Source organism: Symmachiella dynata, assembly GCF_007747995.1.
In the GTDB taxonomy this organism is placed as follows: domain Bacteria; phylum Planctomycetota; class Planctomycetia; order Planctomycetales; family Planctomycetaceae; genus Symmachiella; species Symmachiella dynata.
Map to the genome: position 1 here is coordinate 497,672 of NZ_CP036276.1, position 115,343 is coordinate 613,014.

Consider the following 115,343-nt stretch of genomic DNA (forward strand, 5'->3'; position numbering starts at 1 on the left):
TTATCGGGCGGACTCGATTCCTCGTCGATCGTGGCGATGATGCACGAACTCGGTGTGGGGAATATTTCTACTTATGCGATTGGCTTTGGCGGCGAAGACGCGTTTCATAACGAGTTGAGTAAAGCGGCCATCGTGGCCAAGAAATTCGAAACGGACCACCACGAAATCGTCGTCGAGCCGAACGTGACGGAGTTGATGTACCCGTTGATTGAACATCTGGACGAACCGATTACTGACACGTCGTTTCTGGTGACCTATCTAGTGAGCAAGATGGCGCGGGAATCGGTAACGGTGATTCTGTCCGGCGTCGGTGGTGATGAAATTTTCGGCGGGTATCGCCGGTACTTGGGGCCGCGACTGCAAAGCATGTATCAAATGGTACCGGGCGCAGTCCGCCGCGGAATGGTGATGCCGCTGCTCAATCGTGTGCCGGTCGATCGCGGATCAGCGGTCAAGTCGATGTTGCGTTATGCACGTGGTTTTGCCTCGCAGGCGGAATTGCCGCCGCCGGACCGTTATCAAGGTTATGTCAGCGTCTATAACAACGGACAACGACACGGGATTTTGTCTCCCGAGTTGGCGGAGTTGGAGACGCACCACCGTTCGCGACAGGTCGCCGATTATTATGCGGCCGCCGGCAGCCACGACCCGCTGAATCAAATGATGTATGCGGACCTCAAGACAAGCTTGGTGGATAGCTTACTGGCTTTCACTGACAAGATGAGCATGGCGGTCTCGCTGGAAGCGCGTGTGCCGCTATTGGATTATCGTCTCGTCGAAATGGCGGCGCGGATTCCTTCGTCGATGAAACTGCGCGGAATGCGGGGCATGAAACATATCTTCAAGGAATCGATGCGCGGCCGATTGCCGGACAATATCATTACCCAAAAGAAGCAAGGCTTCGGCACGCCGATCAGCCGTTGGTTCCGTTCCAGTCTGCAGCCGTTGCTACAAGATGTCTTATCCCGCGAGCGAATACAGAGTCGCGGTTACTTCGATGCCGACGCGGTCACGGCACTGATGGATGACCACATGCAACAGCGCGCCGATCATTCGGAGCACATTTTGGCATTGTTAACGTTTGAGATTTGGCATCAAGTGTATTTGGATTGATGATGATGACTCTTAGCTTACAAATCCTATTTTGGGTCAGCTTTGGCACCATCTTTCTGACCTACTTCGCCTATCCGGTGACGTTGTTGTTACTAGCACCGTTGCGCAAATCGCACGCCATCGACGATGCGACGCCAACGGTGACGCTGATCGTAAGCGCCTACAACGAAGCTGCCGTGATTCGCGAAAAAATTGAGAACTCACTCGCCTTAGACTACCCACGTGAATCGCTGGAAATCATGGTGATTTCCGACGAGTCGGATGATGGGACCGATGAAATCGTTGAGGAATATGCGGATCAAGGAGTGGTCCTGTACCGGCAAGTGCCGCGACGCGGAAAATCCTTCGGTCTCACGCAGTTTCTCGAGCGGGCAACCGGAGAATTGGTGGTCTTCAGCGACGCCAACTCCATTTATGAACCCTCAGCGGTCCGAAAACTCGTGCGGCACTTCGCCGAAGAACGGGTCGGCTTTGTCGTCGGGCATCAACGGTATATCGAAGAGGATTCAGCAGCGAGCGTTTCGGAGTCACTGTATTGGCGGTACGAAACGTGGCTAAAAATCCAGGAAAGCAAAATCGGTTCGGTCGTGTGCGGCGATGGTGCGATTTACGCCATCCGCACGCATTTATTCGAGCCGCTTCGTGAGGATGACATCAATGATTTCACGATTCCGCTGAAAATTGTTTGCCGCGGTTATCGCGGACTGTTTGACACCGAAGCGGTCTGCTATGAACGAACGGCGGCTGATTTCGGCGGCGAATTTCGTCGCAAGGCGCGCATCGTCAATCGAAGCTTTCGCGCAGTGCTCAGAAATCCCGGCGTTCTCAATCCGTTCCGCGTAGGACTATTCTCCTATCAACTGGTGGTTCACAAATTGATCCGCTGGTTCGTACCGCTGTTCATGGTCACCATGTTCATCGCGAATGTGGCGCTGGCAGTGCAGGGGAGTCTGTTTTATTCGGTGATCCTGGGATTGCATATCGGTTTCTATCTGCTTGCGTTATTGCGGCTGGTGCCCGCCTTGCGGGATGTGAAACCGATTTATATTGCGAATTATTTTTGTGTGGTCAACGCAGCTGCGGGACTGGGACTGTTGAACGTGATGTTCGGCAAGAGCGTCTCGACCTGGAATCCGGAACGTGAGGAAACGCAACCAAGCGTTGTGACCTCAGCAAAGTAAGCACTCTTCTTGTCGCTCATCTCGTGTTTGAAATTAGTTGGAATCTGATGGATCTGTTCTGGCACATCCTGTTTTGGTTGTCCTTGGGACTGTTGGTTTATACCCAGTTGGGCTACCTGGCCATTTCGGCGATTTTTGCGGCACTCTCCAGGCGTCGCGATGTACCCGCGATCGGTGAATGGCCCAATGTGACGTTGGTCATTCCGGCGTACAACGAAGAAAGTGTGTTGCAGGCCAAGTTGGAAAATGCACTGGCGATGGATTATCCCGACGATTGTTTGGAAATCATTGTTGCCAGCGATGGCAGTTCGGATGGTACCGTGGAAATCGCCCGCAGCTTTGCGGATCGTGGCGTGCGGCTATTGGATTTTACCGATCGTCGGGGTAAAGCCTCGTTATTAAACGACGCTGCTGCCGCAGCGGAAGGCGAGCTGCTATGTCTGTGCGATGCCAATGTCATGTTTCAAGCGGACGCGCTCAAGAAAATGGTGACGCGACTGCAGGACGCGACGGTTGGAGCAGTCAGTGGTGATGTCCGTTTGAAGAGTCGCGATTCGAATTTCGGTGAAGGAGAGGCGTTTTATTATCGCATCGAGCGGGCCTTGCAGCTGTCAGAATCACGGATTGGGTCGATGATGGGTGTCGATGGTGGGATGTATGTGATCCGCCGCGAATTGTTTGAGCCGCTGGCACCCGACACAATTCTGGATGATTTTACCACCACGATGAACGTCATTCGTCAACGTCGCAGCGTAGCCTACGAACCGGATGCCGTGGCCCATGAAAATGGCACGCCGACTGCTCGTATGGAATTCAAACGCCGCGCCCGCGTGACCAGCGGAGCGATGCAAATCCTCAAACGGCGGCAATGGCCGCCACTGGCCCGACCGGTGGAATTATGGCAATTCGTCTCGCACAAACTTCTCCGTTGGATTGAACCGGTTTTATTGGTTGCGATATTCGTATCATGTGCGGTCTTATGGAACAGTGGAATCTTCTATCGAATCGCACTGATTGGGCAAATCATATTTTACCTGCTTGGCCTAGCTGGTACGCTTGCGGTAACTTTTCGCGAGACGCGCGTGGGCGGAATTGTGTTTTATTTCGTGATGAGTCATGTCGCCATGATGGTGGGCATCGTTAAGGGGTTATTCAACCGGCAGCCGGTGACCTGGACGCGTACGGAGCGTACACCAACAACTGAAAAGCCGGAGTCAACCAGTGCGGCGGTGTCGCAACATCGCTAAGTGGCAAGTGCGGTTGTTGTTGGACCGAGTGGACCCACCTGACCGATATTGAGTGTAGAGTTTTTAGGCAAGACGCATCGCAAACCGGAGTTTGCCGGGGAACACCGATGGATAACCGATCGTGTGTCTTCTGAAAACGATTCTGATTTAGGCAACATTGAGGGCAGTGGCAGTGCAAATGGTCTCAGACCACATCATGGCAGTCGACGTCAAGGCGATTGGCCCCAGCGAAACATCCGCTTGGGACGATTATGTGGCCCGTCACGTTTCCGACGCGCTGTTTTTTCGCGCCGATTGGGATAAGCCGTTTCAAACGTACCGCTTAACGGTGGAGCGACTCGCCGCCTTTCGGGGCGGCACCATTGTCGGCGTCTTGCCTTTGGTCCATCAACGTAGCCTGCTGTTTGGCAAGCACATGGTTTCGTTACCGTGGTTTGATACGTGTGGACTCCTGGCTGACGATGCCGAAAGCCGTGACGCATTGATGGCTGAAGCGGTCAAGCGTGCTGCGCAGCGAGGCGTCGACGAAGTGCAATTGCGGCAGCGCGAACCGGTGGAAATTTCGGAGTATGTGCGGACCGACAAAGTGCTGATGCAACTGGAACTCCCAGCCACGGGAGAGGAACTTTGGGACGGGTTCTCACCGAAGGTTCGCAATCAAATCCGCAAAGGGCAAAAAGCGGGGGTGACGGTCGAAAGCGGTGACTGCAAATTGTTGGATGATTTTTTCAACGTCTATTCCGTGAATATGCGCGATTTGGGCAGCCCGGCGCACAGCCGCCGATTTTTCCAAGCAGTACTCGATGCCTTTCCCGAAGAAGCAACCGTGCATATCGCTCGCTTGGAAGGGACAGCCATCGGCGGTGGGTTCACCATGTCCAACGGCGCCGCGTGGGAAATTCCCTGGGCTTCGAGCCTGAGAACATACAACAAGCTGTGCGTTAACCATGTGATGTATTGGCACATGTTGGAACAAGCCTGCGCCGCTGGAGCGATATCGTTTCGCTTCGGACGCAGTACTCCCGATTCAGGGACCTACAAATTCAAAAAGCAATGGGGGGCTCAACCGGTCAACCTGTACTGGTATCTGTTGCCGGCCAAACCGGGGCTGGTTCCCGATATGTCACCCCCCAAGGAATCGTACGGCAAGGCGGCCGAAATCTGGCAAAAACTACCGGTCTGGCTCACACGCATCATCGGTCCGCAAATCATTCGCAAAGTAGCCTAAGCCCGTGCGATTTTCCGCGCACGTAATTCTAAAACCTCGACGATCAACATGACTGCAAACCTGTTAATCACCATCGATACGGAAGAAGAGGGCCTGTGGGGCGGTCAGTACCGCACTACCGGGAACACCGTGGAAAATGTGTGCGCTGGTGTCGGTCGATTTCAAGAACTGTGCGACCGGTATCAGATTCCTCCAACCTACGTGATCGATGCACCTGTCGTGACCGATGCCGACTGTGTGGATCTGTTGCGAAAGATCCAGGACGACGGACGCGGAGAGATCGGTACGCACGTGCATCCCTGGTGCAATCCGCCACAGGATTCCTATTGGGACAAGCAGACTTCGTTTCTGTGTAATCTGCCCGAAAAATTACAACGCGAGAAAATCGTCTGGCTGACCGATGAAATCGAAAAACAGTTCGGCCGCCGTCCCACCTCGTTCCGTGCGGGACGGTACGGACTCGATATTGTGGGTGCGCGAATTTTACGTGAACTCGGCTACACCGTCGATTCCAGCGTGATTCCCTTCAGCAACTGGTCATCCGAAGGGGGGCCGAATTTCGAATACGCGCCGCACACGCCCTATTTCGTCGGCGATCGTGGCTTGTGCGAACGATGTGAAACCGGTTCCTTGCTCGAGGTTCCCGTCTCCGTCGGATTCAATCGTCCCGATTTCCAACGAGCGCAGTCGATTCGGAATTTTGCCATGCTGCCCTGGTTGCGGCGGATGCGGAGCGTCGGGATCCTCGATCGGTTGGGCATCGTGCGTCGCATCAAATTTAGCCCCGAACAGGCGCGGGCACAGGACATGAAACAACTCATCGACGCCTATCTGGCTGGCGGGGCACCGGTGATGGTGATGTTGTTTCACAGCACTTCGCTGGTGGCAGGGCAATCGCCGTATGTGAAAACGGCAGAGCGTCTCGAGGAGTTTTTCGCCGATTTGGCGGAAGTGTTCGAATATTGTTTAACGCAACGCGGCATGGTGCCCGCCACGTTGAGTGGGTTTGCCGAGCAGTATACACAATCGCCCAGTATGGCGACGACGTAATCAATATTGCTGGTTCGGTTCGTTTGGGATCGAAACAGCGATACCTGTAGAGAGGGTGATATCGTGGAGGAAGCGGAACTCATTTCCATCGTGGTTCCTATGTACAACGAGGAAGGCAACGTCCGCCCGTTGTACGAGGCGATCGTCAAAGAATTCGACGAACTGTGGTGCACGTTCGAGTTGATCTTCGTCGACGACGGCAGTAGTGACGAATCCGTGGCAACTGTCAAAAAGCTGCATGACACGGACGCGCGAGTCAAATTGGTGCGCCTGTCACGGAACTTCGGCCATCAAGTGGCGCTGACTGCAGGGTTGGAAGCCGCGCGGGGGGCGGCCGTCGTCATGATGGACGGCGACTTGCAACACCCACCGGCGCTGATTCCCGACATGATCGCCCGTTGGAAGGAAGGCTACGACATCGTCTATACGGTGCGTGAAGAGACCGAAGGCGCGGGTTTCATGAAACGTTTCACAGCCGCCGGTTTCTATGGGTTGATCAATCGTTTGGTCGATACGCACATCGTCCCCAATGCCGCTGACTTCCGTTTGATGGATCGCAAAGCGTTGAATTGCCTCAACAGTCTGCGCGAGCGGAATCGATTCATCCGTGGGTTGGTGAGTTGGATTGGTTTTAAACAATACGCCATGCCCTATACGGCCGCCAAACGGCATTCCGGCGTGACGAAATATTCATTCACAAAAATGTTCGCCTTTGCCGTTGACGGGATCGCTTCGTTTTCGACGTTGCCGTTGCGATTTTCAGCGGCCATTGGTTTTGTCGCCGCGATTTCGGGACTCCCGTATGCGTTGTGGGCGATCTATCTTAAGTTGTTCACCGACCAGTCCGTCTCCGGTTGGGCGTCGATGGTTGTCGCTGTCCTGTTTCTGGGGGGCGTGCAATTGATGACGCTCGGAGTGATTGGCGAATACGTCGGCAGGATTTATGAAGAGGTCAAAGGCCGACCGTTGTACATTGCCAGCGAAACCGTGGGATTTGATCACCCTCAAGCAAGCACGGATAGCAATCACGATCATGTGGTGGAGCCCCCCACGAATCGGCCGGCAGAAATCGCTGCCGGTGCGGCTCACACACAGTCGTAGCGGTTCGGAATTTCTTCTGTACTACCAACAGTCCAAACTGGCGCACCGTGCGCGAATTTTTATGCGGCGACGCGAGGCCCGCACGGAACGCACACTGCGACGGCAAGCCGTCGGTTTGGGATGATTGAGAGTCACGCTCGGAAATCTGTGTTTCATCCGTGTTCAATCTGTGGCTAAGAAAACAGCAGCCCTGTTGGGTTGCGGCACTGCTGCATTAGGTTTGTGATACCTATGAGACGAGTCATCATTAACGCCGACGACCTCGGGATTTGCGAGGGAACGAATGTGTCCATCAGTCGGGCGCATCGTGAAGGCGTATTGACCAGCGCCAGTTTGATGGCCAACGGAGCGGCCTTCGACCATGCGGTGGAGACGGTTGTCGATCCCAATCCCGAGTTGGGGATCGGTTTGCATCTTTGTCTCACCAGCGGCGTGAGCGTGCTTGCTCAGGATCATCTCAAAGATCTGGTGGGCGACGACGGGCATTTTCGTCACGGATTTGTGTCGCTCGCCCGGGCGGCGCGGTCAGCGGCTCCGGAGTTTCTGCAGCAGGTCGAAGCAGAATTGGATGCGCAGTTTCAGCGTGTGCGTGACGCCGGCGTCCACATCGATCATGTCGATGGGCACCGTTATTTTCATGTGATCCCCGGTGTCTTCGAAATTGTCGCGCGCTTGGCACTGAAACATGATTGCCAAGTATTGCGGTATCCTCGTGAACGACTCGGACCGTGGGGACTTTGGACTCGCCCAGGTCAGGCCCAGCGACGCCTATTGAACGTCCCCAAACAAATCATCCTCTCGCGGTTTACGCGAGCCGCCCAAGCACATCAGCCTCGGCCGGAAGGGACGGAGCATTTTCACGGTGTGCTCGACAGCGGTGCCGTCACGTCGCAGTCCCTATTGCGTTTGCTGTCCAACCTACCGGCGGGCACGATCGAGATCGTCACACATCCCGGCGGCGTGCGCGATACTGGAGCTGCCACTTGCACGGCTGACGATTTGAAATTCCTCCAATCCCCGGATCGGCTGTTGGAGTTCGAGGCACTCGTCGACCCGGGCATAAAGTCATTCGTTGAACAAAACGGCATTCAATTGCAGCGATTTGCGGATATTGCGACTGAGGATTGTGCAGTCCCTGCTGCGAAGTGTTCAGGAAGCCTACCTTGAGTTCGCAACCACCCACTGTTGTCGAGATGTCGCCTTCGTCCGGATTGCCTCCCTGTCCGCTGTGTGGAGCCTCCGAGACGAAAGCGATCTACCAATTGACCGGTTATCGAGTTGCCCGTTGCACCTCGTGTCACTTCGACTTCAACGGAGATTTTCAAGGCGGCGGTGAAACCGGGCAGACCTTTGACCGTGACTATTACATGGAAGCGCACCGTGCCGCATTTGCGAATCATGCAAAAGACTACTCCAAAGATCCCAGCCTCAAAGTATTTGAAAACCGACTAAAGCAAGTGGAGGCGCAAATTGGCGTTGGCCGTGTGTTGGACGTCGGACCCGGACTGGGGACATTTGTCAAGATGGCCTCGACGCGCGGCTGGGATGCCGAAGCAGTAGAAATCAGCGAATACGCTGCCAACCACATTCGGGAAACCCATGGTCTGCAGGTCTTTAATGGAGACCTGCAAAAATTCCCCGGGGAAGACGAATCGTTCGACTTGGTCACTTTTTGGGACTCGGTCGAGCATGTCGCCTATCCCAAGGAAAATTTAGAAACGGCATACCGGCTCATCAAACCGGGCGGCATGATCTTGTTGACGACGGATAACTTCGACTGCCTTGTGGCGGATATCGCGAGTTTGTTTTACAAGGCGACGGCCGGTTGGTGCACCTATCCGTTGGAGCGGGTTTTTATTGATCGCAACTACGGGTTTTTCACCGATGAGACGTGCCGGGCTCTTGTGGAACGCGTCGGATTTCACGATGTCGTGATCGACAAAATGGAATATCCGCTGGAAAAAATTAAACTGAGCGTGCTGGAACGCTTAGCGCTGGCTTCGATTTATGGAATGGCAAAACTGACTGGACGACAGGCTCAGATCACCGTGATGGCGAAAAAACCACAATGAAACCACTGACGACGAACGACAACTCTGTAATTCCCAAATCCTATCGTGCGCTACTGCTGGTGATGATATTGGCATCGGTCCTCCCGATTTGGGCGACCGACCATTTTCCATCGCAGAACGGGCCGTGGTATCTGCTGGCATCGCACGTCATGCGGAACTACGAGAACCCGGAATTCAACTATGCCGACTATTACATCCGGCACTGGCACCCGATCCCGCACGCGCTGCATACGTATTTGATGTTTGCGTTTTCCTATGTCGCGCCGCCGTTGATTGCCATGAAGCTTGCGCTGACGGTTTACGCCATCGCATTGCCGCTGAGTATCTTTTATTTCCTTTCCATTGCTGCGCCCGATAAACGCTTCTTGGGATTTTTTGCCTTTGTATTGATCCATCACTACACGTTCTATCGCGGCTACCACAACTTTTGCCTCAGCATTCCACTCTATTTTTTCAACCTGGGGTATTGGCTCAAACACAAAGACGATTTCAAACTCAAACATTCGCTCATCATGGCTGTGATGACATCGTTTTTGTTTGTGGCGCACCTGTTTGGATTCTTGCTATTGGCGTGCTCCATCGGTTGGTACCGCTGGATCGAAACGAAAAGTTTCATCAAAGGCACGATTTCCGCCGTCACGGCCAGTTGGGCCGGGTGGCTATTGTTATTGGATTTTATCTATCTCAACTCGCAAGAAAATTCGTGGGCCGACCCGGATGAATTGGAGTTCTTGCGTCCACACACCGCGGTCGAATATGTCTTCCGCAAGTTTTTCTACTCCATGTCCGTTCCCGCCTACATCTTGGGGGCGGCGATGCTCGTTTGGCCCACCTATTTGCTGTGGCGGCGGGTCTCGCAATCCCCTGGTTCCTGGGGGCAAAAAATACGCAGCACGATCACCCATCCGATGGTCGCGTTGTTTCTTGTACTCTGCGTGAGTTACTTCTTCGTACCGTACAAAGTCATCAACTGGCACTACGCCAACTCACGGTTACTGCCGTTCATCTTCATCCTCGCGCTGGCATGTGCCGGTCCCATTCCTCAATGGGGAAAACGGCAGCGCGGCTTTCAGGCCTGTTTTCTTGCAACGGTCTGTGCGGCAGGTATTGGGATTGATCTCTTGATGTCCTGGGAGGTCGTTGAAGCCGAGAAAAAAATCGCCAATTACACCTCCGGGATCGAACATTTCGACGCGAATTCTACGCTGCTGCCGATTCATCTCGATAACCCCGCTCGAGGGCAAGTGCGACCACTGACGCGCGCCCACGAGTATTACAACATCGCCAAAGGAGGCGTCAATAACGAGGGGGCCGCCTACTTTAATACGCTCGTGCCGATTTGGTATCGCGAATACCCAGTGTCGAAAATGCTTCCCGACTATGACGAAAAAGCTCCTGAGGAATCCATCCAATCTATCTCAAAGGTGTACGACTTTGTGTTAGTCATGGGGGACGATGACGAGTTGCGGACTCGGTTAACCAATGCAGGGTATTTGAACGTACACACAGCCGGTAATGTCGATTTGTTTCGCAATCAAAAGAAACTCGGAAACAAATCGTCAACATCCCAGGGATCCTGATCGATCTATCCCTACAGTCGACCACCACGCACCCCACCAGAAACGCCCGATGCCATTTGAGATCGTAGAGGAATCGTTAGACGTCGCCCGCGATGATGCCATCGCCGTATTGGACGCCACCCGGCAACATGCGGTCGATCGGTCGCGGTTTCAATGGTTGTATTGCGACAATCCCGACGGACCCGCCGTGCTCTGGGCCATTCGCAAAACAGAAACGGGCGAAATGGCAGGCTTTACCGTCGCCCTTCCGCGGCGGATGCTTGTCGATGGCCAGTTGCGACATGCTTGGAACGGGGCCGATTTTTCGATTTTACCTCGATTTCGCACTTTGGGACTGGCTCTCAAGCTGCGCCGTGCAGCCAAGAACGGGGTTGATGACCAGCGCGTCGATTTTCTGTATGCCCATCCCAACGAAAAAATGGCCGTCATCCATGCAAAAGTCGGACATTCTCCGATCGGCGAGATGGTCCGCTACGCCAAAGTGCTCAGAACCGCACCGTACATTCAGCGCAAGGTGGGCAACAACGCACTGGCAACAGTCGGGGGAGCCATGCTCGATCCACTGTTGCGAATTGCCGGAGCGGAGACCCGCCATCGTGCAAAATGCAACACATCGCTGATGGACATCACAAATATTGATGAACGTTTTGACAAACTCTTCGCCAATGCCGCCCCTGCGCGGGGCGTGATCGGGGTCCGCGATTCAAGATATTTGCGTTGGCGATACGCCGAAAACCCGCTGGAAACAGCACAAGTCATTATCGCTGAGGAAAACGGACAACTTTGCGGTTATCTGGTGATGACCACCCAGCAGGATATGGGAGTCATCAAGGATCTGTTTCCGATGGATCGCCCCGAAGTGGCGCGCGACTTGCTCGCTACTGCTATCCGACAGGGACGCAAACAGGGGCTGAACAGCCTGTCGTTTACCATGTTGTGTTCAAACCCCTTGATCTCTTCGCTGGTGGAGTTCGGATTTCGTCAAAGAAGCGGATTGTCACAAATGTACGGATATGCACCGGAATCCAGCGAGCTCCGGGCGACTCTGTTGGACGTCAATGCTTGGTGGTTGACGGTCGGGGATCGCGACGTTTAACCGGTGTATCCGTCAAATCAATCTTGCGCATCGACTTCCGGCATCGGAACGGCCTCCGTAAATTGGCCAGATTGCGGTCCATGTGTCAGGATGGAGTGATTATGCGGTGAACGTAGAAACAAAATATTTTCGACCCGAAACGACAATCCACCGGGTGGACTGATGTGCAGGTGGACGGGTTTTGTGCTATTCTTTTTCCGTGTTTGCCATATTCGACGTGTTGATACGCCTAATTCTGGCCGATCACGTACTTTCCCTAAGAGAAAATGACCATAGGGGTTTTGTACAATCCGCGTGAGTCAGCACGTAGATTTCTCATTGATGGGTTGGGGCAAGATTTTGCAGCGGTTGCTGAGCCGGTCTTTCTTATTTCTTCTCCGTGTTGATTAGCAATAGATGAAAAACGAAATTCGAACGTACTTGACGAACAATCGCGCCTCGTCCGAGGCAGGCCAATTCGATGATCAAGAGTCACTGCTTGAGGCAGGAGTCATTGACTCGATGGCAATGGTCGACTTGATTGCCCACTTGGAAAAAACCTATTCGATCACCATCGACGAAGATGACATGGTTCCCGAAAACTTCGATTCGGTCGAAGCGATCGTGACTTATGTCACCGGCAAACAGGGGTAGCAGCACTGGTTCAGTGATTCGCAGTTAATTAACCGTACGGGATGACAATGTCTGAGATTAGCGTCGAACTTCCTTGGGGGGCTTGGTACCGCGACGAATTACATCGTCTGCAGTTGCCCGGTCATTGGGAAGTCGACGTCTTGGCACCTGCCGGAGGACAGGCATGCACGCCGCAGGACATTCAAGCAGCGATCACCGCACCGATTGATAGCCCACCGCTGGCGGAGTTGGCCGCTGGAAAAACGTCGGCGTGTATCGTGATCGATGACATGTCCCGACCCACCCGTACAGCCATGATCCTGCCGCCGTTGTTGAATCAATTGCGGCAGGCCAGCATTGCCGATTCGGCCGTCTCCATTGTGATGGCCACCGGTTCGCATGGAAACGTTCCCGCTGAGGACATCGCCAAAAAAGTCGGTCCGGAAATCGCGGCAACCTATCGCGTCGAATGCCACGATTGCCGCGGCGACTTGGCTCCAACCGGCATTGCCTACGGCGACCGTGAACTGCGCGTCAACCGTACATTCTACGAAGCGGAATTGAAGTTGGGCATTAGCTCGATCCTGCCGCACTCCTTTGCTGGATTCAGCGGCGGCGCAAAACTCGTTTTGCCGGGATTGACCGACGTCCAGGCGACCGCCCGCAGTCACAAATTTGTGCAACTCGGTCTGCGAGGCGGAGCAGATCCTGATCGCAACAAATTCCGCAGCGAAGCTGAACAACTGGCTCGGACTCTCGGGATGGAATTTATTGTCTGCGTCGTGAGCAATCAACAGCGCGATCCGAGTCATGTATTCGCCGGCGACATCGTGGCTGCGCATCGCGCCGCCTGCCATGCCGCCCCGGGGGTTTTCTCTACGGAATTGCGACGCGACTACGATTGCCTGATTCTCAATGCTTATCCGAAAGACAATGACCTCATACAAGCCGAAAACGTTTTCATTGCCTTAAAGACCGCGAAGTCGCCGACCGTTGGCGATGACGGCGTGATTGTTGTGACGACCGCTGCGTCAGAAGGGGTGGGACAGCATGGACTGTTCGAGCCGGGCGGCCTGAGCTATCGTCCTCCGCAGCCTAAGCGTTTTTTGAAAAACCGCGAGCTATGGCTGTATGCTCCGACGGTCACCACGCAAAATGCGCGCGCTCTCTATTGGGAGGGCTATCCCGTTTTTCAACGGCCTGAGGAATTGACGGCCGCCTTGAATCAGCGGTTTCCGCAGCCAACCCGCTGCGGCGTATTCCCTTGTGCTCCCATGCAACAGGTCAGCGACGCGCGCGGCGCGGTGATGGGGGTGGCGGTATGAAAACACTCTTCGCACAATTTCAAGAGCGCGTAACAGCAGCGCCGAATCGCGTAGCGGTCCATCACCGTAATTGCGATACGACCTATTCGGACTTGGCCCGCAGTTCCGCTGCGGTCGCCGCTTGGTTACAAGCACAAGGGCTACAACATGGCGATCGCGTCGCGGTGCTGATCCCCAATAGTGCCGCCTTCGTTGCCGCCTACTTGGGAATCCAAGCTGCCGGAGGCGTTGTTGTTGCTCTCAATCCGGATACGACTCCGCACGAACTCACCAACACGCTGGGCGATTGTGCACCGTTTGGCGTTGTCACCGGAGCAGCCGCGGAAGCACCCTTGTCGCAGGTTGCCGAAAAATTGCCGAGCGTCCGCGTCGTGGTTCGCGTGGATGAAAAATCGGCTCCGGTTTTTCCACAGTCCTGGAAAATCGCCGCCTGGGCCGATGTCGCACAACACCCCGTCTCGCAATCGCCAGCGCTGCCACAGTTGGAAGACATTGCACAAATCATTTACACATCCGGCACGACCGGCAAGCCCAAGGGGGTCACGCTCAGCCACGGCAACGTCGCCGCCAATTGCGCTTCGATCGTCGAGTACCTGAGGCTCTCGGCCGACGATAGTGTGTTGGTCAGTTTGCCCTTTTTCTATTCGTACGGAAACTCGTTGCTCTTCACACATTTGGCCGTCGGAGGCCGATTGGTGTTGGCATCCGACACGGTCTTTTGGAACCGCGTGCTAGATATGATGCAACGCGAACGGACAACCGGATTTTCCGGAGTCCCTTCGACCTATGCGATGTTGCTGCACAAATCCGATTTTCGCACGCGGGAGTTTCCTGAGCTAAGATATCTCACATGTGCCGGCGGAGGACTTGCGCCGGCGGTCGTCGATCGGCTGCGTGACGTCGTGCCGAACGTCGAATTGTTCTTGATGTACGGACAAACCGAAGCAACCGCGCGGCTTTCGACTTTGATGCCCAATGAAGTCGACACAAAACTGGGATCAATTGGCCGGGGAATTCCCGGAGTCGAATTGTCAGTGCTCGACGATACGAATACTCCAGTTCAACCGGGCGAAGTGGGAGAGATTGTAGCGCGCGGCGAAAACCTCATGCAGGGGTACTGGAACGACCGCACGGGAACCGAACGCGTCATTCGCGAAGAAGGTTTGCGGACAGGCGATCTCGCCAGGGTGGATGAGGACGGATATCTGTTCATCGTGGGCCGCAAATCGGACATTATCAAAAGCGGCGCCTATCGAATTAATCCCAAGGAATTGGAAGAAGTCATATTAAAATTGCCGGGCGTTGCTGAAGTCGCCGTTGTGGGTCTGCCGGACGAAATCCAAGGCGAATCCATCGTGGCCTTTGTCGTGCATTCGGCCAATGAAGTGGAAACAACCGCGGAGGTGATTTTTGAACATTGTCGAAAACATCTGCCGCGTTACAAAATGATCCGCGACGTGCGATTTGTGGACAGCCTCCCCAAGACGCCTAGCGGAAAAATTAGAAAAAATGACCTAAGAAATGTGGACGACTCGGTGCCTGCTTAAGTCGGTAGGACCTGTTTCAGAATCTAGTTGCAGAATGTTCTGAAAACGTGCAGATTCAGTGTCAGCGGGACACGATGGAGATCTTTTGAAACGACTTAATTGGAAAATTATCGAGAAATTCACAGAATTGCCACAATGACATTTACATAGGTATGGCAACCTAAGAAATTAGAGGCTTATCGCCGCTCAGGCAGCTAAGCCGCAAAATCGGGCCATGTAACGGAAAACAAGTTTTTTTGGGCAGTCCTAGACATGGTGCCGTTGGTTAAGAATCGCCACCGGGACGATAAAAGACCGCGCACCATCGATAGACAACCGTGGAGATCCACCAGGAGTCGGCCCCGTGTTTAACATGAAAAAAATGAAAATCACTAAAGCGCAGACCGTCCGTTTAGTCGCTGACGCGGCTCTGATCAATGTTGCTTTTATCGCTGCCTTGGCGCTGCGATTCTTCCTGTTTGTCGCCATGCGACATCAAACTCAGGTCGACTACGAAAATGAGTTCTGGTCGCTGGTCACCGCCTATTGGCAAAACGCGATTCCACTGACGTTGGTCTCGCTGGTGGTCTATTCACTCAGCGGATTTTACACTTACAGCCGCGTCTACCAGGGGCGCTACAAAGCTCTGGTCGTGGCGCAAGCCGTCGCCCACAGCTATTTGATTTATGGCGTCGCGGTCTATTTTCTGGCCGACCGTCTCGACATGGTCGAAATCCCGCGGATCGCATTCGTCATGGCCTGGCTGATGAACACCGGCCTTACGCTGGCCTCGCGAACATGGACCTCGGTTTGGGAAAAAGTTGTCCGCCCCGAACGCGACGCCAAGCTGCGAGATGTCGATTCCAAAGTCCGCAGTGTCCTCGTCATTGGTGGAGCCGGTTACATCGGCTCAGCCTTGTTGCCGAAACTGTTGGAGAAAGGCTACCGCGTTCGCGTGCTGGACATGTTTCTGTTCGGCCAAGAGCCAATCGCCAAAATTGCTAATCACAAAAATCTAGAGCTGGTTAAGGGAGACTTCCGTCACGTCGAAAAAGTGGTGGAAGCCATGCGTGGAATGGATGCCGTCGTGCATCTGGGAGCCATCGTGGGTGATCCGGCTTGCAATCTCGATGAACGTGTGACCGTCGCCGTCAACCTGTCGGCCACGCAAATGATCGCGCAAGTTGCCAAAGCCTCAGGAATTCGCCGCTTCATCTTCGCCAGCACCTGTTCGGTCTACGGAGCCTGTGACGAACTTCTCGACGAACGCTCAGAAGTCGAACCGATTTCGTTGTACGGACACACGAAACTTGCCGCAGAAAATGGCCTCAAGAACATGGCGGACGCGAATTTCGCACCCACCTTGCTCCGGTTCGCCACGATCTACGGTCTCTCGGGACGCACACGGTTTGACTTGGTGATCAACGTCCTGTCTGCCAAGGCCAAAGTCGACGGGCAAATTACTGTCCACGGTGGTGACCAATGGCGGCCGTTCGTACATGTTGACGACGCTGCATTGGGCGTATTCACAGCCTTGGAAGCCCCGCTGTCGGTCGTCGGAAATCAAACCTTCAATGTCGGCTCGGATGAGCAAAATCATACGATTGGCGAAATCGGCCAAATGGTCAAAGACCAAGTCTTTACCGCCGAATTGATTTGCGAGGAATCGAACACAGACAACCGCAATTACCGAGTCAGCTTCCAAAAGATCCGCAACCTGCTGGGCTTTACTCCGGCATGGACGATCGAATCCGGGATCAGCCAGGTTCTCGAAGCTGTCGCCAGCGGCGAAGTCCAAGACTACCGCGACGACAAATACAGCAACGTCAAATTCCTCAGCGGCTCCGGCGTGATCGAATTGGTCCGCGCCGACGACGACTGGTCGAAGCTGCTCAACGAGACAAGCGACACGTCGCAAGTCCCTGTTTAGGCACGAACAGCATTCCAAACCAATCCAATGGGCCTCCTCACAATCGAGTGGAGAGGCCCATCGTTGTGCCGTCGACCGTCCGCCGAAGAAAATCTGTGTCCACGCGACCTGCAGCGCCTCAGACCGTCGAGAAATGCTTCTCTGAGCAGCACGATCGCCGTCGCGATTCATACGACCGTCAAAAAAAACAGCGCCTGGTCGGCCCACGCTGCGCCGAAGGGCGGATTGTCAGGTATATTTACCGGTCGGCACTGCCGATTTTTCTTTGATTGTCAGGCTTACCTAATCCCAGAGGATTGGCAAATTGACTAAAACGACGACACTGGCCCAGCATAAAATCCCCTTCTTCTTGCCGACCATCGGTGAAGACGAAATCAACGAGGTCGTCGACACGCTCCGTTCGGGATGGTTGACCACCGGGAAAAAAGCAAAGCAGTTCGAGCAAGAATTCGCCGACCGCGTGGGGGCAAAACATGCCATCGCCGTGAACTCCTGCACAGCTGCGCTGCACTTGGCGCTCGAAGCACTCGGCATTGGTCCCGGCGACGAAGTCATCGTCCCAACACTGACGTTCGCCTCGACGGCTGAAGTGGTTGTGCATCTGGGGGCAACACCGGTCTTGGCCGATTGCCGACCCGATACGCTCAACATCGATCCCGCATCGATCGCCGCAAAAATTACGTCGAAAACCAAAGCGATCATTCCGGTGCATTACGCCGGCCAACCGTGCGATATGGACGCGATTCACGCGGTCGCCCAAGAGCACAAATTGCCCGTCGTGGAAGATGCGGCTCACGCAATCCCGGCGCGGTATGGCGAGCGGGCCGTCGGAACGATCAGCGACATCACCTGCTTTTCATTCTACGCGAACAAAACCATCACCACCGGCGAAGGAGGGATGGTCACAACCGATTCGGACGACCTGGCTGCCCGGATGCGAATCATGTCCCTGCACGGCATCAGCAAGGACGCCTGGAAACGCTTTAGCGCCGAAGGCTCGTGGTATTACGAAATCACCGCTGCCGGATTCAAACACAACATGACCGATGTGGCTGCGTCGATCGGTTTGCATCAACTCCGGCGGTGCGACGAATTTTGGGAAGGCCGCACCCGCTGCGCCGAGTTTTACAACCGCGCATTCGCCGACGTTCCCGAAGTTCAAACGCTCACGGTCGATCCTCAAAATCAGACCTCTTGGCATTTGTATGTGATCCAATTGCACCTGGACAAACTCTCCATCGATCGCGGCGAATTTATCAACCGCTTGAACGCTGCCGGTGTGGGGACGAGCGTGCATTACATGCCGCTACACATGCATCCCTATTATCATGAGACGCACGGTTACCAAGTCGATGATCTGCCGGTGGCCAAGTCTGCTTTCGAACGAATGCTTTCGCTGCCGATTTATCCGCGACTCAGCGACGACGAGCTAAAATACGTCGCCGATACAGTACAGGCGATCGTGGCGGAGACGCGTGCATGATGAAACGCATGTTTGATTTATTGGTTTCGTTTTGCGGACTGTTGTTGTTGTGGCCGGTGCTTTTGGTTTCAGCGGTGTTAGTCAAATTGACCTCGCCCGGACCCGCCTTGTACCGGCAACAACGCATGGGGCTCAATTTCCAACCCTTCGACATCCTCAAGTTCCGCACGATGGTTGTCGACGCTCACAAATTGGGGGGACAGATCACCGCCGGCCGCGACCCGCGCATTACTTCGGTTGGTCACTTTTTACGCAAAACAAAAATCGACGAGCTGCCGCAGCTAATCAACGTCTTTAAAGGCGAAATGAGCTTCGTCGGACCGCGCCCAGAGGTCCCCCGTTATGTGGAAATGTTTCGAGACGACTATGCGGAACTGTTGAAAGTCCGTCCCGGAATTACCGATATCGCTTCGCTCAAATACCGGCACGAGTCCGAACTGCTCGGGGAATCCGACAACCCGGAAACCACATACACCCAAGTCATCCTTCCCGACAAAATCGCCCTCGCCAAAGAATACATCCGCCGCTCGTCGATCCTATTTGATCTTCAATTGATCTTTAAAACCGTATTGCGAATGGCGGAGTAATTTCTGATTCGGGCTTTGGCGACGGGTGTGATTAACCTACGGGGCGATGATCGCCCGCTTGGTGATGCGTCTGCGGTAGCCGTTACTCAGGTGCATAGACCTCTTCCACAACCATGATGTTCGGGCAGGTTGTATCATCGTTACTGGTTGCGGTATGGCATCCGGTCGCCACACCGTTACGGGCTGCTGTCAGAAGTGATCTTTCACTTTAACGGTTCTCGAATTGCGTAAGTTCTATTTCGCCTCGACATGGTTATGATTTTGCTCGCTACCGAATCTGATTCCCCGGCAGTCCCGATCGTGGGGAGCCTGCCGATATGAGCAAGAATTCATCTCTCGCGGGCAGTGAGTCCATCAGTCATGAGGTGCAGAGCGCTGGGGGGAGGGCACAACTATATGGGTCAGTTATTCACTGGCGCTATGGGGTCTTGTCACTCTTGCTCATCGGGTTGATGCTGTCCGCCACCTTGGAACGCGATTGGGGCGGGGATTTTTGGGAGCATAGCGCTGTCGTGCGCGAATTGGCGGAAAATCCATGGTCGCCTCAACATCCGCAATTTGCCCTCGATGCACCGCACGCATTTTACTCGCCGTATTCCATGATCGTCGCCTTGGCATCGCGAGGTCTCGGTCTTTCACCCATTCGGACACTTGCGATTGCGGGAATTTGCAATCTGGCCCTGGTTTTGTTTGGGTTACGATGCTTCATACACACTCTGCCACTTAGCAAGGGCACCTCGTTTTGGACGCTGTTGTTCACACTGATTCTATGGGGCGCATTTCCTTGGGACTGGAGTGGATTTTTACATCTCCGGATATTGGACAATGTGCTGCCCTACCCATCGACGTTTGCCACCGGGCTTGCGTTTGTGTGTTATGCCGCGTTTTATCGTTATCGGCAAACCGGTCGCTACTGGTTGTTGGCCGTTTTGCTCATCGCTTTTCCGGTCATCCTGATCTGTCACCCACCCACAGCGGCGGCCGCGTTCCTCGTGTTGTGTGGCCTCAGTCTTGCAGAAGGAATGCAATCGGTCCGTCAGTCTCTAATGCTATTGGCCGGTTTGGGTGTCTGGTCGGGCATCGTGGTTTCGCTGTGGCCCTATTTCCCTTTTTGGGGGATTGTCACATCTAGCGATGCAACCAACATCAAGGAATTTCATGCAACAGCTCTGTTGTTCTATCAAGACGTGCTTTCCCGAATATTTCCAGCGCTGTTGGGATTGCCGTTCCTTGCGCTACGCTTCTGTTCAAATCGACGCGATCCGTTGCCACTGATTTTTGTGGTGCTTGTTGCCGCCTATGCCGTGGGCCCGATGTTCGGTCTTTGGCAATTCGGTCGTATGATGCCCAGCCTGGTGCTTGTATTGCACATCACCCTCGCTGACCGGGTCGCATATATCGAACAGCGCGCTCTTTCCGGTGCGGTGAAATTGCGGAATCTCATGGCAATGTATATTGTCGTCGGTGCGAGCCTATTGATGTGCGCCGACCTGTGGAACGTCTCGTCTCGGTTCCACCATTGGATTCCGGAACACGATCCCAACGCGGAGTATGAATTTCTAGGCGACTATGTTGGTCAATACGATGTCGTCCTCAGTGACCTAAAGAGCAGTTGGATTGCCCCGACGTTCGCTGGGAGGGTCGTTGCTGTGCCCCATCCTCAGGCGTTCGTCGATTCCCACGAAATTCGTCGCCAGGATCTTGACCGATTTTTCAGGGGCGATACGCCACAAACTGAACGAGAAACAATTCTCAAAAAGTATTCCGGGCGCTTCATATTAATCAATCGCCGAAACAATGATGTGAGCATCGAATTCATGGAGCAAGTCCGCCAACTTGGCGACGCTGTCTATGAACGCGGCGATATCACTCTCATAGCCCTCAGATAATGCATCAACCTATGAAAATTCTCTTCTTACAAAAGCGACCGCTGTTCCCCGCCGATATGGGGGGCAAGATCCGGACTCTCAACGTTCTACGTTACCTAGCCGCCTGGCACGAGGTCACCTACTTGTGCAACGTGCAAGCGGGTGAGGAACCGGGGGTGCAGGAGATGCGCGAGATTGGCCTGCGGGTCGAGACGGTTCCCTGGGTCGAGACGCCGCGGAGTACGCTCAAATTCTATGGAGAACTTGCGGCCAACCTCTTCTCCCCGAATCCGTACAACGTCGATAAGGATTACGATCCCCAGTTGCGCCGGCGGGCTGAGGAGTTGCTGGCTGCTGAACAGTACGATTTGGTCGTCTGTGATTTTGTGCAGATGGCCCGTAACGCCATCGGCCTCCCGGCGGCGGCTAAGGTTCTGTTTGAACACAACGTCGAAGCGCAGATCTTCGAACGGCATGCGCAGCAAGACGAGGGTTGGCTGCGCAGAAAATACATGGGGCTGCAATGGCGCAAGATGCGACAGTTTGAAGGAGAAGCGGGGCAGCAATTCGACGCTGTCGTCGCCGTCAGCCACCAAGACAAAGAGACTTATATCCGCGATTACAACTGGGACCATGTGCAGGTGATCGATACGGCGGTCGATCTCGATTTCTTTCAACCCGACCCGGCTGCCGAACAGCCGCACCGGATTGTGTTTGTGGGGTCAATGGATTGGCTTCCCAATCAGGATGGTGTCCGGCATTTCGTGGAGCAAGTTTGGCCGTCGATTCGCCAACGATGTCCCGAAGCCGAATTCCGCGTCGTCGGTCGCAATCCCACGCCGATGGTTGAGCAATTGGGCCGCGCACCCGGCGTTGAGATCATGGGCACCGTTCCCGACATTCGCCCCTTCTTAGCCGAAGCCGCGTTGGCCGTCGTCCCGCTGTTAGTCGGCGGTGGGACGCGATTGAAGATATTTGAAGCGATGGCCATGCAAAAAGCAGTCGTTAGCACGCCCTTGGGGGCCGAAGGATTAGAAGTTACCTCCGGCGACAATGTGCAACTCGCCAACGCCGGCCCCGATTTCGCCAACGCCGTCGTCGATTTGTTGCAAGATGCGGACAAACGCCACAAGATGGCTGCTGCGGCGCGTCAACTGGTCGAGGAAAACTATTCCGCCGAAACAGTCGCCCGACAATTCGAAGCGATTTGCATCCAAGCCGTCGATTCTCAAAAAACTGCCGCCGGCACGGTCTGATGACGTTCCACGATCACCATCGCAAATCGCCCGTTGTCGCGAAGAGAGCGGCCCACTTGCCCGTACGGCTGTGGTGGGGCGCGGTCGTCGCATATTTTCTGCTGCTCAGCTATCTGCTGCTCACGCCGCATCCGTTGTGGTTCATGGGGACGGCTGGCGTAGCGGCTGAGGAGACTGTGGATAGCACGCTGGCGGACTATGCGCAGCACGCTCTCGCCTATGCCGTGTTGGGGGGGCTGATCACCCTGGCTGCGGTGGGCAAGTCATTCCGGTTTCGCTGTGGCTGGCTGACGGCAGCAGTGGCACACGGAGTTCTCTGCGAAGTCCTGCAACATTTCATTCCCCACCGCCATTTTGGCGCGCATGATGCATTGGCCAATGCTGTGGGGGTGATGGGCGGTTGGGCAATGGCGATGCTTCTCTGCCGTTTGCCGGTGGTCCGTGCCATGACCATGTCGGTTTCTGTCCCTGACCCGGACATCGTCCGCAATTGATCGGCGCGGCTGCTAAGTAACGGCGTGTCTGCTAAGTAATCACGAGCAAAATGCAACGGCGAGGCGAAGACGCTTCGCCGTTACTCTTGCGCGGAGCACGTGCTGGTGGCATGCATTTTTCAATGCGCCGTTAGGCCGCACGCTGTGGTCAATGCTCGTCGTGGTCCCACAGTTTCCCGAAGATCATACGGCCGGCGCTGTTTTGCAGGACGCTGGTGACGATAATGTCTGCATCGGTGCCGACAAGGTCGCCCGCCGCTTCGCACACGACCATCGTGCCATCGTCGAGGTATCCCACGCCTTGACCGACGCTTTCTCCTTCTTTGATGACCTTGATCTGCATCCGTTCGCCCGGGAGATAGCGGGGCTTGAGCGAATTGGCGACGTCGTTGAGATTCACCACATCCACGCCTTGCACGCTGGCGACCTTGTTCAAATTGAAGTCGTTGGTCACCACCCGCCCGCCAAGTTCCATCGCCACTTCCACCAACCGTTGATCGATCGACAGTCCCTTCGATTCCTCACCATTTTCAACATGGTGCATGCGGACGTCGGTTTTCTCGTCGGCCTGTAAACGCGCCAAAATATCCAGCCCACGACGGCCGCGATTTCGCCGCAGTTTTTCTTTGCTGTCTGCGATATTTTGAAGTTCCTTGAGCACAAATGTCGGCACGATCAATTCTGAGTCAAGCACATTGGTATCGACCATATCGGCGATCCGCCCATCGATGATCGCACTGGTGTCCAAGATAAAAGGACGGCCCCCTTTGACCTTTTTAGAAAACTCAACGTAGGGAATGATGAAGCGAAAATCGTCCCTCGTATGCAATAACCACGTCACGCACAAATAAGGGGCTGTAATACTTGTCAAAATTTTGACAAGATTCCCGTAGTTGGAATTAACGAGTGCCGGTTCCAATGCTTGGTTCAAGAGGTTGCTCAACAACCACCCCACCAATAGCCCGAAGTAAATCGCCGATATCACTTGCAGGCTAAATCGCCTCAATCCGAAATCCAACAATGTGGCTGCCTGTGTGATCAACATCAGCACGACAAACGAAACAACGGGATAATCAGCGACTATCTCTGGGCGGTTTTCCGAACTGACGAACATGCCTGCCGCGCCTGCGCAGACAATCAAATAGATCGAACGAATGATGATGAATAGCATGCTACACCTAAATAGCGAATGCGATGGAGATCGCATTTTGGATTGAAAGTTGCAGGGATTTCAGACCTGCTGAAAACTGCGCCCGTGGGAAAATCCATGCAGTGAACAGACCACTGCAGCAACCCAAATCAGCGATTTGGATGTGCTAAGAGATTTCAAAAAAGTCCTGCAATATCTATCTGCGGCGCATGCTTCAGATCAGGACGGTAAGGCCAGTCAACAAAAATGCCGTTCGGCGACGGTTCGAATGTGAGCCACTTCACAAAATTGTCGTCTGTTTTGAACCAAGAATCAAGCAGCCTTGCCACTTCGATCACGTCTTGTTGGCTGTTCCTATCAGCACTCGCGGTCCCGGAGTCATAGTAACTAGTGTGATACCCTTGTCTACCGGCCCGCTTTTTGGGGTGCGAATGGGTGGTTTTGTGGGCTTGCCACCAGCACCGCACGTATTTTCCCTACAGATGTGGGCACTTGCAAAACTTCCCCGCAACGGCGCGGCGTCACTTTGCTTCATCGCCCAGGGTCTCTTTTAACAAATCGTACAAAGCATGCAATGATTGCGGAATAACCGTCGTATCGGAGATCACAGTCATAAAATTCGTATCGCCGCTCCAGCGCGGTACGATATGCCAATGCAAATGCCCCGGCAGCCCCGCGCCGGCGACATGTCCCAGGTTCAGCCCGATATTGAATCCCTGGGGAGAGAGGCTTTGCTGCATGGCCGAGGTCATTTGCTGCAAGACCTGCATGCACTCCAGCATCTCCTCATCATCCAATTGCCCAAAATCCCCCTTATGGGCGAGCGGCGCAATCAGCAAATGCCCGTTGTTGTACGGATACCGATTCAAAACGGTGATTGTCCGCGGACCGCGCGTCACGACCAGATTCTCAGCGTCGTTTTGCTCCGCAATATACCGGCACAAAAAACAATCCGGCCCGGATTCGTCCTTAGGCTCTTTGATGTATTGCAACCGCCAGGGCGCCCAGAGGATTTCTTGCGACACGGTTTCAGGACTCTTTTGATCTGGGGTGAAGGAATTTGCTATGGTACGTGTGAGGATCTCTTACCGCGCCGGCGGCAGAAAAATCGACTGCCCCGGCTGCAGTGTCGAGGTCGCGTCTAAACCATTGCTGTCCAGCAGTCGCGACAACGGAATTTGGTGGGCGCGGGCGATGCCCGAGAGTGTATCCCCCTGCCGGACTTGATAATACTGCTGCGTTTCACTGCGGTCGGGGATGTCGACGATTTGAGAAACAGGCACATGTTTGATCGGCCCTGGATTCGGCGTGAAGTCGCCGCTTTGCTGAGACACCACCGGTCCCGGCGTCTGTTGCGTGACGGGCCCCGTGCCGGGATCAATCACTTGATGGCCTCCGCAGCCAGCCATCATGACCAGAGACAACACAGGCAAAAATCGAAGTTGTCGGTCGGCATCAGAATCAGCATACACAATCCAGGATCCTTCCAATTCGATTCAGGCATCCGCTGCACAGTACGACCCAGATTCTAACGCGTTTGCCGACACATGAAAATGCCGGTCCGGGGCAGGCGGCTTGAGGCTTGAGGGGACAGGCGTGAGGGGAGTCAATTGGGCGTCGAGCGCAATAGGAATGTCGAATGATCAATCGAAACCGCTTGACATCCGATGTCGTATTGCGGCCTCCGAGATCTTTCTCAAGCCTGTCCCCTCACGCCTCAAGCCGATCAGCCCCCGCCGGGAGCGATGGGTCTGCTTGGAGCGAAGGGGCTGCTGGGGGTGTCCCACGGCGCAGCCAGCCGGAGAGGGTCCCGTAGGCGCGTTTGATCAGGCTGCCATCCAGTACGCCCTCGGTGATCGTGGCTTCGTCGCTGGAGAAGTTCGTCCAGACAGCATCGATGTACGGGGCGTACGACTGGCTAACGGTCGCGTAGAAACCTTGTTCGTTCATCGTCTTCAGTGAATCCGCATAGTGACCGATGACCACTTCATTAAACAAAATGCCGGCCACGCTGATGCCGGTCATCGTTCCCGTCGCCACCGATTGTGCTTTGCCGAGACTGTGCATGGTGACCGCCGTTGAGACATTCAACAGACTCACATTGTCCCGTCCGGCAATCTCGCGCATTTCATTCCAATAGCTGGTGATTTCCGATTCCGGAATGATCGACGTATAGTTGGCTGCCGAAATCGCCGCCCGCGTTTCGTCCAACGACTTTTTGAGTTCGTCCACCGACAATGGAGGCGCATCGATCAAACCGGCTGCCTGCCCGGATGCATTCCGCACAGCATCCAAAATGTCGTCCACCTGCTCAATCGTCGAAGTCTCGTCGATCAATCCTTGTGTCTTCAATTCGGTCGCCAATTCCTTGGCATACACCTGCGTTCCGTACGCCACGTCGCTGACAATTGCCAGCATCCACATCGGCGAGAGATGCATCATCGATAGACCCGCCAGATCGACAAAGTTGCCCACCGCCTTGCGGGCCATATAGCTCTCCATCCCCGCTTCCGCTTCAGCAACTTCAGCCGGTTTCGTCTTGCCAATATCCTCGGTGAGGAACCGCAGCGAATTTCGGACAACCACCTCATAGGTCTTGGAATTATGAAAGCCCCGCGGCACCAACAATTCCGCCGCTTCACGCGCCGCTCCGGACGCCAATGCCACCGTACTGCGCACCGTCCGCTCAGGCAGCGATAAGGTGTAGAGCAAATACTGTGTCAAATCCGGCGCGGCGACGTCCAGCGGTACATGCTTTCCGCACGAAACACATTTCAAATGCCCGGCCAACGCTTTTTCATCACTCAGCTCACCCTGGCAACGGGGACAACAATGGTCGGTGGTCATGCGATTCAATCCCCAATTTATTGATTAAATTGTGCGACAGCACGTCTCTCTCAAATAGAGGTCTATCCTTGAATAACGGGTACTTCTGCCCATTGGATCACAAGAATTAGCATTTCCTCCCGGGTAATTCCCCACTCAGACAAGACGATTGCCGGGCGTCCTGGCGTTTTGCTTGCGACTTTTCCGGTTACGGGAGGGAATCTGAGAATGCTCAGGTTGGCGAAGATTCGATTTCGTCCTGCCGATGCGATCTCACAGCAGGCATGGTGACTTTACAATTCTCCATGTTTTTTGGGCAAGGACGCTCTCATGAAATTCCAATGGAAGGCAGCATGCGCACTCTGTGCCGCCCTGATGTTCGTCGGCTGTACGCGTGTGGTTGTTAAAAAAGATCCCGGATACGACGACAAAGGATTTCGGTATTACCGGCCAAAACCCTATCTGTTTATAACGCCCGGAACGAGCGGTGGTGGCGGGCCCAGTACGTTTTCTATTCAGCAAGGAAAACCACTGGAGATCAAAACCAGCCAAACCGGTAATGCGGGGGAGATCGCACAAGCCGGCTATCAGCTGTCCGACACAGATGCCGATGTGACTGACGCGAATACATTTCAAAAACTTTCTGCGCCGGGGGCTCCCCAAGCTCCGTCAAAGATCTCCATCGATCTTGTCTACATGCCCGATTTCGCTGAGGAATACTCGGTCGAATTGAAACCCGGCCTAGGCATCGGCGAGTTAAGCATGGAATTGGAGGATGGCTGGAAGCTGACCAGCGTGGGTATCAAAACGGATCAACAAGTCGATGAAATCATCAGTAGCGTTGCGGAAGTTGTGGAGGCTGGTGGCGGATTATTGGCCCCGAGAGGGGAAGCAACCAGTGATGGGGGTGCACCTGTTGGACCCCATGGGATCTACGCCACAAACGTCCCCTTCGGATTCTACGAAGCAGTGATCGCCTGTGATCCGTGCGGCCGCAAACAATTGTATGGTTGGCGCTACGTCGGCTTTATGCCGTTTCAAAGTTGTCCCACGCAGCCTTGCGGCATGCAGACCGTGGGATGCGAAACAGACGTAGGCACGATCTTTGGATTGGTGTGGGTGAACGGAATTTTGCAATTCGCAGAAATCGGCGAGATTCCCCGCCAACCGCAACCGTAACCGAATTTGCCCATCACAAGATTACACTGAAAAATAATTACAGCGGATGTTTTTTTTAAGACTGGGGGCGTCATCGGCCTGTATCTGTCGGTGACGCCCCAATTTCGTAGACAATCTGGTACATCGCAAACTTTGCGCTTGGAATTCGAGCGCGTCTCTGCACCCTCGTCGCCCTGGGCATTTCGGCGGAAACTGGTATTCTGTGTCAAAGCGAACTCGAGAATACACCGCTGATTCCATCCGCAGATAATTCCCCCATGACTTCCAAGTCGCAACCCGTACATCTGGTCACGCAGCAACCTTTGAGCATGACGACTGCTGGGTTGTGCGTATTGATGTCGGCACTGTGGGGTGCCAATGCTGTCGCTGTCAAATTCTCCACCGTCGATATTCCCGCGATCTCCACTGCATTGATTCGCTTCGTGCTCGCAACGCTATTTATGCTGCTTTGGTGTCGCTGGGAAGGCGTCGGACTAAAACTAAATCGGACACAGTTCCGGTCGGTGCTCATCACGGGCGTCTTGTTATTTTTGCAGATCGGCGCATTTCATCTCGGGGTGGCCCGATCGAGTTCCTCGCACGCGACGCTGTTCGTCAACACCTATGTCTTTTGGGTGGTGGCCTTAGAACATTTTGTGATGCGGGCGACGCAACTTTCCTGGAATCGCATGCTGGGGCTGCTCATCGCCGGATCAGGCGTCGTGCTGATCGTGGCGGTCGACACACAAAACACAACACCCACCAAAGGCGATCCCGCGACACTCGCAGGCGACCTCATGTTGTTGGCCAGCGGATTTTTGTTAGGCGTCAAGATCATCTACACCAAACACGCGCTACGTAAAGTGCAACCGGGGCCCCTCACATTTCATAGCGGCCTCGTCGGTGTCGTGCTGTTTGCGATCTACACCACACTCTTCGAAGGAGTGAACCTACTCCACGTAACACCGGCTGTGATTTGGCAATTCAGCGTCGAGCACACCCCTTCGCTGTTGGGGTTATTGTATCAAGGCGTGGTGGTGGCCGGCTTCTGTTTCGCACTCTCGGCGTTGCTACTGCGACGGCACGCCGCTTCACAAATCTCAGTCTTCAGTTTCGCCTCACCGCTATTTGGCCTAACGTTCAGCGTCATCTTCCGCGGCGACCAACTCTCCCCCTGGCTAGCCGTCGCCGCCCTATGCGTCATCGTCGGCATCTGGCTGGTAACGGCGGTGAAAGCACGTGGAGAAAACGGCGTTCCATCGAAGAAATCGGCTCGATGAGCAATCATCTCTGACGCGAAGCTCATTTTGCGCGAACCCTTCCGCAGTTTTCGTATCTAATGGGAAACCAGTCTATCGCATCGAGCAAAAAACTATGACTACTTTTTTCTTCAACCAAGCCTCTTACACATTTGACTCGTCATTCGATGGCGAGGCGGAGACGGTGTCGGTCTGAAGCATTTCCGAAAACCCAACCTCAGCCCGCCCAGTGAATTCGCTTGGCGGGCTGTTTTTGTTTCTGCAGTTGGATTTCTCTGTTTAAGTCGCAACTACTGCCCTGGCGCTGCATGGGCACAAAAAGGCTGCCGAGGCTGCTCTCCTTGTCGGCTGGTCAGTGGGCGCGGTGCAATTCCTCACTTCGAAAGGAGTACTTTGAGCAATGGTTCAGAAAGTTCACGTGAATGTCGGGACAATCGGTCACATCGATCATGGTAAAACAACGTTGACGGCGGCCATACTGGCTGTGCAGGCGTGCCGTGGAATGGCCCAAGCCAAAAGCTACGCGGATGTTTCCAAAGGAGGGACCGTGCGTGATGAGACGAAAACGGTAACCATTATCACGAGTCATGTGGAGTACGAAACCGAGCGGCGCCACTATGCGCATGTTGACTGCCCCGGCCATGCCGATTACATCAAGAACATGATCACCGGCGCGGCTCAGATGGACGGCGCAATTTTGCTCACGTCGGCGGTTGACGGTCCGATGCCGCAAACACGTGAGCATATCCTGCTTGCGCGACAGGTCGGTGTGCCGCATATCGTGGTGTTCGTCAACAAGTGTGACCTCGTCGACGATCCGGATATCATCGATCTCGTCGAGATGGAAGCCCGTGACCTGTTAACCAAATACGGCTACAAGGGTTCGCAGGTGACAGTCATCCGAGGGAATGCCAAAGGCGCTCTGGAGCATCCCGATGATCCACAATTTTCTGGGTGTATCGAAGAGTTGCTGGCCGCTTTGGATACGGAGATTCCTGATCCATACCGGGATGTCGACAAACCATTTTTGTTGGCAATCGAAGGTGTGCATCAAATCGAAGGACGCGGAACGGTGGTCACGGGGCGTATCGAGCAAGGTCTCGTCCGTGCCGGTGACGATGTCGAGATCCTGGGGCTAGCGGAACCGATTCGTACGGTTTGTACAAGCGTGGAAGCGTTCCGGCAAGTGTTGGATGTTGGTTCCGCCGGTCAAAATGTTGGTCTGTTGTTGCGTCGAGTGAAGCAAGATCAAGTGTGTCGCGGTCAAGTGATCGCGGCGCCCGGTAGTATATTGCCTCGCCGAAAATTCCAGGCCGAAATTTATGCATTGACGAAGGAGGAAGGAGGACGCCATTCTCCATTTTTTAATGGTTATCGTCCTCAATTCTACTTCCGGACCACGGATGTGACAGGTGATACGAAGTTGGTTGGCAAGACCGAAATGGTCCTACCGGGCGACTCAGTGTCGGTTCGAATCGGCTTGGATAAGCCGGTTGCTTTGGAACCGGGCACACGTTTCGCGATTCGTGAAGGAGGTCGGACTGTCGGCTCCGGCGTAGTAACCGAAGTCGATTGACAGTCCCTTGGCAACGCACCACTCGTCGCAACGCGCGGCGAGTGGTGTCTGTAAAAGCAAGTTGAGTTGCCACGTCATCACGACAACAGCAGGCGTTCGCCGGTAACATCATCATCGAGCGTGATATGACAATTCGAGATTGCGAATTGTTGGTCCGTAAACCATCGTTGAAATGCGGGAATGTCGAATTGCGTTTCTCCTAGGAGGGAGCGGTCTGGCAGAAAGCTGATTTGTTCCCATGTTTTAGTAGTGTCGCCTATCTCGGCGAAGGGACCGACCGGGGCTCCTCGTTGATACTCTTGTCGCCAATGCCGGGCATCGATACCACAATCGACTTTCAGCCACTCGCTCAGTGCATTGACAACGACGACCCCCACTCGACACAGATCTTTATTGACGGCACGTTTGGCATCACGGCAAGCGTACATGATCGTCAAGAGACTCTGAATGGCTGGCAATCCGTCGCTGCCGATGAGTGGAAGCGGTAGCCCGTTGTCCCAAATGGCGATACTCCCGTCACCGCGGATTGTTATGCGAATCTCTGTTGCGCAACCTTCGAGTGCGTTGTCCAGTGAAATGCACAGACATTCCTGCACGAGAGAATTCACTGCATGCCGCTGGCCGAATTCAGGCAAATACATGGTCGGCCGAGCACGAATCCCGTCTGTTGCACTGAACGAATTTATTGGCTGTGTGTTATCGCGAGAATTTGACATGACGCATTCCCCTTTGACGAGAGAGTTGTATTATAACAAATTCCACGTCCTTCAGACTCTGACTCAGTGGTTGGTCGACACACGCTAGATGAAACACGCCCCATGATCGGCATCCTCGCGGACACACACAATCACGTCAAACGCACACTGGCCGGTGTGCGGGTGTTGCAAGAGCAGGGGGCGGAGGTGTTGGTGCATTGCGGCGATTTGGCGAGTCCCGAAATCGTCGAGATCTGCGCCGTGCTGCCGCTGTATTTTGTGTTCGGCAATCACGACGCGGACAGCGCCGCTGATTTGAAACAGGCAGCCAAGAAACATGGGGCAACCTGTCTGGAGTGGGGCGGGCAGTTCGAGCATCGCAGCAAACGGATCGCCGTCGTCCACGGCCACATGACGATCGACCTGCGGCCGTTGCTGGAATCCGAACCCGATTACCTACTCACTGGCCACACCCACACCGCCCGCGACTGGCAATCCGGCCCCACCCGCCGCATCAACCCCGGCGCATTGTTCCGCACCAGCGAACCATCCGTGGCGCTGTTGGATGTGGTGGCGGATGACGTGCGGTTCTTACGGGTAGTTGTGTAGTAACAACTTGAGAAGTGATTTTAGTGGTCGGAAATGACGAGTTCACAAACGCACTGTTTCGCCACCAGAAAGGATATCTGACGCAATTTTGGCACCCGTCGCCTTCGGAGTAGCCAATAGCAAGAAATAAAGGTGACCACCTTTTGAATTGCGAATCAAAGCTGCTTTGGATACGTGTCCAAAGGCCTTTTTCAACCGAGCGCGGTACCAACGTAAAAGCGCTATACCAGAGTTTTCTGATTTTTCATCAATTTCTTCACCGAACAAGTTGAATTGTGGCTTATATAGTTCCCTGTACCAATCGGGCGAACCAAAGTATCTATCAAGCTTTTCCCGACTTTTTTTAGTAAGCTTCGTCGAATCACGGGGCAGGAGTCGTTGGATAGCCATCCCTACTGGAAAATTTAAAAACACTTCGATTGCTTCTGTTTGGGCGAGGTTTTGAAGAGTATCCCACCCCACCTGCATTCCGAAGGGATCAAGAAAGACGACTGCTCGGTTCGTTTTCCAATTAACTTTTTTGGAATTGACGACGCGATTCAGAAGAAACTCGTTGCAATCCAATTTGTGAATTGAAATGCTGCGAGAAGTTCCAAATTCTTCTTTCAATTGTTCGAGTTCAGTGGCGCGTTCAGCATTTTTTTCGACGAAAATATAGCCCGAAAATGGATTGTTAAGTTCTAGAGCGATCCTCGGAGAGCCTGCCAGAAAGGCTTGGTGTTCCGGTTGTTGAGATCCATCATGCGATAAATCCAGCAGTGCAGATTCAACTTCGAGTTCATTGACCTCCTTGTCACGTACCTGGTGCTTTCCAGGGCCAGCAAACGCATCAATGTAATAATAGCCTTCACACCAACTCTGTTTTCGCATGATCGTTGTGTAGGCATTCAAGTACTTCCCTAAGCGATCAAGTTTGTCTTTCGCCCACGGACCAACTGTGCTGGAAGCCATATTGCATCCTCAGAAATGGAGATATCACGCGCTCGCCACCTCCAACAACTCATGTTCGATTTTTGAGCGCAATGTTTTTCGAGTTACCGTATCCGCCATCGCATGGCGTGAGATCTCCGGAAACTCGTCATAAGTCCGTCCCTCCAACTCCCGCCCCGCCAGTTTCTTCCGCACACCGCCCCATTGTTTGAAGAAGAACGGCACGCCTGCAGCGGAGCATTGTTCGCGGATGTTGACGACCCAGTCCGGGCGCATTGGGCGCGCACCGGCGCCGCTTTCGCCGCCGACGATCACCCAGTCAATGCCGCTCAAATCGAACGTGCCAATATCTTCCAGGAGTGGTTCGATCGACAGGAACGTCATCGCTGCCCCTGCGTGACGAAGATGGTCAATTCGCGGTAGGCCGTGCCGGCGGTTTTCGACGCTGGTCCCCCACCAAATGTGCGGTTGCTGCGCGGCGGCCCGGAGCTTGGTTTGCAGTAAGTCTTGTAGACGTTGCGATCGTTTGGTCAAAACTTGATACACGTGCCAGTTGGCTGTGCACATCATTTCCACCACCGCTTCTATGTAATCGTCCGGCACGTCTTCGTGAAACAGATCGCTCATGGAATTCACGAACACCATTTTCGGTTTCGACCATTTGAGCGGCTCCGTCAGTTTTTCTGGAACGAGTCGCAGGTCAAACCCCTGTTCATAGGGATGCCCCGGCACGCCGCGAAAACGTTCAGCAAACGTCTCCGCATAGCAATGCTTGCAGCCGGGGCTGATTTTGGTGCAACCCCGCATTGGGTTCCAGGTTGCATCGGTCCATTCAATTTTTGAGCCGTCACTCATTGATCACCTCGTTGTGTACATGTGTACATTATTGTCTTGCTGGCGCTGTATTGCAACGGAATTCCTACATCATTTCAAAAAAATCAGCCATGCCAAAACCGTATTGGTGCGGACTGGGGTGGGGATAGTCTCAAGCAAGTTACGACTTCGACGCATGTCAAAGACGCCGACAGTGTCGGTTGCGCCGAATCCCCCTCTTGCGCCGGCGGCGGGTGCTGGCGGGTATGCGAAGTGCGGATAAATTGGGCAGGAAGGCTAAAGGGGGTAGCCTGTGCGTGTCGAAGAAAAGAGATGAACGGGCAACGTCTGGTTGTCGGACGTACGAAATACTGACACTTTTTGGGGATAACGGAGAGATGAAACACGCATTTTGGATCTCCGTCGCCGCCGGGCTATTCTTGGTTGCATGCGACGGAACTACAGCCGAAGCAGGATATTGTGGAGCAGCGAACTACTCATGCTGCCCAACGTCCTGTTGTGCCCCGAGCGGGGACTATTGTGCCGCGAAATCGAACTGCTGCACCTGCTACAAGCAAGTGCGGGAAGTCAAATGGGAAAAAGAACAGTACACATGCTGCAAAACAGTGTATGACACTGTCTGCGAAAAAGTGCCGGTGCAATGCACTCGCAATGTGTACGAAACACGCTATCGCGATTGCTGCTACACCGTCTGCAAGCCGGTCTACAAGACTTGCTACCGCGACGTTTGTTGCACGGTTCGCCGGCCGGTTTACAAGACCTGCTACCGCGATGTCTGCTGCAAAGTTTGCAAGCCGGTCTACAACACCTGCTATCGCGACGTGTGCTACACGGTCTGCAAACCGGTCTACAAAACCTGCTACCGCGACTGCTGCTACACGGTCTGCAAGCCGGTTTATAAGACCTGTTACCGTGACGTCTGCTGCACGACCTACAAACGCGTCTGCGAAACCAAATATCGCGACTGCTGCTACACGGTCTGCAAACCAGTCACGGAAACCAAGACGATCGACGTTTGCTGTGGCGAATGGAAAACCGTTACGGAACACTGCCCCGGTCCTGTGGTTTGCAAATGTGTTTGCGATCCCGGTACCTGGGAAACCAACTGCTGTGGTTGCTGCATCTACAAGCCGGGTTGCTGCCGCATGGTCAAACAACAGTGCCCCGGCACGACGATTTGCCGCAAAGTCTGGTGCCCCAAGACGGTCAAAAAGACTGTGTGCTGCACCCGTTATGTCACGGAAACCAAGCATCGCCGCGTGCCTTACACCTGTGTGAAATGCATCCCGTGCACGACAACCAAGAAGGTTCCGTACACGACTTGCAGCTACGTCCGCGAATGCAAAACGCGTCGCGTGCCGTACACGACCTGCACGATGGTTCGCCAGTGCTGCCACAAGAAGGTGCCGTACCGTACTTGCCGCATGGTCACCGAATGCGTCACCCGCAAGGTGCCGTACACGACCTGCACCTACAAGTGCGAAACCATCACCAAGAAGGTGCCGTACACAACTTGTCAACACGTGACGCAAACCTGCACCCGCAAGGTTCCGTACTGTGTCTGCAAGCAAGTTTGTGAGACGAAGTACGTCACACGTCGCAAATGCGTGCCGCGTCAGGTTCAGGTCACCTGCACCCGCTGCGTGCCCCGCGTCACCTGCAAAATGGTGCCGGTCCAGGTCTGCTGCCCCGCCGACCCGGGATGCTGTGCCCCATCCGATTGTGCGGCTCCGCAAACCTGTTGCGAGTCCAAGTAATCGGTGAAAAGTAAGACGCTGGTTGTTTTCGTCCCAGGGCGACGAAATGACTAGTTTGGTGGCAAACTTGAATCCTTGCCCGTTCGACAGGGGTCGGCTGAAAAGCCGACCCCTGTTTTCGTTGAGTGCCTCTCAAATCATCCACCCTGACGCCTCCCTCCTTGGCAGAACATTTGAGAGGGAGATGGACCATGATGTGCTGTGAAAAAACTCAAGATTGCTCAACCAGGCGGCAAAACTGATTCAATCGTCACAGCTTGTCCGGCCGATACATCTTACGGAGCGGAGCAACCCACAGGCGCGCGGACGCGCTACGTACGGGTGTGCACCCCCGCTCGGGACCTTGTTTCGGCCAGGAGATTCTAACGCGATGAAGATATTGGTCACCGGTGGAGCAGGCTATGTCGGCGTGCCTTTGGTCTCCGCGCTATTGGATGCCGGACATCAAGTCACGATTGTCGACAATTTCATGTTCGGCTTCGAATCTGTGCTGCATCTTGTTTCGCGGCCGAATTTGAAGATGATCAAAAACGATGTCCGCAACGAGGACCTCTCGTATCTCGATGACAGCGACGTCGTCTTTCATCTGGCCGCCATCAGCGGGTATCCCGAGTGCGAAGCCAATCCCAACTCAGCGCAGCGGATCAACCTCGATGCCTCGATCCGTATTTCCGATCATCTCTCCAAAGATCAACTGTTGGTCTTCGCCTCGACGACCTCCATCTACGGTGCATCCGGTTCGGTCAGTGATGAAGAGACCGAGGTCGCTCCGGTGAGCTTGTACGGCATGACCAAACTGCAGGCCGAACGGGTGATTATGCAGCGCGAGAATTCGATCTCGTTACGCTGGGCAACCGTCTTCGGCGTGGCCCCCCGCATGCGGTCCGGGTTGATGGTCAATGACTTCGTACAAAAAGCAATACACGAAGGAACGTTGGTGCTCTATTCGGGCGATTCCAAACGGACCTTCATGCACGTCAACGACAGCGTTGCTGGATATCTCTTCGCGCTGGAGCACGTCGACCAAATGCGAGGCGGCGTCTTCAACATGGGCAGCGAGGAGTTGAACTACTCCAAACGGGATATCGCCGAAAACATCCATCGCTACGAATCATTCGAAATCGTCGATTCCAGCATGTGCGACAAAGACGTGCGGCATTTTTATGTCTCGTACGCTAAAGCCAAGGCGCTGGGATTTGAATGTCAGTATTCACTCGACGATGGCATCGTGGAGTTGATCAAGCTGTATCGCTTTTTCAATCCGCACTCGTTTATTAAAGCGATTTGAAATGAGTGGCCGGTGGCCGGTGGTCAGTGGCCAGACAGACTCGTTTGTAGGTCATGCTGTGCATGACGCTGCTTGGGGAAATGTGAACCTATTGAGCGATGTCATGCACAGCATGACCTACGGTTCTGGCCACCGGCCACTCGCTACTGGCCACTGAGAACCTGGAGATACGTCGTTGGCTACGATTGAAAAAGATGGCGTGCGATTGGCGACGCTGATTACCGTGGCGGATCGTGCGGAGGGACTTAGTTTTTTCTCCGAGGATGACGACTTCATCCAAGTCGGCATGTGGGGGTATGACGCGGGCAAACATTTGCAGGCGCATATTCACAATGTCGTGCCGCGGCAAATCGACCGTACCCAAGAAGTGATCTGTGTGCTAACCGGACGAGTGCAATGCACCGTGTTCGATGAATCGGAACAACGCGTCGAACAGGTTGTGCTGGAAGCGGGCGATGTCTTAATCCTGCTCCGCGGTGGGCATAGCTACGACATTCTCGAAGACGGCACGCAGGTTTTAGAAGTCAAAAACGGTCCCTATCCTGGGCCGGATGCTGATCGGAGGCGGTTTGACGGTGAGTGATGTCAAAGTCCATCTTGGTTGCGGCAAGCGCGAAATGCCGGGTTACCTGCACATCGACCTAGCCGATTTTCCGCACATCGATCATCAGCACGATATCGCCACGCTGCCCATGCTGAGCGACGATAGCGTGCAACTGATCTATGCCTCGCATGTGCTGGAATACTTTGACCGCATCGAAGTTGCCGCTGTGTTGCGCGAATGGCGGCGCGTGCTTGCGCCGGGGGGAACGTTGCGACTGGCTGTTCCCGACTTCGCCGCCTTATCCCGCGTCTATCAGGAACAAGGCGATCTGGATCTGGTCATCGGCCCGATCTTCGGCCGCTGGGAAGTCCCCGGGACGGACATTGTCGTTTTTCACAAAACGGTATACGACTTCGCTGCCCTCGAACAAGTTCTCGGCGACGCCGGTTTTACCAACGTGCGGCATTGGGAGTGGCGTGAAGTCTTCGTCGGCGAGTTGGCCGGCTACGACGACTATTCGCAAGCGTACGTTCCGCACATGGACAAAGACAACGGCCTGTTGACCAGCCTCAATGTGGAAGCCACCAAATGAACTTCATCCATCAAATCGAACCGTATCTGACCGAGAACGATATCGCTGCCGTGACGGACTACCTCCGCTCCGGCGGATGGTTGACGGAATTTCAAAAGACGGCGGAGTTTGAACAACGACTGGCGGAATTTGTTTCGGCCAAGCATGCCACGGTTGTCACCAGTGGAACGGCGGCGTTGTATCTGTCGCTGTTGGCGCTGGGCATCGGTCCGGGCGATTCGGTGATCGTCCCCGACTTTACGATGATCGCCACGCCGAACGTCGTGCGCTGGGCGGGGGCTGAGCCGATTCTGTGCGACGTCGATCCGCAAACCCTCTGTTTGGATCTCAACAAAGTCCGACTGCGTCCCGATACGTTGGCGATGATCTACGTGCCGATCAATGGCCGTAGCGGCGACATGCAACAGGTGCGGCAGTTTTGCCGCAGTCACGGACTGGTGCTGATCGAGGATGCCTGCCAAGCGCTCGGTTCGCAATCAGCGGGACAAAAACTCGGCACGTTCGGCGACGTCGGCGTGTTTTCGTTCACCCCACACAAGATCATTACCACAGGGCAGGGGGGCGCCATTGTGACCAACGATGACGCTGTCGCTGAAAAAATCCGCAAATTAAAAGACTTCCATCGGCTGCAACCGGGCGTCGATCAGCACGATGGAATTGGCTTCAACTTCAAGTTCACCGACCTGCAAGCAGTGATTGGCATTGAACAGCTCAAGATCATCGAAGAGCGGATCGAAGGCCGGCGAAATGTGTGGCGGACCTATGCCGAGCAGCTGGCCGACATTGAGTGGCTGCAGTTTCTACCGTTGGGTAGCGACGACACCGTACCGTGGTTCGCGGATGCATTACTCAACGGCGTGCAGAAACAACCGTTCTTGGATTACATGAAACAAAACGGCATCGGCTGCCGCACGTTTTACCCGCCGTTGCACACGCAGCCCCCTTATGCCGATCAAACGGGTGAGTTTCTGGTCTCGAGCGATATCGCAGCGCGGGGCGTGTGGTTACCGTCGTCGATTCAAATGCCCTCCGACGAACTCAACCGGGTGGTGGAGACAATTCGAGCGTACACGCCGCAAGCGATCGAGGAACAACAAACTCCGCTCCCCAAGCCGCACTGGGATTTGGCAAAGTCGCGCGTTGAAAGTCAGCAATCCGCATCGGATTGACGCTTGTCGCTCGACGGGACCCAGGTGTTGGCCCCTTCGGAGAGTCCACGAATGTCCTCCACTGAGGGAGGCCGATTCGGAGCTTCCATCTCGGATCGTTTCACGCGTTTGACTTTGACTTTGACCTTTTCTTTTTTGGGGCCCAAGCCGATCAAAGCGCCGTAACGTTCCTTCAGCGAGCGGCCATCGCGATGATCACTCACCAACCAGACCAGGAACAGACACCCCAGGGTGACGGCTGCCATGATCCCGAACACACGTGGCGGATCGGGGCTGAATAACAAAATGGCTACGCTGACAAACAGGATGCCCCCGGCGACGACAAACGCCACAGCCAGATAGGCGACCGCTTTGTCACCCGATCGTCCGCGATTTCGACCAGTTACCATTGCGCCTCCCAAGACGGACCGGGGAATCCGCGGCCGCCGTTGCCGGCACCGCTTACATTTTCCACCAGCCGAGCAAGTGCATGAAAATGTCGAGGGACAAGACCCACAGCATCAAACACAAGACGAAACATAACCCCACATAATTTGCGGCGATCATGACTCGTTCACTTGCCGGTTTACCACGAATTCCTTCCCAGATCAAGAAAACCATATGCCCGCCATCTAGGACAGGAATCGGCAGGAAGTTCAGCACGGCCAAACTAACGCTCAATAGGCCCAAAAACCAAAGCAGATCGCCTAGGCCTTTTTCGGAAAAATGGTACGCCGTTTCAGCGATCCCCAACGGACCCCGCAGCGCCTTGGGCGAAACGCGACCCGTCGCTAGATTGCGGAGCGTGAGATAAATTTCCAGCAACGAAGACTTCGTGCGGTTGTAGGCCAACGACAGGCTTTCGCCATAGGTGGCCGCTTTGCGGCGTTCGGTGAGCATGTTGAGGGGGATTCCCCGAATCGGCAGATACCATTCGCTGCCCATCTGATCGCGCGGTTGGGGAGCGAGTTTTTTGGTCGTGTACTCTTGCCCCGAATCCTGTTCGGAGATTTGCAAGACAACTTCTGCTTCCGGATGTTGTTGCATCGCCCAAAACGCGAACGCCCAATTGATCGGGTCCTCACTTTTGTTGTCAAAAATTATCGGTTTGGCTTCTTGGGTGATCGGCGGAAAGAACTCGATGCTTTTAATAAAGCTCGGCTTGCCTCCGCGATTCACTTCTCCAAAGGCGGGGCTTCCCTCTTCGACTTTGAGGACCAACGGCATCACTTGATAGCCGATCCCGATTGCCGGAATGGTCAGTGGGATCGAAGGACCCGTCGGGGTTTCGGTCCAACCGGGACGGTCATCGGGTGTGATGGTGCATTCGATCGATTCTTCCTGTCCGGACGTGCTGCGTTTCACGCGAATTTTGATTTCCTGCCCGTGCAATGTCGCCAGGTAATCGGGCAATTCTAAAGCGTTTAAGTCAGCGCCGACTTCGCGTTCGCCATCGGTCTCGCTGATGATGTGTGTGATCTTGTCGTCAACGGCCAACGGTGGTTGGGCGGTTGTTGCCGGTGAACCCTGTTGGATGGCCGTAATCGGCCCGATATCCATTTTCAGGCCCAATGTATGGAAATAGTTGGGCGGGGTTTTGATTTCGTGTGTTGTCGGCGTCTCGCCTTTTTTACCCCGTTTGACGGTGAACGTGACTTCTTGCCCGCGGCGCCGCGCCAAGACGTTTTGCAGATCGGCATAGCCTGAAATATCAACTTCGTCGATCTTGACGATCTCGTCTCCGCCCTCAAAGGGAGGGGTAGATTTTGCGGCAGCTGTGCCCGGGATCGTCACGGTTGCTTCTTCCCCCTCGGCGGCCTGCGGCAACCGCATGCCCAGGCTGGGGGCTACGCCGACGGTGGGGATGATGTCGCCGGTTTTGGGGACGAGCGTGGTCGTGAAATCCTCTTCGGTCATCTTCACGCCGTCATAAATCCGGCGAATCCCCTTCACATGGACATCGCCAGAGGAGAGCGCGATTTCTTGCCGCAGATCGATAAACCTTAGCGGCCGACCGGTGCGACCGTTCACCTGTGTGAATTCGTCTCCCGTGCGCAGACCCGCGACCCAAGCAGGATCACCTGGCCGGGTATAGCCGACGACCGCCGGTGTGAATTCAACGCCCAATTTGAAGGCGAACAGGAAGAACAGTACTGAGGTGAGCAGGTTCATGATCACGCCGGCGGAGATAATCGCCATCCGCTGCGGCACCGACTTGGCGGTGTAGGAGCGTGGATCCTCGGCGAGATCTTCGTCGGTTTCTTGGCTGGGATCCATATCGTCCTGGCCGAGCATCTTCACGTATCCCCCAAAGGGAATCAGCGAAAGCGCATACTCGGTTTCCCCCCACGTCCGGGACCAGATCACCGGTCCGAAACCGATGCTGAATCGCTCCACATTGACGTCGCACCATTTGGCGACGGCAAAGTGGCCCAACTCGTGGATGAAAATGACAAAGCCCAGACCCAGCGCCGCCAAAAGAATGCTGGGAACTGAACTCAACGACAAGGCTAGGATCGCCACTGCTGTATCTCCTCTCGCGCCCATCCGTCCTGCCGTAATAATTCAGTCATGGTCGGATCGGGGTCGAAATTGTGAGCATCTAAAATCGCGCGACAGGCGCGAGGGATTTCGGAAAAACGAAGGTCGCCCGCCAAAAACCGAGCCACCGCTCCTTCATTGGCGGCATTCAAAACCGCCCCGCACGTACCGCCCCGCTCGGCAACCTCAAAGCCCAGTTGCAACCCGGGGAAATTTTCCAGGTCCGGCGGATCGAATTGTAGGTTCATACCAGTCGACCAGTCCAGCTTGCGTGCCACTCCACTCACGCGGCGGGGATAGGTCAACGCATACTGAATCGGCAATTTCATGTCGGGCGGCGATAACTGGGCAATCACAGAGCCGTCCACGAACTCCACAAACGAATGTATGATCGATTGCGGGTGAATGACAACTTCAATTTGGTCCACAGACAGCCCAAATAGCCATTTTGCCTCAATTATTTCCAGCGCCTTATTCATCAATGTCGCCGAATCGATCGTGATTTTGGCACCCATATCCCAAGTCGGGTGTGCCAGCGCCATTTCCGGGGTGACGTCCGTTAGCTGCTCCCGTTTCCAGCCGCGAAACGGTCCGCCGCTGGCGGTGAGCACCACCCGTTTGACCTCGCTGGGGTGTCCTGATTTCATCGCCTGATAAATCGCGCTGTGTTCGCTGTCGACGGGAATAATCGTCGCCCCATGTTCGGCGGCTGCCTTCATCATCAACCCGCCGGCCATGACTAAAGGTTCTTTATTGGCAATGCCGACCCGCTTACCGGCCGAAATGGCGGCCGAGACGCCGCGCAAACCGGCGACTCCCACAATTCCACAGATGACAACATCCGCTTCGTCCGCTGCTGCGACATCTTCAATGGCATCGGTCCCAAAGCAAAGTTCGGTGTCGCTGCCGAATTCCGAGGTCTCCACGCGACTGCGAATACGCTCGTCGCTGAGTACGGACCACCGGGGGCGGTATTTACGACTTTGAGCGGCCAAGTCCCGCCAACTGGTGTGCGCGGTCAACCCGAGCACTTCCATGTTGTTCCCCAACCCCTCGACGACCTCAAGACAACTCGTGCCGATCGAGCCGGTCGAGCCAAGGATCACAATACGGTTGTGCGAGGAATCGTCGTTCATAAAATAATGACTACGGCAACAGGATTGCTAGCGGACTACGGGTGGGACTTGCACCCGTTTGCTGTACGCGTCAATTGCCGCGCCAACCGATGCTGGTCTTTGAATTTAAAGTTGGACTATTTGGTCGACAGGCTCGAATTGGGGCGTTGGCGCGTTCAGGCCACTGCGCAACGACTGTTTGCAGCGGAAAAAATTCATATCTAAGCTGTCCAGCGACCAATCAGCGGATGATTTTAGAAGTTGCCCTCATTTCTCGCAAGTGGCATTCAGCAATGATGTTAATGACGCTCAGGCGACCAAAGTGTCGAAGAATCGTCCGCTGCGAACAGCACCCGATCCCATTTCAGCACGATCTTCGATTTTCACCAAAAGTCGGCTATAAATGGCAACAACAGCTCATAAGCTCGCGTCCCGCCCAGATCTTTACCCATTGGAACTCAATGGACTCCCCACAACGACCACGAGGCCTCCTAAAATACAACAGAACTCTCCCCCCGCGGTTTTCCACAGCCTAAAGCCCACAGCCTAGAGCCTAATAAAAAATGTCCTACCTCGACATCGTCAGTGAACTGCAAACCGCTTTTCCGCAACCTGTCTCCGATCGGTTGCATGATTCGTATTTTGTCTTCTCCTTCATGCGTGCGCTCGACCAGCTGGATGCGATGAAATCGGTTAAGCCGTTGTTGGGGCAACCGATTGAGTTGGACTACGACAGTGCTCGGCAGCGACGGATGGAGGACGCGCCGCACTCGGTCGAAGAGGTTTCCGAAGAGTTGGTCGGATATCTGTCCGGCATGTTCATTTGGGGACATCCCCGCTCGCAGATCAACGTTGGCCCCTCACCCACAATCCCCAGCGTGATCGGCGGATTGCTGCCGTCAATCTATAATCCCAATCTGTGCAGTGACGAATCGGCGCGGGGCGTCGTGATGGCGGAGTTGGAATCGGTGGCGATGACGGCCGACTTGGTGGGTTACGATCCGCAACGGGCGGGCGGCTTATTCACGTTCGGCGGAACCGGTACCACGTTATACGGCGCGAAAATCGGTCTCGAAAAAGCTTGCCCCGGGACCATGACCCACGGCATTCGCGAACCGGCGCACTTACTCTGCTCCACGCAGGCGCATTACGCCTGCCAAACGGTCGCAGGGTGGATGGGATTGGGGCATCAAAACGTGGTGCACGTGCCGAGCGATCCAGAAAACGCCATCCGCCCCTGCCTGCTGGAAACCCATTGCCGCGCGTTGTTGGATCGCGGAGTAAAGATTGCCGTGATTGTCGCCACGATGGGAACCACCGACGCATTTGGGTTGGACGACCTGCAAACGATTTATGATTTGCGCGAACAGTTAATCAGCGACTATGACCTGGACTATCGCCCGCACATTCATGCCGACGCCGTCATCGGTTGGGCTTGGGCGGTGTTTAATGACTACGACTTCGAAACCAATCCGCTGGCATTTCCCCCGAGAACAATCCGGTCGTTGGCCGGCACGCGGCGGCGCATCAAGCATCTGCATCTGGCCGATTCGATGGGCATCGATTTCCACAAGACCGGCTTTGCGCCGTATGTCTCGAGCCTATTCTTGTGCAAGGATGCGGGGGACTTAAAGTTGATAACGCGCGACGAAGAGACGACGCCGTATTTGTTCCAAAGCGGCAAATACCATCCCGGCAAATATACGTTAGAAACGACGCGCAGCGGCAGCGGTCCCATGGCGGCGCTGGCGAACTTGAGGCTGTTCGGTAAGGACGGCCTGCGTTCGTTGTTGGGGCATCTGGTGTCGATGGCTGAGTCGCTGCGGGAACACTTGGATAGCCATCCGGCGATTCACGTACTCAACGGCAAAAACTTCGGCCCGGTGACACTCTTCCGCGTCTACCCCGACGACGTGGATACCTTTTCGTTCCCAGACCGCGAACAATCCGACGCGCGGCATCGAGAACAGTTATTACAATACAACGACTATAATCGCCGCGTTTTTGAATTGATCCAAGATGAGGCCCTGCAAGGCCGTGGAGTCGTGTTGTCGTTAACAGACTGCTATCGCGAAACAGACTACGGCGAACCGATCGTAGCACTCAAGTCCTACATCATGAGCCCCTTTTCGACCGAATGGTACGCAGGCCAGGTGCTGGAGTCGGTACTCCGCGCGCGGGAGTTAGTGGCCCAAGATTGTCAGCCGGAGTGACGTGGATTGGGCAAACAGAAAAAACAAAGGCCTCACGCAAAGTCGCAAAGCCCGCAAAAGAGGCGCAGGGGATCGACCACGTTGTGAATGACGGCTGCTTGGCGGGGATGCCGTTTCTGTACTTGATTTGTTTCAGCGCGTTGGACGCGATCCACACCAGCTGATATCCAGCGCTATCGTCGTTGCAAATCTCTTTGCGAGCTTCGCGACTTTGCGTGAGGCTTTCTTTCAACCCACGATTGGATCATCATCCCCGCGTTACGAGTCCCTGTGCCCAACGCCAAAGTAAAAAACTCACGCAAAGCCGCGAAGGCCGCAAAGACATCATCGGGAGAAACCGATTCCAACATGGCGGCTGTGTGGTGCGGATGCCGTTTCTGTACTCGATTTATTTCAGCGCATTGGACGTGATCTACACCAGCTGATACCCAGCACTATCGTCGTTGCAAATCTCTTTGCGAGCTTTGCGGCTTTGCGTGAGGATTTCTTTCAACCAACGATTGATCCACATCCCCGCGTTACGGGCGACTCCACTTCGTCACCCTAACGATAGGACCGACCGCGCGGCGTTTGCCAAACTGTTGCCGCCGATGGGGCGGGAACGAATTTTTTGCTGGCGGTGGTCGTTGAGCTGCGATAACCGTCGTAGCGATCGTTGGATGCTGCTCGACGCGGAATGCTTGTGGAACGTGACACGTTTGTGGAGCGACCCGATTCATCGAATTCAGGATCCGGCACCGGCGCCAATGATGAACTCTCGTAGGAGCGACGCGGAATCGGATTCGTAGCCAACGGTGTGGAGATCGGTGCGGTGACGATGGGTGTCGATAGCGGCGGCAACAGGGCCGTGTTGTATGTTGTATAGACCGGCGGGATATAGCTGGTCGTGTAAGACGTTTGGTAGCTGATGCGTTGTTCGGGAACCAACTGTGTCGTCACCCGCGGAATTCGCCGCGTGACTTGATAGGGCACGGTCCGTTGCGAGAGTTGGGTTTGATACCCTTGCTTGGCAACGGTCTTGGTGGTGAGCTTGGGCACCCAGACCTGTTGGTAGCTCCCTTCATCCACGGTCACATTTTCGTACGTCGTCACCGGCACGCTTTGGTAGAAAGATTCTTGCCGGTATTCGGTTTGTGCCACGTCTTGATAGGAGATTTGTTGCTGTTGGCGGTATTGCGTCGAGACCACCGGCTGCACATAGGCCTGTGTCACCGGTTGCGGAGCTGGCGCCGCGCAGGTCGTACAACAATCAAAACAAGGCAGTCCCCATTGTGCACGAGCCACGTTTCCGGAGCCTGCACTGATTGCCAAAAAGATTACGCCGCACGAGATGACTCTCAACATGTTTCCTAATCTCCCTTCGTCGCCTGTGATTCTTTACTAAGGATCACTGAGGACGATTGTTTTCATCTCAATGAACGATTCGGTGGCCCGCTTGAATACGATGTTCCACACAACAACCGCACGAAACAAACTCTACGGTTCACTCATCGGCAAAATCGTCAAACTCGGATTATTTTAATTTGGCCGCAGCGAATAAAAGATTACGAACCGCTCTGATCTGGGCGTCAAAATTCCGGCGGGATGTCGGGAATTGGGGCGAGCGTGTTGACTGAGGACGCTGGCGTCGGCTCCGAGACTCCGCTAGAATGCGGAACTTCGTTGTGAAATACATTTCAGGCGGCGCGGCGGATCAACGGATCCGCGACCGTCAGCCAGTCTTAGCGGAACTCGATCGATGTTGGAATCGTTTAAACTTCTGTTGTTAGCAGTGTGGCAGGTCGTATGGGAAGCGGGTGTCGTGATCGGCCCCTGGATTCCTCTCATTGCTTGGTGCGTCTTCTGGCTGTTTGCTGTGAATTGGAACAAGCTCCGCGTGGTCCTGCGTGGCGGCGGATGGATTGCTTTGTTGCTGATTTGTGCTGCAGCTGTCCTGGTCTGGGGTTCAGTCGCCCCGGGGACGCATGACTTCGGCATTCCCGGCGAGGATTACGCCGGCAACTCAAACTTCGTCGGAAAAACCGTCTACGTCACCGGCTTGCTCTGCATCATGCTGCTCTGCGGAGCGGTGCAAAACAGCGGGGCCTGCGATCGATTTTGCAACTTCTCCGACGATCTCGACGAAGAACCAGCGGACGCTGCCCACCATTAGATACAGAAAAGTATAATAATTTAGCCACGGATCTACACAGATAAAACACGGATAGAAGACAGAAAAGACTCGCGACGACCAAAATTTAGGAGAGACCGATGAGCAACGTTTCGGCGACACCTCCTAGTAATCGTAGGGTCGACTTATCCGTGAAGATCCGTGTTCATCCGTGGCTAAAAATCTTTCGCCGCATCGCGTGGTTACCGGCCATTGTCGTTGCCTGTTTCGCGCCGCAGGCTGCTGCGGCGGAGCGGCCTAATATTGTCATCATTATGGCTGATGACATGGGGTATTCCGACATTGGCTGTTATGGCGGCGAAATCGACACGCCGCATCTCAATCGTCTGGCTGAGAGAGGATTGCGGTTCACGCAATTTTATAACACCTCCCGCTGTTGTCCGACGCGGGCATCGCTGCTCACAGGGCTGTATTCCCACAGTGCCGGGATGGGCGGGATGGTCAATAAGCGTGCAACGGGGAAGGGGACCGATTCCCCTTATCAAGGATTTCTAAACGACCATTGCCTCACCATTGCCGAAGCGCTCAAACCGGCGGGGTACAACGTGTTGATGTCGGGAAAATGGCACGTCGGCGAGCAGCGTCCGAATTGGCCAACCGACCGCGGCTTTGATCGGTACTTCGGTCTGATCAGCGGAGCGTGTAATTATTGGAAAGTCGACGAAGGCCGCCAAATGGCCTTGGAAGACCAACCCTACACACCGCCGGCCGACGGCAGTTTTTATATGACCGATGCGATCAGCGACTACGCTGTTAAAATGGTCGACGAATACGGCCGCCGGGATGAACCGTTTTTTCTTTACGTAGCCTACACCGCTCCGCACTGGCCATTGCACGCTTGGCCAGAGGACATCGAGAAGTATCGCGGCAAATATCGCGGCGGCTGGGAAGCACTTCGCAAACAACGGCACGCGCGGATGATCGAAGGGGGCATCGTCGATGCCGACTGGCCACTCTCGCCACTCGATGCGAAGCCGTGGGACAATCTGTCAGAACAAGAGCAAGCAGAATTCGATTTGAAGATGGCCGTCTATGCCGCGATGATCGACCGCATGGACCATGGGGTGGGGCGAATCGTCGAACAGATCCAAGCGGTGGGGGAACTTGAGAACACGCTGATTCTGTTCCTGGCCGACAACGGCGGCTGCCACGAAAACCCCGTTCGCAGCGAAGTCCCCGGCACACCCCCCGGTCCCCGAGACAGCTATCTGGCCTATGGAAAAAATTGGGCCAACGCCAGCAACACGCCGTTTCGTCGCTACAAACATTGGGTGCACGAGGGGGGAATCTCCTCGCCGCTCATCGCGCATTGGCCCGCTGTGGTGAAATCCGGGAAACTCACCCAGCAGGTTGGGCATGTCGTCGACTTAATGGCGACCTGTCTGGACGTCGCCGGCGCGGATTATCCGGAAACGGTCGACGGCAAATCCATCCACCCGCTCGACGGCAAAAGTCTGTTGCCGATTTTAGAAGGCAAACAACGGACCGGGCATGAGATGCTATTTTGGGAGCACCTGGGCAGCGCCGCCGTCCGGCAGGGAGATTGGAAACTCGTCTCCGCCGAGGGAGGACCGTGGGAGTTGTACGATCTCAGCAAAGATCGCACCGAACTCAACGACCTAGCGAAGACCCATCCCGAAAAACGAGATGAACTCCTGGCTGCGTATCGCGCCTGGGCCAAAAAAACCGGCGTCCGCCCACCCAAAAAATCCCGAAAGAACCGCAAACACAAATAGCCACCGGTTCCTGCGCTCCGGGCATCCCTGGTTCCCAAACTCCGTTTGGGAACCCACATTCTCGAAGCTCCGCATCGAGTCCCATCCGCGCAATAGCTACGCCACAAAAAACTAAGTCGCCGCCCCCACAAAACTCGTCCCAGCTGTTTCTGCCGCAGCCGTCATCGTCCGGTAACCCACGCGGGCCGCTTCTGTGAGTTCCATGTTCGTAAAACACTCCACCGCCATCGTGCCGGCATATTTGTGTTTCGCAGCTACGGCAACCAACGGCGCATAATCCATGCTGCCTTGCCCCGGAATATGATGCGTCCATTTCGGATACTTGCCGACGTAGTCTTTCAAATGCGTATGCCGAACCCGATTAGCAAAACGATCAAAGAACTTCACGGGATCAATGTCGATCAATTCCAAATAACAGGGATCGAAGTTCACACCAAAATCGTCGGAGCCAACGTCGTCGAATAGCCGTTGGAGGGCATCGGGCGAATCGTCGATCCAGGTTGGCCAAATGCCATCGACCGCCAGCGAGACATGTTTTGAAGATCCGTAATCGGCGGCAGTGCGAATGGTTTTTGCTGTTTTTTTCCACAAGGCCTCCGGAGCAATCCCCTCTTGCGGCCCACCCATATGAAACGTGACGACCGGTGCGCCGACATCGACGGCCAAATCAACGCTCCCTTTCAAATCGAGCGGCTTGCCGGCGGCGATGGTCCCCGTCAATTCCGCATGCGTTATCACCGCTGCCACGCGGAGGCCAAACCGCTCCGCTGTCTCGCGCGTCAATTTCCGCCGCGCGGCATCAAACGATCGGGGGTCGCTGGATTTTCCATGCGTGCCGGACACGTCCACCCGCGTATATCCTACGCCGGCGGCAAAGGCCAACGTCTCCGGGATCGGCAGGTCGAGGACATCGGTGTAGCTGTAGGTGTAAAACGAGAGGTGCATGGTTCTTCTCAATCCGCTGTGGGAAAGTCACAGTGTGCGCTGTCGACCTAGCATTGTGATGTTACGACGAAACGATCCGCAACAGTCGATTTGCCTATTCCCTTGAACGACGGTCAATGGGGACAATGTCCAGTTGGGGACGCTCGGCCATTTCGATAGCAGCATGGCTGAAAAACGGATACACGCTCCATTCCACGCACGTCAACACGTCCGGCTTGCCGTCACCATCCATGTCGGCAACCCACGGATGAGGTCCATGTGAGGTGACTTTGATTGGTTTGCCGAAACAGCTTAACGTCCGCGGCGCATCAAAGAGTGGATCGGTGGCGGTACCCACATTCTTTAGCAAATAGATGCTGCCTTGCTCGGGGCGCGTTCCGGCGCAGCTGTAGATCAAATCTTGCAGCCCGTCCCCATTCCAATCCGTCGCGCGAAACGATTCCGTCCAATGCGAGGTCCGTCCCACGATCGCATCATCGATCAACCGCCCGTCAGCCAGTTTCAGTGGAGCCTGTTTGCGCAGCCTCAACTTGCCCGATTCGTCGCGATATTGCGCAAACAGAGTTGCCTTGCGCGTGAAGCCATCATGGGTCACGAAATCGGCGAATCCATCCCCGTTAAAATCCGCGACGGCAATTCCAGTGCGCCAAAAGAAAGGCCGCTGCTTCTCATAAGGATACGGCTGGTTCGGTACGGACTTGTCCCCCGCCAATCGCGCCGACTCGGCAATCATCGCCGGCGTATCGGGATACCCGTCGCAAAGAATTTGTCGCTGCGCCGAGAATTGTGGTTGGCTACGCGTGCCGATATTTTTGTACCAGAAAATTCGATTGGTTTCGTTGGGCAGAATCAAATCGGGCAGGTCGTCCCCGTCCCAATCCGCGTAGACGGGAAAGGGGTAGCCCATGTTGTGCCAATGTTTGCTATCCAGGATGTCGTCGCGCAACAAGCGAATCGGCTGACCATCCGCTAAAATTTGCTTGGCTTCCGCATAAGCCGGCTGAGTCTTCGTTCCCTCGTTGATCACGATCCGCGGCCATCCATATCCGCCGCCCACCAACAGATCTTGATCCCCATCACCATCCCAATCGCAAATACACGGCCAAGCTTGATCGCTCAAGACTAAAACCGCCGACTTCGATTTGGCTTCGTCGAAAAGTTGAAACCGCGCAGTGTCGTTCTCGCTCGGAAGGTGTTCGTAAAACGAAACGCGTTGATAAACGTCATGTTGCACCAGCAGGCCGCGACGCGGACCGTCGGGGACAGCCGCCAACTCGCTACACCAGTTTGCGTCGATGTCTCTTAATCGTTCTGCTGCAGCAAAGGTTGGAGGATCACCCCCGAGATTCTTTCGCCATGCTACACGCCGCGCGCGGGGGTCTTCGTCCGAGCCGTCAAGCAAGCAAACCGCATCCAACTGGCCGTCTTGGTCGACATCCAAGAAACACGCAGATTGTCCGGCGTCAATGGTTGCGGCGGGCGCCAATTGAAGCGGCCACCCTTCAGGATTGGTATTCTTCAGATACGTATCACCCACCACAAAGTCGACGGCACCGTCGCCGTTCAGATCCACCGCACGGCATGTGCCCCATTTGGCCCCCTGGCGTGAAACGCTTCCCGCAGCGACCAACATCGGCCATCCCCCCGCATCATTGCGGCCGCTGTTGAGGTAAAGGTGCAACTCATCGCCCCGCCGCGGCGAATAGACGACATCAATGAGTCCGTCACGATTAAAATCCGCGAAATCAGCGCGCATGTAGATCGAGCTGAAATGCTTAGGCTCCGTAGCGTCGGCAGATTCCAAATAGCGCAGGCGGGTCAGCTCCCCGAACTCCAATTCATCCTTCCCGCCCACGCGCGGAAAGGCGATGATTCCATCCCAAGGCTCGCCGGCACGGTAGGCATAATTCCAGCAGCCCAGCAAATCGCGTCGGCCGTCGCCGTTGATGTCGATCAACCGGCTCTGATAACTGGGGCTGACCGGACGCCCGACCCCGGCGTTATAACGCAAGAGATCGCCGGTCCCGATTTGCGGCGTGAATTTCGGCACCTGCACCCCCGGCCGCTGCGCAACGCTACGAAAGCGAATTTCGTATTTCGTGTGCGCGGGATCGCGTGCGACCCATTCCACACGTCCCCGATCACCATGCGCAAAGTTTTCACGCAGCGCATGAGAAACCGTTTGACCTGTTGCAACGTTGTGAACGGTAATCGAATCAGGATCCAGAACCCCAGTCGCACCGAGTTCAGTGATTGCCGCAGCGAAGTCAATTTCCGGATCGAGCGGAACCTGGGCGAACGGCAACTTGGACGTGACCGTCACCCGAATCGCCAGCATCCTCCCAGGCGGATCAGCCGCCCGCACATCGGCCAGTAACCCGGCATTCATGCTCGCGCATAAAACAAGAATTGCGTTCCACCGCATCGTATGTTCCAATCTCAACAGATTGCTCGTGCTGCCAATCCAAGTTTCACCATCATAAACAGCCGATACCCAACGGGCCAGGGGGGGGCAGGCGTGAGGCGTGAGGGAACAGGCTTGAGGAAAGAGGCGATAGGCTTTAGACCTTAGGCTATAGGAATGGCGCCACTAAGCCGTAAGACCATCCTGACACAACCACTGGCCACCGGCCACTTTTTTCTGCCTACTGTCTACTGCCTACTGGAAAAGCCATGCAAGTCATCATCACCGCTGTCGGGCCTGATAATCGTGGGTTGGCCGATCCGATTGTGCATCATGTTTCGACGTCGGGTGCGAACATCAGTGAAATCCAGATGTACGACCACGATGCGGAGCGGATCTTTGCTATGTTGCTCCGCATCGAATGGCCGGGCGATTCGCCATCGGTGGATGAACTGCGGGAGAAGATGAATGAGATTGGCCAGCAGACCGGATTGTCGATTCGCACCTGGTCACGTCCGCAGCCGTCAAGAAAACCGCGGTTGGCGATCTGTACGACCTATCGCCCCGAACCGGCGCTGGCTGTTCTGCGGGCGATTCGTGATGGCCGTATTAAGGCCGATCCGGTGGTGATGCTCGGCAATCGCAGTGCCGTGCAGGGGGTAGCGGAGCAGTTTGATGTGGATTGGCAGATGGTGGGGGACGGAAAAGGAAATCCCGACAACGATCGCATGGTCGAGATCTTTGACGAATACGACGTCGACTACATCGTGCTCGCGCGTTACATGCGCATTCTGCCGGCGAGTACCTGTTGGCGTTTCGCCGGGGGACGGATCATCAACCTACACCACGGCCTGCTCCCCCCCTTCCCCGGCTTCCGCCCCTACCAAGACGCCTTCGAACACCGCATGCTCACCTACGGAGCAACGATCCACTTCATCGTCCCCGAACTCGACGCCGGCAATCAAACCATCCACCAAGCGACCTTCACCGTCACTCCCGGCACGCCCCTGCAAGAAATCATCCGCATCGGCGAATCAGACCACGAACCAACCTGTTTGGTTGAAGGCCTGAGGCGGGTGGTCGATCGCGAAGTGGAGCTACACTTCCACCGCGTGGTGGCGACGGGTGGGAGTTGAGTTTTTAGCCACGGATGAACACGGATGACACACGGATGAAAGGCTGCAAGGGTGGCCCCGAAAGATTCTTTCGGGGCCGACGAAGTCGGCAGGAGAGGTTCAATTTAGTCGACCCAACCAATCGGCACGCCCACGGTTCGCTTCTCTAAATACCAGCGTGCGGAACTCCATTTCCAATCAGCACATTTCTGAACCAAGTCGGCACGCACAGGATTCTGGTGCATGTACTCCAGCTTCTCGGTGAGTTTTGCCACGGAATAAATCTCGAACGAGTAATACTTCGGCGTCCAGATGCTGTCTGGAACGTCACTGTTTTGGAAATAGGCTGAGTTTCCCTCGCGGTACCATTTTCGAATTGCGTGGCTCGAAAGACGTTTCCAATGTTGGATAAAGCGGCTCAATTGGCCGGTCTCCGAGAATCGGATCACGGCGTGCACATGGTCGGGCATCACCACGAAACCCACACACGTCGCGGAGCGGTTTTGCAGTTGCGTGTTCAATTGCCCGAGCAGAATTCGTTTTGGGTGCTCTTCATCGAGTAATCTGCGACGTCGATGACACGAGAACGTCACGAAGTGGCAGTAGAGTTGGTTGCCGTATTGGCGGCGATTGTCGGACATAGCTGGATCATGTGCGAACGTTTGCGCTGGATCAAGAAAATTCAGGTTGCTGAAGGTGAAATTATTCTGCGGCCACTCAAAACGTTACAAGCTCCTGCGGCTGCGCCGCCCCGAAAGAATCTTTCGGGGCCACCCTCTCGCGTTCTATTCGCTGTCTACGCTGGATGAACCAAAAGAAAATCCGAGTTTCATCCGTGCGACGAACGATTCAAAGTTTTACGTCGAAAATCATTCGGTCACTCTCTTTGACTAGGATCGCTGTGCACGACGGCAAGCCGTCGGTTTGGGATGTTGTGTTTCATTCCTTTGAATCTGTGTTTTATCCGTGTTTAATCTGTGGCTAAAAAATATTGTCATTTTGATTGCGGCTCCGCTGCGCCGTGTGAATCCGTGGCTAAAAAACCACACCAATTAAGATAACCACACGTCTCAAAACCGCCTCCCAAGCTGGTCTTGCCCCATCAACCGCTTCGCGATATTCTCCCCGCCACTAATCCCCTCGCGGGAGATGGTGTTGCTGTGGTGATGCGTTTGTCCGCATCGGTTGCCGGCAACTCCACCCCAGCAAAAATCGTCTCTCAATTCTCTCGCGATCACTTCCCAGCATTTATTACGGAGCTCGGCCATCATGAGTATGGTCTCCCGTTCGCGCCTGACGCGTTCTCGCCGGTTCGCTTGTGTCGCCCTCGTTGTCTTTGCCGGTTGCAATGCAATGAATGGCACAATGAATAACGAAGTCGGCAAGAATTATTATAAGGCCGGCAATTATACGATGGCTAAGGATGAGTTTCAGCGAGCCGTGATCAATGATCCGGACAACGCCGACTACATCCACAATCTCGCCGCCGCTCACAAAAAACAGGGGCAGGTCGGCGAAGCGGAGCGGCTGTACCGGCATGCGATCACCGTGAACCCCGAACATCAACCGTCGTATCACAGCTTGGCGCTGCTGCTCAACGAACAGGGCCGCCAAGGTGAGACACTTTCCATGCTGCAAGCCTGGAAAGAAACCCAACCGTACAACACCGAGCCGTATATCGAACTCGCTTGGATGAACCGCGAACAAGGCAATCTGGCCGCGTCGGAACAATTGCTGACGCAGGCGCTGCGGATCCGCCCCAACGATCCGATCGCTTCGGCACAATTGGGACAGGTCTACGAAGACACCGGACAAAAGGATCGGGCATTGGCGATGTATCAGCGTTCGCGATTCTCGCAATGGAACCAACCCCAGGTCGAATCGCGGATGACGGCTCTGATGCGCGAGAACCCGCAAATCAGCTCCATCGGATCGGCCGTTTATGCGCCCACCCCCTGGACAACAGCGCAAAACGGTTACCCGCAACAACAAATGGCCAATTATCCGCTGCCAAACTACTCCGCAGCGACGGCCAGTGTGCCCCAAGCTGTGATCACCGAGCGACCGATTGCCCCGGTTCCAGACCCGAATATGCAAATCGGCGCGCCGATTCCGGGAAACAGCGGAACACAAATCAGCAACGGCGAAGCGTTCGTACAGCCGTTTTAGTACGAACGTGCGATTTCAATTCCGGGTGATTTTCCTAACCTCGGCATATCAAACAACTTTGGCGGCGGGGTGCCACTGGCGGCTTGTCCGCCAGTGCGGTTGGCGGTCGAGTTTTTCCATGCCGGCGGACGTCATACGACGCGCAATGCTGGGCGAGCCCGCAGTGGAACGCGATTGGCGGACTATGAACTAAAGTCACCGAGCGCTGTCTTATTAGGCGGTCACCCCCAGGTGTTTTTGCCGCTTTGTGTGCAAGTTTGCGATTTCCGCGCTGCTAGCGGTTTCGTGACCCTTGGCGCTACGCCTGTCTCCACTAAGCTAGTGCTTTGTCAGGGTGAAATCCTAGGGTTGGGCTCCTGCTTTGCCTGTGCAAGTTCGATTGATTGAATTTGTTACAAAGCACTGGCGGTGCCAGTGGCACCCTCAATTTTCAGGTTTGACACAAACCACTCGCGCGCCGGATGCCACTGCTGGATTGCCAGCACTGTCTTACCGGGCGGGCGGTTATGCATTGGCAGGCAAGCTGCTGGTGGCACCCTTTTTAAACGGACTGCGAATTCACTGGGTCGATCTGCAGGAAACGGTACCCGCTATTTCGATGGCGAATGTGTGCTGAGCAATCATTTTTGGGAATCGGATAATGTTTAGAGTATTGATCACCGACAATCTGTCCCCGGCTGGGATGGAAGTTTTAAAAAATCTGCCCGGTATTGAGGTCGATGTCCGTCAGGGCCTTTCGCCGGAAGAGGTCCGCGAGGCGCTCAAAGAGGCGGACGGCATTATTATTCGTAGCGCGACGAAACTGACGCCGGAATTGCTCAAGGACCAGCCGCGACTCAAAGTGGTCGTTCGCGCCGGTGTGGGTGTCGATAACATCAACCTGCCGGCCGCCACCCGCGAGGGAATTGTGGTGATGAATACCCCGGCGGGCAACACGACCAGCACGGCCGAACATACCGTGGCGATGATGATGGCCCTGTCGCGAAACATCGCCCCCGCCGCAGCCAGCATGAGCGCCGGACGCTGGGACCGCAAACTGTACACCGGAACGCAGCTCTCGGGTAAGACGTTGGGCATTGTCGGTCTGGGACGGATTGGCTTGTCGGTCGCCAAACGAGCTCAAGGGTTGGAAATGAAGATTGTCGGCTTCGACCCGTTTCTGTCCGCCGAGCGGGCAGCCGAATTGGGGATCGAGCTGCATCGAGATATCGACGATCTGGTTCCGCTGTGCGATTACCTGACAGTGCACACGCCGCTGACGGATGAAACGCGGGGCATCATCAATGCCGCGCGTCTGGCCAAGATGCGCAAAGGGGTGCGGATCATCAACTGCGCTCGTGGCGGAATCGTCGACGAGAATGATCTGGCCGATGCAATCGAAGCAGGACAGGTGGGCGGCGCAGCGCTAGACGTGTTTACCTCCGAACCCCCTACCGACGACCGCTTGGTCAAGCTGCCGCAGGTACTCAGCACGCCGCACCTGGGGGCTTCGACAGAAGAAGCCCAGGAACTGGTGGCGGTGGAAGCGGCCGAACTGATCAGCGGGTTTTTGCTGCGGAATGAAATTCGTCATGCCGTCAATTTGGCGCCGGTCTCGGCAGCGGAGATGGCCGAGATTCGTACGTACCTCGACCTCAGCCGGCGTTTGGGTTTGCTGTTAGCGCAGCATCCGAAGGCGGGAGGAATCAAAAGTGCCCGTATTATGTATCGCGGCGAGGTGGCGGCGAAGAACACAAAATTGATTACCGCCAGTTTCACCTCGGGGCTACTCGAAGCAGCGATGGATGATAACGTGAATATCGTCAACGCTGAGTTGATGGCCAAAGAGCGGGGGATTGAGATCACCGAGTCGAGTTCCTCAGAAATCGGCGATTTCTCGACACTGATTCAGGCGACGATCGATACGGATAACGGCCAACCGACTGCTGCCGGGACGGTCTTCGGCAAGCAATTTTTGCGATTGGTCCGGTTGGGAACGTTTTCGCTGGATGCCTATCTGGATGGGCTGATGTTGATTTTTCGGCACCGCGACGTGCCCGGTTTGATCGGCTACATCGGCACGATGTTCGGCGAACATGGCGTGAATATCGCGCACATGTCCTTAGGGCGTGAACACGACGAACAGGGAGGCAACGCGATTGCGGTGCTGAATCTGGACAACGCTCCCACGCAAGAGATTATCGCCGAAATCTGTGCGCATCCCGATGTGACGAGCGTCGAACTGGTCAAACTCCCCCCCGCCGGCGCCCCGTTGCCTTGGCTGGATCGCGGTTGATCCGACAACGCAACAAGCGGACCGCACTAGAGCGCACCTTCCCACGATCCATGTCAGGTCCAGGGTGGTCAGACCCAAGGTGGCTGGGGACGAGCAGTAGCTCGCCCCCAGGTCGTTTGACTCCACGATGCCCAACTCACTGGGGCGCTCAACTTACTGAGACGCCCAACTCTCTGGGGGCGGATTTTGTCCGTCCCCAGCCACTCATGATAAAAGAGTTCCGGCGTTATGCGGGGATGATTTTCAATCGCGGACTTCAAAAATCACTTCGACCTCGACGGCAATGTTGAAGGGGAGTGAGCCCATGCCGACGGCGCTGCGGGCGCCGCGGCCTTTTTCGCCGAAGACTTCGACCATCAAGTCGCTAAAACCGTTGATCACTTTGGGGTGATGCCGGAAATCGGCGGTGGCATTCACCATGCCCAGCGCCTTGACCAAACGCTCCACCCGGTCGAGCGAGCCCAGGTAGTTCTTGATGGTCGACAAAATGCACAGTCCCACGAGCCGGGCCGCTTCGTTGCCTTGCTCTTCGGTGAGGTCATCGCCCACCCGCCCTTGGATCTGCTTGCCATCGGCGTGCAACGGGCCGTGTCCGGAGACGTAAATCAGGTTGCCGACCTGGACCACCGGCATGTAGGTTCCAGCGGGGACTTGGGGGGCGGGAAGTTCTAGTCCGAGTTCTTGAATTTTTGCGTCAGCGCTCATGGTTGTGATTGTCCTTCAGTTGTGAGAGTCATGATCCGGGCGAAGCGTACTTGCCCGGGGAGATTTGACTTTCAAGATAGACGCCCTGCGTCCTGTTGCCAAATGCCAGGGCGGTTTTTTGGGTCGGTATCTCAATAATCACCCCTCTAAAAACGGCTGTCGACGCAGATTGTGGATTTCGCTATGCTCCGCGACCGTTTTGCCGCATTGGACCGGCAGAAATTGCCGGTGGATTGTCGCGAGTGCAGCTTTTACTAAAAAATTGCCGAATTCAGCGGTGGCCCCCCGATACATCCGACCCTTTGGCGTGTTTATTGCAAGTTGTGTCAGACTCAATTGCATCGTTGCAATTGGTCGATTGATGACAGTGAAGATGCGAAATGATTTCGCATTGTATTAGGCCAAATCACCGCGCCGCCAATTGTTGAGTCAGCGTGGATCCATGGAGGGAACGATCATGCCTCGCCTATATAAGTCGTTTTGCTATTTCGTCGGCTGCGTTTTCGTGGTGCCTTTATTTGCCGGGTGCCGCAGTATGAATCATACCGAAAACGGTGCGCTGGTCGGTACCGGCATCGGAGCCACTACCGGTGCGATCATCGGCCACCAGTCCGGGCACGGCGAAGGAGGCGCGCTGATCGGTGCCGCTGCAGGAGCATTGGGCGGGGCATTGGTCGGCAATGCACAACAGATGTCCGAAGAACGGGACGCTGCCGTTGCCGCTGCTCAGCAGGCAGAATGGCGCCGTCATGCTGACGCTCAAGCCGTGACCAATCAAGATGTGATCCGTATGGCGCGTGGCGGACTGTCGGAAGAGGTGATTGCCGGCACGATTCGCAGTCGCGGCGGACGTTTTGATCTTTCTCCCGATGCGCTGATCGTTCTCAAATCCGAAGGCGTTGGGGATGGCGTGATACAGGCCATGCAAACCAGTGGCGGGCCGCAATATGTTGCCGGCGCAACAACCGTGAATCCTCAGACGGTAATGACCGTCCCCGGTCCCCCGTCCACGGTGTATGTCGCACCGCGTCCCACGGCTCAGATTGTGATTGGCCCGCGGCGCTGGCATCGCCGCCCGCGGCTGCACCGTCGCTATTGGTAAAGGCAAGTTGACAAACATTATATTGCGTAGGTGTGTCGTAACTGGTTTCGTATGAAAGGTTTGCGAGGATTGGCGTGGCCTCGAAAAATTCTGGCAAACACCCAATTTTTACGTAACTTTTACAAAACGATGACACTGCAAAACGCGTATTTGCTTAGAATTCTTCGACTCGGTTTGGACACCGAACAATGTCCTTCAATTCGATGGACATGCCGATCGTAAACAGCAAGGAACTGCTGGATGCAGTTCAAACGGGCCGTGCAATTGCCGGCCATGAAATTCGGGAGAGGGAAACAATCCTCTTTCGCGCAATCGGCAAACTTTCGCAAGCAAAAGCTGACAAAATAAGGGGAGCAGTCTAGTGTCGCCACAAGCCACGCAAACCAAACCGACTACACAAACGCCACCGCGTAACCATAAATTAGACCGTCACTCGATCAAATCTCCCGCGACGCGCCCCGAGCGATCGAGAACGGAGGAGCGTCAGGCGGGAAAACGCCGTCAAATGCTGGAAGGTACGCCAAGTACGTTCCGGTTTCGTGATCAATTTCCCAACGGCATCAATTGGGTGACCACCGGCTGGATGACGGTCATGCACGTCGGTGCCGTAGCTGCCCTGTGGTATGTCAGTTGGCAAGCCATGGTGGCGTTCTTCATTTTGCACTACATCACTGCCTGTTGGGGCATTACGCTGGGTTATCACCGGCTGCTGACCCACGGAAGCATGGTTGTTTCCCGCCCGGTTCGCTATTTCTTTTCGCTGTGTGGAACACTCTCCGCCGAAGGCAGCCCGCTGTTTTGGGTCGCCAACCATCGCAAGCACCATGTGCTTTCCGACCATGAAGGGGATCCGCACTCCCCCAACCAGGGATTCTGGTGGTCGCACATGCTGTGGTTCCAACCCAAAGATACCGCCGAACAGGAATTGGAGCTGTTCAAACGTTGGGCGCCGGACATGTACAACGATCCGGTGCAACGCTTCTTGCACAAGACCTTTATCCTGTATCCGATTTTACTCGGATTCGGGCTGTTCGCGATCGGCCAATGGGCCGTCGGTGGACTGGGAATCTCCTTCGTACTGTGGGGACTCTGTGCCCGCATGGTTGTCTGCTACCACTGCACGTGGTTTGTGAATTCTGCCACGCACGTTTGGGGTTATCGCAACTACGAATCCAGCGATCGCTCACGCAACCTGTGGTGGGTGGCGCTGTTGTCCTACGGCGAAGGTTGGCACAACAACCACCACGCCCATCAACGTCTGGCGAAGCACGGACACCGTTGGTACGAAATTGACGTCACCTACCGCACGATCTGGGTGTTGGAAAAACTTGGCTTGGCCACGAACGTCCAAGACAAGTTGCCCAAACTCGGACCACTGGCCGATGGCCCGGCGAAGCTTAACTAATCAGCGTCGGCCCCTTGGTCGGCCCTTGTGCCTAATGCCTGCGAGGCTACTGTCCGAGTGCGGAACTTACGACCGCCTGCAGTGCCTCGCTCGGTGTGCCGGTTAATTGAGTGACATCCAGTCGCGGCAGAGCGGGCAATTCGTCCCATGCCGCGCCACTCTCTTCCCCAAGACTGTCCCCCGCGCCCAACCAAGCAATGAGGGCTGGGGCCGGGTTGGTGGCAATGGTCTGATGAAAGACCGCATCGGCAAATTGCTTTTGCAGCATCCCGCAGAGCTCGCTACGTTGTTTCTGACTTCCTCCGCAGATCGCGACATCGAGCGGCCGCGGCAAGAGCCGTTGACGCAATTCCGCCACGGTCACGCCTTTGACCGGGTGCACGATATCTGCGGCGATTTCCGAGAGCGGATCGAGTACAAAACGCCGGTACCAGCAGGCGGGGTGCGGCAGGATCAACCGAGGCTCATTGCAGACCAAATCGCCGTAAAAGATGATATCGATGTCGAGGGTCCGTGGTCCCCACCGTTTTTCGCGGGTCCGGCCATGTCGCAATTCGGTGGCTTGCAGCAAATCGAGGAGTTCGAGCGGGGGCAGACTGGTCTCAATTTCGGCAGCCGCGTTCAGAAAAGCATCTCCGGCATCTTCGCCGACAGCGGCGGTTGTGTGGGAGTTGCTGACCTGGCCGACGGAAACAGCCGGCTGGGAATTCAACTCCTCGAGACAGCGAGCAAAGGTCTCGGCGACGGCACCGGCATTTCCGCCCAGTGCCAGAAAGCATTGCGGCATAAGAGGTTTTCATTCGTGATCCGTCGCTAGAATAGCGACCATCACGAGGGCCTTCCGTGGGGCTCGAAGTAGGAAACGATTACAGCTGAGCTGCGATTCCCCCCCAGAGACCTCCGGTTCCGACGCCAAATGTGGAGATGGCGGAGATCGCGGATAAGAGAATCAGGCCCAGCATCACCGCATATTCTACAGCGGTTGTGGCGTCTTCGTCGAGCAAAAATTGTTTGATCGCGTTCATATTGACTTCCCTACCTATCTAGAGTCGCCCTGGTGAGACGAGCGACTGTCCCTTGGTTTCCAAGTTGAACAAGGGGGTATTAAAACACTAGGTTGTAGAATTCCGTCCGTCAAATCAAAATTTGCGGAAAGTAGCGAACGAATCGGGGGCTGTTTCGCTTCGGCAACAGGCTAGGACGACTCCTGGAGTCGTGTTATCCGGGTTGATGCCGAAATGCCACAGTTTCGGTCAATGTCACTGGAGAAATTGTTCCGTTCCTGCGAAAATGAAAAAATGTCGTGATCGACGCGGGGCAGACGGAGACGATTCGCGATGTCGCAATCGACCAAGCTGCGTAACCCGCATCACGTTTACCTGTGAAAACCCGGGAGGAAGTTGTTTATGGCCAAAGAAGAGGCCATCGAAGTTGAAGGTGTAGTCACCGAAGCATTGGCCAATACGCAATTTCGCGTTGAGTTGGAAAATGGGCATATGGTTCTGGCCCACGTTGCCGGGAAGATGCGCAAGCACTTTATCCGTATTGTCCCAGGCGACCGTGTCGTCGTTGAAGTCTCGCCCTATGACCTCAACCGTGGACGCATTGTCTTTCGCGAGCGCTAACGCGATTTGTTCGCCACGACCGGATTCCCTAATTCCGGCTCTGCCTAGCTGATTGTGGGCCTACGGTCCGCCTATTCCGCTATGGAGCCTGATGACACGTCGCATGGAGGAGACCCCACCCGTGCCTGATGAGAGAGCGTCTGCGCCTGAATCGTCGGTCGATCCGTCCGATTTGCCGTTCGTGCAACTCTACACCGACGGTGCCTGTCGCGGAAATCCCGGACCGGGGGGGTGGGCGTATATTCTCAGGTATCCCGCCACGGGCGCCGAAAAGGAAGCCTCCGGCGGCGCGCCCGATACCACAAACAACAAAATGGAATTGCAGGCCGTTCTCTCCGGTCTGAGCGCCCTGAAACGGACCAGTCGCGTCGAGGTGATTACCGATAGCACCTACGTCGCCAAGGGCTGCAGCGAATGGATGCCCAAGTGGAAAGCCAACGGCTGGAAACGCCGGGAAGGCAAGTCGCTCAAACCGGTCAAGAACGAAGACCTTTGGCGGGAAATGGACGCGTTGCTGGCCAAGCACTCCGTCGGGTTCCAAATCGTAAAAGGACACGCCGGACATCCCGAAAACGAACGCTGCGATGAACTCGCCGTAGAAGCCGCCGAACAATATCGTTAACGGGTATCGCTCAGCGGTCTCCGGGAGGACGAAGCTCCCGCTGAGCCACATCGGTACAATGAGGCAGGGCCTGGCCGAGGTTTATCTGCGCGAGATCGCGGATTGATCGTGCGCGGATCGCCTGTTTCGAGAATCACAGCGACCAACGGGAGCGGCCCACTCGCAACAGAGCGGCAGCTCTCACCCAGCGACCACGCCGCCTATGCGGTCTTTGCCGACCCAGGGGCGTAGGACTTCGGGGATGATGATGGAGCCGTCTGCTTGCTGGTAGTTTTCCCAGATGGCGATCAAGGCCCGTGTCACGGCGACGGCGGTACCGTTGAGCGTGTGGGCGATATGCGTCCCTTTGGTATCCTGTGATTTGTAACGGATGGCCAAACGGCGGGCTTGGTAGTCGGTGCAGTTGGAGGCTGAAGTGACTTCGCCGAACGTTCCAGCTTCACCCCGTCCCGGCATCCAGGCTTCGAGATCGTATTTGCGGTACGCCGGTCCGCCCAGGTCTCCCGTGGCGGTATCGACCACCTGATAGGGAATGCCTAGGGATTGGAACATATCCTCTTCGATCGCCACAATCTCATCGTGGATCGCGTCGGATTGATCCGGGCCGGAGACGACGAACATCTCGACTTTGGTGAACTGATGCACACGGTAGATCCCTCGCGTCGCAGCGCCGTGAGCGCCTGCTTCGGTCCGGAAACAGTGAGACAGTCCCGCCACCTTGATCGGTAGCTTTGCGGTATCCAAAATCTGGTCTTTGAACATGCCACCCAGCGTGATCTCAGCTGTTGCGACCAAGCTTAGGTCGGTCTTCTCCACGGAGTAAATCTGTGCTTCCGGTCCGCGCGGGATGAATCCAATGCCTTCCAGCACCGTATCGCGGGCCAAGTCGGGCGTCGTGTGCAATGTGAAACCGGCGGCGGCGACTTTCTGCATTGCGAATTGGATGAGCGCCATTTCCATCAGCACGGCTTCATTTTTCAGATAGTAAAAACCGTGTCCGGCGACGCGTGAACCCGCTTCTAAGTCGATCAGGTCATGCTTCTCCGCCAGTTCGACATGGCTCAACGGGGGAAAGTCGAATTTGGGGATTTCGCCAACTTGCCGCACGATCCGATTGGCGTCGTCGTCGTTGCCGACCGGCGCATCGGGATGCGTCATGTTGGGGACCAGGGATTGTGCGCTGTACAGTTCGGCTTCCAGGTCTCGGAGCTCCGCTTCGTTGGCGGCGATTTTCTGTTTGAGTTCCTTACCGTGAGCGATCAAGGCCTGTTTTTTTGCCGCGTCGGACTCCTGGGGAATCTTGCTGGAGGACTCCTTGTGCTCGTGCCGCAGTTTGTCGCCGCCGGAAATCAATTCACCCCGCTGCTGCCGCAGTTGGACGATCTTATCAATGTCCGCAGTCACGCCGCGGTCGCGGCAGTTTTTTGCGACTTCGTCGGCATGATCACAAATGAATTGCAGGTCCAACATCAGAAGAGACTCTTTCTTGGCGTAATTGTTTGTCCGTCAGTTCCGTAGGGCAGACTCCCGCCTGCCGTTTTGGAAATCATTCCCTATTGTAATGCACGGCAGGCGGGAGCCTGCCCTACGCTTGATTGTGTATTAGCAGCCCGTTGAAAACCAAAAACATCCAGGAGTTGGGTGCCACTGCTGGCTTGCCCAGCAGTGTTTTGCCGGTCACACGTTCTGCACTGGCGGACAAGCCGCCAGTGGCACCCATTCTCATCATGCTGGGGCTTGTTGAATTGGGTGAATTATTCTGACTGCATAGGAAGGTGCGTTGCGACGCACCCTACGAATAATGCTGGTTATTTTTCGGCTAAGTAGTGTAATAAGTGGGCGCTGGCACGGGTGCCGCGGTGGAAGTCTTGGAGGTTAAAATGTTCGTTGGGGCTGTGCAAATTGTCAGTGTTTTGCCCCCATCCTAACAGCAGTGTATCGATTCCCAGAATCTCCCGAAAGGATGCCACCACCGGGATGGAACCCCCTTCGCGAATCAAAACCGGCGGCGTTCCAAAGGCGTCGTCGATCGCGCGGCTGGCGGCAGCGGCGAATGGTCCGGTCATATCGACCACCATGCCGTTGCCCCCATGTTGGTCGGTGAATTCCAACTCCACCCCCGCCGGACAAAGCGACTGCAAATGCGATTTGAGCGCCGCTGCTACCGATTGGGGATTTTGATCCGGGACGAGGCGGCAAGTGATTTTGGCGGTGGCGAACGAGGGGATGATCGTTTTCGGGCCTTCTCCTTGATAGCCCCCGTAAAACCCGTTGATTTCACACGTCGGACGTGCCCAGCGGCGTTCGAGCGTGGTATAGCCTTCTTCGCCGAATGTCTCTTTTACGCCGATTTTCTCTAGGAAAGAGGCTTCGTCGAAGGGAAGGTTCGCGAATTGTTTGCGTTCCCCGTCGGTCAACGGAATCACACCGTCGTAAAACCCCGGAATCGTGACCCGGCCGTTTTCGTCGACGAGTGATCCCACCATTTTCGCCAACGCATTGACCGGATTGGCAATCGCGCCGCCGAAGACGCCGCTATGCAGGTCTTGCTTCGGTCCCCGGAGTGTGACTTCACACGCCATGATGCCCCGCAGGCCGTAGGTGATGGCCGGCATGCCGGGACCGTATTGGCTGGTGTCGCTGACGACAGCCACATCGGCGGCAAGATCCTCTTTGCGGGTCTCTAGAAAATGATCGAGGTTGTTGCTGCCGACCTCTTCTTCGCCTTCGATGATTACCTTCACGTTGACCGGCGGGGCGTCTTGGGTCTTCGTCCAGGCTTCGATCGATTTGAGATGCGTGTACAGTTGTCCTTTGTTGTCGGTCGCCCCGCGTGCATAGAGATTTCCGTCGCGCTCGTGCGGATCGAAAGCGGGGGTGATCCAATCCTCCAGTGGATCGGGGGGCTGCACGTCGTAATGGCCGTAGACCAAAACGGTGGGGACATCTTCGGAGACGATGCGGGAGCCGTAGACAATGGGAAAACCGGCTGTCTCGACAACTTCAACATTCAATCCGGCGTCGACCATTTGAGCGCGCACGAACTCAGCCGCTTTCGTCATTTCCGCCGCAAAGGCCGAATCGGCACTGACGCTGGCAATCCGCAGAAAATCCTTCAATTGCTCGACATTCCGCTCAGCATGTTCTGTGAGATACTGATCGACCGATTCCAGGGCATTCATCCGTGGGCGTCCTTCGGGTAGGGAGTCTCGAATAAAACAGGCGCGCTGATCTTAACACGAAACGACTCATTTTGAAGCCGGTTTTGCCGCAACTATTCGCTGGTTGACGAGCCACTGGCCGGGGTGACGGGGACCAGGGAGGCCAGTGTGGCCTGAGCGGCGAGTTTTCGTTGTGTGTCGCGGAGACGTTCCAGCATCGAGCAGCGTCGGCCATCGCCGGTACTGTCGGCCATTTCAAAGCCGACATTCATGAGTTGATCGGCGGAGATCAGTTCCGGGGGTTGCGCCAAGGTGACTGTTTGTTTGTCGTGATCCAAATAATGCAACATACCTGCGTCGACCAAGCGGTCGAAGATTTGGGAGACCACCGATGCGGGCAATGAGGCTTCGTCAGCGATTTTTTGCACGGATGTTTGCTGGCTGTGATTGAACCGTCCCGTCACGATTTCCATCACCGTCAACACAGCAGCGGGATCGATCAAGCCGATCGTTTCGCGTTTGCGTTCGATTTCATCAAGCCGTCGGCCGTGCAGCATTTGCAATGCGGCGCTGACTTGCAAGCCGAACAAGACTCCCAGCCACATCAAATAGACCCAAAACATGAAGAGCGGCACCAGCCCCAATGAGCCGTACAAATGGCTGATCGTAAATGCGTTGGCCAGATAAGCCCCCATGGTCCGTTTGCCGACTTCCAGCATCAACACCGTGACCAATGCACCGATCGCCGCTGGTTTGCCGGCAACTTCTGTGTTGGGGACGAGCGTATAGACCCCGAACATGAATAGCCATTCGATGAGCACCACCCACAAGAATCCGCCAATATCGATCAACCATTGCCAACGGCTGCGCGGCGGGGACGCGGCCTTTGTTTTTCCGTCAGGTTGTGCGGCGGCAGTTGCTGCGTTGGCCGTGTCCGTGTCAAGCAGTCGTGCGGCTTGTTCCTCGTCGAGGGCGGTTTCGGCAACGGCTTGGGCGGCATTGGAATCTAACAGTGTGTCGATTTGTCCGTCGAGATAGACCGCCAAGCCTAAGGCAGCGGGGCTGATCGTGAGGATGAACCAATACAACGGCACGCGCCGCACCCAGGACCGCCCTTCGGGCGCACGGTAGATGGTATTGAAACTGTTTTCGATGGTGACCATCAGACTGATCGCCGAATAGATGATCAGCGCCAACCCCACCCAACCCACAGCTGCCAAATTGATTTCAGCAGCTTTTTCAATCAGTGCGACAATCCACTCCTTGAGGTTGATGCTCTCCTCAGCCTCGCCGTTCGGTCCGGCGTTCCGATCAACAACATGGATCTGAGCCAAGCCGATTTCATCCAGAAAGCTTTCGACCTGAGATTGAAAGTCGGGGATACCAATAATCGCCCGGACCAGAATCGTGGCGACAATTAATACCGGCAACATGCCGAACAACACGCGATAAGCGAGCGCAGCTGCCATTTGCGGAGCACGGTCGTGTCGCAATTGCCGTGCGCCAAACCGCGATAGGTCGTAAGTGAACAGCGCAGCGCGTTGCCAACGATCCAATTCGCTCCGCGGCTGTGTGACCACGCGCTTCAGCCAGACCAGGGCGTATTGAATGAATTGGCGGATCTTCTCAATCATCGCTTTCCGACTCCAGTGTGATTTAGGCATTGATTCCTACAAGGCTGGTTAAGGAGCCAGCAGTGTGGGAATGCCGCGCATCCCGATTAGGAATCGGGAGGCCATTGGTCGTGCAGAAAAATTTCGGTGCAGTGTGAAAAGCCCGCTCACGACGGCATCGATCAGTCACTTTTCTTCGCCCAACTCGCTGTTGATCACGTCGATCATTTCCCGCAACCGTCCGATGCCGTGCCGGTCGAAGCGAAAGACCAATCGTGGTAAATCGAGGAGATGTTCTTCATCCATCTCCCACTTTAGCACGTCCGACTTCTCGATGCGGCCCTTTTCCACGATGTCGCTAAACTCGTCGTTGAGGCGTTCGACGAACGCGTCGCTCGGCTCTTTGTGCAGTCGCAGCACGAGTTTGTCCCGCACGTAACGCATGCTGTTGTACACGCTATAAAAACTGAGGATCTCCTCGACCGCTTCGTTGACATCGTCGGTGACGAGAAACAGCGACATGTCGGCCGGAGAAATCAATTCGCGGGCAAGCAGTTGTTCGGAGATGAATTCCAGCCAGGCTTTCCAATAGATGCCCCCCGGTTCGTCGATGAACACGATCGGCATCATGTCCCGTTTTCCGGTCTGCACGAGTGTGAGCGTTTCGAACCCCTCGTCTTGGGTGCCGAAGCCGCCGGGGAACAGGGCGATGGCGTGTACTTCTTTGACGAACAGTAATTTGCGGGTGAAGAAATACTTGAGGTGCACCAGCTTTTCGTCGTCGTTAATCACATAGTTGGCATCCTGCTCGAAGGGGAGCATGATGTTGACCCCCATCGACATTTCTTTGCCCGCGCCGACGTGCCCGGCTTCCATAATTCCGCCGCCGGCACCGGTCAACGCCATCCAACCTTCGGCCGCCATCAGTCGACCAAATTCGGCTGCCTGTTTATATTCCTCGTGTTCGGCATGCGTCCGCGCTGATCCGAAGATCGTCACCTTGCGGTGCTTGCGGTAGGGGGTGAACACCTTAAACGCATAGCGCAGTTCTCGCAGGGCGCGGCTGAGCAGTTTCAGGTCGCCGCGCGTCGCTTTGTCCCGGGCAAGCTTGTCAGCGGTCTCTTTGATCTCGTCAATCAACTCTTGATTCTCGACCTGATCACCAAAGTGTTCGGTCGGTAACACGTTGGCTTCAGAGAGGTTCGGATCCGCACGTTTCAATCGTCGCTTCGTCATGTTCGTCTCCCGGGTACGGGGTCACTCCATTTTATCGGATCGGCATTATAGTGGGTGAAGCGGCTTCGGGGGCAAGGGAGAAAATCGCAAGCCAAATGTGTCGCAGTCCCGATTCCCCGTTTCAGGACTGCTTCGTAGCTGAATTGGTGAACTTGAAACCGATTTCTCGCACAGCGACCAAGACCTGAGCGCGACCGTTTTCATTAGCCACAGATCTGAACACAGATGCAGCACAGATTTTCTGAGCCCCTGAGGAAACAATCATCGGGTGGCAGCGATTGCCAATGGCAATCGGTGTGCCTGCGGCACAAGAAGCAGCAGTTTCAGCACTCCCTGCCATCGAGACTCTGCTTGTTTAGGAACGCGGGAATTGCGGCTTCTTGCGGGCTTTGCCCGCCCCGATTGCTGCCGCAATCGCGGTTACCCTGATCTGTTCGCGTGATTGCTTGTCTTGCAGATGTAATTGAATACAGCGGGATGGGGAGTTTGTTAGCAGAGTGCACCGCGACGTACGCGATACGGTACGTCATGCTTGAGTGTCCCTTGCTGTGAGGCTTAGAATACGTGTCTCCATTTCTTTCATCCGAGACATATCATGAAAAAACTTTGGTTAAAGTGTCCCCGTTGGTTAAGACTCTCGTTGATCGTCTCCGGTTCGGTGATTGCCTTACTGGCGATTCTGGCTGGTGGCGGTTGGTGGTATTTGAATCCGGCTGTCGAGCGGACTGACGGTGTGGTATATGGCCAACGGAATGATCAGCCGCTCGTGTTGGATGTCATTCGTCCGCTCAATCCCAACGGCTTGGGGGTGGCGTTCATGGTCAGCGGCGGTTGGAAATCGGGAAAGGCGGGCGAAGCCCCGGTGTTGATGATGGCTCCGTTGTTGCGGCGCGGTTATACGGTGTTCGCGATTTACCACATCTCCCAACCCAAAGCGACGGTCATGGAGATCATCGAAGACGTGAACCGCGGCATTCGATTCGTGCGTCATCATGCGGAGGAATATGGCATCGACCCCGACCACATCGGCGTCAGCGGCGGCAGCGCTGGCGGTCACCTGAGTTTAATGTTAGCGACGCGCGGCGGACCAGGTCCGGAGGATGCAGAGGATCCGGTCGACCGTGAAAGCAGCGCTGTCCAAGCAGCCGCGATTTTCTTCCCGGTGACCGACCTGTTGAATCTGGGGCAATCGACAGAGAATCTCGGCGACGGCGGACCGCCGAAAAGCTTTGTGAAATCCTTCGGTCCCAACGCAACCGACCTGACCGCCTGGAAAGAGATCGGCCGCGAATGTTCGCCGATCTACCACATCACCCCGGACCTGCCGCCGATCCTCATCTATCACGGCGACGCCGACACGTTAACGCCACTGGAGCAATCCGAGTGGTTTCGTGATCGCGCCGCTGAACAGGACGTCGACGTCAAACTGGTCGTGCATCCCGGCGGCGAACATGGCTGGTCAACGATGTTATGGGATTTACGAAAATTCGCCGATTGGTTCGACGAACACCTCAAACCAGCCGCGGCTGGGAGTTGAATGCCGCACAATTACCCAGTTTAGCCCGCGCTGGGCAACGTATCAATCGTTCGAGTCGGCCGGTTCTGGTGACGGAGAGATGACATCACTGGCTAAAATTTCCTCGTAAGCCCCAATATCGGTGATGAGTTTCTTTTCTCCGCCGGGACCTTCGACATACACCGTCTTGCTGTTGTTGCCTTTGAAGTCTCTCCCTTCATTCCGGTGGTCATAGACAATCGTTCCAACGGGATAGTCGATGGAGTACTGTTCGTCGGGGATTGTTGGATTGTGCTCTGAGCTCAGCACAGTACTGTCGCGGCTGGATTGCACGGTTTTGCCTCTCGCGTCGTAAAAATCAAATCTCCATTGCCGGGGAATCCATAAATCATACTCGTGTTTGTACTCATATTGTATGTCGAGCGTATAAGCGACTGTGAATTTGTCGTGCATCGATGCATACCGAGTCAGGTTATATTCTTTGTCGGGATCGAAGGACATCAGTGTTCTTCTTCCAGTATCATAAAAATCGTATTTCTGCTTGAAGACGACAGCTTTCGGATTCTTTTCTCCGAGGATTGTGATGTCTTCTTCCGTGGCTGGCTGCAAAACTGACAAGGGGAATTCTCGCGACGTTGTCTCTTCTGTCAATGGCCGGAAGCAGGCCCTGATTGGAAACGTCTCCTTGTTGCTCGAATCATACAACACATCGGCGTAGTAAATGTTTCCATAAGCATGCTGATCTCTTGAACCAAACGGCCGATACGACATACTGACGTTCCCATCCGTTACTTCAAGCTTATGAAATGCTATCGGACGGAGCTTGTTATCCTTCCACACGACGCGCGCGCCCGATGTTTCAAGTCGCATTGCCGGACCGCGAAAACTCATGGTGGTCTCATCGTCATATTTGATTGTTTCCTGGGTCTTGTCGATGTTTGCCAGTTGTGAGTCAATCTTGTTTATCGATTTTGCGTCGTTCCCAAACACACGCAAGTACATGGCAGCGTTTTGCATCGCGCGGGCTCGTTGTTCGGTACGCTCGGTCTTCCAAACAACTCGGTAGGCTTGCGTCTTCGCAACGCGTTTTTCCCACACTTTCCTAAGCGCCTCGACGGTCATCTCGACGGGCGTGTTTACTAATGTTTTGACATCGTTTGCGTGCGTGTCGTCAAAACTCCCCACATTCGATTGATCCTGGTCTTTGTCGCCGATTGCCGAAATCGCATCGGAGTCCTCCGGTGAGTGTGCGTCTGCTGCAGACCAGTGCATAGAAATCCCTAATAGAGCGATGGCGCAGGAACGTGCAGCGATATGTATTGAACGGGAAAATCGTAAAGAATTCGACGGTTTGAGCATGGCCTCGATCCTTTGCTTCAAATGGGGTTTCTTGCTGAACTCGCTCGCCCAAAGAGGCGCGGCTCGCTGTTGGAAAACTGCTTCGGCAGTGGTTAGCAATACTTCGCTGTAGGCATGCGCACGTTTCGGGAAGAGTTCCAAGACATGCGCATCACAACATTCTTCCTGCATGCGGTGCAATTGTTTCCGCGTCCACCACGCCACGGGATACCACCAGTAAATCGCGAGCACGACGATTTCCAACCACCGCAACCGATGGTCGCCTCGGCGGACATGCGCCAGTTCGTGTGCAAGTAGCATCTCGCGCTGCTCACCGGACAGCTGTTCCATCAATCTTCGTGGAAGCACGATCACTGTTTGCAGACCGAAGGCCCACACCATCGGCGAAATCGCGGCGTCGATGACCCTCACCGATAGCCTGGCTTTTATTCCCAACCGGCTGACCAGATGTTCAACGGTCCGCGTGATATCAGTCGCTGCGGCAGGCGCCTGCCGCACGAGACGATCAAATCGCATGGCTCGCGAGATTACTATCACCAGCCATACCCCGCCGCCCGCCAACCAGATTAGGACGAGTTCAGCGGCGCCAACACGATTGCCCCACGTCTGCGCTATCTCGCCACGCGGCTGTGGTGCGGCCTCTTCTCCGTAGATAGGCGGAGACGGTATTGCGGAATGGGAAATGTCAGCCAAACTCTCAGACACGTTCGGTTGTGCAATGACAGCTTTGATGCGATCGTCAGTGCGAGTGTCACCCAGACGATTGGTGGCCACTGGCGAGCGTGTTGGGGAGATGGTTTGGCTGCTAAGGACCGTGAACTCTCCTTGGTTGAGTGGTAGCGATACTGGCAGCGATACCAAGGGGGGCATGATAAGTTTTGCTAAAACAATCGTCCACAAGATTGCCAGCAAGTGTGGATTTTTGACGTAGCGATGCACACAAAAGATTAGGAATGCCATCAATGCCACCAAAACGGCGTTACTGAGGCCAATTTGCAAAATGTAATGCATCATGAACTCCCTTCCCTTGACGATGATTGCTGATGACCATCGAGGAGACGTCGTATGTCGGCTAGCTCGCTGGGCGTCAATTGGTTCGATTCAAAGAGATGGACTAACAACGGTGCTAACGACCCTTCAGACAATTTTCTTGCCATGTCCGACAGCTGCTCCCCAGCGAACTCGCTTTGGGAGACAGAAGCGGAGAAGTGATGCGCATGATGATTGCGGTCCCGGACGACCAGATGTTTGACTTCCAACCGTTGCAGCAGTTTCTGCACAGTAGCGACTCCGGAACTGGTCTCCGGTGGATAGAGTTGTTGCGTCAATGCGCGGACCGTCATCGCTTCGTTCTTCCACAGCAGTTGAAGGACAGCCAATTCCGCGTCGGTAACCGATGGTGATTTGGGGCGCACGGTGATTGCCTCGATTGAGTTAGACAAGTCGTCTGCGATGTTAGACAGCCTGTCTATCATTGTCAAGACCGAGCGTAATCGCTTGCCCTTTCGCATTCGAAACCGGCAAATCCTCATGCCGCTGCATTGACGCACCACTGGCATGCCAGTCATAATGGGGACCGATTTCTGGAGAGAATCGCCCGATTTGGTGCGAGCGTCCTTGGCGGCGATGCGGCGGCGTTATCGACATTGCTGCCCGGGCGAAGTAAGCTGGTTTATTCGCATTTCGCACGAGAGACGTGTTCCGGATTCCCTGCTCAACTGGCCGCGACGGAGACCACAACAGTGCGTTCGATTTCCTGTTTGCTTTTACTCACCGCCTGCTTCGCTGTTGCGCCGACTTTCTCTGGGGCAGATGAAAAAGCAGGACCGACTGTAGAATCGTCAGCGGCTGAACAGCGAGAGCGGGTTAAACGCGACTTGCGGGCGTTGTATACGTTTTCCGCCGGCAAGGGGGATGTGGTCCACGATCAGTCGGGGGTTCGTCCGCAACTTGATCTAAGAATCGAAAAACTTCCCGCTGTGAAATGGAAGTCGGACGGACTGCTGATTCGGTCGGCCACGAAAATCCGCTCGATCGCCCCAGCAAAAAAACTGATCGCCACGGTCAAACGGACCGGTGAAGTCACGGTCGAAGCTTGGATTGTTCCGGCCAACGATCGTCAATCCGGCCCGGCGCGGATCGTTTCCCTCTCAGCGAACCCCAGCGGACGAAACGTCACCTTGGGGCAGGACGGGAAACGCTACGACGTCCGCTTGCGAACAACCGCCACCAGCGGCAACGGACAGCCTTCGACGAGCACAGACAAAGGGGCCGCCAAAACCGAGTTGACGCACGTGGTGTATACGCGCGACATAGCGGGCAACGCGCGGATCTATATCAACGGCAAAGAGAACGTTGACAAAAAAATTGACGGACAGTTTTCGAATTGGAGCAACGACGATCATCTGACGTTGGCGAACGAAAGTACGGGTGGCCGCCCCTGGTTGGGCACGCTGCAATTGGCCGCCCTTTACAGCCGTGCATTGAGCGCCAATGAAGTCGAACAAAACTTCCAAGCTGGACCCGTTGTTGCAGACGCAGCACCGCAGACGGCTGAGAATCATCAGGCGCAAGTTTTCGCAAACCAGGTCGCTCCCCTATTAGCCAAGCAATGCTTGGACTGCCATGATTCGTTTGCCAAAAAGGGTGGCTTGGATTTATCGCGTCAAGCATCCGCAGTAGCTGGTGGCGAAAACGGCAAGGCAATCGTACCGGGCAATTCCGCCGAGAGCCTGCTGTGGGATCAGATCGAATCCGATGCGATGCCGCCCGAAGGCGAACCGCTGACGGCGGAGCAAAAGAAACTTCTGCAGCAATGGATCGACGATGGAGCGCATTGGTCGGTCGATTTGATCGATCCGGCCGTTTATGCCAACAACAGCCCCAGCGGCGCCGTTTGGCTGCAACGGCTGACTGTTTCGGAATACATTGCAACTGTGCGCGAAGCGGTGGGAGTCGATATTTCTCAAGAGGCCCGCGAAATCCTGCCTCCCGATTTGCGGGCCGATGGTTTTAGCAACACCGCCTATAACCTCAGCGTCGACTTCAAACATGTCGAAGCCTATGCCCGTTTGGCGGAGATCATTGTTTCGCGAATGGACGTCTTAAAGTTCGCACGTAAATTCTCCAAGAGCAAAAAACTCTCCACCGATTCCACCATGCGCAAGTTCGTCGCCAAGATGGGAAAACGGATTTTGCGGGGGCCGCTGGATGAACGCGAAATCACTAATTTCAGCGGCATCGCCACCACGGTTGCCAGTACCGGCGGCGACTACGAGGAAGCGGTCCGCTATCTCATCGAGGCCATGTTGCAGTCGCCGCGGTTTATGTACCGAGTTGAAAATCAACAGGGGGATGGGACCGCGTGGCCGGTTGGCGGCTATGAATTGGCGTCACGGTTGAGCTACATCCTCTGGGGTGGCCCGCCCGACAAAGAGTTATTTCGTGCTGCCGAAGCGGGCGAGTTGGGCGACCGCGCCGCTATTGAGAAACAAGTACAACGGATGTTGGACGATCCGCGCGCCATCGATCGTTCGTTGCAATTTGTCACCGAATGGCTTGATTTAGGGCGGCTGGAGAATCTCAGACCCAACCGCGAACGATTCCCCAACTGGAACGATGCGTTGGCTGCTGATATGCGGGACGAAACCTTGGCGTTCTTCAAAGAAGTCGCCTGGACACAAAAACGACCGCTCGCCGATTTGTTCAACGCCCAGGTGACATTCGCGACACCGCAATTGGCGGAATATTACGGAATCGAGCCGCAAGGTCCGGGATTGGAGCGTTATGACCTGACGTCCTTGGCCCCGCGCGGCGGACTGCTGACGCAAGGCAGCGTATTGACCATGGGGGGCGACGATGCCTCGATGGTGACCCGCGGGCTGTTTGTCTTGAAAGACGTTTTGCGAGGCATGGTGAAAAGTCCTCCGCCCGGGTTGGATACGACCCCAGTCCCCTCCAGTCCGGGGTTGTCACAACGTCACATCGGCGAGCAGCGGATTGCCAATACAGCCTGCGGAGGATGTCACTCGAAATTTGAACCGCTGGCATTCGGGTTAGAGAAATACGACGGTCTCGGCGCGTTTCACGATAAGGACGAACATGGCAACGAACTGCGTAGCGATGGTGAAGTCCTCTTTCCTGGAACGGCAAAACCGGTCAAATATCAAACGTCCGCCGAACTAATGGACCTGTTGGCCAACAGCGAACGGGTTCGCGAAACATTAACCTGGAAGCTCACACAATTCGCACTCGGCCGCCCGCTCGGCGCAGCGGATGCACCGATTGTGGGAGAGATTGATAAAGCTGCCCAACAAAACGGCGGAACCTATTCCGCTCTGATCACCGCCATCGTGATGAGCGATTTGGTACAAACCACGCGCACCGAAGCCACTCCTGTGGAGAAATAACCATGATGAAACAACCGATTAGCCGCCGGACGATGCTCAAAAGCGCGGGAGCTGCCACGATTGGGCTGCCGCTGTTGGAAGAGATGTTGGTCGCCCCTTCTTCAGCAGTCGCGGCTGCCACCGAGGCGACCGTGCCGGTGCGGGCGTTTAATCTCTTTTTTGGCTTAGGGATTCCCGCGCCGCTGCAAACCGAAGGCTTCGAGGGCGTGCTGGAGCCGCTCAAACCGCTCGGTGATAAATTGCTGATCATGCGCGACGTCGACCAGGTCCGCTGCGATGAAAAAGGAATCAACGCGCATTATGACGGAGCGTCCGGTGCCTTCACAGCCGAGCCGCCCGATGGTGAAGCGAAATCGGGGGGACCGTCGATTGATCAGGTGATTCGTAATGCGCATCATCCCGACGGGATGCCAGCCGGCATGGTTCCGACGTTGATTGGCGGCACGTTCTTTCGCCGCAGTCGCGTGGGGCGGTATGTGCACAGCTACAAATCCGATGGTACGGTCGCCGCGACGATTCAGGAGTCGCCTCGCAATCTGTTCGACCGGGTCTTTGGTGCGATCTCCCTGTCGGGCGACAACACTGACATTCGCCGACAGCGCCTCCGTCGGAGTGTGTTGGATTCGGTGATGGACGAATACAAATTCTATACCGGCGCCAACTCTCCGTTGGGAGCCGCCTCGCAGGCGCGCGTCGCCGATCACTTGGACCGAATTCGTGAGTATGAGCAACGCGCCTTTTCGCTGGCCAAAAAGGATCCCAACTCGCCCGAACTGCCGCCCCGTTCGCAATTGCTGCACGGCGGCCCAGCCGACCCCGGCGGGATGGGAATCGACATTACACTGGAAGAGCTAACCACCGAGTGGCGGTTGATGGCCGACTTGTATGCACTGGCCATCCAAATGGACCGCGTCCGCTTCGGATCGCTCACCTTCCTGGCCGCCGGTGAACGGATCCGTCTGACCGGCGATTACGAATACAATGGAAAGCAGCGATGGCAATTCGACGATGCCAAGCACCTAAACGCCAGCGGCGACAAAGGGTGCAGCCACGAATGGTGGCATAAGTTCAACCCCGAAAAAGAAAACGAAGCGCTGCGAGCGCACGCGCATCTAAAAATGCGTGAGGTCGCTTATTTCCTGGAGCGGCTGACGGGTGACGATGCGACCGAAGCCAACGGCAAGACGATTTTGGAAAACTCGTTGATCACCATCTCCACCGAATCAGGTGATGGTCGACACAATAACACCAAGCGCGAGTTGTCCGGTGTCTTTCACGCGATCACCGGCGCAAACGGTCGGTTCAAGACCGGTCAGTTCCTGGATGTCGGCGCCGAGGGATTGGACGTCTATAATAGTATGCTGACCGCGATGGGCTGTACCGAGCGACTGGGTCCGCAGGACCGCGAAGTTCGTCCCGTCGACGCGATCCGCGCCTGAGTCGGTTTCGAGGTGAGACATTCCTAGAACCGGTCGTTGGGCATTTCGTGGTCGCGTATCAAGAGAAGTCACCTCGACCAACGCTCAGGAATTCTATGAACCGCCTCATTGTATTTCTATTCGTCGTTGTTGCCGGTTGGCCCTGTTTGGAAATTGCAGCGGCCGAAACCAGCCCGCCGCGTCCTAACATTCTGTTCATTCTGGCGGACGACCTGGCTTGGTCGGACCTGGGGTGTTACGGACATCCCTGGCACGAAACGCCGCATCTGGATCGCTTGGCCGCCGACGGGATGCGGTTCACCAATGGCTATGCGCCGGCGCCGATCTGTTCGGCATCGCGGGCGAGTTTCATGACTGGCAAAACGCCGGCGCGGTTGCACTTTGAATTCGTGACCAAAAACCAGCCGGGACGACCGCAGCACCGCGGCGGTCAATTGATGCGCTCCCCGCCCTATACTTTAAATCTACCGCTCGCCGAACGGACAGTGGCGGAGCGACTGGGCGACGCCGGATATCACACAGCGTTCTTTGGCAAATGGCATCTCAACGCGCACCACGGCCGTTATCTTGGTTGGAGTCCTACGCACGGTCCGCAACAACAGGGTTTTCAAACAGCCGTTGAGGATTTCGGCAGTCATCCCTACAGCTACGGAAAGGGCAAAAAGCCCACACCGATCACCGAGGCGGGACAGTTCCCGGTCGATTCTATGACCAACAAGGCTGCGGCGTTTTTGCAAGGTGAACATGATGCTCCGTTTTTTTTAATGGCTTCGCACTTTTACGTGCACACACCGGTTAAGACCCCGTGCGAATGGTTGCTCAAAAAGTACGACGAAAAAATTCCCGCCGCTGCGCCCAATCGCAAAAAGCAGATCGCTTATGCGGCGTTCTTGGAAACCTTGGATCACTATGTGGGACAGTTGCTCGCGGCGCTCGATGCGTCGGGGCATCGCGACGACACATTCGTCGTGTTCACATCGGATAACGGCGGACATCCTGAATTCGCCGGCAATGGCCCGCTGCGCGGCTCGAAATGGAATCTTTACGAAGGGGGAGTTCGCGTGCCCTTCATCGTCCGCCGTCCCGGACAAGTTCCCACCGGGACCACCAATTCGACCCCGGTCATCGGTTATGACCTGTTACCCACCTTCGCCGCCATGGCCAAAGCACCGGTCGACGTTGCCGCGGAGAAATTAGATGGGCAAGACCTGACAGCGGTCTTTGAAAAGACAGAGCAGGGCCCCGACCGGTCGTTGTACTGGCATTTCCCGTATTACCATCCGGAAAAAGGCTATGAAAAAGCACAGGCGGACATTGGCGTCAACGACTTTGCCGTCAGTCAAACCCACCCGCATTCGGCGGTCCGCTCCGGTAAATACAAAATGCTCTTCTTTCACGAAGACCAACGTACCGAGCTATATGACCTGAGCGAAGACATCGGCGAACAACAGGACATTGTTCAAAAAACGCCAGCAGTCGCCAACGAGATGCGGCAACTGCTAACGACGTATCTCGACGATGCCGACGCCCGTCTGCCACGACCGCTGCAAACCAAAGCCAGTGGAGCAAACGCCGCACCGACTATAAAACCACGGAAGCCGAATATTCTGTTTGTCTATACGGATGACCAAGCCCCCTGGGGTTTCGGCGCAGCAGGCAACCCGCAGGCGCATACGCCGAATATTGATCGTCTCGCCGACCAAGGCGCGCGGTTCACCAATGCCTTTGTCACCACACCGGTCTGTTCGCCGGCGCGGGCCTCGTTGATGACCAGTCGTTATGCAAGCGAATATGGCATCCTCGATTTCATTCCGCATCCCCGCCATAAACTGTATGAAGCGGACAAACAAATCGGCCTTGATCCCCGCAGTGTCACCTTTGCCGAGGTTCTCAAAGAAAGCGGTTATGCGACCGGCTTGATCGGCAAATGGCATTTGGGCGATTGGACGGCTGCGGGACATCGTGACTACCATCCCACGCAGCACGGTTTCGATTATTTCATGGGACTGACCGGCGGCGGCACAACGCCTGACGACCCGCCGCTCGAAGAGCACGGGGAGGTTCGCAAATTCCAGGGGCTAACGACCGACATCCTCACCGACCGGGCGATTTCGTATATCAAGGACCATGCGGAGGAACCGTTTTTACTCTGTTTGAATTATCGCGCGCCGCACGGTCGTTGGTTGCCGGTGGCCGATGAAGATTGGGCACCGTATGAAGACCTCGATCCTATCTTGCCGCATCCTGATTATCCCGATCTGGATGTGAAATTGGTCAAACGCAAGATGCGCGAGTATCTGGCAAGTATCTCCGGCGTGGATCGCAATTTGGGCCGCGTATTACGCACCCTTGATGCCTTGGATATCGCCGATGAGACCGTGGTGATCTATACCTCGGACCACGGCTACAACATGGGCCACAACGGCATTCATCACAAAGGCAATGGGGTTTGGGCGACGAAGACTAGGCCGCCGTCGACAAAGAACATCAACGGCAAGTACCGCCCCAACCTGTACGACAATTCGCTGAAGGTCCCCGCAATCGTCCGTTGGCCGAGAGTGGTCAAACCGGGGACGGTGATCGAGGATTCAACGACCAGCTTGGATTGGTATCCCTCGTTGGTCGAAATGGCCGGTGCGACATTACCAGAACAACACACTGTCCGTGGCCGCAGTTTGGTGCCGCTACTTCGTGGCGAATCGGTGCCCGATTGGGATCAAAATGTCTATGCCGAGTACAGTATGATCAACTATTGCCGCGCGTTCATGCGAACCTACCGCACGCCGGAGTGGAAACTGGTCCGCGACTTCCTCGATCCGGCGCGTGATGAACTCTACCACCTCAGCGTCGATCCTGAAGAACGGGTGAATCTGATCGGCGAAGACCGGCCCGAGATTCACAAAATCATTGCTCACCTCGACCGTGAAATCCGCCGCAACATGCAAGACATCAACGACCCGTTGCTCGACACGATCCAACAAAAACCGACCGGAGTCACTCCATGAGACGATACGCCCTGTTTGTCGCGTGCATGTGGATGACACTCGTCGGGCCGTCGCAGGTAACGGCCGAAAAGAACGCGGTTCGGCCGCCGAATTTCCTCGTCATCCTCGCCGACGACTTGGGGCGGGAGTTGTTGGATTGTTACGGCGGGCAATCCCGCTATGAAACGCCGCGGATCAATCAATTGGCCGCCGACGGCATGCGGTTTAAGCATTGCTATGCGACGCCGCTGTGCACGCCCAGCCGGGTGGAGATTCTGACCGGACGGTATAGCTTTCGCAATTACGTCGCCTGGGGCGCATTAGAGCCGGGCGAAATCACCTTTGCCAATCACCTAAAAGACGCGGGGTATGCGACCGCCTTTGCCGGCAAGTGGCACCTGGGGGGCTGGTCTTCGAAGCCGCCGCGGATCGTCCAAGCTGGGTTCGAGGAGTTTTGTTCCTATGATTCGGTTCAACTGTTGGCGGATTCGAAGCGCGGGCGGGGAAATCGTTTCTGGGGCGGCACGATCGATCGCAACGGCAGGCAGACAAAACTCGACCGTTACGGTCCTGATGTGAATTGTGATTTCCTGGTGGACTTTATCCGTCGTCACCATGAGACCCCGTTTCTGGCCTACTATTGTTTAACGCCGATGCACCGGCCGTTTCACCCCACGCCCGAGCATCCTGATGCGCCTGCAGCGGGGGAGGATCCGCCGGAGGCGTGGAGGGGTAGTCGCGGCGATGCCAAAAACTATGCCGCCATGCTCCGCTATACCGACAAGCTGATCGGGCGTTTACTCGATACGCTCCAAGAGCAAGGGATCGCCGAGAACACCGTTGTGATTTTTACATCCGACAACGGCACCGACAACAAAGGGGAAGCCAAGACGATCCGTACAAAATTCCGTGACCGGATGGTCAGCGGTGGCAAGTATTTCCCGATCGAGTTGGGGGTCAATGTACCGTTGATTGTACATTGGCCGCAGCGAACCACACCGGGCCGCGTCTCGGAGGAATTGGTCGATCTTACCGACTTGCTACCGACGATTCGCAAAATTGCGGGGGCGAAGAAAAACGAGGGCCGCCCGACCGACGGCGTCAGTCTGGTCCCCCATCTCACCGGCCAAGCAGAGCACGATAAGTCGTTCATTTATACCTGGGGGAATTTCGACCACAGCTCGAAAAGGTATAAAGCCCCGGCACAATACGCAGAGACATTTCTACACGTCGTCCGCGATAAAAACTGGAAACTCTATAGTGACGGCCGGTTGTTTGATCTTTCGCAAGACTTTTTCGAAGAACATGCAATCCCCGCTGAAACCGACCCCACCACCGACGCCGTTCGAACTCGGTTGCGAAAATCGCTGTCCGAATTGCGAGCGACGCCGCCGAAGAAGTTTTAGTCTCAGACTTGGGATCTAGCGGGCCGTCAGTTCTTCTCGCATCAATCCCGGCACGATGGCATTGGTTGGTTCGCGAATGGCGTTGTCGTGGCTGAGCACCATGCCGCGGCCGACGAAGTATGTGTGGAAATCGGCAACGACGAGGTTATAGACCTTCTCCGCTGCCCCGCCGGAGATCGCTGCCACTTTCTGCGAGCCGATGACAGTGTGCAACACATTGCCCGCTGCTAGGTTTTTGGCCATCGTCCATCCGTGTCCGGAATGCCAGAAGGGATGTCCGCCGGTACACACCAGGGTTTCGCCTCCCTGGAGCAAGATCGTCTTGAGTTCTTGGGGAGTCCGCTGCGTGGGACGCAGGACCGGTTTGTACATCAGTTCGCCGGTCTCGATATTCTTGGAAAGCACCCGGTCACCGGCACGGATCTTTTCAATCGCCACAAACCCCTCATCCGTCCAGACGGGTGTTCCTGCCTGAAAACATTCGGCCGTCGGTGTGTATTGTTGATAACCTTGATCAAAACTGAAATAGTTTTGATTGTAACTGAGATCAACAGGCTTTTCGCCCACCTCGGTATCCTGTTCTGAATTCCACCATGCCCACCATTTCTGAGGCGAATTCGAAACGTCTACCTCAGAAATGGCTGCCAGGACCGTATAGATGCGGGCATTGTCTTTTTGGGCTTGTGCATTGATTTGCCGAGTCGTTTCCTTTTGCCGCCGTGAAATATCCTCAGCAAACCGCCGACTGGATGCGGTATTCATATCTGTTGGTCCGATGAAGTCGATCGTCGATTCCACAACCAGTGCTCGTTTTTGATATTGCTGTTCGCGGTAGTAGACCTGTCGGATAAACGCCGAGCCGTTGCGATAACTGGCTTCGATGTCGGTCTCAATCGGTGTGGTCAGTCGGCCTAACAACTCGGGAACCGATTGTTTGTGCGGCTTGTTCTGCAGTTCTTCGATGGCGGCGTCTCGAACACGGCTGTTGTTGGCTGCGATGGCGACGTCGACAAGGGCATGGGCCGCTTGGTAGACAGTCATTTGTCCAAACGTACGCGTGGCTGCCAATTCTTCGGGCTCTTGGCCGCGGAAGAACAATTGCTCCATCGCGTAAACCGCCTCCGGATCGGTAATCGCCGCCAGTTCTTTTTCTGCTTTTTTGCGTCGGCGTTCGGAAGGAGAACTCAAACCGTTGCGAATCTTTAGGATGCGTGGCTGCCAACGATTCAGTGCGGCGGCGCGGGTTTGCTGTTCCTCTTTAAACATTTCTATCTGTTGAGGGCTAAGCCATATTCCGCCGATCATTCGATAGCCGAGTCGTCTGCGGACGGCCTCGGATGTTGGTTGAATTTCCAACGCTTCCACGAGGTGAGCCCGCTCCTGATCCCAGAGTCGGTGTGTCCGGCACCAATCGGCCAGCTTGAGGCGTTCCTCGAATGACTCTCCCGCGTCACTGCGGCGCTGGCGATATTCACTGCGCAGCGCTAAAAGTTTGTCGGAGGTGGGCTGCTGATCGTACGCGACCCAGCCGGCGTGGGTTCGTACTTGTCCCGACTGCCAACGCGCCGGCGCATCGCGTTTCGAATTGCCCAGCACGCCTTGGAGTAACTCGGCACGGTTTGCCACGCCTCCATCGACTTCCAAGCGGAGCACCTGCGCCAGCGTCTCCCGCGAATTGCGCGAGACCGGACGCTCAGCAACCACGACAGCCGTACTGGATAATCCGGCAACGACCACAATGATCATGATCTGTGTTGAGCACTTCAGCATGGTATCCACCTTTCCCTGCGCTTTCGCGAGTATAGTGATTCTTGGTATCAGCTGCGGCAGCGGCGTTTGGTTTCGCATTGTCTTAAAGGACTTGGGGCAAACCGGCAGCGCAGTGACTAAGGTGCTCTCAGCTCTTTTCGCATCAATCCCGGCACGACGGCGTTGGTCGGTTTGCGGATTGTGTTGTCGTGGCTGAGTACCATGTCATGACCGACGAAATAGGTATTAAAGTCTGCCACGATGAGGTTGTAGACCTTTGCAATCGGCCCGTTGGTCATGCCATCGACTGACTGTGCTCCGGTCACAGAATGCAACAAGTCCCCCTGCTTTAAATCCTTGGCCTTCATCCAGCCCATCCCAGAGCGCCAAAATAGATGGCCGATCGTGCAGTCCAAGGTTTCGCCGCCCGACAGCATGATCGTTTTGAGCTCTTGTTCGGTCCGCTGGGTCGGTTGGAGAACAGGTTTGTACATCAGTTCCCCGGTCTCAATATCTTTGGATAAGACCCGGTCCCCGGCACGGATTTTCTCAATCGCTACAAACCCCTCGTCCGTCCAGACCGGCGTTCCCGCACGAAAACACGAGATCGTAGGCAGTTGGACAAGTCGTTCATGCGAATGCTCGTAGTAGTATTCGTACTGCTTTTCAGAGACTCCGATGTCCTGCTCAAGGTTCCACCAACTCCACCATTTTTCGGGAGTATTGGACACCTCGGCGTCGGAAATCGCTGCAAGCACTGTGTAGATTCGAGCATTACTGTTCTCGGACTGTTTGTTGAGTTGGCGGGCAAGCTCAGCCTGTTGCCGAGCGAGATCTTCTACGAAACGCTTGGTACCTGTGGCGTAGAATGCGCCCCCTCGACGACCCGTCCCTGGTCTACCACCCTGAAGCGTCGTATCCACAATGGCTGCTTGACGTAGATACTGCCGCTCTCGATAGTACACCTGTCGAATGAACGCGCCAGAGTAGTGAAAGCGGGTTACGAAAGCTGTCTCCGTCGAATCGGATAATCGTGCCAATAACTCCGGGACCGTGTGTTTATGTGGTTTTTCTTTGAGTTCTTCGATAGCTGCGTTTCGGACCAGGCTATTGTTCGACTCAACCGCAACGTCGACCAGCGCGTGTGCTGCCTGATACGCGGTGATCTCTCCCAAAGCCCGAACGGCGACCAATTCCTCCAGCTCGACGCCACGGAGAAATAACTGCTCCATCGCATAAACAGCCGCCACATCCGTGATGGCGGCTAACTGCCGTGTGGCGAGACGCTGACGCCGTTTCGAACGGGAATGCAAACCGTCACGCAGTTTGGTGAGGCGCGGTGCCCATTCCTTGAGTGCGGCGGCGCGCATTCCCTTTTCTTCGTCGAGTCGTTGCTGCTGTTGCGGGCTGAGCCATGAGCCTCCCACAAATTGATGACCGAGCCGTGTGCGTAGCTCGGACGACATGGGTCGAAATTTTAACGCTTTCAGAAGATGCACACGTTCTTGATCCAGCAGTTTGTGAGTCCGACACCAGCCGGCGAGCTGAAGTTGCCCTTCTAGTGTCTCTGGAGTTTTCTGGCGCCGCTGGCGATATTCTTTGCGTAGCGCCAGGCTCGTATCCATCAACAACAATTGATCGTAGGCCATCCAGCCCTTCTCGCCACGTACCTCCCCGGCTTGCCAGTGCGCCAGGTCATCCCATTTCGAATCGATTAAAGCGTCTTTAAGTCGCGCAGCCCGATTCGTGATGATCCCGTCGGCTTCGGATTGCAGAACCTGCGATAGTTCTTCTTGAGCAGCGCGGCGCCTCAGCGGTTGTCCGGCGAACGTTCCCGGACTCCACATCCCGACAATTGAGAGAAAGATAGCGATAGACATCGAGCGTTTCATGACATCACCCGCCTTTCCAAGCGCAACCTCGCGATTAATCAGCATCCGTTTGAGCAGGAGAATCGACGTTCGATCCGGCTGCCTGATATGTTTTTAAAATCTGTTGTTGTAGCTCGTCCCAGTCCAGATCCACATAAGACCGCAGGATCCCCAACCGCCGTTCCGCATCAGTGAGTTCAGCGCTCGTCACAACAGGATTGGCTTTCAGACGCTGCTCCTGCCGTTTGAGTCGCTTCGTCCATTTCTCCAACTTCACGTTCTTTTCTAGGAATGTTCCGGTCTCTTTCTCATAGCGTCGCTCAGCGGCGCGACGTTCATTCATAACAGTTTGCGCGTTGCGATTGACAATACTTGCTTGACGCCATACCGCATGCAACTGGGCATGATACCGCATCATTTGATCCTGCAACGTGAAGAGTCTACGGCGGGTCACATCCCCATTACCAAAATTTGTTTCCCTTGCATTCCCCGATCCGATGTCAGGACCAGATTGACTGTAGAGTTGAATTTCAAATTGCAACGACTGTATTGAGCGTCGCAGCGATTTATCTTGTTCCTCCAACGTGATGTATTCCTTTTCCAGTTCATTCAGTTTTTCATCCGCTTGCGAAGTTTGGTCTTCCAACCACTCCTTCCATTGCTTTGCATCACGCTTGATGTCGTTCCGCTGCCCGGCGAGCTCTTCACGGCGGTCGGCGAGTTCTTCTTGCTTTACGTTTCGTTTATCCAGTTGCGCTGTTTGCGTATTCTTGCGGATTTCATCCACGCGGGTTTGCAACTGCTGGTGAGTCAATTGCGTCATCAACTGACCTGCGTCGTACGCTGGTCGATAGGGGGCGCTCAAGGATTCGCGGAAATCCATTCCGGGACGCTGCAAAGCCTTATCAACTTTGCGTCCGCTTCCCGGACCCTGCAAAAACGCAACCACGCGTCCCACCCAGTGCGCGGTATTCGTGCGCGTCGCTGTGTCGGGCCAAGCGGCGGGGGAATCGGAAAGGGTCTTCACCAACTGTGCCAGACGATCCAGCCCCGGTTCATACTCTTTCCGCGACAGCAAATACAAAATCTCCGCTTGCTCTGCCGGAAGGTAAGGATAATCAGCGCGGTGTTTGGCCGCATCGAAATGTTTTAGAGCCTCGGACGGGCGAAAGTTTTTTAAGTTCACCAGCCCCAACGCATAATCCAGCCGCGGATCGTTGTCGCACAGTCGACGGGCTTCGACGGCATATTGTTCAGCCGCCTCCACGGCGGATTTTCCAGACTGCCCCAGCCCTTCTTCCAAAATGTTTTTGACCAAACTGACGTAGGCTGCTTGATTGGATTCCACCCGGAAATCGAGCGGGGGAGGGGGCGTTGAATCCGGTACGATAAATTGCGGTGCGATCGGTTGTGGAGCGGGTTGTGCGTCACTGCCTGCCGCCACATCGACCGCCAAGGGGGCTTCGGATTGTATTTCCTCGATGTTTGGTTGTTGTTGCAAGCGGGCGAGCACTCCGGCGATCTGGGCGATTACCGGCCGTAGCGATTCCGGCAACTGCGGCATGGGCTCCGCAACATCCTCCGCGACCGCAGGCGGCTCTGGGATATTCGGTTCGACCCTCTTGGGCTTTTTGATTTCGAGCGGACGGACATGATCGACAACGATCGGCGGAGTTTCATTGCCGCCGCGTGCCTGGTGTGCGCGGCGGGGCGCGAGCGTTAGTCCCGCTGCGAACACAAAGCAGCCGCAAATGAGAATCGCTGCCGCCGCGACCCATTTCTGATGCCGCTTGGACCATGTCGAAACGCGGGCCAACAGATTCGGCGGGCGGGCCGCTATTGGTTCGTTGTTCAAAAACCGCCGCAGGTCGGCCGCCAGATCTTCGGCAGTTGCGTACCGTGCCTGTTTGTGTTTGGCGATGGCTTTCAGAATGATCGTTTCCAGATCCTGAGGGAGCGACGGTTCCAATGTTCGGGGGCTGACCGGATCATGTTGCGTCCGTTCGCGTAGCAGTTCTGCACGCGTTTCCGCTGTGTACAACGGCTGCAAGGTCGCCAGTTCATACAACGTGGCTCCCAGGGCGAAGATGTCGCAGCGGTGATCCACGTCGGTCGGCCGGTCGGAGATTTGTTCTGGGCTCATGTACCGCAGCGTCCCGACCAAATCGCCGGTGCCGGTCAAGGTGGCATCGGTTTCGATTTGTGCCAAACCAAAATCAGCAATCCAAATCTCGCCCTCGCTGTCGAGCATTAAATTCGAGGGCTTGATGTCGCGATGCACAATACCCCGTTGGTGCGCGTACTCCAACGCTTCAGCGGCCTGGACCCCGATCTCTGCCACCGTACGATAAAACTTACGGCCTCGGTCAAACCCGCCAGCCGATGAGGACTCCAAAGCTTGCGTTTCCGCATCCGCCGTCGTCGCAGCCCCGACGCATAGATGCCGCAATTGCACGATGGCGTCCGAAAGGTCCCTGCCCTCAATATACTGCATTGCATAATAGTGCACGCCGCGTTCGCAACCGACGGCGAAGACCGGCACAATGTGTGGGTGATGCAGCGCCGCGGCCGCCTGGGCTTCATTTTTAAAACGTTGCAACTGCCGTTTGTCGAGTACAGCAGCAAATGGCAGCACCTTCAGTGCAACGCGCCGTCCCAGCGAGACTTGCATCGCTTCATAAACCACCCCCATGCCGCCCCGACCAATTTCGCGGCCCAGTGCAAAGTCGCCGAGCATCGTGCGGCGGCCGTTACGGAATCCACCGAGGGACCGTGTCTCGCGATCTTCCTCGGACGGCCCAATCTGGTGCAGCGCCGCCAGCGACGGAATCAAGTCGCGGATTTGTCGTTCCAAGTGCGGATATTGTTTCACGATACCCGACACATCGATCGAGCGGCCTTCGTTGAGGAATTGTTCCACTTGTTCGGCGATCAGACCGTAGACCAAATACTCACCCCCGGAACTCTCCTCGGGCAGCGTTTCGGCATGTGGGTGTGAGCGGGATTTCACGTTCATGACGATTCCCCGGAAGGGAGACGAGCGGTGAGAATGTCTTTCAGCCGTTTGAGCGCGCGACCGTGTCGCATGGTCGCCGCTGTCGCGGCAATCTCGAGCGCTTCGGCGACTTGCAGGTTGCTCATGCCTTCGAAGTGTCGCATCACCAAGACCTCGCGGTCGCGATCATTCAATTGTTGCAAGGCCGCCGCGACCTGTCTACGTAATTCTCCCTGCTCCATGATTCCACTGGGGGTCGGTCCCCCGGCGAGTAATTGGCGGCCCAGGGCCAACGAAGATTCCGCCGGCAAGCGCAATTCTCGCAGGATGTCACGAGATTGCGTTCCCAGGTGACGTCGCTGAACTTTCAGCAGTCGATCCAACGTCAAACCTCGCAGCCAAACAAACAGGGTGACCCGCGGATCGCTGACGTAAGCGTCGATTTTTTGACTGGCGTCCATAAAGGTCTCCTGCAGGATGTCCGACGGGTCAACGCGACGGGTCAACTGCCCAGCGATCCGCAATTCGACCATCCGCCGCAATTGCGGACGATATTGGCCAAATAACTCGGCCAATGCCGTTTTGTCCCCCGAGCGCAGCCGTGCCCAAGCGCGATGTCCGTCTGTTGATTGATCCACGGATTCCCAATTCTCTGTATTGGTTACTCCCCGAAACGAGCGGGATTATTCACACATTTTAGGAGAAAAAATGCGTGAATCCTACAAAATACTCAAATTCTGGCCGCCCCGCAGCAGGCAGGGCAATTCCGCGGTCAAATCGATTATGATGCAGGGGCGGAGAAAATGAGCCGCATTTCCATTGTTTCGAAAACGGTAACAGCTACGTAGCCACGCACTAACAGCGGCGCCCTTTCATGCCGCAACATTGGTCCTGACCTGCCGTGCAGGACGAGAAGCGGAAATCCGATGAGGTATTTCATCAAGATCGTGTTACGCCTCTATCGCAAACTCATCCCGCAAAGCCGCGCGATCGTGCTGATGGGCATGGCTGCTGCCATTTGCTTTCTAATTCTAACGGTCTGTTTTCCGCATCCCTTCTTTTTTTTCAAGCTACTATTGGGCCTCATGATTGGGGTTTGCTTGATCGATCTGTTGTCGCCGAAATTGGGGGATGCAGCGGTTGCGGACTATATGAAAAATCGTCGAGGCCGGCTGGGGATGCTGCTCGCCGCACCCATCGTGACCGTACTCGTCGTTACGCTTTTTGTGACGGAAGAGCAATTCCGAGAGAAGATCAGGCAATTGACGCCTGCGGATATCGCCTCAATTTCCATTGTGGAACTTGAGGGAGGAAAAAATGTAGAGCATCTCGCGTCTCCCGCGTCGGTCGCTGAGTTTTGCCGTCTGTGTCGCCGCGCCGAACTGTTTTACACAAGCCATGAAGCTACGGTGCGGGATTTCCAATTGAGGATTCAATATATCGACGGCCGCAAGGAAACTTACGAAGCAGGCGTGTTCGAGGCACATCAAGGTGACATGGCTTTTAGTTTTCGTTCGTTCGTGATCATTGATAAAATGATCATTCCCGGAGGCCGCCCGTGGTTGGACAAAATCGCGACTGAATAGTGAAAAGTGCTCGCTATGGATAAACAAATCGCATTCGGCTTGATTAATACAGCTGTGGCCATCGTCTTGATGCGGAATATCTATCGAACGATTTCTTGGCTGCGCACAGGAGTCATCACCAAGACAAGCGATATGAGGTTGCTGTTTAAGAAAGACGAAGGGGATGTCATTGACAAATCCGATTCCCCTGGGAGGTATTGGGAAGTCATTGCCATCGATGTGATTTTGCAAGTTCTCATGTGTACCTTCTTCTATTACGTGGCTCTAAGGCAGAGCGTCTTTTGATCCAGCACTTGCCCAACAGTTGCTCATATCTCCGCAAGGGCATCTCGACGATGCAAGATCGTGATCTGCATTTTTCGCCACTCAACGTTTCATTCCACGCACTGCCCTCGAGATTTCGCTATAATTACCGGTGCTTTGAATTCGTTTGAAAATTTGCGAGGAATGAACAGATGACATTCGGCCCCAGCAGTTTGGTACCAAAAAAGAAAAACATGCACCGGCGGCGGTTCTTGAAAACCGGATTGGCCTCTGTGGCTGTGGGTGGGTTGCTGCGGGGGGTGCCGCTGGTTGCTGCTCCGCCGACTAAAGATTTGACCGTCACCAAAATTGACCGCGTGACGGTGAAAGTCCCCTTTCGGCCCGCGCCGGATCGGAACATGGCGCGGGAAATTCCGCACTGGAAATATTCTGAAATCTGTACCGTCCATTTACAGAGCGGTCATCAAGGACACGGCGAAACGCTGTTGTACTACACCTGGGGTGTGACCTCGGATGAGGATGTTAAAAACGCTCTCGGTAAAAATGCCGCTGCCATCATGTGGGATGACTCTCTCGGTGCCGGATTGCAAATGGCGCTGTTCGATGCGGTCGCTCGCGCCTGTGATGTGCCAATTCACAGCTTGTTGGGACACCAAGTCCACGAGCGAACGCCGCTCTCCTGGTGGAACATCGATACCTATCCTGAAGACATGGCGGCCGAATGCAAGTTGGCGTACAGCCAAGGTTACATGGCCTACAAAACCAAAGGCCGGCCTTGGTTCGATATCTATGACCAGATGGATTTGGCCACAAAAGAAGTACCGCCCGAATTCAAAATCGACATGGACTTCAACGACACGCTGCTCAATGCCGAGCTAGCGATGCCGATCGTCAAGGCATTGGCTGAGTATCCGCAAACCGACATTTACGAATCGCCGATTCCTCAGAGAGACATTCCCGGCAACCAAGCCATCCGCAAAGCAACGCGCGTCAAAATCGCCATGCACTACGGCACGCCCCCGCCGAAAATTGCGATTTGCAAAGGTGTCTGCGACGGATTCGTGATTGGTCGCGGTGCCTCCGCCTTGCTCGCCTCAGCAAATGTTGCTGCGGTCGCCGACATGCCGTTTTGGTTGCAGTTGGTCGGTACGGGCATCACCGCCGCGTACTCGCTGCATTTTGGCGGCGTGACCAGTCACTCGACGTGGCCGGCAGTCAATTGCCATCAGTTGTATACGCACCAGTTGCTGAAAGAACCGATCACGCTACAAGACGGAACAGCGGCCGTCCCCACCAAGCCGGGACTTGGATACGACATCGACTGGGAAGCGGTCGAACGTTTCCGCGTCGACAAACCGGCAGCGCGACCCGATCCACCACGGCTCGTCGAAGTCAGCTGGCCCGATGGCAAGAAGATATACTTCAACCACTTAGGCGGCGTGAACTTCGTATTGGTTCCTTGCGGAAAGCCGGACGTGATTCCGTTTTACGTCCGCGGCGTCAAAACGCGGTTGTTGTCCGACGATGGTTCCGCGGAATTTCAGGATCTGTACGAGCGTTCCCGCAAAGGACCACTCACGATTTGAACTGGGTAAAATCGTGCTCTTTCTCCCACCGTTACGATCCAGATAACACACTGAGGTCGGGTGCCACTGCTGGCTTGTCCAGCAGTGTTTCTGCCACCCTGTGCGCTGGGTTTGATCAAAAGCAACAGGGGACGAACTGAGTTCGTCCCCTGGTGAATAAAAACGATTGCACTCGGCGAGAATGTTAATTCGTCGGTGCGGGGGGCAACTGCAACGTGTCTGTCGCGGGAGTTGCCGTCAGTTTGGCAATGTATTCCTTGATCAAATGGTAGGCCTGTCGAAACTCGGCCTTTTCACTGAGCGAACGATATTGCGGATTCGCAGCGATCTTATCAAAGCGGCCGAGCAACTCCTGCAGTCGTTCTACCGGAGGATGCTGATCGCCGGTGAACACCTGCGCCGGAAAGGCCAGATACTTTTGCCAGTCGGGGGGCAGGATTTTGGCAAGCTTGATTGCCGCAGCTGCCAATTGCTCGCGTGTCACTTCCGTATCGTTGACACGTTTCGGCGGGGAAAACGCGGGACCCGATTCCGCTGGGACTGCGACCGCGTCGCCGGAGTATTGCATCACCTTTTCGATCAATGTCACTGCCGAGGGAGGCAACGCATTTCCATTGCCGGCAGGAGCAGCGCGGTAATAGGCCGCCTCTGCGGACGGGTCGAGACGAATTGCCGAACCGTCCAAGGAGACGCCTGCGAATAATCCGCGGCTGCGTGCGTAGGAGAGAATTTCCGCTTGCAGACGTTCGTCGGTCGCTGCGGCCAATTGTCGTCCGACCGGTCCTGCTGCGGCGGCCGCATCGACGCCGATTGTAAACTTTCCGCTGAGCAAGCCGCGGACGCTATTTTTGGTCATGAACACTAAAATGATATCAGTCGACTGGACACCCACCTGAAACCCGATGCTGCCGCCGGTCATTTGCAAAAATCGCGGTGCATCCCAGCCCCGGCTTTCGTTGCGGACCAAGGCGACGCCATGACCGTGCCGCGCGCCAATCACAAAGCCCCCTTTGAGCATATTGGGAATGATCACAATGCCTTCGGCTTTGGCCAACAGCGACTCAGGAATTTTACGTCCCGGTGTCTGCATGACTTCATCCAGCACAGCTGCCGAATTGAGCACAGTCTCAATTTCCCGCGTCTGAGCAGCCAGGCGGGATGCCGAGCAGGTAAAGACCGTCGCAACCAAGGCGGCGGATAAGAAAAATCGGTGAGTTGTCATCGCGGGGACTCCATTCGTTACGGGGAATTTCCTAATTCGCTGGGAATTGTAGCCAAGCTGGGTCTCAGATCAATGGCGATTCCCAGCACCCCATTTCACGCTAAAAACCGCCTGTCTACGCATGACGACACCAATTAACTGTTTGGTCAGTAAACTCCACGCTGCTTGTTGCGATACTTCAGCGTTGCATGATTAAGAACCACGAAAGACACGAAAGACACGAAATTTTTGCCAATGCTCGCCGCTGCTAACGTGGCTATTAAGTCGTGAGAGACTGCTTAAGCCTTAGTTTTTTTTCGTGTGTTTCGTGCCTTTCGTGGTTAAATTTTATAGCGACCTGTGATTGCGGTCGCATGGCTACCAAATCGCTCCGCCGGTATCATGGAATTTCTAATAAACGATATTGATCCACTTCATTGATCCCTTTGCGAGACTCCCTCGATGCGAAACTTTGCCCTCTTCACTTTGCTCCTCATGATTATGCACGTCGTCGTCGCACCCACCTGGGGTGAGGAGCCGTCGTTTTCTTCTGAACTGATTTTTCCCGTCGAAGACTGGCACAACCATGGCTCGTGTGTTGTCGAGTGTCCCAACGGCGACTTGTTGGCGTGTTGGTTTCATGGTTCCGGGGAACGGAAGGCGGATGATGTGGTGATTCTCGGGGCGCGAAAACTCAAAGCGACCGGTAAGTGGACCGAGCCGTTTGTGATGGCCGATACCCCCGGCTTTCCCGATACGAATTGCTGCATGATCATCGATCCCGACGAGCGACTGTGGCTGCTGTGGCCCACGATTCAGGCGCATACGTGGGAGAGCGCGCTGATGAAATACAAGATCTCCGAAAATTACATGCAGCAAGACGCAACTGCCCCTGAATGGGATTCGATGCAAATCTTGCACATGAAACCGGGTGATGATTTTGAAGACAAGGTGCAACAGGCGACCGACAAGTACGTGGCTTCGCTCAATATTCCGGACAATCTCGCACCGTTGGTCAATGCTTGGAAACAGCGGAACCAGAAACAGGCTGCTGATAAACTCACCCGGCGACTTGGCTGGTTCACCCGCGCGCATCCGCTGATTCTGGATGGCAAAACCATGCTGGTCGGTTTGTATTCCGACGGCTTTTCGTTTTCGCTTGTTGCACTGACCGACGATGGAGGCCAAACCTGGCGGTTCAGTGATCCGATTGTTGGGGGTGGCAATATTCAACCGAGCTTTGCCCGCAAGGTAGATGGCACGTTGGTGACCTACATGCGCGATAACGGCCCGCCTCCCAAACGCGTGCTGGTTTCTGAATCGACCGATGGCGGCATCTCCTGGGGTACGGTTTATGATCATCCGCAACTGCATAATCCCGGCGCGGGGTTGGAGTTAGCCAATCTGGCGGACGGGGATTGGATCTGCATTTACAACGACGCCGAAAACAGCCGCAGCACTTTGGCAGTCTCGATCTCCGACGACGAAGGGGCCACCTGGAAATGGACGCGGCATCTCGAACAAGACAAAACCGGCAAAGGCCGCTACCACTACCCCTCAATCATCCAAGGCAAAGACGGCATGCTGCACGCCACGTACAGCTACTTCGTCCCCACTCCCGAAGGTGAACGGAAAAGCATCAAGGCGGCAACATTTAACAAGGCCTGGGTCCTCGAAGGGGACCAATAACCCCGGGTGCGGGAGGCTAAGAGATTCTGGGTGCCACTGCTGGCTTGCCCAGCAGTGCGATGAACGGACTATTCGTCCGACTCCCGCTCCAACAGTTTTGCCGGGTCACAGACCTGTCCGCGATGCACTACAAAGTCGATCTTCCGCGTGTTGCGAATGTCCGCCAGCGGGTCGGCCGAGAGTACCACAAGGTCCGCTTGTTTGCCGACCTCAATGCTGCCCAGCGTGTCGGACTGCTTGACGATTCCCGCATTGTGCAGCGTGGCCGATGTGAGCGCCGCTGCCGGCGACAGCCCCGAGGCGACCAGCAGTTCCAATTCTTGGTGCAGCGAAAATCCGGGCGGGACGAACGGTTCGGGTGTGTCGGTCCCCACCAGGATTTTCACCCCCGCTTTGTGCAGCAAGCCGGTGAGTTCCTGATACTTCTCAATTTCGCGGAGCCGTAACGGACGCGTTTCGGGAGCGAGATTGCTGGAGGCGCGATACGCTTCCCAGTATCGCAGCATCCGTTTCGGCACATGTTGCAAATCCGCGTGTTGGTGGACCTCTTCCAAGTCGTTCAAATAGATCATATTGCGAAACACGACCAACGTCGGATCGACGGCCACTTTTTGCTTCGCCAATTGAGCGATCAGTGCTTGGCATTGTGGGTTTTGCAGATCAAGATTCGCCCGTGGATTGGGGACCTTGGCCGCTGCGGGAGAGATGCTGTAGTTGAACACCGACCAGATATGTTCCAAACAATCGATCCCGTCGGTCGCCGATTCCTGAGCGGTGTAGCGGCCCAAATGACCGGTGACCATCATGCCGCGGCGGTGTCCCTCTTCAATCACTTTTTGCCCGATCGCTCGCGGCGTGCCGACATAGATTTTCAGTGTCACCACGTTCCACTGCGACATCTCATCCACAAAAGCGGGGACAAGCGCCGGATCGGTCAAGCTGTAACCGATGTCGCGGTGCACCGGTCGCGCGCCGTCGATGAGCGGACTAGCCAGAAACACCTGCGGACAAAACTCCGGATGCAGCGCCGCATACCGCGCGATGCCTACTTCAGCCACAATCGCATCGCCGGCACTGCGGACCGACGTCACCCCCGCTGCCAAGAATAGCGGCAAAAACTCATCACCTGTGACGTGCGTGCGATCCGCCAGATGCACCAAATGCACGTGCGCATCGATCAAGCCGGGGATCACGTATTTACCGCCCGCCTCGACAACGGTTGCTCCGTCGGGAATCGTCGCCGGTTGTTCCTGCGTGCCGATCGCCGTGATCAACCCGTCCTCAACCACAACCGTCCGCTCCGGCAGCATCGTCCCGGTCGCGGTATCGAACACCGCCGCATCGCGGAGCACCAGTGGCGGAGGTTCCGCCGCAATGACCGTGCAATGAATCAAGCATGCCGCAACGAACAGGGCCGATCGCATCGTCAGACCTCATCCAACGGCTGGGTAGCGTCGCCGAAGGAATCCAATTGGACGCCCATTTTATCCATCATGCTCAAGTAAAGTCGGCACATTTGGCGGTCGGGTTTTTCAAGGTAATCCAAATTCTGACCCCCGCGAATCCGCCCGCCCCCGCCGCCGACCATCACCACGGGAAGTTGATTTGCATCATGGTGTCCGTTGAGCATGCTGGAACAGAGCATCAACATTGAGTTGTCCAGAAGTGTACGGTCTCCTTCGCGAATACTGTCCATCTTGCGGGCGATGTAGGCGACCTGTTCCAGGAAGAACTGATTCACCTTCAACCAATCGTCCGTATCGTTGTGCGATAGCAGATGGTGAATCATGTAGTCCACGCCCAGATGCGGAAACCGCAGCGTGCCGTGATCGTTGTTGAGTTTCAACGTGCAGACGCGGGTCGTGTCGGTTTGGAAGGCCAGCACCAAAATGTCGCTCATCAACCGCATATGTTCGACAATGTCCTGCGGATATCCATCGGCTGGCCGCGGGATGTTGGGACCAGTCAGCGTGGGCCGCCAGCCTTGCATTTCTCCGCGCTTCCCAGCGCGCTCGATCCGCTGTTCCACATCACGGACCGAGTTTAAGTATTCATCCAATTTATGTTGATCGAGCGTGCTAATATCCCGGCGAAAGTCCTTAGCATCGGCCAAGACGGCATCCAAGACGCTCTTGTCGCCCAACTGTGCACTCTCTTTGAAGAGGTGGTCGAAGGCCAACGCGGGATAGACTTCCAAAGGGGTCGGCGTGGTCGGGCTGCTCCAGGAAATGTGCGAGCTATACAGCATCGAATAATTTTTGTGCACCGACGGGTTCGCTTTTTCGCAACCCAGCACCAGGCTCGGCAGTTTGGTCTGATGGCCGATTTTTTGCGCCACGACTTGATCGACACTCGTGCCGGAGCGAATCGTGCCTCCCGCTGTTAGCGGCGCGCCGGACAGCAAATTGCCCGTTTGCGAACTATGAATGTTTCCCTTGAGCGCTTCGGCGTTGTACAGCCCGCGAATGAATGTCATGCGGTCGCGAAAATCATTCAGCGGAGCCAGCACCTTGCCGAGCTCCATCGATTTGCCTTGCCCCTTGGCCCACCACTCGTGGCGATGGTATCCGCAGCCGGAGAACAGAATCGCCATCCGCGTCGGCGCTTGGCTGGCGGGTGTGATACTGGGAGTCTCGTCGCCCCAGACCGACAGCGACTCCATCCACGGCAGGGCCATCGTGACACCCAAGCCGCGAAGCATCGTTCGACGTGAAAACTGATGGTCTGCCATGGGACTGCTCCGGTTGGAATAATAATGTTCGCTAATATTCAGTTGTAAATGTCCGCGCCGCTCTATTCAATCGCCGACAAAATCTCGGCCGCGAATCCGTTGGAACTGCTCGCTCGATACAATCGCTTCGACAGCCACGTGGAATCGGTAATCGCCCGCCTTCAGTTTTTCTTGCATCGTGGCCAACAATGGCTCGTCCGACAATTGTACTTCCCGGCCCAATGCATAACCTAAGAGTTTGCGGCAGAATTGCCGGACCACATCGTCGCGACGGACCGTGAGCAGATAGTTCCGCAATCCCGCGATCCCTTCCATCGGTTGGCCATTGTCGAGGACTGTTTTTGTATCCGCCGGTTCCGGGCGCAGGCGGCCGATGGCGTCGTATTGTTCCAGCGCGAATCCGAACGGATCAATACGGACGTGGCAGGTGGCACACTCCGGAGCGGAGCTATGTTTCTCAATTAACTGCCGTGCCGAAAGTCCCGCCGGAACGGTTTCAGGCAATTGCGGAATATTCGCCGGCGGGCGCGGCAAACGCTCGCCCAGCAACGTTTCATAAATCCAGTTCCCGCGCAGAATGGGACTCGTCCGCGAGGCACCCGATTGACTGGCCAAAAACGTGGCCATCCCCAAAATCCCGCCGCGACCTTGCGCTTGCAGCCCTTCGACGCGCCGCCACTCATCCCCCTCAACACCGTCGATTCCATAGTGCTCAGCCAGTGCCGCATTCACGAACGCATGATCCGCGTTGAGCAAATCTAGAATCGAACCGTCGTTGCGGAACATATCTTCGAAGAACCGCACCGTTTCTTCATACATGGCGCCGCGCAGTTCCGCGAACTCGGGATACAACGCTTCGTTTTTATCGTCGTTCTGATCAAAGTCCCGCAGATGCAACCATTGGCAGGCAAACTGCACCGCCAACCGCCGCGTCCGTGGATCGGCCAGCATCCGCCGCGTTTGTTTTTGCAACACGTCTTCTGACAGCAGCGCACCCGAATCACCCGCTTCACGAAGTTCAGCATCGGGCAGCGACGACCACAGGAAATAACTCAGCCGATTTGCCAACTCCATGCCGGAAACTTCAGCCGCTGCGTCACCCGCCGGCGGGGTTTCGAGCCGATACAAAAATGCCGGTGAAGCCAGTACCCGTGCCAACGTCAATTGAATCGCTTCCTCGTGCGGAATGTCCGATTGGCGCAGCCCGTCATAAAGCTTGCGTAAATCCTCTTGCTCCGATTCACTCAATGGCCGCCGCCAAGCGCGATTGGCGAATTCCAAAACCGCATCAACGTGCGCCGGTTCAGTCTCTTTTAACCGCGTGCGAAACAGATCCGCTCGCGCATTGATTGGCCCCCGCATCGGCTCAAACGATTTCACCAAGTCCGGCCGATCCTGCGTGGCGAATTCATAGATCTGTTCATATGCCACCGTCAGCGCAATCGGTTCCTGGGCGACATAATACAGTTCATCCCACAATCGATCCAATTCAGCCACCTGCTCATCATTGAGCATCAACCGTTTGAGCTGATCGTCTTCCCGGAAATACAATGACAACGTAACCACTTCATCAACCGGCACGATCTGGGCATAACAAAGGGCTGCGGGAAACAGGTTGCGAAACTCCGCCACCGCTTGTTTGGCACGCTGCTGCGTTTTTTCATCTGCTGAGACGAGAATCGGCAGCGCCGGCGACGATGAGAGCGACACCGGTTTGGTGCTGAGAACTTGAAGCTGCACACTCCCTCCCGTAGCTGTCGCCGGATGCAATGTGCCGGATACGACAAACTCGGCTCCGCTTGCCAATTCTTTCGGCAGTTGCACTTCTAGAATCTGCGGCGCCTGCACGCATAGACTGGCTGGTTCAATGGCTGAGCCGTTGGGATGTTTGCCAAATTGCGCCGGGTCGATTCCAAAGGTCGAATCGCTTCCCGAGGCCGCTGTGCCGGCAACCGTTGCCCAGTGCAGTGGACCTTTCCAGTCGTTGAGCAATGTTCGTAACGCCCGGTCTGGTTCGCTGAGCGATGCCTCATCCGTCGTCGTTATTGCAGTCTGCACGGACTGCGCCAGCTGCTGGATTTCGTCGACCGGTTTCTCGCCGAGCACGGCCGCACGCCACTGGGCGAGGGCGGAGCCGGGGGGCAATAACGATTTGGTCGACCCCACATCCTCCGAGGCACCAAAGTGCCAAGTCTTCAAGTTGCCGTACGCATCGGGCAACGGGTTGGACTCCAGGATCCGATCAACGACATCGGTCGCTAAATCCCAAACGCGCGTTTCACCCCCGACCTCAGTCAGTTTCAAGGCCACATGTGTTGTGTCGCAGACATGTGTATTGTCTCGGGCGTTGATGATCAGCGACACGACATCTCCCGCGTGGATGGCCGTTTCCCCCTCGGGAGAAAATGTCTGACGCCGGCCGTTATCGACGGTGCCGCTTGCCAGTTGTGTCGTGCCGGTTTCCGCATGCAGTTCCACGCGCCAGGCAAACCCGTTGCCGCACTTGTCGTCCGCATCGGCGGCGAAGCCCTCAATCCGCACCTGTCCATCCAACGGGCTACGCCACGCGATGATCGATTCCTGCGTTGGCGTCGGATGCACCGTCACACCGCGAGCGGGTATCGTCAACGTCCGAAAGGTGACGTCCTCTTTGGAGCGATTCGTCAACAGGCTCGGTAAGTTCCCCGCAGCCCAACCGTTAATGGAATCATAATTGTGCAAGCTGGTTAATTTGTTGGTGAACAGCCCGCGAATCTCACGTTTCTCTTTCCGCTCCAACCCAAGCAGCGTCGACCACGCTTTGAGCAATTGCGGATTCAAACCGTTGGCTTCGGCGAATTCTTCCAACGTGGCCGTCGAGGCCCGCAGTTTGTCGACCCCGTCGAGATAAGCCGTCGTCCGTGGCCCTTCACTGGCCAGCGCCTTCTTAATACGCTCGTCCAGACCGTAGACATCGCGCAACAGGATCGGCGGGTGTGCTGCTTCCGACTCATCGGTCGGAAACTCAATACGTGGACGTTCCCAAATCACATAATCCCCGTCGCGTCCGTCTCCCAAATCATCCGCCGTGAGATACAGCACAACATCCGTATCGGTCGGCGGCAGCGCCAGCCGTATGTCCTGTCGCGTCGTAACTTTTTCGACCGGCTCCATCCATTTTTTTTGCACACCGTCGCCCGTCAATTGACCGATGGAGTTATATTTCCACAGCGCTTGCTGTGCGGCTGTGATTTCTGCAACCAATGCGGGAACATCCGCGGCTGTCGCCTGTTGCCATTTTTGGCGAAACCGATTGATAACGAACGAATCAGAAGATTCGGCCGCGACTGACAATGCGGTCCACAACATTTGCAAATAACGCGGGTTGAGCGAACGTTCGTTGGCAACCTGTTCGATCGACTTTTGGCCGGCAGTCAGGGCATCCCGTTCTTCGAGCGTGGCTGTTAGATATCTTTCGACAGGCAACAGCCCCTCTTGGTCAGTGTCGAATTTGGTGCCTTGCCACGTGAGAACCGTCCCATCCCCGCTTTGGGTGAACCGGCGGTAGAAGGATTGAATGCGGGCCAACAATTCGTCTGTGTGGTCACGTTTTGAAGTGTGCGGCGAAAAACGAATTCCGTCAGGCAACAACACCACATGGGCGGCCACATCTTTGGCAGCTTCGAGATACTTGGTGACCAGCGACGGCGACATTGCCTGCGCGGAGCCGGTGTTGATAAAGCCTTCCCCTGCGGCGCCGTCGATCGGAAATTCTTCGGTGGGATCAAGTGTGGCGACACCGGTCAGGTCGCGGATTGTATAATTATACTCCGCATTATTCAGCCGCCGCAGCACGATCGGCCCCGGATCGCCGGCGCGGGCATTGGCTTCGAGCGTGAGAAAATCCCGCACCCAACTCCGCAATGCTTTTAGCTCTGCTTCAGTCGGTTGCGCTTCATCACGCGGCGGCATCTGTCCGCTTTCCAGCATCTGACGAATCCGCAACCACGTTTTCACCTGCTTGCGCGCAGCGGCCATTGTCGGAATCGTCGAAAGGTCGACTTCCGCTTCCGCCAAATCCGCCGAGTGACAATCAAAACAATATTGCCGCAACAACGGTTGAATCGTCTTGCCGTAGTCTTGATCTAAAGCGGTCGCGGATTTCTCTTCGGCCGATGCGGACGGTAACTGCCAAGCCATCGACAGAGCCAACGCGCACAACACTGTGGGAACGCCACGACGAGCGAGGCTATCGTCGTTTCTCATAGACCTGCTCCAATCCGCTGCCGATGACTTTCTATGTGGGCTTTCAATTCCGCCGTGGCCCGCTCGACATTTTGGTCGCGTAAGTCCTCAACGATTCGCCGATGGCTTTCAAGGCCCGCTTTCCATTCCGCCTTTTTGACGCTATCGCGAAATCGACGAAAAAACACCTGCAATAAATCATCGAAGGCCACCAGCGGCGCGAGGCCGCTGGCTTGCATCAGACTGCGGTGAAATTCGATGTCGACTTCAATTTGCACCTCAAACTTGCGCGACGCACTGAGGCGATCGACGATGGATTTCAGCGAATCATACAAAGCGGGATCGTCCGCCATCCGCCGTGCCACATGCGGGAGGACACCGGTTTCGATGACGACGCGCGAGTCGATCAACTGATGCGGGTCGGCGGCGTGCAGGGCAGGGTGGAAGCCGAGGTGCTTGGTGACTCGCTGCAGGTCGATTTCCCCGACCGTCAGTCCGACGCCGGTCCGGGATTCGACAATCCCCAAAAACTCGAGTGCTTTGGTCGCCTCGCGCAGGCTGAGTCGGCTGACACCAAACGATTCGGCAAGCTCCGTTTCATTCGGCAACCGGTCTCCGGGAACCAGTCCTTCGGAAACGATATACGACTTCAGCCCTTCAGCAACCACATCCCGCAGCTTCTGCCGTGGCAGAGTTTTTAACATGAACCTCTCCGCAAACCAGAATCCCAACGGCACACGCGCCGTTTTTTGCCAGCATTCAGATTATCAGACAATCAGGCAATGTCAAGGATTCTGGTCCTGCAGGGGAACCGCTCTAAAAAGAGCAACTCGACGATCCGGGAGGGCGAAGCTCCCGCTGAGCCGCGCGCAACCAACGACTTTCACCGCGTTAAAAAGACTGCAACGAACCTGAAATGTGATAGATCATGGAAGGTTGCGGCATCTCGATTTGGGGGATCATCTAACGGTAGACAGCGGCTCGGCGGGAGCCTCGCCCTCCCGGATCGGTTTATCGAACATTCGACGATGCACGGATCTCCCCCGGTTCGGTCATTGGCACAGACGCTGTGTGTGTCGCTTCCCAGACACGACGAAAACCGGCGACGTCGTCGTTTTTTAGTCCCCACTGGTATTGATACCAGCGCCCATTCTCTCCGCGCCAATGTAGTGTTGGGTACGAGCGGACCCAGGCCGGGGCTGCTTTCCATTCCAGTTGGACCGGCAGCGCGTCGGCTTCGCGGTCTAGGCGTTGGCAGCCGGGGCAGGTGAGGCGGAAGTCCTTGTAGGCGAATACTACCGGTTTGGATTCCGCTCTTTCGTGGGCGGCCGCTTCGCAACGGCAATCTAAGCCGCAGGTGCATTTGCCGCCGGAGCTGCAATGGCACGGCCCGACGACCGACCACGAGAGCGGCTCCTCACCGGCCACTTCTCGTGTCGACGGTCCGACGATCCGCCAGTTGAGCGGCTCATCCGCAGTGACTTGGGTGCAACACAATCCAATGAACAATAGAGTAAACGTTCGCATCTTACTGGTCTCCAATAATCCGAAAATCCAATTCCTGTGATGGGAATCCCGCGAACGCGCTGAACGCAAACGAATCCCCTTGAGCGACGATGTACTCGACATCTTTTTCGCGAATCCAAAATCCTCCCGGCGGCGCATCGTCCGGCGGCGTGCCGTGCGCCGCTGCCCCCCAGGAGTTCAACACGTAGTAATACGGCTCACTGCCGGTTTGGCCGTCGTAACCGATGATGCACATTTGATGATTCCATGTGCCGCGGCGCTCATTCACCAGTCGTCCATCGACCTCCCGCGGTTGCATCCGCCCGCCCCAATCCGAAGCAATCGTCACCGGATACCCATTGCAAACCGCATCCCGCACATCCGCCGCCGAACGAACCGGAGCGACGGTCTGTACGGGGAACTGCTGCGCGAACTGTACGAATTCGTCCGGCGGTCCGCTGCGTCCCCATTTGCGCGCGACGCGACCATCGTACTCCGGCACCCCTGCGTGATCCGCCGGCAAGACCCCAAACCGCCGCGCCCCTTCGGCCGCCCACGCCCCGACGGATCCATCACCCGATATCCGCCCGTTGCCGATCAACACGCGGGAGACGCCGTAAAAATAGGGCGCGAACGAGGGATGAAAAGCACTGACCGGCGGTCCGCGGGCAATCTGTACGCATTGCAAATAATCGACCGCATTTTTCGCCCCCCAACTCACGCAATCTCCTACCTGCTGCGCTGTGTTGGGCAAGTGCTGCCCGTTGTTGATCGCTTTGACATAATCCCACAACCGCACGTTGGCCCGTTGGTTGTCTTGAGCGGCACCGACGATGCGAAACTTCGGCATCCCCGCCACAAGCGGCCGTGCCGCCCGTACCGCCGCGGGACCGGCCCAACCTTGGCGGACGGATTTGGGCGTGATCGTTACGTCGACGTCGACCGACGTCGTGATCGAAATCGTCAGCCCGGCGACCGAAATTCCAATCGCCGCCGCAATCCCCGCCTTCCAACGCATGCTCAGTCCGTTGTTTTGATTCATGTGACTTGTGTTTCAAATATGATGGCAATTGCTAGAGCAATAGACCGGTGAGAATTCAGTGGATTCATGTCGGAGGGCTGGATGTTCGAATTCTTACAAAGCTTCGCTGCGCACGACCGCAAGCGGTCGGTTTGGGAGGCGTGCTCTGGTGCGTAGTATTTATTTGACAGCACGGAGACCAATCGCGATTTCCCGCAAGCAGACCGCCCAGTCGCCGGTTTGTGCCAATCGCCCCGCTTTATAAAGTTCTTGCAACTTCAAGCCGATTGATGTTCCCCATGGCGTCCAAGCGAGCATCGCTGTACCCAGCGCCGCATTGTTGGCTGCCAAAATCGCCCGCAAAATCTCTTGTGGTTTCTTGAGTGTCCCCGCAGCAATCGAAGCGGCGACGGCGTCAGCCGCGTCAGCCAAGGCATGTGCCTGTCCCACGCGATTGGCCGAGTCGACCAATTGGGCCAAGTCGAACGCCAACTTTGCGATGCGAAACACACCATCCGGCACAGTGTCCGGTGCCGGAGCGGGCGGCGTTGGTGTCGGGGGATTTGGTGCGGGTGGTACGGGAGTGGGATTTGGCTCGTCGCCGATCGTCAATGTCCACTGCGCCTGATCAATTCCCTCAGCGGTGCTGCACGCCAAAAAAACGTGATACACGCCCGGCACGCTGGCAACAAGACATTTGCGCCCCTCTTCCAACACCAAGATCGTCGGTCGTCCACCCGGTAATTGCGGCGTCACGCTCCAGGCATAAAAGTCCGCCGCCGATTCCGAAGCATCCAGCACAAGAATATCGCCCGGCACTCCTCCGGTCGGCCCAGTCAGGATCGCTCGAGGCGGAGCCGCCATCGCCTGCGATATTATCCCCCACGTGCACATCACCACCACCACGACTCGGACAATCAATCGCATGTCAGACCTTCTTGCACGACGAGATTTTTTACTAGACGCCTCACTCTATGCGGCTGAGGTTGCGCGGCGCCTGACTGCACCGGCCCAGTGATGGACGCCGGCGCGCATGGCGTGTTATGATTTGCAGACGGCCTTTCCGTGCTCGCGTACAATCCCCTCTCCGCGTAAGGCATTGCGATATGAAACCGCAGCCCCACGATTTTCTCGCTCAGCACACATATCTCACGCGTCGGTTTTTCCTCCGCAGCGGCGCCGCCGGTTTGGCGGCGATGAGTACGTTGCCGTTATTTGCCAAGGCCGCCGAACGCGACCCTGCGCTGCAACAAGTGATCGATAATCTCGAAACGTGGCTGACGAAGCCGGATGACTTTCAGGACGTCTCCCGCGGTAATCCGCAACCACATTCCCTCGACGAAGCCCGCCGCAAAGAAGTCGGATTGACGCGCGACACATGGTCGTTGGAAGTTGTGAGCGATCCCGAAAACAAAGCTCGGATTCGTAACCCGTTGACGAAAGAAAAAAACACCGCCTTCACGTTCAAAGATCTCATGCAACTGGCCGAGACGCATGCGGTCCGCTTTCCCAAAATCATGACCTGCCTCAACATCGGCTGCCCGTTGGGCAACGGGAATTGGGAAGGGGTGCCGCTGCGGGAAGTGCTCTGGTTGACCAAGCCAAGCAAGGATCTCCGCCGTGTCTTTTACGACGGATTCCATAACGACGATCCCAAACAGTTGTTCCGCAGTTCACTCCCGGTCGGCCGTGTGCTGGAGGATATGTACGGCTTGCCGCCGGTGATTCTGTGCTACAAACTCAACGGACAATGGCTCTCGCCCGAGCGCGGCGCGCCGGTGCGGATGGTCGTTCCTGAGGCATATGGATTTAAGAGCATCAAATGGTTGTCGCACGTGTTTCTGTCAAACCGCGTGAACGCCAACGACACTTACGGTGAAAAAAACAACGACGTCGACAGCCCACTCAAAACGTTTTGCGAAACGATCTCGCTGCCTAAAACTATCAAACCCGGGCAGCCGATCCCCGTCACCGGCTATGCGCAAGTCGGCATCTCGGGTCTGCAGAAGGTGCAGGTCTGGGTGCAAAATGACGACGAAGAGCGGGTCGCCGGGGATAAGTATTTCACTAAGGCTCCCTGGAGCGACGCGGAAATTCTTCCACCGCCCCAAAACTGGGGCGGCGATATCGCCGACAATCGTATCCCAGTACCCACGCAAGGCTTTGACCCGGAAACGGGACAACCGCAAACGTGGCCCCTGCGGCTGTCGAAAGCCCACTGGGCGGCGCTGTTACCGGGATTGCCGCCGGGGAAGTATACGTTCCGTTGTCGCACGATCGACGACAACGGCGCCGCTCAACCCATGCCCCGGCCGTTCATGAAATCGGGCCGCGCCGCCATTGATCAAGTCGGCTTCACAGTCGAATAGCTTGGCAGGCACGCTCTGAATTATTCCGGCACCGGAGCGATGATGCGGGAGGCGTGTTCGCGGTTGTGGTGGATCGTGTTGACGGCACTCACGGCATCGTCGGGAAACTCGATGGTCAGCGGTTTTCCCGTTTGCGGATTCGGTTCGTACAACGGAGCGCCCGTGCTGGCGATGGTGACGCGGATGCGGTGTCCGGCATTGAAAATCTGACTCATCCAGCCCACCGGAAACGCGATTTTCGTTACTTCACCGGGTGTCATGAGTGTTTCGTGATCAAAGCCTTCGCGGTACCGCGCCCGCCAGGGATAATCGACAATCAAGATCGAACGTCCGTCGGGATAGACGTCGCTGATGCGGACGATAAAGTCGGTGTCACGGGCTGTTGAAGAGACATACAACTCGGCCTGCACGCGGCCCGTCCATTCGACTGGTTTCGTCAGCGGTTCGGTTGTGAACGTGCGCACTTCGGCCTGTTCTTCAAAAGGCCGCGCATCGGTCGCGCCGGGAAAACCGCGGCCGGGAATTTGCATGGGGTGCAGCGGGTCGGACGTGTAACTGGTGGATCCCCCATCGGCGGGCGGTGCCGCTGCCGAGAGCTTGCCATCGGTTTGCAAAAACATTTCCACCGGTTTTGCGGGCGGCGGAAAATCTTTGGCAGTTCGCCAGACATTGCCCGGTGCGTCTCCCTCACCGAGTGCGCCCATCACGTAGTACCGCACCGTCGGATCTTGTTCGACGCCGTTCTCTTCGCCCTTGAGATAATGATTGAACCAGCGGACCATGTGTTCGCGCACCGGCCAAATCGCGTTTTTGGGATAAACCAATTGACCGACGCGATTGCCTTTGTTCAGCCGCCCATGCAACCAAGGGCCGACAACCAATTGTTGTTTTCCCCGCGAGTTGGGGCCTCCCTGGTGTTGCCGTCCTTGAAAGCTGGCGATCGAGCCTTGATTCATAAAGTCGTACCAACTGCCAATCGTCATGCAGGGGACGTTCATCTTGTCGAAATGCCGCGTGCAGTCTTCGGCTTGCCAATATTCGTCATAGTGCGGATGGGCGAACCACTCGGCCAACAACCGCGCATTGTCCTCGGGGTCACGGCAAACGCCGGCCATGCCTTTGAATCGTTCCGGCCGTGTTGTCCCGCCGATACGATACCCTTCTTCGAACAGGCTCAAACCGGTATCGGTCATGTATTGGCAAACCAGGTGCGGCGGCTCAGTGACGGCCAGATAATTCTGCGCGTACCCGCCTTGCGAACTCCCGAAGGTCCCAATTTTGCCGGTGCACCAATCTTGGTCCGCCAGCCATTCGCAACTGTCGTATCCGTCTTGTAATGCGCCCCATTGCAGCGCGCGATAGCCGACGTAGGTACCCTCGGAGAGATGTGTGCCGCGAAAATTCACCAGCGCCACAACAAATCCTTCGCTCGCCAGTTCCGCCGCCGCCTTCCGCGTCGAAGTTCCCTGCAAACCGCCGTAGCGTTGTTCGAACAGCGCCGGCCATGGGCCTTTGCCTGCTGGGATATATAAGTAGGCGGACAGTTTCTTTCCGTCGCGCATGGGAATCATCACATGTTTTTCACGGACATCGCCGAGATCGATTTTGTCTGCGGCTGCGATGCTGCCGATGAGCGTCAGCATCAGAATTGCTGTTGCGAAACCGTAAAGAGACAGGCAGCGAATGTTGAGCGGAATACTTCGTGGATGCATGGGAGGGCCAATCTTGCCGGCGGGGATGATCAATGAGATGTCTTCCAGCTTAAACGCGTTGCCGCATTGCGTCGAGTGAGTCACGGCTGTTTTACCGATTTCGCATTTGGCCGTGACATCTGGTCGCCGTTTGCCTATGAATTACGCTGCACTACTTTTCCGCTACGCAGTACATGAAAGCCGCCGCCACCCATGATTGCAATCACGCCTCCCCCGCGACCGATTTTCGAACCTGGGCAATTGGTACAACATCGGCGATACGGCTATCGCGGCGTCGTTGTGGGTCGCGATGAAGCGTGTCAGGCGGACGCAGCTTGGTATGCCAACAACCAAACGCAGCCCGACCGCGATCAACCGTGGTATCACGTGCTCGTCCACGGTTCGCTCACTTGCACGTACGCCGCTGCGGAGAACCTGATGGCAGACCCCAGCGGGCGGCCGATTGATCATCCGATGGTGCCGCACTTTTTCAGCGAGTTCGTCGGAGGACATTATGTACGCAATGACGAACCATGGCCCGGATGATGCCTCATCAAACCTGGACCGTGCGTCCCGTAGCTGCCGCCTTGTAGATTGCGAATACCGTTTTCAAGGCGCGGAGACTGTCGGCATTGCTGATCGGCGGGTCGGTCATTTCGGCGCAGGCTTTGATAGCGGCATCGACGAACGGCGTATACCCGCGGGGTTGTTTCGAACCTTGCCACGTCTGCACTTCGCCCGCATGCGCGCCCTTAGCGGTGTACCATGTGAGCGGTTCGTCTTTCATCGACTCCAGATGCAACCAGCCGCCCGAGCCCCAGATTTTTATGTGTGAGTTGTACCCCTTGTCGAGATAATACCCCGAGGTCAGCGTGCCGAGCGTTCCGTTGTCAAACTTCAGCGCCGCCGCGGCGGAGTCCTCCACATCGATCGATTGCCCGCCGACATTCGCCGTAAAACCGGCGACCTCGGTCACGCTGGACTGCGTGATGTCCATCGCTAGATCGAGCCAATGGATGCCCAGCCATATCAAATGCCCGCCGCCCGCGCGATCTTTGTGCGCGAACCATTGCTGCTGATACGATTCGCGCGTCAGCCGGGTTTGGTCGGCAACCAGGTGCATTTCCATTCCGTAGATTTTGCCGATGACTCCATTGGCGATCATCCGTCGTGCTGCGGCGATCTCGGGATTCAATCGGTTGGCCAATGCCAGCATCAAATTACGGTGCCCACTGTCCGCCTTATGCACGAGCGGTTCAAAATCTTCTACGCGGATGCAAGAGGGTTTTTCCGCAAACACATGGCAACCCGCTTCGAGGGCAGCATCGATCACCGGCGGCGCCAGCTTGGCTTCCATCGTCACCAACACCATTCCCGGACGGTCGCGCTCCAGTAGCGTCTTGTGATCGGGATAGACCTGTGTGAGTTTGTCACCAAGAACTTTCCGCGCCTCTTTTTCCCAACGTCCGCCTGGATCGGCCAGGACCACTTCGCCGCACGCAGCGGACTTGGCCAACGCACTCAAATAAGCGGTGACATGGGCACCAGGGGCATGCGTGAGAAGTCCGACTTTAATGGCTTGGGGCATGGTGAATTGCCTTTTGATGTTGGCTTGTCAAACAGGTAGGCCGGGAGGGCGAAGCTCCTGCGGAGCCGCGTTTCAGAAAAAGTCTCACGCAAAGGCGCCAAGTACGCAAAAGAAAAAAACGAGCTTTGCGCGTTCGCGTGATACCTCCGCTCGTTATGAGTCTATCGTCCTGTTGAGAATGCTTGAACCTCGCGAATTGCGTGCCATTTTCTCAGCATAGCGGCCGACAGAGCTGGTCGCAAATCTCGCGCGCCTATCTCAAAATTGAGTCCATCGGGACGCCGTGGTCGTGTCTCTAAGGCACGGTTTTGTCTCATAACATCTCGCTTGCGCCGTTTAGAGACGAGGAGGGACGTCGACCTCCTTTTTTCATTTTTAAGATGACCTTTCATAGTAAAAATCACGGTTTCCGCACCATCGATAAGACGATAAACTCCCGCCCCCGCGCCACTGCGCGCATTTTATGCCGTCACCTACGTTGACGTGAGACCGTTTGCCAGGCAGCTATTGAAGGAAGAGACCGGATGAGTACGCAACATGATGTTGTGATCATAGGCGCAGGCCCCGCAGGAAGCACCGCCGCCACGATTTTGGCCGAACAGGGCCTGGATGTGGTCGTCATTGAGAGAGAACACTTTCCCCGATTTCATATTGGCGAATCACTCTTGCCGGCCTCGGTCCGCATCTTTGAACGGCTGGGAGTTCACGAACCCATTCGCAAAGCGTTTATTCACAAGCCAGGCGGAAAATGGTTGTACGGGTCGATTGAGGTTGCCGGCGATTTCAACAAATCGGATCGCAAAGCCAGTTTCAAAGATCATCCCTACTCCTACCTTGTCGAACGTTCGATCTTCGATCAGATTTTGATTCAGCGCTCCGAGGAGTGCGGCGCGGACGTCCGCTTTGGGACAGAAGTCAACGAAGTCATTACGGAAAACGATCGCATCGTCGGCGTGAAATGTCGCGACGAAGATGGGAACACGGCCGAACTCCACGCTCGGCTGGTGATCGACGCCACCGGTTTGCGGGCCCTGATCCCGTCGAAACTGGGGCTGCGCGAAATCAACCAACCGCAACGCATGGGGATGTATTGCCAATACGCCGCCCGCCCGACGCGCGACGACGTCAAAGCAGGTTGGTTCGTAGGGCAGATGTTTTATGACGGTTGGACATGGCTGCTGCGACTGCCCGAAGATCGGTTTTCGGTCGGTGTGGTGATGACCGTCGATCGCTTCCAAAAATCCCGCCTGTCACCGACCGACTTGGTGGAAAAAATGGTGGAAGAGAATGACCTACTCAACCACGGCATGACGCTCGACCGTCGACGAATTTCGGACGTGATGGTGACCGGCAACATGGCCAGCAGTTCCCAGAATCTAGCGGGGGAGGGATGGGTGGCTGTCGGTGACGCGGCCTATTTCATCGATCCTTGCTATTCGTCCGGTGTGCATTTGGCCATGAAGTCGGCCGAAATGGTCGCCGACATCGTTTCTGCGCAGCCGGCCACAGAAAAGATTCCGAGCACCGTCTTTGATAGTTACCAAAAAGAAATGCGTTCGCACGAAAAGTCGGTGCACCACATGGTCGACGCGTTTTATATCGCCAGCCGCAACACGTCGGTGCAAAAAATGGTGACCACCTTCCAAGGCGGCTACCTCAATCGCCGCTTCGTGACGTTCGTCGGCGGCGATTTTCTGACGAACTCACGCATGATCCGCCGCGTGCATCAGATTTCCAACGTCGTAAAATCGATCTTCGGAAACAACGCCGCCAAAAGCCCGGAAAACTCGCCGCTATACTTATTTGACCCGACATTGAATCACGACCAGGACGGCCGCGATTCGAGCAAGAAAGCCGCCTGATTCGTCGGGTGAGATATGACGCACCGGACTACATTTTGCAATATTTGAAGTGGGACGGCGGCCAACCTACGGCGGCATTGGTCACATTTAAGTTTGCGACCAACCCCTTGGCATCTTCCTCAAAGCGCACCACGTGCGGCCAGGCGGCCACATAGAATTCGTTCTGTGCCTGTGGAATAAGTCGCGCTTGGCGGAAGCAGCCGAACGGGCCGCTTTGAACATCAAAGCTTGGCTGATCAACCGTTGCTATCAGCGAATCACCAAGCGGTCGGAGCCGAAACGTCGTCGCTGAGTGATCATCAAGCATTTGATAATCTCCGGCAAAACGTTCTAAGCGGTCCATCGTGGAGACGGCTGTTGGCTGAGGAACGTCCCAAAAATCGAGCGCCTCGACATATCGCGTTTTCCAGTCACTATGCGCAATGCGCTGACGTAGTTTTTTGAATCCGATCTGGTCAAATGCACGATCCGAAATCTCGTCAAATTCCTTCCAAAACTTGATGAATCCAGCATAGCCCGTAAGGCTGGCCGAGCGCGTATAGGGGTATTGGTCGTGGGCGGCAGTCCATAATTCCATCAGACGTTGGCCGCGGGATTCGACCACATCACGAAAGTTTGCCTCGATGTCGCTCGGTGCGAGGTAGATCAAAACGGGATTGAACGCAGTGATCGTATTTTCGATACGCAGAACGAGATCCAATATCAAATCCCGGTCACAATCGAAAATTAACATCGACCGCACATGGTTCTGAAGAAGCGCCGCATCAATGACAGCCACGTCATTCCTGCTATCCAGTTCCCGCACAAATTGCTGCCAACTCGACACAACTTCGTCGCAGTAGTTTGACCAAGATCGGTGGCGGTGCGGTTCATAAAACAACCGCACCGGATGCGTGGCGCTTTCTTCATGATACCATTTGACAGGTTGTCCGCCGCTGCGCAATTGTCGATAGATAAACTGCGCTAGCGTTGACTTGCCGGTCCCCGGCATACCATCAACAAGTATGATTCGTCTCTCCCGCACAGCATCTCCTTGTTTTTGAGTGATCGATGCTTGGAGCAATGGGATTGTACATTTTCCACTTGGTGTGTGAGAACTGAGCACCTGGAGTATGGCCTTACTGTTTTTTGTGAACGCGGGTTTCCAATAGTTTCCTTTTTCTGCTTCGCGGCTCTGCGCCTTTGCGTGAGGCCTTTTTTCTGAGGTCCATCTCTTGTACTACGCGAGAAAGGTGCGTCGCACCCTACGGTTGCTAATTCTTGTGATTTGGTGGGCGATGTTCTTTTTATCGGTGCCGCTGTACAATGTGCGTCGGTTCGTTTCCTCCTCCTCCCAATGATTGGTTCTTTTGTGGCCACTCCGCAGTTTGAGATCCTCGCTTACGAACCCACAGAGTTGGGCATGTTGTGTTTGCGGCGTCGTGAATTGTTGTGTGAACCGGGGACCGTTGTCACGGAGGTCACGCTCAATCACGAATTTCTGATGAGTAGTTACCTGACCGCTTCGGAACGCGCGTTGTCGGAAATTGCGTTGCGGATGCATACCGGATCGGAACTGCATGTCCTGGTTGGCGGCCTCGGGTTGGGGTATACGGCGCGAGCGGCGCTGGGTTCTCCGCGTGTGGTGAGTTGCGAGGTCATTGAGTTTCTTCCGCAGGTGATCGGTTGGTTGGAGCAAGGACTGGTGCCGTTGTCGGAGGAGTTGAACGGCGAAGACCGCTTGCAGATCACGCGCGGCGACGTCTATCAATATCTCGCCGACGCACCACCGCGAAAGTATGACCTAATTCTGATTGACGTGGATCATTCGCCCGAGGAAAACCTGGGAACCGCCAACGGCGATTTCTATACAGCTAAGGGCTTGCGGTTGGCGAAGCGGCATCTCGCTGAAGGGGGGCTGCTGGGTATTTGGTCGTATGCCGAAGATTCCCCGTTTTCCGAAGCGCTGCGCACGGTATTCCGTGAAGTGCACATCGAACCGGTGACCGTTTTCAACAACCTCATCGATGTCGAACAGACCGATTGGCTGTTCTTTGCCCGCGACTAACGATTCGCCTTGCGCTGCGTGACAGCGCTGTCGTCTCCCGGCGGCCACCATTCGTCGAGCCGTTGGGTCATGCGTGCGATCCGCTCAGATTGATCCGGTTGATTGATCAGGTTCGTTTGCTCAGCCGGATCGTGTTTCAGATCGAAGAGGCTCATCTTGACCGGATTCTTAGCTGGGCCGGGGAGTAACAGTTTGTAGTCCCCCCAACGAATCCAGCGTCCGCGCACGTGCTGCGAGGGCGCGCCGAGGCTTTGCGCGTCATTGGGATAGATCGCCCCGAACGCCGGTTGATCGGCGAGTGTTTCGTCGCCTCTGGCTGACGGCAGCAGATTCCGGCCGCGCATGCGTGGTGTGATCTCCGCAGACAATCCCGCTGCTGCGAGAATCGTCGGGACGAGATCGACGGTACTGACCAATTGCGGGTGCTCCGCCGGTTTGATTTGATTTGGCCAGCAAAGCAAGATCGGCGTGCGCAGACCGTCTTCGAAGGGGGACAATTTAGAGCGTCGATTCTGCCGCGCCGGGGCCCGCTCATCCGGGCGAAAGCCGTTGTCCGAAGCAAACACGATTAAGGAGTCATCCAGAATGTCGTGTTGCGAAAGAAATCCCATCAGCTGCCCCACGGTCTCATCGAATCTCGCAATCTCCGCATAATAAGGCCGCAGGTGTTTCGGAATATCGTGGCCCTTATACAAGTCGTGGAAACGTTGCGGCGCGTCGAACGGTGTGTGCGGCAGAAAAGGGGCGTACCAGACAAAAAATGGTTGCTTGCCGGCGTATTCGCCGATGAAGTTCTCGATCGGTTGCATCGTTTCGCGACCGATGACCAGCCCGGCATCGCCATTGCCGTGCGCGACCCAATCACCGTTGGCTTGCTTGCGGGTGCCGGTGACGTGCCCCAGTCGTTTCGCCGGCAAGCCCCGTGTCATGCCGTGCGTGAATCCAGCGGTTTGATAACTTCCCTCCCAATGCTTGCCGGTTTG

The 115,343-nt window shown here is 55.6% G+C and carries 93 protein-coding genes (2 of these 93 running past the window's edge); 53 read left to right on the forward strand and 40 right to left on the reverse strand.

The genetic code is table 11. From position 1 onward, the window contains the following. From asnB to Mal52_RS01945, 19 genes are all read left to right on the forward strand, one after another. Positions 1–1,113: the 3' portion of an asparagine synthase (glutamine-hydrolyzing) gene (gene asnB, locus Mal52_RS01855; protein ID WP_145373938.1), read on the forward strand. It extends 780 nt beyond the left edge of the window; the window shows 1,113 of its 1,893 coding nt (coding positions 781–1,893); its start codon lies beyond the left edge, outside the window; the stop codon is at positions 1,111–1,113. After that, entirely contained in the window at positions 1,113–2,294 is a 1,182-nt protein-coding gene (locus Mal52_RS01860; RefSeq protein WP_197533644.1) for a glycosyltransferase family 2 protein, read from the forward strand. The genes asnB and Mal52_RS01860 overlap by 1 nt, the downstream gene beginning before the upstream one ends. A gap of 47 nt (positions 2,295–2,341) precedes the next feature. Next, entirely contained in the window at positions 2,342–3,541 is a 1,200-nt protein-coding gene (locus tag Mal52_RS01865) for a glycosyltransferase family 2 protein (protein ID WP_145373940.1), read from the forward strand. A 178-nt stretch (positions 3,542–3,719) separates the two neighbouring features. Beyond that, positions 3,720–4,769, forward strand: a complete 1,050-nt coding sequence (locus Mal52_RS01870; protein ID WP_145373942.1) for a FemAB family XrtA/PEP-CTERM system-associated protein — start codon at positions 3,720–3,722, stop codon at positions 4,767–4,769. 48 nt (positions 4,770–4,817) lie between these two features. Next, the gene (locus Mal52_RS01875) at positions 4,818–5,819 is read left to right on the forward strand and encodes a polysaccharide deacetylase family protein (RefSeq protein ID WP_145373944.1); all 1,002 of its coding nucleotides are present in this window, start codon (positions 4,818–4,820) and stop codon (positions 5,817–5,819) included. Between the two features lie 63 nt (positions 5,820–5,882). After that, positions 5,883–6,920 (forward strand): glycosyltransferase family 2 protein, encoded by a 1,038-nt coding sequence (locus Mal52_RS01880; RefSeq protein WP_145373946.1) that lies wholly within the window; start codon positions 5,883–5,885, stop codon positions 6,918–6,920. 231 nt (positions 6,921–7,151) lie between these two features. Then, positions 7,152–8,087, forward strand: a complete 936-nt coding sequence (locus Mal52_RS01885) for a carbohydrate deacetylase (RefSeq protein ID WP_145373948.1) — start codon at positions 7,152–7,154, stop codon at positions 8,085–8,087. After that, entirely contained in the window at positions 8,084–8,992 is a 909-nt protein-coding gene (locus Mal52_RS01890; protein WP_145373950.1) for a class I SAM-dependent methyltransferase, read from the forward strand. Before Mal52_RS01885 ends, Mal52_RS01890 begins: the two co-directional genes overlap by 4 nt. Continuing rightward, a complete protein-coding gene (locus Mal52_RS01895; protein ID WP_145373953.1) occupies positions 8,989–10,572 on the forward strand; it encodes a hypothetical protein in 1,584 nt (527 codons plus the stop codon). Before Mal52_RS01890 ends, Mal52_RS01895 begins: the two co-directional genes overlap by 4 nt. 49 nt (positions 10,573–10,621) lie before the next feature. Beyond that, entirely contained in the window at positions 10,622–11,668 is a 1,047-nt protein-coding gene (locus Mal52_RS01900; RefSeq protein WP_145373954.1) for a hypothetical protein, read from the forward strand. Between the two features lie 396 nt (positions 11,669–12,064). Then, complete coding sequence (locus Mal52_RS01905) at positions 12,065–12,301, forward strand: acyl carrier protein (protein WP_145373956.1); 237 nt, start codon at positions 12,065–12,067, stop codon at positions 12,299–12,301. A gap of 47 nt (positions 12,302–12,348) precedes the next feature. Continuing rightward, positions 12,349–13,605, forward strand: a complete 1,257-nt coding sequence (locus Mal52_RS01910) for a lactate racemase domain-containing protein (RefSeq protein ID WP_197534597.1) — start codon at positions 12,349–12,351, stop codon at positions 13,603–13,605. Beyond that, positions 13,602–15,152 (forward strand): class I adenylate-forming enzyme family protein, encoded by a 1,551-nt coding sequence (locus Mal52_RS01915; RefSeq protein ID WP_145373959.1) that lies wholly within the window; start codon positions 13,602–13,604, stop codon positions 15,150–15,152. Before Mal52_RS01910 ends, Mal52_RS01915 begins: the two co-directional genes overlap by 4 nt. Positions 15,153–15,504: 352 nt before the next feature. Next, positions 15,505–17,061, forward strand: coding sequence for an NAD-dependent epimerase/dehydratase family protein (locus tag Mal52_RS01920; RefSeq protein WP_231962675.1), 1,557 nt, complete (start codon positions 15,505–15,507; stop codon positions 17,059–17,061). A gap of 304 nt (positions 17,062–17,365) precedes the next feature. Beyond that, a complete protein-coding gene (locus Mal52_RS01925; RefSeq protein WP_197534598.1) occupies positions 17,366–18,544 on the forward strand; it encodes a DegT/DnrJ/EryC1/StrS family aminotransferase in 1,179 nt (392 codons plus the stop codon). Next, entirely contained in the window at positions 18,541–19,131 is a 591-nt protein-coding gene (locus Mal52_RS01930; RefSeq protein WP_145373961.1) for a sugar transferase, read from the forward strand. The genes Mal52_RS01925 and Mal52_RS01930 overlap by 4 nt, the downstream gene beginning before the upstream one ends. A 428-nt stretch (positions 19,132–19,559) precedes the next feature. Next, positions 19,560–21,020, forward strand: a complete 1,461-nt coding sequence (locus tag Mal52_RS01935; RefSeq protein WP_145373962.1) for a hypothetical protein — start codon at positions 19,560–19,562, stop codon at positions 21,018–21,020. 11 nt (positions 21,021–21,031) lie between these two features. Then, the gene (locus Mal52_RS01940; RefSeq protein ID WP_197534599.1) at positions 21,032–22,255 is read left to right on the forward strand and encodes a glycosyltransferase family 4 protein; all 1,224 of its coding nucleotides are present in this window, start codon (positions 21,032–21,034) and stop codon (positions 22,253–22,255) included. Further along, a complete protein-coding gene (locus Mal52_RS01945) occupies positions 22,255–22,749 on the forward strand; it encodes a VanZ family protein (RefSeq protein WP_145373964.1) in 495 nt (164 codons plus the stop codon). Before Mal52_RS01940 ends, Mal52_RS01945 begins: the two co-directional genes overlap by 1 nt. Positions 22,750–22,897: 148 nt before the next feature. On the opposite strand, the gene Mal52_RS01950 is transcribed toward Mal52_RS01945, so the two are convergent. From Mal52_RS01950 to Mal52_RS01965, 5 genes are all read right to left on the reverse strand, one after another. Next, positions 22,898–23,920 (reverse strand): PIN/TRAM domain-containing protein, encoded by a 1,023-nt coding sequence (locus Mal52_RS01950; RefSeq protein ID WP_145373965.1) that lies wholly within the window; start codon positions 23,918–23,920, stop codon positions 22,898–22,900. A 155-nt stretch (positions 23,921–24,075) separates the two neighbouring features. Continuing rightward, positions 24,076–24,237 carry a hypothetical protein gene (locus Mal52_RS29530; RefSeq protein WP_197533649.1) on the reverse strand — a complete coding sequence of 54 codons (162 nt, stop codon included), beginning with the start codon at positions 24,235–24,237 and terminating at the stop codon, positions 24,076–24,078. Between the two features lie 183 nt (positions 24,238–24,420). Further along, complete coding sequence (locus Mal52_RS01955) at positions 24,421–24,924, reverse strand: HIT family protein (RefSeq protein WP_145373966.1); 504 nt, start codon at positions 24,922–24,924, stop codon at positions 24,421–24,423. 60 nt (positions 24,925–24,984) lie between these two features. Next, entirely contained in the window at positions 24,985–25,371 is a 387-nt protein-coding gene (locus Mal52_RS01960) for a LysM peptidoglycan-binding domain-containing protein (RefSeq protein ID WP_145373967.1), read from the reverse strand. A gap of 238 nt (positions 25,372–25,609) precedes the next feature. Continuing rightward, complete coding sequence (locus Mal52_RS01965; RefSeq protein WP_145373968.1) at positions 25,610–26,746, reverse strand: hypothetical protein; 1,137 nt, start codon at positions 26,744–26,746, stop codon at positions 25,610–25,612. 309 nt (positions 26,747–27,055) lie between these two features. Between Mal52_RS01965 and Mal52_RS01970 the strand changes: the two genes are divergently transcribed. The 3 genes from Mal52_RS01970 (at position 27,056) to tuf (ending at position 30,718) form a co-directional block, all read left to right on the forward strand. Then, positions 27,056–27,904, forward strand: coding sequence for a hypothetical protein (locus Mal52_RS01970; protein ID WP_145373969.1), 849 nt, complete (start codon positions 27,056–27,058; stop codon positions 27,902–27,904). A 257-nt stretch (positions 27,905–28,161) separates the two neighbouring features. Continuing rightward, the gene (locus Mal52_RS01975; protein ID WP_145373970.1) at positions 28,162–29,163 is read left to right on the forward strand and encodes a DMT family transporter; all 1,002 of its coding nucleotides are present in this window, start codon (positions 28,162–28,164) and stop codon (positions 29,161–29,163) included. A 379-nt stretch (positions 29,164–29,542) separates the two neighbouring features. Beyond that, on the forward strand, positions 29,543–30,718 hold the full coding sequence (gene tuf, locus Mal52_RS01980; protein ID WP_145373971.1) for an elongation factor Tu: 1,176 nt from the start codon (positions 29,543–29,545) through the stop codon (positions 30,716–30,718). A 77-nt stretch (positions 30,719–30,795) separates the two neighbouring features. On the opposite strand, the gene Mal52_RS01985 is transcribed toward tuf, so the two are convergent. Then, positions 30,796–31,434, reverse strand: coding sequence for an ATP-binding protein (locus Mal52_RS01985; RefSeq protein WP_145373972.1), 639 nt, complete (start codon positions 31,432–31,434; stop codon positions 30,796–30,798). A gap of 102 nt (positions 31,435–31,536) precedes the next feature. Between Mal52_RS01985 and Mal52_RS01990 the strand changes: the two genes are divergently transcribed. Beyond that, positions 31,537–32,022, forward strand: a complete 486-nt coding sequence (locus tag Mal52_RS01990; RefSeq protein ID WP_145373973.1) for a metallophosphoesterase family protein — start codon at positions 31,537–31,539, stop codon at positions 32,020–32,022. Positions 32,023–32,064: 42 nt separating this feature from the next. Here the strand turns inward: Mal52_RS01990 and Mal52_RS01995 are convergent, their stop codons facing one another. Both Mal52_RS01995 and Mal52_RS02000 read right to left on the reverse strand, forming a co-directional pair. Beyond that, positions 32,065–32,973, reverse strand: a complete 909-nt coding sequence (locus tag Mal52_RS01995; RefSeq protein WP_145373974.1) for a three-Cys-motif partner protein TcmP — start codon at positions 32,971–32,973, stop codon at positions 32,065–32,067. Between the two features lie 24 nt (positions 32,974–32,997). Next, complete coding sequence (locus tag Mal52_RS02000; RefSeq protein WP_145373975.1) at positions 32,998–33,807, reverse strand: DUF5131 family protein; 810 nt, start codon at positions 33,805–33,807, stop codon at positions 32,998–33,000. A gap of 356 nt (positions 33,808–34,163) precedes the next feature. Here Mal52_RS02000 and Mal52_RS02005 point away from each other — a divergent pair, with 356 nt between their 5' ends. The 5 genes from Mal52_RS02005 (at position 34,164) to Mal52_RS02025 (ending at position 39,136) form a co-directional block, all read left to right on the forward strand. Further along, the gene (locus Mal52_RS02005) at positions 34,164–35,543 is read left to right on the forward strand and encodes a hypothetical protein (protein WP_145373976.1); all 1,380 of its coding nucleotides are present in this window, start codon (positions 34,164–34,166) and stop codon (positions 35,541–35,543) included. Positions 35,544–35,913: 370 nt separating this feature from the next. Beyond that, on the forward strand, positions 35,914–36,831 hold the full coding sequence (locus tag Mal52_RS02010; protein ID WP_145373977.1) for an NAD-dependent epimerase/dehydratase family protein: 918 nt from the start codon (positions 35,914–35,916) through the stop codon (positions 36,829–36,831). A gap of 175 nt (positions 36,832–37,006) precedes the next feature. Next, entirely contained in the window at positions 37,007–37,414 is a 408-nt protein-coding gene (locus Mal52_RS02015) for a cupin domain-containing protein (protein ID WP_145373978.1), read from the forward strand. Continuing rightward, entirely contained in the window at positions 37,407–37,967 is a 561-nt protein-coding gene (locus Mal52_RS02020; protein WP_197534600.1) for a methyltransferase domain-containing protein, read from the forward strand. Before Mal52_RS02015 ends, Mal52_RS02020 begins: the two co-directional genes overlap by 8 nt. Further along, positions 37,964–39,136 (forward strand): DegT/DnrJ/EryC1/StrS family aminotransferase, encoded by a 1,173-nt coding sequence (locus Mal52_RS02025; protein ID WP_145373980.1) that lies wholly within the window; start codon positions 37,964–37,966, stop codon positions 39,134–39,136. Before Mal52_RS02020 ends, Mal52_RS02025 begins: the two co-directional genes overlap by 4 nt. On the opposite strand, the gene Mal52_RS02030 is transcribed toward Mal52_RS02025, so the two are convergent. From Mal52_RS02030 to dxr, 3 genes are read right to left on the reverse strand one after another with little or no spacing between them, the layout of a single operon-like run. Beyond that, complete coding sequence (locus Mal52_RS02030; RefSeq protein ID WP_145373981.1) at positions 39,115–39,525, reverse strand: hypothetical protein; 411 nt, start codon at positions 39,523–39,525, stop codon at positions 39,115–39,117. The two genes, Mal52_RS02025 and Mal52_RS02030, sit on opposite strands and share 22 nt — an antisense overlap. 52 nt (positions 39,526–39,577) lie before the next feature. Next, positions 39,578–41,638, reverse strand: coding sequence for a site-2 protease family protein (locus Mal52_RS02035; protein WP_197533651.1), 2,061 nt, complete (start codon positions 41,636–41,638; stop codon positions 39,578–39,580). Beyond that, positions 41,626–42,792 carry a 1-deoxy-D-xylulose-5-phosphate reductoisomerase gene (gene dxr, locus Mal52_RS02040; RefSeq protein WP_145373983.1) on the reverse strand — a complete coding sequence of 389 codons (1,167 nt, stop codon included), beginning with the start codon at positions 42,790–42,792 and terminating at the stop codon, positions 41,626–41,628. The genes Mal52_RS02035 and dxr overlap by 13 nt, the downstream gene beginning before the upstream one ends. 542 nt (positions 42,793–43,334) lie before the next feature. Between dxr and Mal52_RS02045 the strand changes: the two genes are divergently transcribed. Both Mal52_RS02045 and Mal52_RS02050 read left to right on the forward strand, forming a co-directional pair. Beyond that, on the forward strand, positions 43,335–44,984 hold the full coding sequence (locus Mal52_RS02045) for a pyridoxal phosphate-dependent decarboxylase family protein (RefSeq protein WP_145373984.1): 1,650 nt from the start codon (positions 43,335–43,337) through the stop codon (positions 44,982–44,984). Between the two features lie 215 nt (positions 44,985–45,199). Continuing rightward, the gene (locus tag Mal52_RS02050) at positions 45,200–45,409 is read left to right on the forward strand and encodes a hypothetical protein (RefSeq protein ID WP_145373985.1); all 210 of its coding nucleotides are present in this window, start codon (positions 45,200–45,202) and stop codon (positions 45,407–45,409) included. 118 nt (positions 45,410–45,527) lie between these two features. Here the strand turns inward: Mal52_RS02050 and Mal52_RS02055 are convergent, their stop codons facing one another. Continuing rightward, a complete protein-coding gene (locus Mal52_RS02055) occupies positions 45,528–46,328 on the reverse strand; it encodes a hypothetical protein (protein ID WP_145373986.1) in 801 nt (266 codons plus the stop codon). Between the two features lie 394 nt (positions 46,329–46,722). Here Mal52_RS02055 and Mal52_RS02060 point away from each other — a divergent pair, with 394 nt between their 5' ends. After that, the gene (locus Mal52_RS02060; RefSeq protein ID WP_145373987.1) at positions 46,723–47,136 is read left to right on the forward strand and encodes a hypothetical protein; all 414 of its coding nucleotides are present in this window, start codon (positions 46,723–46,725) and stop codon (positions 47,134–47,136) included. Between the two features lie 98 nt (positions 47,137–47,234). Beyond that, a complete protein-coding gene (locus tag Mal52_RS02065; RefSeq protein ID WP_145373988.1) occupies positions 47,235–48,890 on the forward strand; it encodes an arylsulfatase in 1,656 nt (551 codons plus the stop codon). A 111-nt stretch (positions 48,891–49,001) separates the two neighbouring features. Here Mal52_RS02065 and Mal52_RS02070 read toward each other — a convergent pair whose 3' ends face one another. Both Mal52_RS02070 and Mal52_RS02075 read right to left on the reverse strand, forming a co-directional pair. Continuing rightward, positions 49,002–49,835 (reverse strand): sugar phosphate isomerase/epimerase family protein, encoded by an 834-nt coding sequence (locus tag Mal52_RS02070; protein WP_145373989.1) that lies wholly within the window; start codon positions 49,833–49,835, stop codon positions 49,002–49,004. 94 nt (positions 49,836–49,929) lie between these two features. Then, positions 49,930–52,260, reverse strand: a complete 2,331-nt coding sequence (locus tag Mal52_RS02075) for an FG-GAP repeat domain-containing protein (protein ID WP_145373990.1) — start codon at positions 52,258–52,260, stop codon at positions 49,930–49,932. Positions 52,261–52,508: 248 nt separating this feature from the next. Between Mal52_RS02075 and Mal52_RS02080 the strand changes: the two genes are divergently transcribed. After that, positions 52,509–53,375, forward strand: coding sequence for a formyltetrahydrofolate deformylase (locus Mal52_RS02080; RefSeq protein ID WP_145373991.1), 867 nt, complete (start codon positions 52,509–52,511; stop codon positions 53,373–53,375). Between the two features lie 104 nt (positions 53,376–53,479). Here Mal52_RS02080 and Mal52_RS02085 read toward each other — a convergent pair whose 3' ends face one another. Further along, on the reverse strand, positions 53,480–53,995 hold the full coding sequence (locus Mal52_RS02085) for an REP-associated tyrosine transposase (RefSeq protein ID WP_145373992.1): 516 nt from the start codon (positions 53,993–53,995) through the stop codon (positions 53,480–53,482). 724 nt (positions 53,996–54,719) lie between these two features. Here Mal52_RS02085 and Mal52_RS02090 point away from each other — a divergent pair. Together Mal52_RS02090 and serA are read left to right on the forward strand one after the other, a co-directional pair. After that, positions 54,720–55,523, forward strand: coding sequence for a tetratricopeptide repeat protein (locus tag Mal52_RS02090; RefSeq protein WP_197534601.1), 804 nt, complete (start codon positions 54,720–54,722; stop codon positions 55,521–55,523). Positions 55,524–56,163: 640 nt separating this feature from the next. After that, a complete protein-coding gene (gene serA, locus Mal52_RS02095; RefSeq protein WP_197534602.1) occupies positions 56,164–57,798 on the forward strand; it encodes a phosphoglycerate dehydrogenase in 1,635 nt (544 codons plus the stop codon). Between the two features lie 243 nt (positions 57,799–58,041). On the opposite strand, the gene Mal52_RS02100 is transcribed toward serA, so the two are convergent. Then, the gene (locus Mal52_RS02100; protein WP_145373995.1) at positions 58,042–58,503 is read right to left on the reverse strand and encodes a RidA family protein; all 462 of its coding nucleotides are present in this window, start codon (positions 58,501–58,503) and stop codon (positions 58,042–58,044) included. A gap of 457 nt (positions 58,504–58,960) precedes the next feature. On the opposite strand from Mal52_RS02100, the gene Mal52_RS02105 reads away from it, so the two are divergent. The 3 genes from Mal52_RS02105 to Mal52_RS02110 all read left to right on the forward strand — a co-directional run bounded on the left by Mal52_RS02105 (position 58,961) and on the right by Mal52_RS02110 (position 61,010). Then, positions 58,961–59,605 carry a YMGG-like glycine zipper-containing protein gene (locus Mal52_RS02105; RefSeq protein WP_231962497.1) on the forward strand — a complete coding sequence of 215 codons (645 nt, stop codon included), beginning with the start codon at positions 58,961–58,963 and terminating at the stop codon, positions 59,603–59,605. 188 nt (positions 59,606–59,793) lie between these two features. After that, positions 59,794–59,967 (forward strand): hypothetical protein, encoded by a 174-nt coding sequence (locus Mal52_RS29535; protein ID WP_197534604.1) that lies wholly within the window; start codon positions 59,794–59,796, stop codon positions 59,965–59,967. A 143-nt stretch (positions 59,968–60,110) separates the two neighbouring features. Then, on the forward strand, positions 60,111–61,010 hold the full coding sequence (locus Mal52_RS02110; RefSeq protein ID WP_145373997.1) for an acyl-CoA desaturase: 900 nt from the start codon (positions 60,111–60,113) through the stop codon (positions 61,008–61,010). Between the two features lie 46 nt (positions 61,011–61,056). On the opposite strand, the gene folK is transcribed toward Mal52_RS02110, so the two are convergent. Both folK and Mal52_RS02120 read right to left on the reverse strand, forming a co-directional pair. Further along, a complete protein-coding gene (gene folK, locus Mal52_RS02115; protein ID WP_145373998.1) occupies positions 61,057–61,797 on the reverse strand; it encodes a 2-amino-4-hydroxy-6-hydroxymethyldihydropteridine diphosphokinase in 741 nt (246 codons plus the stop codon). A 79-nt stretch (positions 61,798–61,876) separates the two neighbouring features. Beyond that, the gene (locus Mal52_RS02120; RefSeq protein ID WP_145373999.1) at positions 61,877–62,035 is read right to left on the reverse strand and encodes a Flp family type IVb pilin; all 159 of its coding nucleotides are present in this window, start codon (positions 62,033–62,035) and stop codon (positions 61,877–61,879) included. A 381-nt stretch (positions 62,036–62,416) separates the two neighbouring features. Between Mal52_RS02120 and infA the strand changes: the two genes are divergently transcribed. Both infA and rnhA read left to right on the forward strand, forming a co-directional pair. Next, positions 62,417–62,635 carry a translation initiation factor IF-1 gene (gene infA / locus Mal52_RS02125; RefSeq protein ID WP_145374000.1) on the forward strand — a complete coding sequence of 73 codons (219 nt, stop codon included), beginning with the start codon at positions 62,417–62,419 and terminating at the stop codon, positions 62,633–62,635. 91 nt (positions 62,636–62,726) lie between these two features. After that, on the forward strand, positions 62,727–63,257 hold the full coding sequence (gene rnhA, locus Mal52_RS02130) for a ribonuclease HI (protein WP_231962498.1): 531 nt from the start codon (positions 62,727–62,729) through the stop codon (positions 63,255–63,257). Positions 63,258–63,437: 180 nt separating this feature from the next. Here rnhA and serS read toward each other — a convergent pair whose 3' ends face one another. The 4 genes from serS to Mal52_RS02150 all read right to left on the reverse strand — a co-directional run bounded on the left by serS (position 63,438) and on the right by Mal52_RS02150 (position 69,267). Beyond that, entirely contained in the window at positions 63,438–64,727 is a 1,290-nt protein-coding gene (gene serS / locus Mal52_RS02135) for a serine--tRNA ligase (protein WP_145374001.1), read from the reverse strand. Positions 64,728–65,065: 338 nt separating this feature from the next. Then, positions 65,066–66,439, reverse strand: a complete 1,374-nt coding sequence (locus tag Mal52_RS02140) for a dipeptidase (protein WP_145374002.1) — start codon at positions 66,437–66,439, stop codon at positions 65,066–65,068. 92 nt (positions 66,440–66,531) lie between these two features. Beyond that, positions 66,532–68,052, reverse strand: a complete 1,521-nt coding sequence (locus Mal52_RS02145; protein WP_197534605.1) for a YihY/virulence factor BrkB family protein — start codon at positions 68,050–68,052, stop codon at positions 66,532–66,534. Between the two features lie 165 nt (positions 68,053–68,217). Beyond that, positions 68,218–69,267, reverse strand: coding sequence for an LOG family protein (locus tag Mal52_RS02150; protein WP_145374004.1), 1,050 nt, complete (start codon positions 69,265–69,267; stop codon positions 68,218–68,220). Positions 69,268–69,862: 595 nt separating this feature from the next. Between Mal52_RS02150 and Mal52_RS02155 the strand changes: the two genes are divergently transcribed. Further along, positions 69,863–70,804 carry an alpha/beta hydrolase gene (locus Mal52_RS02155; RefSeq protein ID WP_145374005.1) on the forward strand — a complete coding sequence of 314 codons (942 nt, stop codon included), beginning with the start codon at positions 69,863–69,865 and terminating at the stop codon, positions 70,802–70,804. A gap of 42 nt (positions 70,805–70,846) precedes the next feature. On the opposite strand, the gene Mal52_RS02160 is transcribed toward Mal52_RS02155, so the two are convergent. Continuing rightward, the gene (locus Mal52_RS02160; RefSeq protein WP_145374006.1) at positions 70,847–73,156 is read right to left on the reverse strand and encodes a M56 family metallopeptidase; all 2,310 of its coding nucleotides are present in this window, start codon (positions 73,154–73,156) and stop codon (positions 70,847–70,849) included. After that, the gene (locus Mal52_RS02165; protein ID WP_231962499.1) at positions 73,153–73,584 is read right to left on the reverse strand and encodes a BlaI/MecI/CopY family transcriptional regulator; all 432 of its coding nucleotides are present in this window, start codon (positions 73,582–73,584) and stop codon (positions 73,153–73,155) included. Before Mal52_RS02165 ends, Mal52_RS02160 begins: the two co-directional genes overlap by 4 nt. A gap of 300 nt (positions 73,585–73,884) precedes the next feature. On the opposite strand from Mal52_RS02165, the gene Mal52_RS02170 reads away from it, so the two are divergent. The 4 genes from Mal52_RS02170 to Mal52_RS02185 all read left to right on the forward strand — a co-directional run bounded on the left by Mal52_RS02170 (position 73,885) and on the right by Mal52_RS02185 (position 82,380). Further along, on the forward strand, positions 73,885–76,551 hold the full coding sequence (locus Mal52_RS02170; protein WP_197534606.1) for a DUF1592 domain-containing protein: 2,667 nt from the start codon (positions 73,885–73,887) through the stop codon (positions 76,549–76,551). Positions 76,552–76,553: 2 nt separating this feature from the next. Continuing rightward, entirely contained in the window at positions 76,554–77,990 is a 1,437-nt protein-coding gene (locus tag Mal52_RS02175; RefSeq protein ID WP_145374008.1) for a DUF1552 domain-containing protein, read from the forward strand. 95 nt (positions 77,991–78,085) lie between these two features. Then, positions 78,086–80,995: a sulfatase-like hydrolase/transferase gene (locus Mal52_RS29540; protein ID WP_197534607.1), complete on the forward strand. Its 2,910-nt coding sequence runs from the start codon at positions 78,086–78,088 to the stop codon at positions 80,993–80,995. Continuing rightward, complete coding sequence (locus tag Mal52_RS02185; protein WP_145374009.1) at positions 80,992–82,380, forward strand: sulfatase family protein; 1,389 nt, start codon at positions 80,992–80,994, stop codon at positions 82,378–82,380. The genes Mal52_RS29540 and Mal52_RS02185 overlap by 4 nt, the downstream gene beginning before the upstream one ends. Before the next feature lie 15 nt (positions 82,381–82,395). Here the strand turns inward: Mal52_RS02185 and Mal52_RS02190 are convergent, their stop codons facing one another. The 4 genes from Mal52_RS02190 to Mal52_RS02205 form a co-directional block, all read right to left on the reverse strand. Next, on the reverse strand, positions 82,396–84,150 hold the full coding sequence (locus Mal52_RS02190; protein ID WP_197534608.1) for a polymorphic toxin-type HINT domain-containing protein: 1,755 nt from the start codon (positions 84,148–84,150) through the stop codon (positions 82,396–82,398). A gap of 116 nt (positions 84,151–84,266) precedes the next feature. Then, positions 84,267–86,009: a polymorphic toxin-type HINT domain-containing protein gene (locus Mal52_RS02195; protein ID WP_197534609.1), complete on the reverse strand. Its 1,743-nt coding sequence runs from the start codon at positions 86,007–86,009 to the stop codon at positions 84,267–84,269. Positions 86,010–86,055: 46 nt separating this feature from the next. After that, positions 86,056–89,016: a serine/threonine protein kinase gene (locus Mal52_RS02200; protein WP_145374012.1), complete on the reverse strand. Its 2,961-nt coding sequence runs from the start codon at positions 89,014–89,016 to the stop codon at positions 86,056–86,058. Continuing rightward, positions 89,013–89,633 carry a sigma-70 family RNA polymerase sigma factor gene (locus Mal52_RS02205; RefSeq protein WP_145374013.1) on the reverse strand — a complete coding sequence of 207 codons (621 nt, stop codon included), beginning with the start codon at positions 89,631–89,633 and terminating at the stop codon, positions 89,013–89,015. The genes Mal52_RS02200 and Mal52_RS02205 overlap by 4 nt, the downstream gene beginning before the upstream one ends. A 288-nt stretch (positions 89,634–89,921) precedes the next feature. Here Mal52_RS02205 and Mal52_RS02210 point away from each other — a divergent pair, with 288 nt between their 5' ends. The 3 genes from Mal52_RS02210 to Mal52_RS02220 all read left to right on the forward strand — a co-directional run bounded on the left by Mal52_RS02210 (position 89,922) and on the right by Mal52_RS02220 (position 92,431). After that, the gene (locus Mal52_RS02210) at positions 89,922–90,581 is read left to right on the forward strand and encodes a hypothetical protein (RefSeq protein ID WP_145374014.1); all 660 of its coding nucleotides are present in this window, start codon (positions 89,922–89,924) and stop codon (positions 90,579–90,581) included. A 15-nt stretch (positions 90,582–90,596) separates the two neighbouring features. After that, positions 90,597–90,866, forward strand: a complete 270-nt coding sequence (locus Mal52_RS02215) for a hypothetical protein (RefSeq protein WP_145374015.1) — start codon at positions 90,597–90,599, stop codon at positions 90,864–90,866. A gap of 170 nt (positions 90,867–91,036) precedes the next feature. After that, positions 91,037–92,431 carry a mandelate racemase/muconate lactonizing enzyme family protein gene (locus Mal52_RS02220; RefSeq protein ID WP_145374016.1) on the forward strand — a complete coding sequence of 465 codons (1,395 nt, stop codon included), beginning with the start codon at positions 91,037–91,039 and terminating at the stop codon, positions 92,429–92,431. A 184-nt stretch (positions 92,432–92,615) separates the two neighbouring features. Here the strand turns inward: Mal52_RS02220 and Mal52_RS02225 are convergent, their stop codons facing one another. Then, complete coding sequence (locus Mal52_RS02225) at positions 92,616–93,653, reverse strand: lipid-binding SYLF domain-containing protein (protein ID WP_145374017.1); 1,038 nt, start codon at positions 93,651–93,653, stop codon at positions 92,616–92,618. Between the two features lie 441 nt (positions 93,654–94,094). On the opposite strand from Mal52_RS02225, the gene Mal52_RS02230 reads away from it, so the two are divergent. After that, the gene (locus Mal52_RS02230) at positions 94,095–95,321 is read left to right on the forward strand and encodes a sialidase family protein (RefSeq protein ID WP_145374018.1); all 1,227 of its coding nucleotides are present in this window, start codon (positions 94,095–94,097) and stop codon (positions 95,319–95,321) included. Between the two features lie 68 nt (positions 95,322–95,389). Here the strand turns inward: Mal52_RS02230 and Mal52_RS02235 are convergent, their stop codons facing one another. The 7 genes from Mal52_RS02235 to Mal52_RS29545 form a co-directional block, all read right to left on the reverse strand. Then, entirely contained in the window at positions 95,390–96,745 is a 1,356-nt protein-coding gene (locus Mal52_RS02235) for an amidohydrolase family protein (RefSeq protein ID WP_145374019.1), read from the reverse strand. A gap of 2 nt (positions 96,746–96,747) precedes the next feature. Then, positions 96,748–98,052, reverse strand: coding sequence for a DUF1552 domain-containing protein (locus tag Mal52_RS02240; protein WP_145374020.1), 1,305 nt, complete (start codon positions 98,050–98,052; stop codon positions 96,748–96,750). A gap of 66 nt (positions 98,053–98,118) precedes the next feature. Then, on the reverse strand, positions 98,119–102,297 hold the full coding sequence (locus Mal52_RS02245) for a DUF1592 domain-containing protein (RefSeq protein ID WP_145374021.1): 4,179 nt from the start codon (positions 102,295–102,297) through the stop codon (positions 98,119–98,121). After that, positions 102,294–102,980, reverse strand: coding sequence for a FadR/GntR family transcriptional regulator (locus tag Mal52_RS02250; protein ID WP_145374022.1), 687 nt, complete (start codon positions 102,978–102,980; stop codon positions 102,294–102,296). The genes Mal52_RS02245 and Mal52_RS02250 overlap by 4 nt, the downstream gene beginning before the upstream one ends. Positions 102,981–103,287: 307 nt before the next feature. Then, complete coding sequence (locus Mal52_RS02255) at positions 103,288–103,803, reverse strand: hypothetical protein (RefSeq protein ID WP_145374023.1); 516 nt, start codon at positions 103,801–103,803, stop codon at positions 103,288–103,290. A 1-nt stretch (position 103,804) separates the two neighbouring features. Continuing rightward, complete coding sequence (locus tag Mal52_RS02260) at positions 103,805–104,824, reverse strand: C1 family peptidase (protein ID WP_145374024.1); 1,020 nt, start codon at positions 104,822–104,824, stop codon at positions 103,805–103,807. Between the two features lie 159 nt (positions 104,825–104,983). Beyond that, positions 104,984–105,730, reverse strand: a complete 747-nt coding sequence (locus Mal52_RS29545) for a hypothetical protein (RefSeq protein ID WP_197534610.1) — start codon at positions 105,728–105,730, stop codon at positions 104,984–104,986. 179 nt (positions 105,731–105,909) lie between these two features. On the opposite strand from Mal52_RS29545, the gene Mal52_RS02270 reads away from it, so the two are divergent. Then, entirely contained in the window at positions 105,910–107,172 is a 1,263-nt protein-coding gene (locus Mal52_RS02270; RefSeq protein ID WP_197534611.1) for a molybdopterin-dependent oxidoreductase, read from the forward strand. A 20-nt stretch (positions 107,173–107,192) separates the two neighbouring features. On the opposite strand, the gene Mal52_RS02275 is transcribed toward Mal52_RS02270, so the two are convergent. Continuing rightward, the gene (locus Mal52_RS02275) at positions 107,193–108,968 is read right to left on the reverse strand and encodes a CocE/NonD family hydrolase (protein ID WP_231962500.1); all 1,776 of its coding nucleotides are present in this window, start codon (positions 108,966–108,968) and stop codon (positions 107,193–107,195) included. A gap of 108 nt (positions 108,969–109,076) precedes the next feature. Here Mal52_RS02275 and hspQ point away from each other — a divergent pair, with 108 nt between their 5' ends. Beyond that, positions 109,077–109,409: a heat shock protein HspQ gene (gene hspQ, locus Mal52_RS02280; RefSeq protein ID WP_145374027.1), complete on the forward strand. Its 333-nt coding sequence runs from the start codon at positions 109,077–109,079 to the stop codon at positions 109,407–109,409. Positions 109,410–109,416: 7 nt separating this feature from the next. Here hspQ and Mal52_RS02285 read toward each other — a convergent pair whose 3' ends face one another. Beyond that, complete coding sequence (locus Mal52_RS02285; protein WP_145374028.1) at positions 109,417–110,451, reverse strand: Gfo/Idh/MocA family protein; 1,035 nt, start codon at positions 110,449–110,451, stop codon at positions 109,417–109,419. 524 nt (positions 110,452–110,975) lie between these two features. Between Mal52_RS02285 and Mal52_RS02290 the strand changes: the two genes are divergently transcribed. Further along, positions 110,976–112,313 (forward strand): NAD(P)/FAD-dependent oxidoreductase, encoded by a 1,338-nt coding sequence (locus Mal52_RS02290; RefSeq protein WP_145374029.1) that lies wholly within the window; start codon positions 110,976–110,978, stop codon positions 112,311–112,313. 28 nt (positions 112,314–112,341) lie between these two features. Here Mal52_RS02290 and Mal52_RS02295 read toward each other — a convergent pair whose 3' ends face one another. Continuing rightward, a complete protein-coding gene (locus Mal52_RS02295; RefSeq protein WP_145374030.1) occupies positions 112,342–113,337 on the reverse strand; it encodes a P-loop NTPase family protein in 996 nt (331 codons plus the stop codon). A gap of 327 nt (positions 113,338–113,664) precedes the next feature. Between Mal52_RS02295 and Mal52_RS02300 the strand changes: the two genes are divergently transcribed. Next, on the forward strand, positions 113,665–114,360 hold the full coding sequence (locus tag Mal52_RS02300; RefSeq protein ID WP_145374031.1) for a spermidine synthase: 696 nt from the start codon (positions 113,665–113,667) through the stop codon (positions 114,358–114,360). On the opposite strand, the gene Mal52_RS02305 is transcribed toward Mal52_RS02300, so the two are convergent. After that, positions 114,357–115,343: the 3' portion of a sulfatase family protein gene (locus Mal52_RS02305; protein ID WP_145374032.1), read on the reverse strand. The gene runs 456 nt beyond the window's last position; 987 of the gene's 1,443 nt are visible here — the last part of the coding sequence; the start codon falls outside the window, past its right edge; the stop codon is at positions 114,357–114,359. The genes Mal52_RS02300 and Mal52_RS02305 overlap by 4 nt on opposite strands.

Bases quoted from the DNA above. Each gene is read 5' to 3' on its own strand.
- Mal52_RS01860 (WP_197533644.1), top strand. From the start codon at position 1,113: ATGATGATGACTCTTAGCTTACAAATCCTATTTTGGGTCAGCTTTGGC.
- Mal52_RS01865 (WP_145373940.1), top strand. From the start codon at position 2,342: ATGGATCTGTTCTGGCACATCCTGTTTTGGTTGTCCTTGGGACTGTTG.
- Mal52_RS01870 (WP_145373942.1), top strand. From the start codon at position 3,720: ATGGTCTCAGACCACATCATGGCAGTCGACGTCAAGGCGATTGGCCCC.
- Mal52_RS01875 (WP_145373944.1), top strand. From the start codon at position 4,818: ATGACTGCAAACCTGTTAATCACCATCGATACGGAAGAAGAGGGCCTG.
- Mal52_RS01885 (WP_145373948.1), top strand. From the start codon at position 7,152: ATGAGACGAGTCATCATTAACGCCGACGACCTCGGGATTTGCGAGGGA.
- Mal52_RS01895 (WP_145373953.1), top strand. From the start codon at position 8,989: ATGAAACCACTGACGACGAACGACAACTCTGTAATTCCCAAATCCTAT.
- Mal52_RS01900 (WP_145373954.1), top strand. From the start codon at position 10,622: ATGCCATTTGAGATCGTAGAGGAATCGTTAGACGTCGCCCGCGATGAT.
- Mal52_RS01905 (WP_145373956.1), top strand. From the start codon at position 12,065: ATGAAAAACGAAATTCGAACGTACTTGACGAACAATCGCGCCTCGTCC.
- Mal52_RS01910 (WP_197534597.1), top strand. From the start codon at position 12,349: ATGTCTGAGATTAGCGTCGAACTTCCTTGGGGGGCTTGGTACCGCGAC.
- Mal52_RS01915 (WP_145373959.1), top strand. From the start codon at position 13,602: ATGAAAACACTCTTCGCACAATTTCAAGAGCGCGTAACAGCAGCGCCG.
- Mal52_RS01920 (WP_231962675.1), top strand. From the start codon at position 15,505: ATGAAAAAAATGAAAATCACTAAAGCGCAGACCGTCCGTTTAGTCGCT.
- Mal52_RS01930 (WP_145373961.1), top strand. From the start codon at position 18,541: ATGATGAAACGCATGTTTGATTTATTGGTTTCGTTTTGCGGACTGTTG.
- Mal52_RS01940 (WP_197534599.1), top strand. From the start codon at position 21,032: ATGAAAATTCTCTTCTTACAAAAGCGACCGCTGTTCCCCGCCGATATG.
- Mal52_RS01945 (WP_145373964.1), top strand. From the start codon at position 22,255: ATGACGTTCCACGATCACCATCGCAAATCGCCCGTTGTCGCGAAGAGA.
- Mal52_RS01950 (WP_145373965.1), bottom strand. From the start codon at position 23,920: ATGCTATTCATCATCATTCGTTCGATCTATTTGATTGTCTGCGCAGGC.
- Mal52_RS01965 (WP_145373968.1), bottom strand. From the start codon at position 26,746: ATGACCACCGACCATTGTTGTCCCCGTTGCCAGGGTGAGCTGAGTGAT.
- Mal52_RS01970 (WP_145373969.1), top strand. From the start codon at position 27,056: ATGAAATTCCAATGGAAGGCAGCATGCGCACTCTGTGCCGCCCTGATG.
- Mal52_RS01975 (WP_145373970.1), top strand. From the start codon at position 28,162: ATGACTTCCAAGTCGCAACCCGTACATCTGGTCACGCAGCAACCTTTG.
- tuf (WP_145373971.1), top strand. From the start codon at position 29,543: ATGGTTCAGAAAGTTCACGTGAATGTCGGGACAATCGGTCACATCGAT.
- Mal52_RS01985 (WP_145373972.1), bottom strand. From the start codon at position 31,434: ATGTCAAATTCTCGCGATAACACACAGCCAATAAATTCGTTCAGTGCA.
- Mal52_RS01990 (WP_145373973.1), top strand. From the start codon at position 31,537: ATGATCGGCATCCTCGCGGACACACACAATCACGTCAAACGCACACTG.
- Mal52_RS01995 (WP_145373974.1), bottom strand. From the start codon at position 32,973: ATGGCTTCCAGCACAGTTGGTCCGTGGGCGAAAGACAAACTTGATCGC.
- Mal52_RS02000 (WP_145373975.1), bottom strand. From the start codon at position 33,807: ATGAGTGACGGCTCAAAAATTGAATGGACCGATGCAACCTGGAACCCA.
- Mal52_RS02005 (WP_145373976.1), top strand. From the start codon at position 34,164: ATGAAACACGCATTTTGGATCTCCGTCGCCGCCGGGCTATTCTTGGTT.
- Mal52_RS02010 (WP_145373977.1), top strand. From the start codon at position 35,914: ATGAAGATATTGGTCACCGGTGGAGCAGGCTATGTCGGCGTGCCTTTG.
- Mal52_RS02025 (WP_145373980.1), top strand. From the start codon at position 37,964: ATGAACTTCATCCATCAAATCGAACCGTATCTGACCGAGAACGATATC.
- Mal52_RS02030 (WP_145373981.1), bottom strand. From the start codon at position 39,525: ATGGTAACTGGTCGAAATCGCGGACGATCGGGTGACAAAGCGGTCGCC.
- dxr (WP_145373983.1), bottom strand. From the start codon at position 42,792: ATGAACGACGATTCCTCGCACAACCGTATTGTGATCCTTGGCTCGACC.
- Mal52_RS02045 (WP_145373984.1), top strand. From the start codon at position 43,335: ATGTCCTACCTCGACATCGTCAGTGAACTGCAAACCGCTTTTCCGCAA.
- Mal52_RS02055 (WP_145373986.1), bottom strand. From the start codon at position 46,328: ATGTTGAGAGTCATCTCGTGCGGCGTAATCTTTTTGGCAATCAGTGCA.
- Mal52_RS02060 (WP_145373987.1), top strand. From the start codon at position 46,723: ATGTTGGAATCGTTTAAACTTCTGTTGTTAGCAGTGTGGCAGGTCGTA.
- Mal52_RS02065 (WP_145373988.1), top strand. From the start codon at position 47,235: ATGAGCAACGTTTCGGCGACACCTCCTAGTAATCGTAGGGTCGACTTA.
- Mal52_RS02070 (WP_145373989.1), bottom strand. From the start codon at position 49,835: ATGCACCTCTCGTTTTACACCTACAGCTACACCGATGTCCTCGACCTG.
- Mal52_RS02075 (WP_145373990.1), bottom strand. From the start codon at position 52,260: ATGCGGTGGAACGCAATTCTTGTTTTATGCGCGAGCATGAATGCCGGG.
- Mal52_RS02080 (WP_145373991.1), top strand. From the start codon at position 52,509: ATGCAAGTCATCATCACCGCTGTCGGGCCTGATAATCGTGGGTTGGCC.
- Mal52_RS02085 (WP_145373992.1), bottom strand. From the start codon at position 53,995: ATGTCCGACAATCGCCGCCAATACGGCAACCAACTCTACTGCCACTTC.
- Mal52_RS02090 (WP_197534601.1), top strand. From the start codon at position 54,720: ATGAATAACGAAGTCGGCAAGAATTATTATAAGGCCGGCAATTATACG.
- serA (WP_197534602.1), top strand. From the start codon at position 56,164: ATGTTTAGAGTATTGATCACCGACAATCTGTCCCCGGCTGGGATGGAA.
- Mal52_RS02100 (WP_145373995.1), bottom strand. From the start codon at position 58,503: ATGAGCGCTGACGCAAAAATTCAAGAACTCGGACTAGAACTTCCCGCC.
- Mal52_RS02105 (WP_231962497.1), top strand. From the start codon at position 58,961: ATGCCTCGCCTATATAAGTCGTTTTGCTATTTCGTCGGCTGCGTTTTC.
- Mal52_RS29535 (WP_197534604.1), top strand. From the start codon at position 59,794: ATGTCCTTCAATTCGATGGACATGCCGATCGTAAACAGCAAGGAACTG.
- Mal52_RS02110 (WP_145373997.1), top strand. From the start codon at position 60,111: ATGCTGGAAGGTACGCCAAGTACGTTCCGGTTTCGTGATCAATTTCCC.
- folK (WP_145373998.1), bottom strand. From the start codon at position 61,797: ATGCCGCAATGCTTTCTGGCACTGGGCGGAAATGCCGGTGCCGTCGCC.
- Mal52_RS02120 (WP_145373999.1), bottom strand. From the start codon at position 62,035: ATGAACGCGATCAAACAATTTTTGCTCGACGAAGACGCCACAACCGCT.
- infA (WP_145374000.1), top strand. From the start codon at position 62,417: ATGGCCAAAGAAGAGGCCATCGAAGTTGAAGGTGTAGTCACCGAAGCA.
- rnhA (WP_231962498.1), top strand. From the start codon at position 62,727: ATGACACGTCGCATGGAGGAGACCCCACCCGTGCCTGATGAGAGAGCG.
- serS (WP_145374001.1), bottom strand. From the start codon at position 64,727: ATGTTGGACCTGCAATTCATTTGTGATCATGCCGACGAAGTCGCAAAA.
- Mal52_RS02140 (WP_145374002.1), bottom strand. From the start codon at position 66,439: ATGAATGCCCTGGAATCGGTCGATCAGTATCTCACAGAACATGCTGAG.
- Mal52_RS02145 (WP_197534605.1), bottom strand. From the start codon at position 68,052: ATGATTGAGAAGATCCGCCAATTCATTCAATACGCCCTGGTCTGGCTG.
- Mal52_RS02150 (WP_145374004.1), bottom strand. From the start codon at position 69,267: ATGACGAAGCGACGATTGAAACGTGCGGATCCGAACCTCTCTGAAGCC.
- Mal52_RS02155 (WP_145374005.1), top strand. From the start codon at position 69,863: ATGAAAAAACTTTGGTTAAAGTGTCCCCGTTGGTTAAGACTCTCGTTG.
- Mal52_RS02160 (WP_145374006.1), bottom strand. From the start codon at position 73,156: ATGATGCATTACATTTTGCAAATTGGCCTCAGTAACGCCGTTTTGGTG.
- Mal52_RS02175 (WP_145374008.1), top strand. From the start codon at position 76,554: ATGATGAAACAACCGATTAGCCGCCGGACGATGCTCAAAAGCGCGGGA.
- Mal52_RS29540 (WP_197534607.1), top strand. From the start codon at position 78,086: ATGAACCGCCTCATTGTATTTCTATTCGTCGTTGTTGCCGGTTGGCCC.
- Mal52_RS02185 (WP_145374009.1), top strand. From the start codon at position 80,992: ATGAGACGATACGCCCTGTTTGTCGCGTGCATGTGGATGACACTCGTC.
- Mal52_RS02190 (WP_197534608.1), bottom strand. From the start codon at position 84,150: ATGCTGAAGTGCTCAACACAGATCATGATCATTGTGGTCGTTGCCGGA.
- Mal52_RS02195 (WP_197534609.1), bottom strand. From the start codon at position 86,009: ATGTCTATCGCTATCTTTCTCTCAATTGTCGGGATGTGGAGTCCGGGA.
- Mal52_RS02200 (WP_145374012.1), bottom strand. From the start codon at position 89,016: ATGAACGTGAAATCCCGCTCACACCCACATGCCGAAACGCTGCCCGAG.
- Mal52_RS02210 (WP_145374014.1), top strand. From the start codon at position 89,922: ATGAGGTATTTCATCAAGATCGTGTTACGCCTCTATCGCAAACTCATC.
- Mal52_RS02215 (WP_145374015.1), top strand. From the start codon at position 90,597: ATGGATAAACAAATCGCATTCGGCTTGATTAATACAGCTGTGGCCATC.
- Mal52_RS02220 (WP_145374016.1), top strand. From the start codon at position 91,037: ATGACATTCGGCCCCAGCAGTTTGGTACCAAAAAAGAAAAACATGCAC.
- Mal52_RS02225 (WP_145374017.1), bottom strand. From the start codon at position 93,653: ATGACAACTCACCGATTTTTCTTATCCGCCGCCTTGGTTGCGACGGTC.
- Mal52_RS02230 (WP_145374018.1), top strand. From the start codon at position 94,095: ATGCGAAACTTTGCCCTCTTCACTTTGCTCCTCATGATTATGCACGTC.
- Mal52_RS02235 (WP_145374019.1), bottom strand. From the start codon at position 96,745: ATGCGATCGGCCCTGTTCGTTGCGGCATGCTTGATTCATTGCACGGTC.
- Mal52_RS02240 (WP_145374020.1), bottom strand. From the start codon at position 98,052: ATGGCAGACCATCAGTTTTCACGTCGAACGATGCTTCGCGGCTTGGGT.
- Mal52_RS02245 (WP_145374021.1), bottom strand. From the start codon at position 102,297: ATGAGAAACGACGATAGCCTCGCTCGTCGTGGCGTTCCCACAGTGTTG.
- Mal52_RS02250 (WP_145374022.1), bottom strand. From the start codon at position 102,980: ATGTTAAAAACTCTGCCACGGCAGAAGCTGCGGGATGTGGTTGCTGAA.
- Mal52_RS02255 (WP_145374023.1), bottom strand. From the start codon at position 103,803: ATGCGAACGTTTACTCTATTGTTCATTGGATTGTGTTGCACCCAAGTC.
- Mal52_RS02260 (WP_145374024.1), bottom strand. From the start codon at position 104,824: ATGAATCAAAACAACGGACTGAGCATGCGTTGGAAGGCGGGGATTGCG.
- Mal52_RS29545 (WP_197534610.1), bottom strand. From the start codon at position 105,730: ATGCGATTGATTGTCCGAGTCGTGGTGGTGGTGATGTGCACGTGGGGG.
- Mal52_RS02270 (WP_197534611.1), top strand. From the start codon at position 105,910: ATGAAACCGCAGCCCCACGATTTTCTCGCTCAGCACACATATCTCACG.
- hspQ (WP_145374027.1), top strand. From the start codon at position 109,077: ATGATTGCAATCACGCCTCCCCCGCGACCGATTTTCGAACCTGGGCAA.
- Mal52_RS02285 (WP_145374028.1), bottom strand. From the start codon at position 110,451: ATGCCCCAAGCCATTAAAGTCGGACTTCTCACGCATGCCCCTGGTGCC.
- Mal52_RS02290 (WP_145374029.1), top strand. From the start codon at position 110,976: ATGAGTACGCAACATGATGTTGTGATCATAGGCGCAGGCCCCGCAGGA.